Source organism: Nocardia sp. NPDC055002, assembly GCF_053608825.1.
Genome location: NZ_JBSGWE010000002.1, coordinates 1,032,507 through 1,145,461, shown reverse-complemented (window position 1 = coordinate 1,145,461; position 112,955 = coordinate 1,032,507). Strand labels below are relative to the sequence as shown.

Sequence of the window (112,955 nt, the reverse complement as noted above, 5' to 3'; positions counted from 1 at the left end):
GTGGCAGGCCGACCACACCGTGGTCGGCCTGCCACCGCCTCAACTCGGAATGCCATGTTGACCGCTTCTTCAACTTGGGTTGCCAGCGGGATGATGAGTTGGCCAGTGCCGCAGCGCCCGTTTGCGGGTCGATGCCGACCATCACACTAAGTTGGTGTACGTCAACATCCGGGATAGCCTCACTACATGAGCTCATCAACGGCTCGCGTCGGGCGGCCACCTGCGGACCTATCCCCTGCCACGCTGGACGAGATCTTGGACGCAGCGCTGCGCATGTTCTCGGACAAGGGCTATGACGGGGCGTCGGTAGCCGCGCTCAACCGAGAACTCGGCGTCAGTCACAACCTCATCCACCAGCGATTCGGCTCGAAGGAAAAGCTCTGGACCGCCGCAGTGGACCGAGCCTTCGATAAGGTGGCCCAGGTGCTGCAACCGGAACTCGCCGATACCACCGGTGGACCGATCGAGCAGCTTCGCCGCGTCATCGTCCGGTTCATTGTCTACAACGCCAGCCATCCCGAGATCTTGCGACTGACCACTGTCGAGGGTGTCGCCAGTACGCCTCGCCTGGACTACATCTACGACCGCCACATCGAGCCACTGCTGACCGCGGTCGTCGAGCCCTTGGATCAACTGATCGAGGCCGGTGTCATCGGACCGGTCTCGGTCCCGACGCTGTACTTCCTGATCGCTCACGGCGGCAGCGCGCCACACGCGTTGATCGGTTTATCTCGTCGACTGGGCCAGGATGACCCCCTCGACCCGCAGAATGTCGTCGACCACGCCAATATCATCGCTGACGTCATCATCGGCGGGACGCTGAACCGCAAGCGGACATGAGCGCAATGAGTACCGCATCCCGAACCCATGACCCATTGGGACTGCCCCGAGTTCGGTTGACTGGCTGAGCAAAGCCGGGGTCCTCAGGTGGCACATCTGCGTGCGAGCGGCCACCTCACCACCCTCAACGGCGGCGCCACAACTTGCCACCGCATCCCAGAACCTCACCACACCCGTCGCCGAATACAGCACCGCGACCTCCGAAACCCGCGACAAATTTCGGGACGCAGTCACCAACGCGTTGATGGCAGCCGGAACCACTGTCATCGGCGTCGCCGCCTCCTGGATCACCGCCGCCCTCAGCGACGTCGACGTCGTAGTGATCGCCGACAATTCGATTGAGGGTTGAGGTGAGATTCGGGCGACGCGGATTGCCCACCAGCAAGCCCACGCCGGCTACCTGATTCATCGGTGTCATCGAGACCGGTCGCAGTCACCCCATCCGCCGCGCTGACGATCGTTCGCTGACGCACCGAGATCGCGCCCGCACGTTCGTTTACGGCACCGCTGCCTTGCCCAAGCGGGTGCCGGGCCACCAGTTGCGTGCCCCGAACAGCTTCATCATGGCCGGCACCAGCATCATCCGAACCACGATCGCGTCGAAGAACGGCTACGGCCAAAGCGAAGCCGAATTGTTTGAGTTCGAGGACATCGGCGGTGATGAAACTGGCGAATACCGCGATCATGATCGCGGCGGCAGCGCTGATGGGGCGGGCGGTGTGCTCGATACCGTCGACGATCGCGGTGCCGTTGTTGCTTGTGCGCCGGAACTCTTCGCGCATTCTGCCGATGAGAAATACTTCGTAGTCCATCGACAGCCCGAACACGACCGCGATGACGATGACGGGCAGGTACATCTGAATGAAGCCGATGCTGTGGAAGCCAAACAGGTGCGAGGCCCATCCCCACTGGAACACCGCGACCGTCTGTCCGAGCGCCGCGCCGTGACAAGCAGGTTCATCAGTACTGCCTTGGCGGGGATGACGATGCTACGCAGCACGACCGCGAGGTAGACGAACGAGAAGCCGAGGATCAAGGCGATGACCCAGGGCATTTTCGCCGATATTTCCGCTGATGCATCGACAACCAGTGCCGACGTTCCGCCCACCGCCGCCTCAGGTCCTTGATTCGCGGCCAGCTGGGTGGCGGAATCTCTGAGCGAGCCGATCAGCTCATTGGCCGCATTCGAGTCGATCGGAACCGAGGCGATGACGACGAGCAGTCGGCGGCCGTCCTTTTGTTGGGTTTGGGTGTAGGCGACCAGGGGGTCGCTTCGCACCTGATCCGCGAAATGCGCGGCTTGAAGCAATTGCGTCGTAGCTGCTGGTCCGGTGGTCGACTCCGAGGGCTGGAATCACCCACAGTCCGAGTATCGCCAGTGCCGCGGGCAGCAGCGTCCATGCTACGAGCAGCACACACACCACCGTCACAGCCACGATAACGGCCGGTGTCAACAGCGGGGCACACCCTGAGATTCAGGAACGTCTTTGAACTCCCGATCACGGTTTCCAGCCTCACCCACAGCCCCCTCTGCTGAAGGTGGTGATTCGTATGCCCACGCACCCGGCTGCCAAGGTTTTCGCGGAGCGAAGACGACCACCGCCCGAGATCCTTGTCAGTGCGGTCAGGAACGCTCGCGCTGGGCCTCGGCCGCGATCCAGGCCGCAATTTGCGCGCGGGAGGTGAATCCGAGTTTGGTCAGGATATGTTCGACATGCCCGCCCGCGGTGCGTTGCGAGATCACCAATTTCGCGGCGATCTGCTTATTGGTGAGTCCCTGGGCAATAAGGTCTGCGACCTGCCGTTCGCGCTTCGTCAATGTCAGTTGCGAAGCGAGCGCGGGCGCGTCGCGGGGCGGCGCCTCACCCAGCGCGTAGCTCACCGCGGCGTTGTGCCCCATGGCCTGGCCGCGCCGGAACGCCGTATCGAATCGTCGTTCGCCGAGCGCGCGACGCACCGTCAGCTCGCATTCGTCGTGAACGTGGGTCAGCCCCGGGAAGACAGAAAACCCGGAAGCGGAGGCTCGCAACAGATTCTCCGCCGCCCCCATCAACACGGCCGCGCGTTCAGCATCGCCATTTGTGCGGGTCCATGCCAATCCCTCGAGATCGAGCGCCGCCACGACCGGGCTGTGCATGCGCTGGTTGACTCGCAGCGATTCCTGCAGCAACTGTTGTGCGCGGGACCGCTCGCCTTGCTGCCATGCGGCAATGCCCAAGCTCCACAGCGCAGTTGACCGATAAAGCGATTCGCCACATGCTTCGGTGATGGAAAGCATTTGCTCGTGATATGCGATCGCCCGCGGTATATCGCCCTGGGCTGCGTGGGCCCAACCGAGCAGCATCAACGCGGAAATATGTAGGTACCCTCGCCTATTCGAGGTGAACACCTCGACGGCACGCTCGAAGAGGGAGACCGCGCGAGCGGGTTCGTCTCGATAGAGCGCCAGCGTGCCGCTGGCGTAGGCGATCAGCGCCTGGTTCATGGGAGTGCGATCCTGGTCGGCGAGTGCACGCGCCTGCTCCAGTAACGATGCTGCCGATCGAAGGTCCCGCTGTGCCGCGGCCATGAAAATGCAGGCTTCGAGCGCCTTGACACGGTCGGGTATCGAGCCGGCATCCGGGTGGGCCAAGGCGCGGTCGAGCCACCGTCGACCTTCGCCGTACCGACCTCGAAAGCTCCAGAACCCGAATAGCGCGTTGGCGGTGCGCAGCCCGGCATCGGCCGAGTCCGCGCTGTCCTCGGAGAGGGAGAACTCGAGGGCATCGCGGAGATTCGGTTGCTCGCGATCGAGGCGAGCCAGCCAGTCAGGCTGGCGGTCGCTGATCCAGTCGGCCACGGAATCCAGCACCAATCGCTGGCCCCAGTCGCGGTGTCGTCGACGCAGATCCCGGTCTTCGCCGGACTCTTGCAACTGCTCGCGCCCATAGTCGCGCATGGTCTCGAGCATCCGGAAGCGCACGACGCCATCCACTTCGTCGCGGTTCACAATCGATTTGTCGACCAGGGAGGACAAGGCATCCAGCAGATTCTCCGGCGCAAGGTCGGCGCCGCACACCTGTTCGGCGGCATCGAGTTCGAAACCGCCGGCGAACACCGACGACCGGGCCCACAACCGCTGCTCGACCGGTGTGCACAACTGGTAGCTCCAGTCGATGCACCACCGCAGCGTCTGCTGCCGCCTCGGCGCGGTACGGCTACCGCGGGTGAGCAGCGCGTACCGGTCGGTCAGCCGCTGCAGGATCTGCTCGGGCGACATCGCGCGCATCCGAGCCGCGGCGAGTTCGATCGCCAGCGGCAACCCGTCCAACCGCGAGCAGATCCCGACCACCGCGGCCTTGTTGTCGTCGGTAACCGCGAAACCGGGCACCACCGCCGCAGCGCGATCGGCGAACAAACTCACCGCATCGTATTTGGGCAGTCCGCGCAGCGTCGGCTCGACATCGGGGCTAGGAACGGCCAGCGGCCGCACCCGCAGCACCGATTCGCCGGCAACGTCCAACGGCTCGCGGCTGGTGATCAGAATCCGCACGCTCGGACACGCTGGCAACAATTCCGCGACCAGCTCCGCCAACGCCTGGACAACCTGCTCGCCATTGTCCAAAACAAGGAGCGTCTGCCGTGAACGCAGGAACTCGACCAGCGCCTGCCGCATCGGCTGAGCCGAATCGTCTCTCATCCCCATACCGGCCGCCACGACATCGACCAGCAACACCGGGTCCCTCACGTCGGCGAGATCGATCATCCACACTCCGTCGGCGACATCGCGTCGAGCATTCGACGCCGCCCGCAACGCCAGCCGGGTCTTGCCCACACCACCGATCCCCGCCAACGTCACCAACCGCGACACCGACAGCAGAGCCTTGATCTCCGCCACCTCGGCGCGGCGGTCGACGAAACTGGTCAACTCCAGCGGCAGCTCACGAGTGCTGCCGCGACCGTCTTTGATCTGCCACGGGGCCGATTCCGGCATCGACGGCGTATGGTCCCACATCCCTTGGGCTGCAACCGGTTTCCCGTGCAGAGCCATCGCGCCCACCGGGTATCCGTGGTGGCGCTGTACCTGCCGGATCGCCTCGCCGATCTCCGCCGCCGACGGCCGCTGCTGCAAATCCCGGTTCATCGCCGATTCCACCACCGCCGCCACGTCATCGGGGACACCGCCCTCGCGCAGGTCTGGCACCGGCTGGCTGGTGATCCGCAAGAACTGCGCCACCACCTGCTCACCACTACGCCGTTCATACGCGGCATGCCCGGTCAGCGCGCAGAACATGGTCGCACCCAGCCCGTAGACATCCGCCGCCGCAGTCGGCGTCTCGCCGCCGAGCATCTCCGGTGCGGTGAACGCCGGAGAAGCGGTCAGGATACCCGTGGCCGTCTCGAACCCGCCGACAATGCGGGCGATACCGAAATCGGTCAACGTCGGCTCACCGTAATCGGTCAGCAGAATATTGCCCGGCTTCACATCCCGGTGCACGATCCCGAGCCGATGCGCGCTCTCGAGCGCACCCGCGACCTTCACCCCGATCCACAACACGGTCTGCACCGGCATCGGACCCCGCCGACGAACCCATGCATCCAGCGAATCCAACGGGTGATACGGCATCACCAGATAAGGCCGCCCGCTCGCGGTGACACCCACTTGGAGCACCGTGACGATGTTCGGATGCCCGGTCAACCGACCCATCGCCTTCTGCTCGCGTAAAAACCGCGTCTGGTTGTCTTCGTCCAGCTCGGCGGTCAGCACCTTCACCGCAACCGTGCGGTCCAAGGCCACCTGCCTGCAGCGATAGACCACACCGAAACCACCACGGCCGATCTCTTCGGCGTCCTCGAATCCGGACGCGCTCAACTCCACCGAGACGGGCATAATCACGTCACGTTCGGTCCGCGGTGAATCATCGCCGACCATCAGCGGCGGGCAATCCACTCGATACGTGCACGAACATCGGGCACCATGCGCTTACCTTTCGACAATGCCCAGCGTATCGCCGACCACAGTGCACGGGCCGCCTCTGTCGGCTTTCAGCCGAGAGCGCCCTCGCCCGGAAAAGCGGTGGACCTCGCTCGGCGCGGGCCCACCGGTGGCATCGGGATCGGCGACGCCGAACGCACCGAGTGCCCGCGGCAGCGTTGTCCAGGATCCGGGCAAGGTCCTCGACCGCCTCGGCGACAACCAAGGCGAGCAATCAGCGCGGCGCGTGTGCGCAGCGCGCCTCGCGGGCCGGGCGTTCACGCGTCGGCCTCTTGCGACTCCGCCCCTCGGGGCTGCTGTGGACACACCTCGCGGCAGTAGGTTACTGATCCGGCGTATCGTCCGGGCGCGAAAGCAACACGGTTGTCGACGGCGGCCCGAACCGCGTCAGAGCGGGTAAGAATTCGATGCTCATCCGCGGGTCGGCGGCCCGGCCGAGTGCCGTTAATGCCGACTGGCTGTAGGCACGCAACATGCTGATGAATCCGTCGTGCAGGTGCGCGGCGCAGGTATATGCGAGGCCACCCGCAGCGCCGCACGCGCACTCTTCGTGTGCATCTCGTCTAGTGTTCCCACGCGGTCCAGGCTCGTGATGACCTACTGTTTGAGCTCGTCCGGAATGTCGTAGCGGTCGGTGTACTCCAACACATCGGTCTGCATGCGCCGATCCAGCCATGACGCGTTCGGCCCACCACGCGATACCGACAACCCGGCGGTGATCGCGCACCGCCGCGCAAGCGCAACAGAAGCCGCCGCACAGGTCATTCGACCCCGAACCGGGTAGCGCATTTCGACAGCGGCGGGGTTATGCAATCTCTCGCAGGGAGGCGACCGGGCAGGAGTTCACTGCCGTACGGGCGACGGTGACGAGATCGCCGGGTCCGTCGGCGCCGTCGAAACGGTAGATGAGCTCGGCGTTGTCATCGAGCGCTGAACACCTCGGGCGACTGCGCACATGTTGCACCCCTCGCAGCGGGGGTAGTCGACGGAATGTGTTCAATGCCCGGTCGATGTCCGATCAGGTTTCGAGATCGGCAGCTGGACTGAGACGCACGTCACAGTACTTATAGTACGATTGCGTTTCTCCAGAACCCTTGCCATTCTTTGTATAGAACGTATCCGTACTATACAAACCCAGGAGGGGTGTCCATGTGGGATCCCACGAACATGTTTCTCAACGGCCCGTATACGCCGTGGCACGAGGAGGGCGAGGCATTCGACCTGGAGATCGAGGGGCGACTGCCGCCCGAGCTGAATGGGGCCCTCTATCGACTCAGCAGCAGTCCGGCCTACCGCCCCATCGACCCCAGCCGCTATCACTGGTTCGACGGGGACGGGATGGTTCACGCGGTCTTCCTGCGGGACGGCCGAGCCACCTACCGCAACCGGTACGTGGCGACCGCAGGGCTGCAGGTCGAGCGCGAGCAAGGCAAGGCGGTCTTCGGTAGCTTCATGCACGGCAGCGATACCCCGCCACCGCCGGGCGTGGCTCCCAAGAATCCCGCCAATACCCATGTCGCTCTTTATGACAACCGCTTGCTGGTCCTGTGCGAGGCCGCGGTTCCGCACGAGTTGCGAGCGGACACTCTGTCCACGACAAGCCGAAGTTACGACTTCGGCGGTGAGGTCATCGGGCCCATGACCGCGCACTACAAGGTCGATCCAGCCAATGGCGACCTGCTGTTCTTCGTCAGCATGGGTGGCGCGCTCACCTGGTACCGGGCCGACAATCGCGGCAAAGTCCTCGACCGCCACCAGATCGATCTCGGCGTACCGACCTTCGTCCACGACTACGCCGTCACCCCCGATTACGCGGTCTTCCTGGTCAACCCCGCGATGGTGCGGGTGGAGAACATCTTTCGCGGGCTGCCGTCCACGACGTGGGAACCCGAGACCTTGCCGACCTGCCGCTGGGCGGTCCTGGATCGCAAGACCGGCGCGGTGCGGTGGTTCGAAGCCCCGGACGCTTACGCGCCGACACATTTCCTCAACGCCTACCAGGAGGGGGCCACGATCGTCGTCGACGGACATCGCACCGATCGATTCGGACCTACGAGACAGGAGATCGAGTCGCCGCCGCCGGGCGGGGACTGGAACTGGTGGTTCAAGCGATTGGTTGCCACGCCCTGGCGTTGGACACTCGACCTCGCGACCGGGACGATGAAAGACAGCCAAGCGACCGATATTCTCGGCGAGTTCCCGCAAATCAACGACCGACGGACCGGGCTGTCGCACCGATACGGCTACTACACCACAACACGCGGAGTGGGCGACTGGTTCACCGACGGTCTGGCCAAGCACGACTATCTCACTGACCAGACCGCGATCCAAGCCCTCGACGGGTCCCTGACCTCGCCCAGTGAACCGCAATTCGTGGCGCGTCCCGGTGCGACCGCCGAAGACGACGGCTGGTTGCTGTCGATCTGGTGGGACCCGGCACTCGACCGGAGCGAAGTCGTCGTGCAGGACGCACAGGATTTCACGGCCTCCCCTCTCGCCCGAATCAAGCTCAACCACCGGGTTCCGATGGGATTCCATGGCACCTGGGCAGACGCGGCCGAGCTCGATGCCGCCCTGGACGCCCTCTGAGCTGAGCGCCTGCGACCTCGTACCGTTGACACAGCAGCACATAACGGCAACACTGTAACCATTATGTTCGATGCCGTCGCGCCCAGCTGAGCGCGCTGGACTGTGCTCAATCGGAGGCAAGCATGAATTCCACCGGCCGCCTGCTACTGCGTGGCGGGATCGTGCTCACGATGGACGACGACCTGGGCGATCTCGATCGGGGGGACGTCCTCATCGAGGACGGCAAGATCGTCCAGGTCGGGCGCGAGGTGCACGCCGACGCGGAGATCCTCGACTGTGCGGGCAAGATCGTTCTTCCCGGCTTCGTGAACTCCCATCACCACATGTTTCAGACCGCCTTGCGCTCCTACTGGTCCGATGCCCTCGATCTGGACTACTTCATCCAGTCGCGGGCTGGGGCGGATGCCCTGTTTCATCAGTACACACCCGACGACGTCTACTGGGGACAGCTCGGCGGGGCACTCGAGAACCTGGCGGCAGGCACCACGACGGTGGTCGACACGTCACAGTGCTCCTACACCCCGGCACATACCGACGCGGCACTCGACGGCATCAAACGGTCCGGAATCCGTTGCGTCTTCAGCTTTTCGCCATCGCTGGGCGATCACGAGCCAGACCCCTCGTATGCCCACCCGCACGACATTCGTCGGCTGCTCGAAGATGCCGGACCCGTGGACGACAAGTCTCTGGTCCGGCTGGCCCTGGGCTACCACGTCGACGAGGACCTGTTCGAGCTTGCCCGCGACCTGGAATTGCCGATGTTCGCGCACGTCAACGACACCAGCTGGGGGCGCGTGCTCGAACAGTTCGAGACGGAGGGGCTGCTCGGACCCTGGATCACCTACATCCACTGCCTCGGAATCGAAGATGCCGCGTGGCGAGTGATCGGGCGGACCGGCGGCAAGGTGTCGGTGTCGGCCAGTGCGGAGCAGACGCTCGGCATGGGGCAGCCCGCCTTGCAGTCCGCGCTCGACCATGGGATTCCCACGAGTTTCGGCACCGACACGGTCGGCATCGCACCCGTCGACTTCTTCTCCCAGATGCGCGCGGCCTACACCTGGCAGCGCAGTCGCATCGAAGCCGCGCGGCAGGCCAATTCAGCTGAAGTGCAACCGACTACAGTTCGGGACATCCTCCGGATGGCAACCCTGGGCGGCGCACAGGGCGCGCACCTCGACCACCTCGTCGGCTCTCTGACACCGGGCAAACGTGCGGATGTCATCGCGCTCAACGCCCGCACGCTCAATGCGGGGCCGGTGAATCATGCGGCGGGCGCGGTCGTTCAGCACATGGACACCAGCAACGTCGACACCGTCATCGTGGACGGGCGCATTGTCAAGCGCGACGGCCGACTGCTGGGCGTGGATGTCGAATCCGTACTGCAGCACCTCGAAGGGTCGGCAGTAGCTCTCATCGGTCGTTCCCGAGCCGGCGACATTCTTCTCACAGGTTGCCGGGCCCTCCCGTCGTCACTGTGACCAACCCTCGAAATCGCCAGCGCGACACAACCTTCTATACCAAGGAGTCACAGTGAAGATCGGTAACCTCGATGGACGTCTGGTCATTGTGACCGGAGCCGGAGCCGGAGCCGTCGACGTCGAACGTGCCAGTGGCGGCCGCTTCCTGGCCGAGCCACAGGCGATCTACCACTATTGGCCCGCGTTCCGAGAGTGGGCCCGCAGCGCCGACCTGTCCGCCGCCGAGCCGCTGGACCCCGCACTTCTGCTGCCTCCGGCTCCGCGCCCGCCGCAGATCTTCGCCATCGGACTGAACTACCGGCAGCATGCCGCCGAGTCCGGTCTCGACCTGCCCAGCGACCCGCTGGTGTTCACCAAGTTCGCCAGCTGCTTGGCCGGTGCCCACAGCAGCATTCCCGTACCACCCGCCGGAACAGCCGACTGGGAGATCGAGCTGGCGGTGGTGATCGGGGTCGGCGGAAGCGATATCCCGGCCGATCGCGCCTGGGACCATGTCGCCGGTGTCGCCGTTGCCCAGGACATCTCCGAGCGATCCATCCAATTTCGGGGGCCCGCACCGCAATTCAGCCTCGGCAAGTCTCTTCCCGGCTACGGGCCGATCGGGCCCTGGCTGGTCACCCCCGACGAGCTGCCCGACCCCGACGACCTGCAGATGACCTGCACCCTCGACGGCGAAGAAGTGCAGAAGACGAGCACTAAGGACATGATCTTCCCGGTGCCGCAGCTGATCTCACGACTGTCGGCTCTGCTGCCGCTGCTGCCGGGCGACCTACTGTTCACCGGAACACCCGCCGGCATCGGCAGCGCGATGCACCCGCCGCGCTTCCTGGCGCCCGGCCAGATCCTGATCAGCCGGGTCGACGGTGTCGGCGAACTGCTGAATCCCATCGTCGCCGCGAGTCCCGCTTGAATGGCCGAACCGACCACACCGGAACTTGGGAACTGGATCCAGCGACCGCGGACATCGGGTTCTCCGCGCGCGGGTTCTGGGGGCTGATTCCGGTCTCCGGTCGCTTTTCCCAAGCGCGCGGCGGCATAACCTGGGGTCAGGACGACACTGCGACGGTGCTACTGGAAATACAGGCCGCAAGCGTCACGACCGGGCTCGGCCTGCGTGATCGGCACTTGCGCGAGCCCAAGTTCTTCGATGTGGAAACCCATCCGCTGATTTCGTTCCACGGTCGCGCCGTCGCCGATGGCCCGATGCGCCTCGAAGTGGAAGGCGCGCTGGACGTTCGCGGCGCCTCCACCGTATTGCGACTCGAAGTCGAACTCGAATCGCACGGCCCTGACCTCGTCGCCACGACCAGCACCCGCATAGATCTGCCCGCCTTGGGCATCACGCCGCCGCTCGGCATCGTCCGCCCGCACATCACCCTCGGAATCCGCGGCAACCTGGTCCGCTCGCCGATGCCCGGGCAATAAGCCAGCGGACCAGCGGTCCCGACCCCACGTGCCGGCGCTGCCCATGCCGGCACGTGGCGGCTCGATTCAGGCACGGCGGACATCAGGTTCACCGCGCGAGCTCTGGCGATAGTACCGGTTCTCCGGCTGCTTTCCCCGCGCCTGCGGATCGATCACGGGGTGATGACAAATCCGGCGTCGTGCTGCTGGAACTTCAATGCCGTGATTCCGGCCAGGAACGCGAGGGTGTGCGGGTGGCCGTCGAGGACGGTGATCAGCGGTGTGTCGCGGTCAGCGGGGAAGAGCTGATCGAGGATCCAGGTTTCGTCGGAGCCGAGGCCCCGACGCGCGTGTAATGCCCGGAACAGCAGGCCGGGACCGGTGACACACAGGACATCGGCGGGAACGCCTGTCTGCGTGAGTGGTTCGGCGGCGACGAGCGCCTCGATCACCATTGCGCCCATCGCCGCGATGGCCACCTTCCAGTTGTCGTCGCGGATCAACGGGTATCCGCCGGTGACGACCTGTCGGCGGCGGCGCTCGCGGTCCGCGGGTCCGCGGGCACCGCGGCCAGCTGCTGGGCGACGGGCCGGGTCGACAGACACAGATAGGCCGAGAAGCCGGATGGCCGGCCGAGACGGGACAGGCAAGCCAGCAGAGTCCACTCGACATCGATGGAAACGCGGGTTCGTAGCTGACGCCCTCGGTTGTTCCAGACCGATCGAGGGCGTCTTGATGGATTGGTGCGCTCCACCTTCGCCCGCCAGGGTTACGCCGGACGGGGTACCGACCAGAATCGATTGCCCGTCGGCGTAGATGCCGTAGGACCACGGTTCGAGGGCGCGTTCAACGAAGGGTCGTCGAGGACGCCGATCGGCAGGATCGTCTCGGTGTCATCGGCGAACCAGTTGTGGGGGGGTTCCGCCGGATACCACACTCCGACCTTGTTCACCCATCCGCCGAGGTCGGTGGTCGAACTCATGTCCGGACTCACGGTGACAACACGTTTGGCCGCGTCGGGCGCCCCGCCGGTCAGGTCCAGCAGTACCCGCCCGAGCGCTGACTGTGTGGTCGCGGTGCCCTTGGGGGTGCGCACGAAATCGGACGGAATCGTCGCGGGGCGCGTGGAGACGATCGGGTCGCGGCTCAGCCGTTCGGCGGCCAGCGCGCAGAGCTGTCCGGGTTCGGTGCGGTCGTCGAATCGCTGCCACGTCCGGAGCTGATCCATGCCCAATTAATCTGCCAGCTAGGCATATTCGTCGATGCTCAGCGGTGTGTAGGCGAAGATGATGGTGGGCCGCACGTCGTCGGTCTGTCGGTAGGCCACCGACAAGGCCGCGAGGTCGTGGCCGCCGAGGTTGCGGATGGCCGCGGTCAACGTCGCGTCGTCGATCCCGGCGATCAGTTGTGCGATGGCCGAGCTCCATTTCCCGGTGCCGGGCAGTCGATCACGCACCTCGTCGGCGTCGCAGCGCAGCAGCCGCTGGTATTCCGGGTTCGGCATCGCCAAGGTCCGGTCGCGCAGCTCCACTCCCCCGGGCCGGGTGAACAACGCCTCGAGCAGCTGCCCGAATTCGACGGTGATCACCTGCCAGCCGGCTGCATCGAACATTGTCTCCAGCCTGCGGGCGGCGATGTTGGGCACGACGCGGTCCAGGAATTGCCGGTTGAGGTCCACGATCCAGCCCACACCGTCAAGTCGACGACACCGGGGGCGAGAATGGCTTCCCGTACCGCACCTTCGTCGAGTTCGGCGTCGCCGACCAGCGAGTACTGGCGTCCGGTGCCCGCGTCGCCGCCGATGGTGTTGACGTACCGCCGCGCCCTCGCGCCCCAAATCGGCGCTGTCGCACCGATGCCCACCGAATTCACGCAAGGTGGTATTGCAGATGCTCGAACCACAGTGACATCACCATCGACACCATCGACGCGCACGACGCCTGATGACCCCGACCTCGAGACCGCTCGAATAGGACGTATCCGGTTGGCGTGGTGGATCATCGAGGTGGACAGTCACAGCACTCGTTGCTGGATTGCCTCTAGCGCATCGTTTGGCAGCGCGGCGAAGGTCTCGACAGCGGCGGCTTCCACCTGGTATCTCCTCGCATAAATCTGTTGCCGCCCGATCGGCGATCAGCTGGGACGTACCGGTTCGCCGGTCACCTGTGCGAGGTGGCTTCTGGCGGCTTGTTCGATATGCATCAGATCGTTGGCGATGCTGACGTAGTTGAAGCCCTCGGCCAGGCGGCGCGCGGCGGTGGCTCCGTTCGGGCAATGGATGCCGACGGCCTTTCCCGCCGCGGCGGCGGCCTTCAACACGACGCGCAGTGCCTCCTCGAACTCTGCATCGACCGCGGGGTCGGTGGGGCTGGCACCGCCGAGAGCGAGGCGCAGGTCCGAGGGGCCGACGTAGAGTGCGTCGACCCCGGGCACGGCGACGATTTCGGCGACATTGCGCAGACCGGCGGCAGTCTCGATCATCACCACACAGGCGACCTCGGCGTTGGCTTCGGCCAGAGACGGACCGATCCGCAACCCCGCGCGCAGCGCGCCGTTACTGCGGAGGCCGATCGGCGGAAACCGACACGCCGCCACCGCCGCTTCGGCCTCTGCCGCAGTATCGACCATCGGCACGATGACACCACGAGCGCCCGCGTCGAGTGCCTGGGCAATCCAGAACTGGTCGTTGAGTTGCACCCGGACCAGGGCGGCAACGCCTGCGGCGTCGATCGCGGTGATTCCGGCCAGCAGGCCACGGTATTCGAGCAGACCGTGCTGTGCGTCGATACAGACATAGTCGTAGCCGGTCATCGCGATTCGTTCGGTGGCCACCGGGTTGTCGCACACCACCCAGTAGCCCACGGCCGGCGCACCGGACCGGAGGCGGTCGGCGAATCCGGCCGGGCGGGCTTTCCAGTTGTTCGTCATAGTGCCTCTTTCGCGGTCCGGTCTCTCAGTGGGAGTGATGCTTTCGGTGTTCGGCAAGTGCGTCGAAGCCGAAGTCAGCGGACAGATCCCGCCATACGGCATGCGCATGGTTGGCCTGGCGCTGGGTGTTGTCGTATTCGATAAGCAGGTCCGGGCCTTGGATCCGGTAGTAGTGCGGATCATCGAGTGCCATACTTCCCGCCCACCCGAACCAGGTGACGTCGAGGACCGCGTCAGTGGCGTAGCGCGCGGCGTGGACAGCTGCCATCGCAGCCGGTGCGCGGCCGGTATACAGCGCAATCAACCGACGAAGACCGTCCCGTTGCGTGGCATCGAGATTCCGTGCGCAGATCCCTTTGGGCGGCACCGAAATTGCCAGTGCCGCGTGATCTGCTTCGGTGTATCCGGTCGCCGCTTCCGCTCGCTTGTCGATGTCGTCGACACGTTTGTTCAGCGCGGGGTCGGCGAACTGTCCGCGCCACAGGTCCTGCATGTGCATCATGGTGTCGCCGCTGGTCACCCGGGCCCGATTACCGGACACGATGTCGGAGATCGCGGACTCGTGTAGCAAGGCGTGTTCGCTCTGTTCCGCGGTGAACGAGCGGACCAGATTTCGTGCGACATCCTCGATCCCGCCGAGCGGCCGTAGCGGCGAACCACCCAGAAGGGCAGTGCTCGCCGGGTCGGCGCCGATGAAGCAGGGTGTCGTAGAAACGAGGCAACCGTCGACGATGAGGTAGTTGAGCGAGATGTGATGACCGCCGAAGCGCCAACCCCACACCGGACTGCCCGGCGTGCCGAACAGCCTGAGCCAGTACAACTCTGGGTCACGTCCGCGTTCCCGGGCCCAATCGGCCTTCCAGCCTTCGACCTGGTCCAGGATGTTCTCCAGACCGACCACGGTGGCGACGGTGGCGTACCCGGCCTCGGACAACCCGGAGGCGACCAGCTGCATCGCCAGCCTCTGCTGGGCGGCGGACTGTTCACGCAGTGCCAGCCCGCCGTGGTCGGTCGGGGTGTAATACCACCGCACGCGTTCGGCGTCGGCTGCGGCGACCAGCGGCGAATCGAACAGCGCCGCCGAACGCTGGTCCTCGGTCAAGGTGTCCAGCCACGCCGTGACCGCTGCCGTCATCGCTGCGGCAACTGACCTTCGCGGGTCCGTCTCGGTAGCCGTCGTATGCGCTGCACCGATCATGACGCTTGCAGGTCGTCGGACACATCCAGCATCACCTTGATGGCATCACCACGGCGTTCGGCATAGGTGTCGAACGCTTCACCGATGTCTTCGAGCGGGAAATGATGTGTCACAAGCGCATTGGTGTCCAATCTGCCCTGGCCTGCCAGGGAGACCGCCCGAGCCACGGAACCGGCCCCTTCGCCACGGACCGTTTGCAGCGAAATGCCGTTCATGACGGCATGATTGAGGTCCGCTGTCACCGGCTGTTCGAAAAAGCCCACCAGCACGACTTTTCCGGACCGTTTGGCCATCCGGATCGCTTGATCGACCGCCGGCGCGGCGCCGGAGCACTCGAGGACGATGTCGGCACCGTGCCCGCCGGTGAGATCGCGCACGGCGGCAACGGAATCCTCGGTGCGCGAATTGAGGACCAGGTCGGCGCCGAACTGTTTCCCAAGATCCAACCGGCTGGACCGAGTGCCTATCAGCGCAACGGGCTCGGCTCCGAGTTGACGTGCGACCTGAACGGCCAGCAGTCCGATGGGACCGGGCCCGATCACGGCGACACTCGCGCCGACCACGAGGGAACCGAGCGCGTCGAAGGCGTGCATGACCGAGCCGACGGTGGTGAGAATGACCGCAGCGTCGAAATCGACGGCGTCGGGCAGCAGATGTAGCGTGGACACGTGGTTGACGACGTATTCGGCGAATCCGCCGTTGACCGTCATGCCTTGCGTACGGTGCCCTTTGTGCAGCTTGCCGTTGTTCAGGCAGTCGGTATAGGACCCGGACAGACAGTTGACGCAGCGCATACACCCACGATGCGCTTCGGTCACGACTCGATCGCCGACCGCGAATTCGTCGACGCTGCTGCCCACCGCGACCACGACACCAGCGTATTCATGTCCGGGGACAAAGGCTTTCGAAGGCGGACCGTCGCCGCCGAAGAACTTCTGACTGCGAATCTTGAGATCCGAACCGCACAGCGACGCACGGCGGACCTGAACCAGGACATCGTCCGGTCCGACCTCGGGGACGGGCAGCCGCGTCGTGGTGATCGTTCCCGGTTCGCCGAGTATTGCGGCCAACATCGTCTCAGGGGGCATCTGCGACCTTTCTGATGAAATTCGGAATGTGTACGGAATCCGGCAGGCGCGGCGCGCCGAACAGGCCTCGGCACGGCATGGCCGGATAGCTCTGGTCCACGCGATCGTCGACCGCGACGGCCCGAACCCAGGGACCCTCGACGGCTTCCCGCGCGAAGGTGATGGCAGCGTCGTAGGAGGCAAGGAAATGCAATGGGGAACCGATGCCTAAATCGACGGTCAGATGCCACAACATTGCATGTACGACCTCAGAAGTTGGGCACGGCAGGAATGTCGGCCGCGGGCGACATCACGGCGGCCTGCGCACTGACAGTCCGGCCGATGTCGGTGGTGACGATGGCGGCGAGATATCCATCGGGTCGGATCAACAGCAGGGTGGAGTCGGTGACGCCGTATGTCCGGGCGAACGAGTCGGCGATATCGGCAAGCACCACATCGGCATTCGGGTGTTCCCCAGCATCGATGGCGATCTTCTTCAGTCCTGCCCCTGCCGACGGCCACGGCATTAGTGCCAGTTCTTCGGCCGCCGCGCGTCCGTAGGCGATCGCGGTGAAGTGCGCTCCGGCGAAGAGCTCGAAAAGCCGCCGCGGTCCCCCGTTCGCGTCGAGAAGTTTCGCGTCGGGGGCGCGGTCGCCGACGTGCAGCGTCGCGGTTTGTCCAGCCGCGGCTGCCGCCAGTGGCCCGCCACGGTAATGCAGTCCCAGCTGGCGTTCGTCGTCTCCGCGCTTGATCGCCGACGGGTCGAGCTTGGCCAAGCCCTCGAACTTCTTGGTCGCCAAACCCAAGACCCTGGCGGCGATCGGTTGCCGCTCGGCCTCATAGGTGTCCAGCAGCGCCTCCGGCGCGCCCGCGAGCACCTGGCCGAGCTTCCAGCCCAGGTTATAGGCGTCCTGCAGACCGGTATTGAGGCCCTGCGCGCCGGCGGGCGGATGCACGTGCGCGGCATCGCCTGCGAGGAAAACCCGGCCCACGCGGTAGCGATCCGCGAGGCGAATGTTGGGGCGGAACACCGACTTCCAGCCGACGTCCGACAAGCGCAGCTTCTTGTCACCGGTCTGCTTACGGAAGCGCGCGTTCAGGCTCTCCTCATCGAGAGCGGGCTCCTCACCACGATTCAAGCGGATCATCACCTGAAACCGATCGGAATGCGGCAGTGGGCACGCACCGACGAATCGGCCACCCGGCCGCGGCCACACATGCCAACGGTCGCGGGAAAGCCCGTCGACCACGGCGTCGACGATGACCATTCGATCGGCTTCGTCGGTCGAGCCCTCGAAGCCGATGTCCGCGGCTTTGCGGACCAAGCTGCCGCCGCCGTCGGCGCCGACAAGATAGCGAGCGCTGATCTCAGCAACCCCGCCGGGGCCCGCGACACTCGCCAGCACCGTATCCGGACGCTGCTCGAATCCGAGGAATTCACACTCTGTTTCGACGGCTACCTGCGTGCGCTGCAATCCGGCACGCAATGCCGCGTCGGTGCGGAACTGCGGGATCAACCACGTATTCGGGTACGGCACATCCGATGTCGTTTCGTTGCGGGATATCATGTGCCACGGGATGGTCAGCGGGCCCGCGTGAATGCCGAGGGGCGGGTAGTTTGCGCCCCCGGCCAGAATGTCGTCCAGGACGCCGAGGTCTTCGAGGACCTCGAGGCTGCGCGGCTGGATCCCCTTGGCGCGCGAGCCGTCGAATGCGCTGGCGGCCTTATCGATGATCCGCACCGTAGCGCCGCGGCGGGTCAGGTCGAGCGCCAACGCCGTGCCGGTCGGCCCGGCGCCGACGATCAGGACGTCAACTGGTTCGGTGTTCGGCTTGGTCTTCATCGTGAGGTCTCTTTCCGTGCAGCATCGACGAACGCGTGGAACCGCCGAGCCATCTCGGCGGGTTCCTCGAAGGGGACCATGTGCCCGCACGGCGAGAGGATGTACGACTCGGTCGGGACCAGCAGCGCGCTCACCTCGTCGAAGGCGGTGATCGGGGTGACCGTGTCTTCATCGCCCCACAGCAACAACTTCGGGATCGAAAGGCGGCCGGTCTGCCGGTAGAGCTCTTGCCGTCCGCCCAGGGGGAAGTCGGCGATCGTGGCGGACAGGGCGTAGATCGATCCTTCGAACTGGAAGGACTCGCGCACCATCGACGTAAGCGCCGCGGATCGTTCGGGATCACGGACGTTATGCGACAGATGCCGGTCGAGTAGCTTGCTACCCAGCCTTTTCGCCAGGAACGTGCCTGCCGCCTCGTTGCGCAGCACGGCCGCGAATGCGGGCGCGGGTTGCAGCCCGGCCGGTCCGGGCAACGTCAAGGAGGCGATCCGGGCGGTGTGCTGTTGAGCGAAAGCCATTGCTACCAAAGCGCCCATCGACGCTCCGACGAGGTGGAAAGGTTCGACCAGGCCCACGAGCTCGGTCAGGTCCGCGAGTTGCCCCACCAGCAAAGCTTCGTCGTAGGTGGCCTGCACACGGTCGGAATAACCGCGGCCGTAGGGACTGTAGGTGAGGGTCCGAAAACCACGCGAATGCAGTTGGCTCACCAGCTGATCCCAGTAGAACAGCGGGGTTGTCAGACTCCCCGCACAGACGACGACCTCGCCGCCTTCGGGTCCGGTCATCTCGTAATGGGTGATCCCCGCGCTGCATTGGACGAAATCACCGCGCAGTTCCGCGCGGGTGCGCTGATCTAGGTGGCGGGTTTCGCCGCGCACCACGAAGTACTTCATCGTTGGCTCCTTTTCGGGGCGGCCGCGTCGACACTCAGAAAGTCCGATACCGCTTCAGCCACCCATGCCGGATCCTCGTCGGGCAATAGATGACCGCCGCTGGGGTGCACGTGTTCGAGGCTGCCGGTGATATCGCGGCCGAAATACTGTCCGTCGATCGAAGCGCTACGCAGCACCAGCGTGGGTGCTCCGATGTCCGGGATCTTTGCGGTGCGATCGATCTGTTCGGTGTTGGCGAAGTCGATGAACGCCTGCTGGTTACCCGGCCGGGTCAGCATCGCGTACGCCCGATCGACCATCGCGTCGTCCACCACCGACTTCCGTGCGCCCACAGCCGAGCGCAGATTGCGTTCGGTCGCTGATCGCGAGGACAGGTGACGGATCAGCACGCGCCCGATCGGGTTGCGAGCCAGGCGCAGCGCCAGCGGCAACGACTTGCCCGGATAGCCGGTGGCATTGATCAACACCAGCTTGTCCAGCCGCTGCGCATAGTCCAGCCCAAAGTTCCAGGCGATATTGCCGCCCAGGGAATTGCCCACCACCGAAACCGTGGTGACCCCGATGGCGTCCAGGAAAGCCGCAATCGTCTCGGTGAATGCCGCGATGCGGTAGTCCCGATCGCCGCGCGGCCCGGTGAGGCCGAAACCGGGCAGGTCGGGGCGGATTACATCGAACGCCGGCAACCCCGCGACCACCTGGTCGAAGCAGTGCAGCGAGGATCCGCTGCCGTGCAGAAGCAGCACCGGGGATCCAGTCCCAGCGCGCTTGTAATGGATGTTGCGGCCCTCGACGACGGCGAAGCGCGAATCGGAATCGATGTAGTCCTCAGCTGCTCGTCTAGTCATAATGGTTACAGTGTTGCCGATATATGTCGCCAGGTCAAGTCATACCGGCAACGGTGTGCCCTATATGCTGATCATGTGTCCAGCCCAGTCGACGACCAAAGGACGCACGTGTGACCCCTGCAGATTCAGACGCCGTCGAGACACCGGCGCGACGCTCCCCCGGACGACCACGAGTTCCCTTCGACCGGATCGTGACGACCGCGCTCCACATCGTCGACGAGCAGGGGGCCGACGCACTATCAATGCGGACACTCGCCCAGCGATTAGATACCGGCACAGCGGTGCTCTACCGCGCAGTCGCCAATCGTGCCGAGCTCATCGCCCATGTAGTCGACTGGGTGCTCGGCGAGATCGACATCGCCGACGACGAGATCGGCGAGGACTGGCAGCGCGCCTGCACCGCAGCCGCGGAGGCGATCTTCTCGGTCCTGCACCGCCATCCCGGGATCGCACCCCTACTCATCGCACAGGTGCCGATCGGGCCCCATTCGCTGGTCCTGCGTGAGCGAGTCCTGGCCATGCTGCTCGTCCATGGGTTTTCGCCGAAGTCCGCGGCCCTCGCCTACGCGACGATCGCGCGGTACGCCATCGGCTTCGCTGCACAGCTGCAGGGCCACAGCACCGCCGCCACCATCGACCCCGCAACCCTTTCGGCGCTCTTTCACCGACTCGATCCCGCGCAGTTCCCTGCCACGATCGCCGTCGCCGATCATCTACCGGTCCAGACCCTGGAAAGTGAATTTCACTTCGGCCTGCGACTCCTGGTCGCCGGGCTCGTGCCGCTCCGTTATGGCGTCAGGCACCCTAATTCGGATACACTGTAGCCGAATTATAAAAACCGAAGCCAGGAGAATCGCATGCGTACCGTGCAAACCAGCGCCAGCTACCAGGCCAGCCCCGATGCGGTCTGGAAGCTCATCGGCGATCCCTCGCGCTGGTCCGATTGGCTGGTGATCCACAAGTCGTGGAAGAGCGCTGTGCCGGCCGAGATCGCCAGTGGAGTTACCGCCACCGCGAACGCGAGCGTGATGAACATGCCGGTCACCATCGACTGGACTTTCGAGAACGTCGACGCGCCACGAGCGCTCACCATGGGCGGAACCACCAGGGCCGGCGTCAAATTGGCTCTCGCCATCAACCTGCGCGAAGAAGCGACCACTACGACCGTCGACATTTCGGCCAGCATCGATGGCGGCATGATCGACGGCCCGATGGGCGGGGTCTTCAAGAACTCGCTCGTCGGCGCCCTCGACAAATCGCTGAAGAAGGTCCAGGGCCTGGTCGCGTGACGCAGTTGACCGACTCGCGGAAAACCATTGCCGCAATCGGGTGTTCGGGCCAGGTGGCCGAGGTCTTCGTCCGCGGCATGCTGGCCGAGGGCGTCTCGGTTCGTCTGCTCGCCCGCGACGCCGAGACTCTGGCCCGCCGCTACCCCGCTGCGACCGTCATCTCAGGCAGCATGATGAATGCCGACGATGTCGCCCGGGCGGTCGAGGGCGCAGACGCCGCGTTCTTCCTGACGCCGATCGCTAAACAAAACGATCCGTCGACGGAGTTCGAGGCAGCTAATGCTGTCATCGCCGGTGCGCGATCGGGACAGCTGAAGCACCTGATCTACACCTCGGCGCTCGGAGCGGGCCGCAATACGGGGGTCGGGGTACTGGACGCGAAGTACGAGGTAGAACGCCTGCTGGAGGACGGCGGCACCCCCTACAGCGTGCTGCGATGCGGTTCGTACATGGAAGACGTTTTCGACCCAAGGCTGAACTCGCTCAACAAGGGCCGGTTCTTGTTTCCTATCAACAAGTCCCGCCGCATCAGCTATGTCAGCCAGAAGGATGTGGCCCCGTTCGTCGTGCAGGAGCTGGTCGACAAGGCCCGAGTGGTGAGTGGGGCGATCGATTTCGTCGAGCCACGTAGTTACGCCGTAGCCGAGGTCGAGCAATTGCTGACCACGGCCGCGGGCCGGACGGTCACAGCGTCACCGCGGTTCCCGACCTACTACCTGTTCTTGGCAGCGCTGCCGTTCTTCCGCTGGCGTGGACATCGGCTTTCGTCGATCATTCCGCTGGTGCGCTACTGGGACAGCCATGGCTCGGTGGCCTCGGAGAACACGGTCGGAGCCTATGCACCGTCCTTCCGGATGACGACGCTGGAGGAGCACCTCACCAAGCTCTTCCAGCAACGGCAGTAGGTCCCATTCCATGGGAGAGCGCCGTCCATTCCGCCGACATCGGCGATCTTCCATCCCGCGCCCGAATCGACGGTGGCGCTGAACGTCACCGTCGATTCGTCGCCGTCGGGAGTCTGAACAATGGTGGTGTCGACGTTCAGGCAGACGTTCACCATGGAGACGGCGCCGACACCTTCAGGAAACGGATGGGGCTGGCGCCCACGACCCGCAACGCGTCCACCTCTTCGCAGAGGCCGCAGGCGCGCGGCCCGCACCAGTCTCGTCACGATCGGACGCGCTGCTTGATGACCCCGAGCCCGCTCCCCAATCCGGTCACCCAACCTCTGCCCCCCGACTCGAGGGCAATATGGACGGTCCGTCCCCAATGCGTACGCCGACGACGATGAAGTTGAAGAAGTTCGCGCGATCTGCACAACGGACGGCTCATGCTGTGTGCCAGAGGCATTGGGCGGCGGAGTCACAACATTCGATCTTTCGTTCAAGACGGGACGCTCGGATGTCCCAGCGGACAGCAACTGCTAGGCCGGGTCTCGATCCGCTCGGTCGTCACCGCGGCGGGTTTGCGGCCTTAAAAGTGCGCGGGAGCACCAAGACGACTTCGTCCAAGAGATCCAGGGCAGCTTCGACATCGTGGACGTGGACGCATCCCGCCGCGATTCCCGCCTAAATGCCGAATGACAGGGTGCGAGCGGATGTCGGCGTGCTTGAGCACGCGACATTGCGCGACGTCGACAATCGCGGCGGTGGCGGGATCGGTGAGACCAATCGTCACGAGCGCGCGGAGCTGCGTCCGGACGTGCTCAGTGGGCTCGTCCTTGCTTCGTCAGGAAGTCGAGTATTCATCGAGCAACGGCCCGAGCGTGGCGTCGATGTCGAGCGTGGGGTCGAGCACGGCAGCCGAACGCAGTGCCTGGGCCGCCAATTGCATCAGACCTTCGACGACGACACCAACATCGAACGGCTCGTCGTTCTGTAGCCAGTAGGCAGCAGCCTCATCGATCGCGCCGACGACCGACCGCATCATCATGCGCAACGCCTTGTTCTGCGGGTCCAGCCCCAGCAGCGAGATCCAGCCCTCGATGGTCTGCCATCGGCCGGCCTCGAGTACCGCCCATGCCTCGGGATCGGCACCCCGGCCACCCAGCACCAAACGCAACGCGAGACCGCGATGCGCTGCCAAATAGCGGAATTGGGCGGTGAACGCTTCGCGAATCTGCTCGACTGGCGATGTCTCGGGACGGACGACGTGGGTCTGCAAGATCCGGTGGGACGTGTCCCGTATCGCCTCCATGTAGAGGCCGCGCTTATTGCCGAAGTAATGGAACAGCAGCCCGTGTGCGACCCCGGTGGCTTGGCAGATATCCGCCACGGCGACGTCGTCATAGCTGCGCTCCGCGAACAGCTCGACGGCGGCATCCACCAAGCGCTGCCGGGTCTCGGCGGCCTGCGCGGCGCGCGAGCCCGGTCGGCCCGTCTTGGTCGTATCAGTCACCACCTGATAGTGCCCGCACGACCAGGCAGAAACAAGTTGATTTGCAGTCATTGACATGAAGTCAATCAAATGGTTACGCTGCTCTACACAGCCAGGACGTGACCTGGCTCACCTGCCAGCCCGCTGCGGCAACGCACGCGCCTGCGTCGCACGACTGCCGCCGATCACCCGGGGTGGATCGCGCAAGGACGCCCACGCGCGGCCATCGCGCGACAAATGATCAGGAGTTGTTCTATGAGCGATAGCGTCGAGATCGACGTCTCTTCAGCCTCTTTGAAAACGCCCCGCAACCCCGACCAGCTGCGGCTCACCTTCGGCTGCTTCCCCAGTGGCGTGCTCGCGGTCTGCGCCGAGCGGCAGGAGCGGCCCGCGGGCATGCTGGTCAGCTCGTTCACCTCGGTGTCGCTGGACCCCGCGCTCGTGTCGATCTGCATCATGAACAGCTCGCGGACCTGGGCGGTTCTACGCGACGCGCCCAGACTGGGGCTCAGCATCCTCGGCGACGAGCAGGAGCCGACGTGCCGACAATTGGCGTCGCGCTCCAACGACCGGTTCTCCGGCATCGAGTACGAGTGCACCACCGAAGGCGCCGTGCTGATCGCCGGCGCGACGGCCTGGCTGGATTGCGCACCGTACGAGGAGTTTCCCGCAGGTGATCACACGATCGTCGTGCTCGCCATCCGCGGATTCCTCGCGCGGCCCAGTGCACGCCCGCTGGTCTTCCACGGCTCGCGGTATCGACGACTCGCCGCCTGAGCAGCCACCGAATTTCAACCATCACAACATTTTTGGAGAATCAATGACCATCGCAGCGAACAATCGGATCGAGACCATCGAGGATGTGCTGGCGCGTATCAAGGAGTTGACGCCGCTGATCCGGAAGAATGCGGCCGAGGGCGAATCGGCCCGCCGCGTGTCCGAGGAGACGATCGACGCACTGAAGGAAGCCGGCGTGTTTCGAATCCTGGTACCGCGTCGCCTGGGAGGCCTCGAGACCAGCTCACGCGCGTTGCTGGACGTATCCTCGGCGATCGCCGAAGCCGACGGCGGCACGGCCTGGGTTACCATGCTGTCGAACACCAATGCCTGGCTGGCCGCCCTCAAAGGGGGCAGCGACTTCGAGGAAATGTACGCCGCGAGTCCCGATCTGATCGTCGCCGGCGTGCTGGCGCCTTCCGGCACAGTCCGCAAGGTCCCCGGGGGCTACCGGGTGGACGGCCGCTGGCCCTACGCTTCGGCCAGCTTGCACGCCGACTGGGCTACCAACGGGGCCCTGCTGGTCGACGACGACGGCCAGGTCCTCGACCAGGTCGCGATCGCGATGCCCCGTGGAGACTTCCAGGTCGAGGACACCTGGTACGTCGCGGGGATGCGCGCGTCGGGCAGCAACACGATCGTCGCCGAAGACGTATTCGTTCCCGACACTCGCGTATTTCCCCTTCTTCCGATCTTGATGGGCGAGTACATCTCCGAACATCCCGATGCGCCCCTCTACCGAGCGGCCATGACCTCGTTCCTGAACGTGGCGGTCCTGGGACCGCAACTGGGTCTCGGACGTGCGGCCCTGGAGTTGGTGCGCACCAAAGCGGCGGAGAAGGCGCTGGCGTACACCACGATCACCCGGCAAGCGGACTCCGTGGCGTTCCAATTGCTGGTCGCCGAGGCCGCGATGAAGATCGAAACCGCGCACCTGCACGCCTATCGTGCGGCTGACGACGTCCAGGCGTTCGCCGAGGCGGGCGTCTATCCGGAGCTGCTCGAGCGCGCACGGATCAGAGGCGATGTCGCGATCGCGCTGCGCAGCATCAACGAGGCATTGACCATCTTGCTCGACGCCCACGGCGCCGGAGCGTTCGCCGAAGTCAATGCCATGCAGCGGATTTGGCGCGACTCCAATATCGCCGCCAGGCACGCGGTGACCCTGCCGCACGTGTCGATGGAAACCTACGGCAAGGCGTTGCTCGGAATCTCCGAGCAGATCACACCGCTCGTCTGAGCGTCATCGCGCCACGGTCGTGTTCGGCACGCCCTCCGGACGCGAGAACACGACCGTGGTCGACGGAGGACCGAATCGCGTGCGGGCGGGCAGGAATTCGATGCCCATCTGCGGATGAGCCGCACGACCGAGAGCCGAGAACGCCGAGTGACTGTAGGCGCGCATACCGCTGATCACGGCATCGTGCACAAACGGCCGGAGCGGCGGGGCGAGCAGCGCTGCGGCCAGGAAGGGGAAGCCCAGAATCGAACCCAGCGCGTGCCCCGCCACGGACTGGCGTTCGAGATCGATGACCAGAAAGCGCTTCCCGACCCGGGTCGCTTCCGCGATCGCCTTGTAGGCGATCGAAGGCGGCAGGTGATGAAACGACATCGCGAACACCACGAGGTCGTAGCTGTCGTCCGGGGCATCGATGGCAGTCGCGTCGACGAGCTGGGTGCGCACCCGAGGGTGCACACCCAGTTCTCCGGCGGCGATCTTGGCGACCGAGGTGGGATCCAGGTCGCTCACCGTGACCGTGGCCGCGGAGTGATACTCGACGATTTTGGCCGACAGCTTCCCGTGGCCTGCACCGATTTCGAGAATGCGCGGCTCCGGTATGTCGGCCACCACCCGCAACGCCGTCCGAGCGTTATTCTCGTGTATGCGGCCCAGGGTTCCGAACCGATCGAGGCAGGTGATGACGTTCTGCTTCACCTCATCCGGGACGTCGTCGCGATCGATGTATTCCAGTGCGTTCGTCTGCATCCGCCGGTCCAGCCAGGAGGCGTCCGGGCCGCCTCGTGGCATTGTCGCGATAGCCGATTCGACGTCACTGTTTTTCATGCCTACTCCTCGTAGCCGAGAACGAGCCATTATCGGCTACAGCGTAGCCGTTAGAATTGAGGTTTGGCCACTACGGTACGCCGTAACCGCGTGCTGTTCCCGCGACGGCGTCGCCGTCAGCGACAATGTAGGCATGGGAAGCAGCACCGAACCCGAAACCGGCACCCGCCCGCCTCGTCGCTCGCCAGGTCGACCGCGCGTGCCGTTCGACAAGATCGTCGCCACTGCCGTGCAACTCGTCGACGAGGAGGGCTCGGCGGCCTTGTCGATGCGCACGCTCGCCCAGCGGCTCGACACCGGAACGGCGGTGCTCTATCGAGCCGTCACCGGCCGTACCGAGCTCGTCGGTTTCGTGGTCGACTGGGTCTTCGGCGAGGTCGATTTGAATGTCGACGCGACCGACAGCGACTGGCAACAAGCCTGCCGGACGGCGGCCCAAGCCATCTTCGACACCCTCAGCCGACATCGCGGCATCGCACCGCTGCTCATCGAGCGCGTTCCCACCGGACCCAATGTGCTCGCCTTGCGTGAACGCTTCCTCACCATGCTGCTCGACGCCGGTTTCGCCCCCGAAGCGGCCGCCCGCACCTACGCCATGCTGGCCCGATACGTTCTCGGGTTCGCGGCGCAGCTGCACGACCCCACCGCGCCCGACCCGGAGCCTGCCCGCCTCGCCGCGCTCTTCCACCAGCTCGACCCTGCCGACTTCCCGGCCACCATCGCCGTCGCCGATTGCCTGCCCGCACAACGGCTGGAGGACGAGTTCCGCTTCGGCCTGGACATGATCATCGACGGGCTCGCCCAGCACCGCGACACCGCGGCGGAGTGATCAGGCCCCGCCGAACGGACCGGGATGAGCTGCGGCGGGGTTTTCGGCGGAACGGGCGGACGGGGAAAATTCACGCGCGGCATCTGCGCACACAGTGCCGGGAGGTCGCCTCCGGATCGCTCGACCGTGCCGTCGGTGCGGATCAGTGCCGCCGTACAGCCGGCTCAGCGTAGCCAGCGGTACAGGTCGGTGCCGGGCGCCACGGTTTCCAGGACGCCGCCGCGGTCATTCACCGCGGCACGGTCTGCCGGGCTCGGCGTCGCGGTGGTGACGATCGCGTAGCGACCACCGAAAAGTTCGTCGACGCGGCGACCGCCCGCGAGCCAGGCATTCGGCACCAGCCTGCCGCCCAGGCCCAGCCCGAACCGGCCGCGGCGAATCAGGGCCGACCGGCGCAACGGCGGGGATTCCCCGCTGGTCGTCAGGGTGCTGAAGCCGGGTATCCGATGCAGATGCGGTGCGCTGAGGCGACGGAGCAGATTGCCGAGTTCGCCGCCCTCGGTCATCGTAGTCCCGGTCAGCTTCGCCAACCGGATCAGTCTGCGCGTATGTGGTTTTCGCTCGCGCTCGTAGGTGTCGAGGGCGATATCAGGGAGCTGGGCTCGCAGCACTCCGGCGAGTTTCCAGGTGAGGTTGGCGGCATCGCGCAGTCCTGCTCCCAGGCCCTGACCGATGAACGGCAGAGCGAGGTGCGCGGCGTCGCCGAGAAGGAATATCCTGCCGCGTCGCCAGCGCATATGCAGCGGGTTCGCGTAGCGATGCACTTCGGCGAGCAGGTCCCGGTAACCGCGCCGGACCGGTTCGCGCCACCGTCCGCATCGGGCAACACCGTGACACCGGTTCTGTCCGGCCACAATTCGGCGGCCCGGGTGAGCAACGCGTAGGTCGATTCTGGTAGTCCGCGGTCGGCCAGTGCCACCGATTCGATCGCGGCCAGATCCGTCGGCAGTTCGTAGCGCGGCCAAAGCTGCGCCGTGGACTGGTTCATCATCGGCAGTACCGCACCACCGTGCGTTGCCGGCCCAGGTCGATGGCGCCGTCGTCGGTGCCGATCGCGGCTTCCACCACGTCACCATCGCGCAGGTAGTTCGGGTTCTTGGCCTGCCGTTCGAAGAACAGCTTCCATTTCACCGCGTCGGGCAGCAGCGAACCGACGAACTGAGTCAGCTTGGACGGGGCGCTGATCGCGGTACCGATCGGCGTACCCGTCAACAGCAGATCCCCGGCATCCATCTGCTGAAATCGGGCCAGCGCTCGGAGGGCTTCGATAGGGGTGTAGATCATGTCGGCTGCGGTCATGTCTTGGCGCACTTGACCATTGACCCACAGGCGCAGGCGCAAGTCGGTGAATCGCTTCAACTCACCGGCATTCAGCAGAACCAGCTCGGGGCCGACCGGAGTGAAGGTCGGATAAGACTTGCCCTCGTAGAACTGGGTTTGCGGTAGCTGCACGTCACGGGCGGAAACATCGTTGGTGATCACCAGCCCGGCGATGTAGTCGCCGATATTGTGCGGGGTGATCTCGGAGCCGACCGCCATCTCCCGGCCGAAAACCAGTCCGATCTCCACCTCGTAATCCAGCAGCCGCACATGCGCCGGGCGGATCACCTCGTCGTAGGGTCCGCTGATCGACCCGGAGGTCTTGCGGAAGAACGTCAACGGAACCGTGTCCGGGCTACCGCCCGAATCCCGCACGTGGGAAACAAAATTCGTCATCTGCGCCACCACCCGGCACGGTGCGGTCACCGGTGCCACCAGGGTGAGTTCCTGGATCGGCACCGCGTCGGCGCCGCCCGCCGCCGCCTCGACGGATGCCCTGTCGGCCAGCAGTTCACCGGTGGTTTCAGCGGCGGTGTGGACTCGGACCGCGCCCTCAGGTGTCCGCACCCACCAGCCCTCAGCCGTACGAAGAACGGAAATGCTCATGAATTGGCTACTTTCAGCAGGCCGCGCAGGCGGCCGAGATCGAATTCGTTGTCTTGGCGGAGGGTCGCGACGAGCGCACCCACTTCGCGCAGCGACTCCCGGCCGGGCGCGATGCCGAGGAAGTCGTTGGTGATCGGCGGGCCCCACTGCGCCAGCCCGGATGCCGTCATCGGCGTCCAGCCCGGCTCCAGGGTGTTGTCGAACATGTCCCCGTCACTGAAATGCTCGACGAGGAATCCGTCCGGATCCCGCCAGTAGTCGAAGAGTTGGCTGCCCTGAATATGTCGGCCGATCCCCCACGAGCGGTGATAACCCCGCTCCCGCAGGAACTCCCCGCCCGCGGCCATGGCATCGAGATCGACGACCTGGTAGGCCGAGTGCAGGTACTTGTCCGACGGCCCGAGGGTCAGCGCGAGGGTGTGATGATCGGTTGCCGTCGTCCCGCGGTCGCAGCGGATGAAACTCATGGCCGGACCGCGATCGCGCTGTCCCGCGTAGTACTGGAAGTCGCTGACGATCAGTCCCAGATGGTCGAGATACCAGTCCAGGGTGCGGCGGTAGGTGGTGGTCTGGAGCACGACGTGTCCCAGCCGTTGCACCCGCGCGGGCTCGCGCGGCGGACGCTGCGTTCGGTTGACCCGCGCCAGTTCGTGTCCGGTATTGCAGGTCTGCGGCTGCTGGGCCGGCAGCGCGGGCAATTCGTGCAGACCGGCGACGATCCGCACCCGCAATCGACTCGGATCGGTCAATTCCACCCCGACCCCGCCCAAGCTCTCCGGTAGCGGGCTCACCGTGCGCCCGGCTGCCTCGGCCAACCGCAGAACGTCACCGGAGGTCTCGGCCCGGAACGCCGGGCCGAGAAAGCGGGACCGCGGCCCGCGCCGGATGAGCACACACGGTGCGCCGGCATCGGTGCCGCGCAACCGCAACTCCTCCGCCGTGCGCGAGGTCGTGGTGAAACCGAAAGCGCGAGCAAATATTTCAGCCCGTTCCAGATCGGGTTTGGTGAACTCCAGCCAGGCCAGGTCGACCACTTTGACCACGGGATTGCGTGCGCGGCCCGGGTGTTCGCCGCGCAGTGCGCCGTTTTCGCTGTGCAGACCCGAATGCGATTCACGGAGGTCGTTCATCGACTCTCCTTTCACGTCCTGACGCTATCATCACTCACGAACGTATCATCAGTCAAGAGTTGAGCCGATTCACTCGTGCTCGGCACGCATTCGGCGCTCCAACTCGGAGCCTTCGATATCGAGGTCGGGGACGACGCGGGCAAACCAGCGCGGGTGGTACCACATCCGGTTGCCGATCAACGCCATCACGGCGGGTACGAGCGTCAGGCGCACAACGAACGCGTCGAGCAGCACACCGACCGCGAGGGTGAACGCGAGCGGTTTGGTGACCGGATTGTCGACGGTGACGAACGCGACGAACACCCCGAACATGATCAGCGCGGCGGCGGTCACGACCCGTGCGGAGTGCGCGATGCCGTTCTGCACCGACTCGATGGCCTGTGACGTACGGCTGTACTCCTCCTTGATCCGCGAGACCACGAAGATCTGATAGTCACTGGACAGCCCGAAGATGATGGCCAGGATGATGATCGGCAAGAAGCTCAGCGTCTGCCCCGGGGTCACCCCGAGAACGCCCGCGCACCAACCCCATTGGAAGACCGCGACTTGAACGCCGAGCGCGGCGAAGACCGACAGGATGAAACCCACGATCGAGGACAGCGGCACCAGCACGGTACGAAACGCGATCGTCAGCAGCACCAGCGCCAGGCCGACCACAACCGCGAGGAAGATCGGCAACGCATCCGCCAGTCGGCCGGAGGTATCGATATTGGCGGCCGTGGTCCCGCCGACGAGATAGCTCGCTCCGGTACCCGCTTCGATGGCCTCCCGGTCGCCTCGGAGACGGGTCACCAAGTCCGCGGTGGCTTCGTCGTCGGGACCGGTCTTCGGCACTACCTGGATCAGCAGCAGGCCGTTGCTGTCCGCCGCTGGCTGCACGACGGCCACGTTCGGTTCCTGGCGCAACCGCGCGATCAGAGTCTGCGCCGCGTCGGGACCGGTCGCCGCGGACAGATCGGCCACGACCAGCAGCGGCCCGTTGAAGCCGGGCCCGAAGGAGTCACCGATGAGGTCGAAAGCCTTGTGCGCCGTACTGGATTCGGGCTGGGACGCACCGCTGGGCAGCCCGAGCTGGATCCGCGCAACCGGTACCGCCAAAGCGACGAGCAGCGCGACACCCGCGACCACCAGCGGCACCCGGAACCGGGTGACGAACCTCCCCCACACATGTCCCATGGTGCGCTCGGGCTCGTGCGCGGTCCGGCGCGCGACTTCCGCCGGCCGGTCCGGATGCATCGGCGGCGCAATGAATTTGGCGACCGAGCGGCCGACCAGACTCAACAGTGCGGGCAACAGGGTGAGCGCTACGAGCATTGCGACCAAGACGGCGGCCGCGGCCGTCAGGCCCATGACGGTAAGGAACGGTATCCCGGCCACCGACAACCCGCACAGCGCGATGATCACCGTCACGGCGGCGAACACCACCGAACTGCCCGCAGTGCCGACCGCCAACGGAATCGACTCCGCCACAGCCATGCCCAGAACAACGTTGTTTCGATGCCGGGACAGAATGAACAGCGCGTAGTCGATCCCGCAGGACAGGCCCAGCATCAGCGCCAGTGACATCGCGGCCGTAGGCACATCGACGAAGGCCGCGATGCCGAGGATGCCGGTGACACCGATACCCACGCCGATCAACGCCGTCACCACCGGCATGCCCGCCGCCACCACCGCCCCAAAGGTCACCATCAGGATCAGGAAGGCGATGATGACGCCGATGATCTCAGGGGTCTCGGGCATTTCGGTCGAGAACCCCGGATAGACCGCGCCCGAGAATTCGACCTGCAAGCCGGTCTCGCGAGCTGCGGCCGCGATCTTGTCCACCTCGTCCAGCGTGTCGGCACCGACCTCGCCCGCCGAGTCCGTGAACTGCACGCTACCCAGTGCGACCCGCTGATCCGGAGAGATCGTTTTGGTCTCCAGCGGATCGACCACGGCGGCAACCCCGGGCAACCCCTTGATCTCGGCTATCGTCCGGGTGACCTCGCTGCCGGGCTGCGCATCGGTCAGTTTCGTTCCGGCGGGCGCAGCGAAGGTAATCTGCATTTGCGCCCCACCGAAGGCTGGCATCCGCTCGCGGAGCAATTCCACAGCGTCCTGGGACTCGGTGCCGGGAACGGTGAAGTTATCGGTGGTCTTGCCGCCGACGCCAAGTGCGAATCCGATGCCGCATGCCAGCAGCAGTAGCCACACAGCCAGCACCCACCAGCGGAAACGGGCCATTGCCCGGCCGAGCGCGAACAGATAGCGAGACATCAGACCCTCGATTCGGTTAGGTCGAGCCCTGGCAGGCATCAGCCCGAGACAACTTTCAGCAGCCCTAGGATTAATAACGGTAACACCGTAGCCTATTTTTGGAAATGGCAACTCGTACATCTCTTGATACATTCGTCAGTAGTGAACGACGCGGCGGGTGCGACTCGGCTGACCAGCAGAAAGGGGACGTGCCACATGGCCGATCCAGCGGCTACACCGAATCGCACGGAGCGACGAAGGGCGAAGACCCGGAAGGCGCTGATACGGGCCGCCCAGTCGTTCCTCGCCGAGGGCAAGCTGCACGTGCCGATCCTCGAAATCACCCAGGCCGCCGATGTCGGCATGGGCTCGTTCTACAACCATTTCCAGAATCGTGACGAACTCTTCGCCGCCGTCGTCACCGAAGCCCTGAACCTCCACGGCGCCGCCCTGGATCGACTGACCGACGAACTCGACGACCCAGCGGTCGTCTTCGCCAACAGCTTCCGCCTGACCGGCCGACGGCACCGGCTCCACCCCGAGATGAGCAAGGTGCTGCTATACAACGGGCTCGCCTTGACCACATCCGATCACGGACTCGCGCCGAGGGCGCTGCGTGATATCGAAAACGGCAGGCGCGCATTGCGTTTCCCCGCAGTCCGCGACCCCGCACTGACTCTCACCATCGTCGCGGGCGCCGCGCTGTCGCTGGGCCGCCTACTGCACGATCAGCCGGAGCGCGACGATGCAGAGGCCAGCGACCGAGTCGCCGAGGACCTGCTCCGCATGTTCGGGGTGCCGACGGAGGAAGTCGAAGATATCTGTCGGCGGCCCCTGCCCCACTTCGATGGTGCCAGCGTTTCATAATATCGGTCACACTGTTGCCGATATAAGTTGACGGAGCATTCGTCGTCCAACACTGTTACCAGCATGAGGACCCTGCACACGACCCAGACGCGCATCGAAGACACAGCCCCCACCGTCGAAGGCGCCCCGGCGATCAAGGCGATGATGCCGGTATGTCTCGCCTTCGCGGTCGTCATGCTCGGGACAACTCTGCCGGCTCCCATGTACACCCTGTACGCGGCCGAATTCGGATTCGGCATCGACACTTCCGCCATGATCTTCGCGACTTACGCCGCGGGTGTCATCGCGGCGCTGATTCTGTTCGGCAGCTGGTCGGACTTGCTCGGACGCCGACCGCTGCTGCTCGCAGGTGTGGCCTGCTCCGCAGCCAGCTCATCAGTGTTCCTCACCACCGAATCGGTGGCGCAATTGCTGGTCGGGCGCGGGCTGTCCGGGTTGTCGGCCGGATTGTTCACCGGGACCGCGACCGCCATGATCGCCGAGACCGCACCGCGGGCCTGGAAGACCCGGGCCGTGGTCGTGGCAGGCGTGACCAATATCGGCGGGCTGGGCATCGGACCGATCCTGTCCGGTGCACTGGTCCAATACGGTCCGTGGCCTCTACGCGTTATTTTCGCCGTCCATCTGGCGTTGCTCGGTGCAGCTGGCCTGGCGATCGGACGAACAGCGGAAACCGTTGTACCACACCCACATAGAAACCTCACCGTACAGCGGCTATCGGTCCCGCCCGGCACGGGTCCCGCCTTCCTGCGGGCCGCACTGGCGGCTTTCGCCGGCTTCTGCGTGATCGGCCTGTTCACCTCGGTCGTGCCGACATTTCTCAACCAGTCGTTGCACATACACAACAAGCTCATCGCCGGAGTAGTGGTTGCCACAGTCTTCGCCGCATCGGCCGCCGCCCAGATCGCGGCCCGGGGCTGGTCTGTGACGGCGGCGCTGGTCCTGGGTTGTGCGGGCTTGACCCTGAGCGCGTTGCTTATCGGAGTAGCCCTGACCCTCGGGTCAGTGCCCGTATTGATCGCGGCAGCGGCGGTCGGCGGCGCCGGACAGGGCGTGAGCTTCACCAAGGGCCTCGGCGCGCTGGTGCGGGCGGCCCCGGCCGAACGACGCGGTGAGATCGCGTCCAGTTATTTCGTGGTCGCCTACCTCGCGATCTCGATCCCCGTGGTCGGCGTGGGGTTGGCCGCCCGATCTTGGAGCCTGTCTCGCATCGGCCTGGTCTTCGGCACGCTCGTCGCGGTCGTGGCGATGCTGTCGCTGTTAGGTACGCTCCTGGCCGATCGCTATCGTAAGTACTGAACCGTACTTTCCCGCGAGGAGGCCGCATTGCCCGAGACCACACGTGTTCGCCGACCTCGCCTAACACCCGAACGCCAGGTCGAGTTGCTGACCACGGCGCTGGACCTGCTGATCGAGGTCGGCTACGAAGCGCTGTCGATGGATAGCCTTGCGGCGCGGGCACATTGCAGCAAAGCGACGCTGTACCGGATCTGGCCCACCAAACCGCAACTCATCGCCGCAGCCCTGCGCGCGATCGGACCGACCGACGCGAGCGACATCGATACTGGGAGCCTGCGCGGCGACCTGGTGGCCATGGCCGAAAGATTCGTGCCCCGAGCGGAACAGGACACGACACTGGTCGCCGCGCTCAATCACGCTGCGCTGACCGATCCCGAGTTGGCGACCACGCTCCGATCCGCCCTGCTCGAGCCAGACACGGCCGCCCTTGCCCGCTTCGTCGACCTGGCGGTGCGGCGCGGCGAACTGCCCGCGCGACCGCCTGCCGCGGACCTGTTGTCGCACTTGCTCTTCGGCGTTTTCGTCACGCGTCCCATCTTCGACGGATCCCTCGCCGACACCGCCTATCTGACCCGGTTCATCGACGACGTCGTACTGCCCGCCCTGCATTTCCCGGCGCGGTAGGAGACACACCCCACACCTCAGATAGTACGGTTGCGTTTCTCCGAAACTCGTGCCACTCTTCGTATGGAACGCCTTCGTACTATATGAGAGGGGTGGTCGATGTCCGAGCACACAACACCCACGCTGTCCAAGACCTCCGCCGCGGATTCCGCGCCCAGCCAGAGCGGCTCGAAGTGGTTGCTGCTCATTGTCATCGCCCTTGCCCAACTCATGGTGGTGCTCGACGCGACCATCGTGAACATCGCCCTGCCCTCGGCGCAGCGGGATCTCGGCTTCACCGACGCGCAGCGCCAATGGGTGGTCACCGCCTACGCGCTCGCCTTCGGCAGCCTGCTCTTGCTCGGCGGCCGTATCGCCGACCTGTTCGGGCGCAAAGCGACATTCCTCGTCGGACTCCTGGGCTTCGCCGTCGCCTCCGCGATCGGCGGCGCCGCAACGAGCTTCGACATGCTGGTCGCGGCCAGAGCCGCGCAGGGCGTTTTCGCCGCACTTCTCGCGCCTGCGGCGCTGTCCCTGCTCACCACGATCTTCAGCGAAGGCAAGGAACGCGCGACCGCATTCAGCGTGTACGGCGCGGTATCAGGTGCCGGCAGCGCGATCGGGTTGCTGCTCGGCGGTGTCCTGACCGAAGGGCTGACCTGGCGTTGGACGATGTTCGTCAATCTGTTCTTCGCGCTCGCCGCCGCCATCGGCGGTGCGGTGCTGCTGCCTCGCGGACGCCGCGACCGCAACGCACGACTCGACGTGCCCGGTGTCGTCTTGGTAACCGCGGGGTTGCTCAGCCTGGTCTACGGCTGCACCAACGCCGAGACCAATGGTTGGGACGATGTGGCCGCCTGGGGCCTACTGCTGGCGAGCGCAGGGCTCCTATCGGCTTTCGTGTGGTGGCAGACCCGTACCGACCATCCCGTGCTGCCGCTGCGCATTCTGACCGATCGCACGCGCGCCGCCGCGCTCGTCTCGATATTCGTCAGCGGGGCAGCGATGTTCGGCATCTTCCTGTACTTCACCTACTACCTGCAGCTGAATCTCGGCTACACACCGATCCGCACCGGACTGGCCTTCATGCCGATGGTCGTGGGCCTGATGATCGCTGCGATCACGGCCAACAAGGTGCTGATTCCGCGGATCACGCCCAAGCTGGTGGTGCCGCCCGGTATGGCCCTCGTCGCCATCGCGCTGGTCTGGATGACAACCTTCGACGGAAGTAGCACCTTCGTCCTCCACGTCATGCCCGCCCTGTTCCTCGCCGGTTCGGGCATGGGATTGATCGTGGCGCCGTCCATGAACGCGGCCACCCTCGGCATCGCGGCCGAGGATTCCGGCGCCGCTTCCGCAACGGTCAACGCCGCCCAACAGATCGGCGGCTCGATCGGCACCGCGTTCCTCACCACGATGTCGGCCGGCGCGGCCACCGACTACCTCGCCACCCACGGCCCTGCCGACCCAGCTGTGTTCGCACAGTCCCAGCTCACCAGCTATTCGACGGCCTACTGGTGGTCGGCCGCGATCCTGCTGGCGGGCATGCTCGTCACCGCGCTGATGTACCGCCGCGACGTACTCGAACGCACCGATAGCCAGACACCGGCCGTCCATATGTGATCGCGCCGATGACCGAGGTGTCGGGGGCCCACTCCAGCTGGTGCGAGGCCGATTGTCATTGTCCGGCTCCGAAGGTGGGACGACTCGCCGCGACATCACAATCGGTATCGCGGCAGAGCTCGCTGCGGCCGGTTTCGCCGCGGCCGAGGAAATCGGCTGCGGCGGATTCGGGATCGTCTATCACTGCCTCGAACATTCGCTTGACCGAGTCGTCGCGATCAAACAAGGCGAGTCGATAGCCGCCCAGTTCCTGCGCATCACCTCCGCCAACGCGCCGCAACTCCGACTCGACCGGGCAGCTCGTCCATTTGCCGAGCCTGGGCTGGCGGCGACGCCGGTGGTAGGTCCGTTCGATTCAGGTCACTATCACGATCCGCAACTCGTCGCGGGTCGCCCAAGACCGCCGGTCGACGACGTTCTTCTGTAGCAACGCGAAAAATGATTCCATCGCCGCATTGTCACCGTAGGCACCGACTGGCCCATGGATCCGACCATAGTGTGGAACCCCCGGCAAGAACGAACTTTCGAGCTCGAAACTGCGACCGTCGGTCACTGTGAACTGAGCAGCTGGTGACCTGATCACCGGCCGCAGTGCGCCTGGCCGCAGCGGAAGCGAGGGCATACGCTGCAACGGAATTGACCAGGTGTCGCCGGCCGCCCACCCCATCTCGGGCGTTCGCAGCCGAGCACCTCCACGATTCGATCGAAGCGGTCACCACCACCGGTGACGACACCGAACTGGACACGATGCTGCTGCGCCTGCACCTGGAAACCGCGTGCAGGACCTGCAGCCGCACTGGGTATTCGGCCTGCCGATCTCGATGCCAGACAGAGTGTCTGGTCAAACCCCGCAGCAAAGGTGGAACCATCCGTTGGCCGCCGATCTCAATGACTCTGCTGGAGATGCTCACCGCCCACGCCACGCGAGCGATGCCCCTGACGAACAGCTACTGCGATACCTGTGCGGGCACCCGATCACGCGCCGACGCTACGACCACCATCGATGCGCGCGCCGGCCTAGTACTGCCATGGGTCGCGACCCAGCAGATCAGCACGCACTGGCTCCGCCACACCGTGCTCACCTGCGGCGCGACACTGACCTACGTTCGAGCAAGCATCCACGAAGTCACCGAAGCCCTATCCGCGCTCACTGGCGAACTCCACCCACTCGCCGTGGGGCAATCGACAACCAGCAGAGTCCCACTCACCCTTACCGCTGCCAATCTGGACAGCCAACTCACCGCGCCGTGGCACCCGCAGACAGGCTCGGCGCGACGATCGAACGCCAGCGTGGCCGTCCCACAGCCAAGGCCCTCAAAGGTGATGTTGCCGTTTCGGTGACAGGCCAATTAGTAACGGCTACGATGTAGCCGTTACTAATCCCGCCTGGACTTGTGTCCACTCTCAAACCTCACGACCCCACACCGCGACCCGAACCGGTCGACCAGCCTGAGCGGTTGAACGCATCGGGTTCGAGCATTTCGTCGAACCGGCTGATCTCGCTCGCCACGGCCGCCCTCGCTCCGCCTTGCCCCACTGCGGCTCGACACCGCGGTTAGGTCAGCGCGGCATCCAGAGGCCACGGGCCGCAATCGGTACGGTGCGCGTTTGTAGCCACGCGCGTCCAACCATCGAAAGGACCACACAGTGGAGACGCACATGCAGAGCGCTCGAAAAAGGCTATTTCGGACGCTGATCGCAGGCGCGGCGATCAGCGCAATTGCCAGCTGTTCTCTGCTACCCACCGAGGACGCGCTCGGTAGCTCGACCAAGATCACCGCCGACTTCGAGAACATCGCCGGCATGTTCGAGGGCAACGAGGTCATGGTCCTCGGCCTAGCCGTGGGTACGGTCGACAAGATCATCCCGAAGGGCACCTACGTCGAAGTCCACATGAGCATCGACGGCGATGTGAAGATTCCGAAAGACGCAATCGCCGCGATCATCTCGCCCTCGATCGTCACCGACCGCCACATCGAAATCACCCCGCCCTACACCGGCGGTGAGACGCTAAAGTCCGGCGATCACCTGCCCAAGGCCCGGACCAGGACCCCGGTCGAGCTGGACACGATGATCAAGACCATCGACCAGTTCGCCGCCGCCCTCAAGCCCGAACCCGGCCAGGAAGGACTCGGCCCGCTGTCGGGCCGGGTGCTCTACCCGGTGCTCAACGGCAACGGCCAGAAGATCCGCGAAACCCTCGAGGCGCTCTCGGGTGCGTTGAAGGTCGGTGTCGACAACAAGGACGCGATCGCCAACATCATCATCAAGCTCAACGAGCTCACGACGATGCTGGCCGACAACGACCAGTCGGTTCGCGACTTCAGCGACCGGATGACCGCCATGTCGGGGCTGCTCGCCGAACAAGCTCCTGGCCTGCAGGCCACGCTCGACCAGCTCAACGCGTTCCTGGCCAACACCTCGACGACCTTCGCCGGACACCAGGACGAACTGGCCGCCTCGCTGACCGGCCTGACCAACGTCACCAACCAGTTGCGCGCCAACTCGGGCGCGATGGTCGAGATCGTCGACATCGTGCCGCTGCTCATGCAGAACATCGACGGCGCCATCAACAAGGAACTGGGCTATTTTCGCTCGGTCGGTCTCGTTGGGACCGCGCTTTCAGGCGAGGTCATCAGTGTGTTCTGTGAGCGGATCCAGATGCGGGCCGATGGCTGCCGCACAGGCAACGTACAGAATTTCGGTCCCGACTATGGCCTCACCGCAGCACTCCTCGGACTAACCAAGTGAACCTCCGCAGCCTTCGATCACACCGCGCGACGGCAACCCATATATTCACGACTGCCTCGTTTGACGAGGACTCCACTCCAGATTTCCGAACAGCCAGTCGACCCCGTCCCGCGCCGCACCGATCGACCAAAGTATTTGTGGCATAACGTTTTTTCTTACATGCAAGATCCAGCCAGAACCCTCGAAGTCGCCTTGCACCGGATAAGCCGGCCAGCTGAGCAACCACGGCGATCAGCGGCACCGAGAAGGATCAACAGCGCGTATACAGCTGAGCACCGGTTCAGGTTCACGATCAACGACTGCAAGCGAGTACCGCATCTCACCAGCCGATGCGCAAAACCATCGATGAGGATCAAGCACCACGGTGATTATCAAACCGATTTATCCAGCTGAGTTTTTCAAAGTCCACGTCGTGGGCCGCGCCGGAGTCCGCGCGCGAATACTTGCAGTCGCGCTGATTCCGAGTGTTGTGCTACTCAGCGCCGGTGTGAGCGCGTCGGTGTATCTGGTCAACGACGGCAAGCGAGCAGAACGTTGGGCGGAGCTAGGCGGCGGCACCACCGTTCCACTCATCACGATGACGCAAGCAGCACAAGAAGAAAGGCGCGTCTCGCTCCTCCACCTCGCCGGCGACGACTCCGCCGGCCAGAAGCTACGACAAGCCCGCGCGAACGTCGACGCGACGGCGGTCACGATGCGTGCGGCGGCCCACACCGCAGCGACAATACGTACGGACCTGACCGACGAGATCAACTCCTTTCTCGAGGTACGTGATGCACTGGTCCCGCTCCGGCGCAGTATCGATGCCCGCTCCATCCCCCTGGACAAGGCATACGGTGCTTACGCCATCTACTTCGACAACATTGTGCGCATTGCATCGTTGTCGCCACGGGTAGCTCCTGACGCTGCCATCGCAGTCAGACTTAGTCAGGCGAACCATCTGCTGCGCGCAGCCGAGGCAATCACCCGATCGCAACTCGTCGCTGCCATCGCTCTAGAAAAGGACCCACAAGTCAGGGACCTGACCGAGTTCGGGCACCTCATCGGCGAAGCCCAAGGCGAAATCGCTTACCTGAGTTCGACGATGCAGGACTCGCATCGACAGCGTTTGACCGAGCTGACGTCGAGCTCACAGTGGAAGGTGATGTCAGAGGTGGAGGCCCACATCGGCGACGTCCGCACTGTGGCGAAGCCGTCCGCACTGATCGGCTACGAGATTGGCACAGCAGATCTATCCAGCGACCTGCTGCAGCTCTGGGCGGACGAGTCCACGGCTGCTCAAAACGATGCTGCACGCCAAGGCCATGAACTGGCACGCCGATCTCTCTGGGGTGCGGCCGGCGTTCTGAGCGCCACAACGGCGGCACTACTCGCCGCATTGTATTTAGCCAACCGGTTCATCGGACGCATGCGCCGATTGCGGCACGAAACGCTGGAGACAGCCGACCAGCGGCTGCCGGAGACAATCAAACGACTCTCCGACGGCGGCGAGATCGACGCTGCCGACCTCGCCCCGCTGCACTTCGGGGCCGACGAGATCGGCCAGGTTGCCGACGCCTTCAACCGCGCCCACGCGGCGGCGGTCACTGCCGCCGCGGCCGAATCCAAAACCCAAGCCGGTGTCAGAGCCGTGTTCCTCAACATCGCGCACCGAAGTCAGGTGATCGTGCACAAGCAACTCGAACTGCTCGACGGCGCCGAACACACGGAGCAGAACCCGCAACGGCTCGATCTGCTGTTTCAACTGGACCATCTCGCCACCAGAGCCCGCCGTAACGCAGAAAACCTGATCATCATGGGTGGCGAGATGCCTGGGCGCCGCTGGCGTACTCCCGTGCGGCTGTTGGACATCGTGCGGGGTGCTGTCGCTGAGAGCCTGGAATACAAGCGGATTCAGATCAGTCGGCTGCCAGAAGTCTCGATCATCGGCAGCAGTGCGGCTGATCTCATTCATCTGCTGGCCGAGCTGACCGACAATGCGACAGAATTCTCCCCGCCGGATACACGGGTGGACATCACGGCACAAGTCGTCGGCAAAGGGATTGCTATCGAGGTCGCCGACCAAGGCCTCGGCATGCCCGCCGCCGAAATGGCCGATCGCAACAAGACTCTCGCCACTCCGCCGGACTTCAGCATCGCCGCACTGTCCAGCGACGCCCGACTCGGTTTGTTCGTCGTCGCCAGACTGGCTGCGCGCCAGCAAGTCTCTGTGCGTCTGAGCGAATCCGACTATGGAGGGATACGCGCGATCGTTCTGATCCCAAGCGCACTCGTTGCCGATATCGGCCTGGACTGGGTGACGCGACAGGCACCGGGCAAACTCGCACTCACCAGCCACGACGCATTTGAGGAAGTACCGCCCGGATAGTGGCTCGCACGGCCACTGCGTGCGCGCTAGTGTGGCCAGCGCGCTGACCGAGCTCGCGCGTTCTCACACGTCCATACCCCGTCGGGCAGCCGCACGATGGCTACGAACAGTCTGGTCGAGGTGCACCAAATCATCTGCCACGCTGACAAAATCCAAAGCCACTGACAAGACACTGATTGGCAGTTTGCAACCCGGCAGTGGATGCCCACCTGGTATGCCAGCTTCTTTCGCTGCGGCCGGTACCGGAGCGAAGGCCTCGTCGAATACGGTGTAAACGCCGGAGCGGGGTACCGGCAGCCGACTGATTACACTATTGCCCGGCTCGCCGAGAACCGCAGCCAGCACTCTTTCCATGGCGATTCGGGCGTTCATTCGCAACAGACAAGATAATTCACCCGAATACGCGGCGTGAGCCGAATAGAAATAGCCTGTGTAGACCGTGTTGGCGCGCGCTGGGTGCTCCCAGCCCGTTCGTAGCCGCCCCGCGGGGCGAGCCGACACCATCCTCGGAGCCTCTACACCAGCGACCCCCGGACCGATCCAGCACCGCGCGAGCATCAGCCGGACCATGACGTCAGTCGCAGTTGTCCCGCGTTCCGCCACCCCTACACATATCGGAAACACCGTTGCCGATAAAGTCGGGGTATCGACCCGCCCGCCGCTTGAGCGGCGGACTCGAGTAGATGTGCGCGCCTGGCCTTTGCGGCGAGTCGAGCGCGGCCGACTCGGCTTGTCCCGCCGCGCAAGAGACGGCAACGCAGCAACTACGATCTAGGAGAAGCATTGTCTCGCAAAGGATCCCGCACCGACGAGAACAGTGGTTCAACACTGGAACCAACTCTTTCCAAGGTTCCGCATGGCGAGGTTCGCGGTGGTCACCGGTCGATCAACGTCACGGAGGTTCGAAGGACTGACCGAGCTGAACGTACGCGCCGTGCCCTGGTCGAGTCAGGGCGACGAGCCCTCGCGGCAGGAAATTTCGACCTCGCCCATGTCAGTGAACTGGTTCAAGGCGCCGGCGTCAGCGTCGGATCGTTCTACATCCACTTCGCCGACAAGACCGAACTGTTTTCCGTTGTCACCAGCGATGTCATCGATGAGCTGGCTTCGATTCTCGACTCTGCGGTGGCCGGCATCGACGACCCGATCGAAGCCGTCGTCATTCATGCACGAACGCTGGGCAGTCTCGGCTTTTCGCGCCCGGACCTCGCGGCGATCGTCGCCGCCGAGGGATATCGACTCCTCGATCACCCCGACCTTCGTGGCCGTGTCAGCCGGTTGGTCGACAGCGGCATGCGGCAACAGCGACTGCAGGCTCCCAGCCTCGACGCTGCTCTGGATCTGATCACCGGGATCGTCATCGCGCTCCTGCGAACATGGCGCCGTGACAGCGACAGGTCCGCGCCCACGCGGGACTGGACCAGTGACGTCGCAGAGCATCTCCTGGTCGTATTGGGAAGTCGCGACTCATCCACAACCAAACGGTTCACACCCCTCCGCCGAACGATCTGACTCACTTCCCTCTGCGGTCCGGTCGGATGGACCGCAGCCGCCCCCGCCCACTCGACGATCCCCGTGCCATCACGCTGGCACAGCTGCTCGGTGCACCTCACAGGGATCGAACAGCTGGGCTTTCGAAGGTCGAGATCGTCGTTGCGCTGCTGTCCGGACTGTGAGCGATACGGGCCACAACGCTGCCTCCACACCGGGAGCTGAACCCCGGCGACATGAGCCATTGACACGGGCGGCCTCCCTTGACACAGGCAACCATTTCGGCAACACTGTAACCGTAACTTCTAGGAAGTGGCGGCGGAAAGTTGCACTCCTGCCACACAACCACGCGCCCAGTACTCAACTGGCACCGTTACGCCAGAACAAAATAGTATTCGAAAGTTATTCTTTCACAACCTAATTCGAACAGTACACAGCACGATGCGAGCAATCCCGAATATTCGATCATCACACCAACAGGAAGTGTGGACCCATTGAACCCGATGAACCGCCTGCCGGCACCCTTCCAGTTCCTGCGGCTTCCCATGATGGAAATCGTGCGATAAGTATCCGATGACCTCTCCCCGTCCCGATGAACCCGACGTGCACCTGTCGATGTCGTTGCGCGGGATTCGATTCGACTTCAGAGCATGCCTCACCGCAGCGCTCCTGTTTGCCCAGGACAGTCAGCAACGCCGCTACATCGAGGACTTGCGGATTATCGATGACGAGGGCAGCCCGACGCGGCGATTGGCAAACGAACGATTGTTTCTCGAACCGTGACACGTCGCCACGCCCTACACGGCTCGCATTGTCGAGACCGCGCCGGACGTGAACCACAACCACTCCGGAGCATCCCGATGCCGACAATCGACCAGCACCTCACTGCCGCATGTGATTCCGCAATGGACAACTACCTGGCACTGTCACTCCTGACCGATGCCAAGATCAACCTCCCCATCGCCAGGTCGTTCCACCTACCCGAAGTAGACGCATTCACCGTCATCGCCATGTCGCTATCGCGCGGCGGCGACAGTTCGACTACGGCGCCGGAAGATCGCTGCCACCGAATACGTCACAGACTGTCACGGCGATTCGGATATCGGATTCCATCGCTTTTGACACCGGAGTGGGCAACCGTCCTCGTTCCCGCCACCTCGGGATCCGCATTCGAGGCCGACGAACTTGTTTCGGAACTTGCTACGGCGGCAGGCGTCCCGGTCACCAGCGTCGCACTAGAATCGACGACGCAGAACCTACCCGATGTCGCTACAACCGCACATGAACTACTGGACGTCGCAGTCCGATTGCGCAAACCGCCGTGCTTGTACCGCTTTGAAGATCTCGCCGTTGAATACCAGGTCACCCGCCCTGGACCCGGCCGCGATCAGCTTGTTTCGCTGCTCGCACCACTCGACGCATCTCCCGAACTCCTCCACACCCTCATCGAACTGGTCAGCAACCAATTTGACCGCAAGAAGGCCGCCCGCCGACTGTACGTCCATCCCAACACGGTCGACTATCGACTTAAGCATATTGCCCGGCTGACCGGACTACCGTTGAACGCCGAATCCCAATGGCGTCTGTACGCAGCCCTTGTCGCAAGCAGCTTTGCTTCGTCAGTCCCGATACTGCGCGAGACTTTTGGATCAGATTGTGTCTCGACAGGCTGACAAGTTGCAGCGGGTCCAGTTGCAGAAGAACCTCGCCATGATCGGCGGCATGATCTTCGCTGTTCTCGACGCGAGGCCGACCACGACATCGGTTCCGGCCGAACGGGTGGTCGCGAACAACACCGCGGACGCAGTCGCCTGATCCCTTCACGGAGTGAAATGCCCACGGATTCACTGTTCCTTGATCAGAGCGACGGCTCCTGATCAGGCGTTCGACCTGCCGACTTCCCGCACCATCGGTAGCAGCGTCGAGTGTCCGCAGCGCTGTTTGCTCATAATGTCGGGGTCACGCGTCCGGAATGCCGCGACCAGATCCGAACGACACCCATGTCGGCTGGTTGGCATCCACCGTAGCGCTGAATGGAACCATTCCCGGGCCCGTGGACCCGGCAGCCAATTCGCTGGCCGGGCACCACTGGTTGCCCGAAAGCTGGTTATCTATCGGTCGGGAGGCTGGGTGGCGAGTCGCTCTATCAACGGTGTCAACCGATATTCGACGAGCTCGCGCATTACCAGGGCCGTATTGGTGCGCTTGACGCCCTTGACGCCTAAGATCTGCCCAGCGATCCGATAGAGATCGTCCGCGTCGCGTGCGACCACCTGAATCAGCAGGTCCGATACACCGCTGAGTCCGTGCACCTCCACCACTTCGGGAATCGTCTCGAGGGCCGCCGCGACCTCACCGAGCAGGCGCTGTTTGACATTGGTGAATACGAAGGCACGCAGCGGATAGCCCAGAAACGCGGGCTCGACGCGCCGTTCGAAGGATCCCAGAACCGCCGACTGGTCCCAGCGCGCCAGCCGGGCTTGGACAGTATTGCGGGAAACGCCGATGCGTTCAGCCAGGGTGACCGTGGCAGCTCGCGCATCCTGTCGCAACGCCCGCAACAGTCGCCCGTCGATCTCGTCGCCCGTGGCCTTGCTTGTCATATCGCTGACCTTTCATCGATTCCGTCCAACGGTTGGCGTGCATATTGCTCAAATATACAAGAGGCAATTGCGCAAATATGGCATGAGTGTTCAGATGTATCGACAGTTCTGCACAAGCTGACTGTCTTTCCGTGCCGGAGATCCCCGGTCGCTGTCCGGCCCGCGAGTCGACACATCAGTTCGCCTGGCGGGCCGGACACCCCCACTCAGCGCCGCACCACGTTTCCGCCCATCGCGTCCGGAACGGCCTCGCGTCTCCCAGGAAGTCACCATGACCGCATCCACTTCGGCTCCACCGCCCGGCACCACTCCCGCCCACGAGGGCCACCTCGACGCGCTCGACGAGATCCAACGTCGGGTGCTGTGGCTGTCGACCGGAATCGTCCACCATGCCAACCGGATACGCCCGAATCCGAACGGGCTCAAGGTAGGCGGGCATCAGGCCTCGTCCGCGTCGATGGTGTCGATCATGACCTCGCTGTGGTTCGAACAGCTGCAACCCGGTGATCGAGTATCGGTCAAGCCTCACGCCTCTCCGGTGCTTCACGCGATCAACTACCTGCTCGGCGAACTCGATGAGCAGTACCTGACGACGCTGCGCGAGTTCGGTGGCCTCCAGTCCTATCCCAGTCGCGCCAAAGACCCTGACCCCGTGGACTATTCGACCGGATCAGTGGGCATCGGCGCAACCGCGCCGATCTGGGGCTCGATCGCCCGGCGCTATGTGAACGCAGCAATCGGCAGCACCGGGACCGGGCGGCAATACTCTCTGGTCGGCGACGCCGAACTCGATGAAGGAGCAGTGTGGGAGGCCGTCCTCGACTCCGCCGTCGCCGATCTCGGCGAGATCGTGTGGATCGTCGACCTCAACCGCCAATCGCTGGATCGCGTTGTCCCGAACATCGCCGCGTCACGGTTGCAGAAGATGTTCGACGCGGCGGGCTGGCAGGTGCTGACGGTCCGGTTCGGCAAGCTGCTGGAGTCGCTGTTCACCCGACCCGGCGGCACCGAGTTGCGCACTCGAATTCTGGACATGTCGAATCCGGAGTATCAGCGCCTGCTGCGCTGTGCTGCTGACGAGCTACGCCAGCGGCTGCCCGGGACTGGGTCGACCGCTGCGCCGATCGCGGAATTGATCGCCACCCTCAACGATGACACGCTCCGCACGGCAATCAGCAACCTTGGTGGCCACGATCTGGACGCGCTCCGCGCTGCCTACGCGCAGATCGACGACACCCGGCCGACGGTGATCATCGCCTACACGGTCAAGGGCTACGGTCTTCCCACCCAGGGACATCCGCAAAACCATTCATCGCTACTGACGATCGAACAGTTCGCCGAATTGGCCACCGAGCTCGGGATGGATGCCGACCACCCGTGGGCCAGGTTCGACGGAGATACCGCGGCGGGCGCGCTGTGCCGGGCGACCGCCCAGCGATTGCGCCGACCCGAAATCGCCGCTGTCGAACCGCCGGCCGTGCCCACCGACATCGGACGAACCCCCTCTGGCACCGCCACCACCCAGGCCGCGCTGGGCCGCACGCTGCTCGACCTGTCGCGCCAGGCGCCCGAGGCCGCCCAGCGAATCATCACCGTCAGCCCCGATGTGAGTTCCAGTACCAATCTCGCAGGCTGGCTCAACAAGGTCGGGGTCTGGTCACCGCACGAACGCCACAACTGGTTCGCCGACGACGCCGAAACGATCATGCACTGGCGCGAGCGGCCCACCGGCCAGCACATGGAATTGGGAATCGCGGAAACCAACCTCGTCGGTTTGATGGGTGAACTCGGCGCCACCTGGAGCAGATGGGGTCAACCACTGTTCCCGATCGGCGTGCTCTACGACCCGTTCGTCGAACGCGCCCTCGAACCCTGGTCCTACGGCATCTACGCCGGCGGCCAATCGATTCTGGTCGGCACCCCATCCGGGGTGACCCTCGCCGCAGAAGGAGGCGCGCACCAATCGATCAAAACCCCCTCGATCGGCCTCGAACAGCCCGGCTGCGTCAGCTACGAGCCAGCATTCGCCATCGAAGTCGAATGGACTCTGCTCGACGCCCTGTCACGACTCGGCAGGCCCGACGGCAGCTCCTCCTATCTGCGGCTGTCGACCCGGCCCGTCGACCAAACGCTGGCCGCGGTTCCCATCGATCCGGCCGCGCGCCAGCGGCGTCGCCGCCACGTGCTCGCGGGGGCTTACCTGCTGCGCAAGGTGGACCGGCCCGCGGTGACCCTGGTCGCGATGGGGGCGATGGTGACGGAAACGCTCACTGCCGCAGACCGCCTCACCGACCTCGGCGTCGCCGTCGATGTTGTGTGCGTGACCAGCCCGGGCTTGCTGTTCGAAGCATTGCAGGCCCGGCGCGGCCGAGCGGCCGGCCCGGCATGGATCCTCGATCAGGTCTTCCCCGCGGAACGATCCGCGCCGATGGTGACGGTCTTGGACGGCCATCCACACACCCTGACCTTCTTGTCAACCATCAACCACGTGCGCACCGTGTCATTGGGGGTCAGCGCTTTCGGCCAGTCCGGATCACTCGAGGATGTCTACCGCTACCACGGTATCGACGCCGACGCGATCGTCGGCAGCGCTCTCGACCTGACCGACTGATCAAGGAAGACAACACTTATGAGTAAGTTTCAGACCGACGGCCGCATCGTCACACTGCAATCGCTCGGCGATAACATCACCGAAGCCACCGTCACGCGCTGGCTGAAGGCCGTCGGCGATCAGATCGAGGTCGACGAGGCGCTGGTCGAAGTCGCCACCGACAAGGTCGACACCGAAATCCTGTCGCCCACGTCCGGCACTGTGGTCGAGCTCCTCGCCGCGGAGGACGAAGTCATTTCGGTGGGCGGCGCATTGGCAATCATCGGCTCCCCCGACAAGGGAGCCACTGCAGCACCGGATGCGCCCCAGCCTGTTTCGATCGAGACCGACGATTCCACCGAGACCGATGAGCCCCCGGCACCGACTCCGACTCCGACTCCGGAGCCGGTGCCGGAGCCGGAGCCGGATTCCGCACCCCCACTGTCTGCGCCGAGCTCAGGCGATCGGGTCGAGCGTCTGCCGCGAATTCGGCAGACAATCGCCAAGCGGATGCTCGAATCACTGCACACCACCGCGCAATTGACCACCGTCGTCGAAGCCGACGTCACCGGTATCGCGCAATTGCGCTCAGCACACAAGGCGGATTTCCAACTACGGACCGGACTCAGACTGTCATTTCTGCCGTTCTTCGTCAAAGCCACCGTGGAAGCCCTCACCGAGCACCCCGCGCTCAACTGCTCGGTGAACACCGACTGCACGGAAGTGACTTACCACTCCGCAGTACACCTCGGCATGGCAGTCGACAGCGAACGCGGGCTGATGGTCCCGGTCATTCGGAACGCCCACACACTCACCATTACCGCTTTGGCACAAGCGATCTCGTCCAGTGCTGATCAAGTGCGGGCGGCAACCATCAGCCCCAACGCACTCACCGGCGGCACCTTCACCATCACCAATACCGGCAGCCGCGGCGCACTGTTCGACACCCCGATCCTGAACCTGCCGCAGTCGGGGATCCTCGGCACCGGCGCTGTCGTCGAACGCGTCGTACCTCGGCGCGACCCCAGTGGCGCAGTAGATTTCGGGGTGCGGTCGATGGTCTACTTGTCGATCTCCTACGACCACCGCATAGTCGACGGCGCCGACGCGGCCAGATTCCTCGGGACGATCAAGCGACGTCTCGAGAACGGCTTCAGCAGCGACGAACTCGTATGAACCAACGACTATTCCGTCGCAGGCGGCGAATTGCCCGAAGCGGCACAAGTGAATTCGACTCGGGCGCGTGCCGCGGATGACGGATAGATGCTCCCGTCCGCGGGTCCCTTATCCCTTCCTAGACCGCCATCGTGGCGCCACTGAGCGTGAGCCTGCCGTCGTCGCCGGGTCCGCCCTAGATATCGCGATTCCTCCATCGAACTCGGCGCCGAGGTGGTCGGCCAGCAGCTGCAGTCGTAGCTGTCGGGGCTGCCAGACTATCGTGGCTGCTGCAACCGAAAATGCCCGGAGTGGAGGGGACCAGCGCTAACACGGCAGGGGATTTCGTCATGCGGGCACGCTACCAATCGGCGGACACGGTCAGGTCGGCAAGCGTTTTGTGCCACCGCGACGGCCGCGTCGTCCTGCACCCGGGCATAGGACGCGATGCGCACCTCATCCAGGGTCTCGAACTCCTCGTAGGACTGCCGCTTCGACAGGCCCGCGGACTCGCAGATGTCGATGAGCGAGCAGGAGAGGTGACCCCGCTCGGCGCGCACCTGGGTCGCTGCGTCCAGGAACTGATGGCGCCGTTGCGCTTTTCGCATCACGACACCCTGGCCGGCATGCAGCCTGGCATCAGCGATCATGGCCCACTCGACTTCTCGTTCGTCGGGACGGGGTTCCCGGCCTCCTGTGACAAAGGCCGGGACCTTGTCGTCTTCCGGCCAGCGCAGGCCGGAAGTCTCAGTGATCGCCGACCAGGTCGAGCGCGATGTCGGCGATCATGTCTTCCTGCCCACCGACCAGCCCTCGCCGACCTGCGATGGTGAGCAGCGTGCGCACGTCGACACCGTAGGTGGCCGAGGCGTTCTCGGCGTGGCGCAGGAAGCTCGAGTAGACGCCGGCGTAGCCGAGCGTCAACGTCTCGCGGTCGACCTGGACGGGCTGATCCATCAGCGGCCGGACCAGGTCGTCGGCCGCGTCGGTCAGCTGATCGAGGTTCGCGCCGTGTTCCCAGCCGGTCAGGTCGGCCACCGCGACGAACGCTTCGAGCGGAGTGTTGCCTGCACCGGCGCCGAGTCCGGCCAGGGACGCGTCGACGCGGGTCACCCCTTCCTCCACCGCGACGACACTGTTCGCCACGGACAGCGAGAGGTTCTGGTGGGCGTGGATTCCGATCTCGGTACCCGGTTCGAGCACCTTCCGGTAGGCGCGGACGCGCTCGCGGACACCGTCCATGGTGAGTCGCCCGCCGGAGTCGGTGACGTAGACGCAGTGCGCGCCATAGGTTTCCATGAGTTTGGCCTGCTCGGCCAAACCTTGCGGGCTGTTCATGTGGCTCATCATCAAGAAGCCGGACACGTCCATGCCGAGTTCGCGCGCGAAGGAGATGTGCTGGGCGGCGATGTCCGCCTCGGTGCAGTGGGTGGCCACCCGGACCGAGCGCACGCCGAGATCGAACGCACGGCGCAGGTCCTCGATGGTGCCGATTCCGGGCAGAAGCAGCGTCGTCAGCCGGGCGTACTGCAGCGCACCTGCCGCTGCTTCGATCCATTCCCAGTCGGTGTGGCTGCCCGCCCCGTAGTTGAGGCTGCTGCCATGTAGTCCGTCGCCGTGGGCGACCTCGATCGCGTCCACGCCGGCGGCGTCGAGCGCGGCGGCGATCCGGGCGACCGTGGCGGGATCAATGCGGTGCCGCAGGGCATGCATGCCATCGCGCAGGGTGACGTCCTGCAAGAAGACTTCGGTGCTCATCGGACACTCTCCTTGGTGGATGCGGCGATCCGTTCGGCGACCTGCACCGCGGCCGAGGTCATGATGTCGAGGTTGCCTGCGTAGGCGGGCAGGTAGTGCGCGGCGCCCTCCACTTCGAGGAAGACGCTGACCTGATGGGTGACCGGGGCGTCGCCGACGAGCGTGCGCAGCGGAGCTCCGGCCTCGACCGGCGTGATCTGCACGTCCTGCTTGAGCCGGTAGCCCGGCACGTAGGCGGCGACGTCGGCCACCATGGCCAGGATCGATTCCTTGATCCGCGCGTGGACCTCGGCGTCGGCGGTGTCGATGAGCGCCAGCACGGTGTCGCGCATGATCAGGGGCGGCTCCGCGGGGTTGAGCACGATGATCGCGCGTCCGCGCTGGGCGCCGCCGACCGCGGCAATCGCGTTGGAGGTGGTCTCGGTGAACTCGTCGATATTGGCACGGGTGCCGGGGCCCGCAGATTTCGACGCGATCGACGCGACGATCTCGGCGTAGGGCACCGCGGTGACCCGAGCGATGGCCGCCACCACGGGAATAGTCGCCTGTCCACCGCAGGTGACCATGTTGACGTTGTCGGCCGCCAGGTGCTGATCCAGGTTCACCGCCGGAACGACGAACGGGCCGACCGCGGCGGGCGTCAGATCGATCATGCGTTTGCCGTAGGGCGCGAGGGCGGCGGCGTTGGCCCTGTGCGCGCTGGCCGAGGTGGCGTCGAAAACGATGTCGATGTCGTCGAAATCCGGCGTGGCGATCAGCCCCGCGACACCGCGGGCGGTGGTTTGCACGCCCAGTCGGCCGGCCCGGGCGAGCCCGTCGGACTCCGGGTCGATACCGACCATGGCGGCCATTTCCAGGGTGTCGGACAGGCGCAACACTTTGATCATCAGGTCGGTACCGATATTGCCCGATCCGATGACGGCGACTTTGGTGCGGCTCATTGCTCCTCCTCCAGTGTGAAGTCGACGGTGCCGAGCGGCCCCGAGCGCTGTGAAAGTTCGGCGTGTACCCGCGCGCCGGGAACCAGCGGTGCCATCGGCCCCAGCGCGCCGGAGAGCACGATCTCTCCCGCGCGCAGCGGGTCGCCCAGGGCCTGGGCGGTGCGGGCGAGCCAGGCCAGTGCCAGTAGCGGGTCGCCGAGGCAGTCCACGCCCTTTCCGCGCGAGACGATCTCGCCGTCGACGCGCATGGCCATCGTGATCTCCCGCGGTTCGAAATCATCGAGCGAGAGGCGCTGTTCGCCCAGTACGAACCAGCCGCTCGAGGCGTTGTCGGCGACGGTGTCGCCGAAGGTGATGTCCCAGGCCGCGATTCGGCTGTCCACGATCTCGAGTGCGGGGGCGGCGTAGTCGACCGCGCCGCGCACGGTGATCGGGTCGAGGTCGTCGCCGGTCAGGTCGGCGCCGAGGACGAAGGCGAGTTCGGCCTCGATCTTGGGTTGCAGCAGCCTGGGCCGTTCGGACCGCGGCGTCGAACCGGCGTCCATATCGTGGAACAGCACACCGAAATCGGGCTGGTCGACACCGAGTTGCCGCTGCACCGCCGTGGAGGTCAACCCGATCTTGTGCCCGACGACGCGCGCGCCCGCATCGAGGCGTCGGCGCGTGCCCAGGCTCTGCACCGCATACGCCAGGTCCACGTCGTCGGCACCGATGAGGTCACGCACCGCTGCCACGGGCACGCCCAGGTCGGATGCAGTCGCGAGACGTTCGGCAGCGGCGCGGACGGCGGACAGTCCTTCGATGGTCGTGGTCATCGTGCTTCCTCCAGGGTGTTCGGCGCTGCGGACGCCACGGTGCGCGGGGGGTTGTGATCGGCGGTCAGCATCGCGGGGGTGACGGCGAGGCGGACCAGCAGCGCGGTGACCAGTTCGGTCGCGTCGGATTTCGCACTGGTGCCGAACACGTACTTGTCCGGGCGGAGCAACACCGTGCCACCTTGGGCGACACCGGCTTTGGCGAACCACCGGGCCAGTTCGCCGGTGTGGTCCTCGACGTCGGCGTAGTCGGTGGCGGCGACGCGCGCGTCGCCCGGCTCGCCCTGCGGGCGGCCACCGGTCGGATACACGGTGACGAACTGCGTGCCGAGGATCTGCAAGGCGTTGCGCTGGGCGACGCTGAGGCCCTGGCGCGGATCGACACCGTAACCGACGACAGCGAAGCCGAGGCCGAGCGCGTCGTCGAGGCGCTGGTGGCGTCCGTCGAAGGTGCGGATGTCCGGCTGCGGTGCCAGGGTGCCCTCGACGCCGCGCAGCACATTGCGGGGGAGCCCGAAGTACGCGCCACGCTTGAACCGCGGGGACGGCTTCATCTTGGCCTCCCGGATCCAGGTACTCAGCCCGGGAACCTTCAGCGCGGTGGCCAAAGCGACGTCGCGAGCGCCCGCAGCGAACCGGTTGTCGATCGAGACGAGGCTCTTGTTGAAGACCGACAGATCGATCATCGCTTTGGCGTGCGGCCGGCGCTCGGTTTCGTAGGTGTCGAGAAGGTCGAGATCGGCGCCGTGCTGGATGATCGCGCCGAGCTTCCAGGAGAGGTTGTCGGCGTCGCGGACACCGGAGTTCATGCCCTGGCCGATGAATTGCGGGGTCATGTGCGCGGCGTCACCGGCGATCAGGACACGTCCCTCGCGCCACTGGTCGGCGACCACGGCATTGAAGGTGTAGACCAGTTTGCGCAGCACCGTCACTTCGTCGGGATTGACGTAGCGACCGATGAGATCGCGGACCTGTTCGGGGTCCTCCATCTCCTCTTTGCTCTGCTCGTCGTTGAGCATGAACTCGAAACGGTGGTGACCACCGGGTTGCGGACACGACACCGTCGGCAGCTCGGGATCACAGACGAAGTTGAAGTACGGCAGATGCCGGAAGGCATCCACGCCGTCGTTGGCCAGCAGGTCGACTACGAGCCAGCGTTCGGGGAAGCTCATGCCGGTCATGTCGATGCCCAGTTGCGTGCGCACCACACTGCGGCCGCCGTCGCAGCCGACGAGGAACTTGGCCCGCACCTCCTCGGCGGTGGCCGGATCGGTGTCGGCGTCGTGTTTGCCGTACCCGGTGCCGCGGCATTCGGCATGCCGGACGAGGACACCGTCGGCGTCCTGGTCGAAGCTGAGGACCTCCCGCCCGCGGCGCACCGTCACGTGCGCATAGCGCTCGAGGGCGTTTTCGAGCGTGTTCTCCAGGTAGGGCTGGTACAGGAAGTTGGCCACCGGCCAACCCAGCGGGCGCGAGGCCTGGTTGAACTGGGCGAGCACCGAGCCGTCACTGCGCACCCACTGCACGGTGCAGTCGAGGTTCATCTGGGCCGAGGCTTCGTCGGCAACGCCGGCGGTCTGGAAGATCCGCATGCCTTCGTCGTCGGTGTAGACGGCCCGGGCCAGGCCGTAGAACTCCGGCTCACGTTCGAGCACCAGCACCCGCACGCCGCGACGGCCGAGCAGGTTCGCCAAGGTCAGGCCGGTGGGCCCGACCCCGACGACTACCACGTCGTAGTCGAACGATGTCATCGCGCCATGCCTCCGGTGAGTTGGGGAACAGTGATCTCGGGTGTGCGCAGGGTCCGAACGACCTGCCGGAACTGAGCGAACTTGTCCAGCACGGTCTCCCCGACCGGGGTGTGGCCCCAGATGCTGATGCCCTGGTAGGTGGTCGGTTCCCAGGTGGATTCGCGTTCGGGACCGAACACGATCGGGTTCCAGCCGACCTCGAGTTCGAATCCGGAGGGGGTGACGCAGTAGAAGGACAGCTCACGATCGTTGGTGTGCTGGCCGACCGACCAGGCCATCCGGAATCCGAGATCGGTGACACGTCCGTACGCGGCCAGCACGTCGTCGAGCGAGCCCGACTGGATGTTGATGTGCTGCACCCGGGTTCGGATGGGGTCGATCTTCACGCCCCGGATGTTGGCGATGGCGATCGAGTGGTGGCGCTCGTTCACCCGCAGGAACCTGATCTTGAGGGTGAGGCCGGAGACGTTCTCGTCGATGTAGTCGCTGAGCCGGGAGTCGAAGACCGTCTGGTAGTAACCCCGCAGCGCTTCGGGCTCCTTCGACACGATCGCGACGTGCCCCATCCCGGCTTCGCCGGTCACCCACCCGGAGCTGAGCATGCGCAGCGGCTCGGGGGTGGTCACGGGGACGGTGAAGATCTCCTGCGCGATTCCCTTGGGTCCGGGGAAGCGCCACAGGCGTTCCACGCCGCGGCGTGCCGCGTCCTCGGCGCTGCCCTCGGTGATCGGCACACCGCGATCGGACACCCGCGCGATGATGCGGTCGAAGGACTGGTGATCGTCGACCTGCCAGCCGATGGCGGTGACGTCCTCCTGCGGGCCGTGCTCCACGAGGAACCGGCACGCGTGATCGTCGAGGCGGAAGCGCAGTGTGGCATGGTCGACCTGGTCGGCGTGCATGCCGATCGCGTCGACGCCGAAGCGCCGCCAGTCCGGCAGCCGCGCGGACTCCACGACGACGTATCCCAGGTGGACGGCTCCGAAGACCGATCCATCGCCGAATACGTCTTCGCCGTTCATCGCTCGGCCTTCAGGTAGGCGATCGCGAGGGTGTTGAACAGCTCGGCTCGTTCCCACTGCGCCCAGTGGCCGGTCCGCGCCACCAGGTACAGATCGCAGTCGGGCATGGTCTCGGCGAGCATCTTGCCCCCGGACGGCCGGTTGACCTTGTCGTCCTCGCCCCACACCACCAGCGTGGGGTGCGGCACCTTGCTCAAGCGCGAGTCCCGGGTGAGGTCCATCCGGAAGAGCGTGCGCAGGGCGAACAAGCCGGAGGGCCTGCGCAGCGGCGGGTGCGCGATGACCTCGGGTTCGATGCTGGCCCGGTAGCGCTCCTCGATCAGTTCGTCCGGCACCGTCGCACCGTCGTACACCAGGTACTCACGGATGAACCGGATGATCTTCTCGCGGCTGGGACCATCGCCCCGGTAGTAGTTGAGAAGCTCCTGCAGGCCCTGGGTGGGCAGCGCGCGGGTGGAACCGACGCCGCCGGGACCCATCAGGACCAGACGATCGACTTTCCCCGGCCGATCCATCGCCAGCCGCAGCGCCGCAGCACCGCCGTAGGAGTTGCCGATCAGGTGCGCCGAGTCGATCTTCAGGACGTCGAGGAACTCGCCGAGCATGCGCGCAAGGTAACCGAAGGGGTCGGACTGGTCGATGTACTTCGACGACCGGCCGTAGCCCGGCATGTCCAGCACGAACACCCGGAAGTGCTCCGCCAGCGCCTCGATGTTGCGCGAGTAGTTCGACAGCCCGGTCGCACCGGGGCCGCCACCGTGCAGCAGCACGACCGCAGGCCCGGAACCGAACTCGTCAAAGTAGATCTCACAGTTGCCGACCTGCACCGTCCGGCCGGTGTCGACTCCCTTGTCGATGCTTGTCACGATGTACCTCCCAGTGAAGTTGATAATATCATCACATTCGATTGATCCCTCGTCAAGATATTCTGATGAAAAACTCAGAACTGGACAGTGGTCAGCGTCACCCGAGCAGCGGTATGCGGTGCGCGGTCTGGCGATCGAGCTCGACCTGCATCACCTGGCGGACCCGGACGGCGAACTCGGCGGCCGACTCCCCCGGCCCCGGCCGCATCGCGGGGAGCACCGCGGTCCGGATCCTGGTCGGCAGAGGGATGTAGGGCAGCAACCCCGCGACCCCGACAGTCAGGCCCCAGGGCAGCGACAGGGTCACCGGGAGGCGCTCGAGCCGCAGCGTCTTGTCGAGGCGCAGCCGCCGCGCGAGCGAGCGCCCATCGGACAGGCAGATCAGCGATTCACCCGCACCCGACGTGACCACCGGAACGATCGGCACGGCGGCCTCGATCGCCAGCCGGGCGAAACCGGTCCGGAAGTCGAAGACGATTCGGTTGCGTTCACCCCACGACTTGAAGGCATCGACATCACCGCCAAAGACGAGCACATGCTCGCCACGTCCGAGCGCCCGGCACACGTTCTCACCGGTCGTGGGCTCGGCACCCATTCTGCCCAGAATCGAGCCGAGCCCGATCGCCCAGGCCAGGTGATGCGTCAGCGTGATCAGGCCCGCGAATCCCCGACATGGGCACAGGCCGAACGCGCGGCCAGCACATTGAGGTCGAATACGCCACCGAAGCCGTGGTTGGCCACGAACAAGACCGGCCCCGGTGGCAATTCCAGCACGCCACCTACCTCGTGGCGGTGGTACCACCGGAACACCCGGAGCAGGACTCGCACGATGACCGGGTCGGATCCCACTCGCCCTCCGTTTCGCGGCGAGTCGTCGAACGGCCCATCGTGGAGCGGCTGAACACCACTTCCCTTACATCGTGTCGCCGCGCGGCGGCCCACACATTTCGACGAATGACGAGAACTCGGATCCGGTGCCCCTGCCGAACCACCCATCCCACCCCCTACGGGCGGGACATTCGCGGCCGACGCCGTACCGGCGGCAGGGCACCGGTACGCCACACTGGGAGGCGATGAGCACCAGCACCCCGGCCGGCCCGCCGATCCGCCGACGCCCTCGCGACCGCCGCGCGACCATCCTGGCCGCGGCCGCCGACGCCTTCTCGCAGGCGGGCTACCACGGCACGTCCATGACCGACATCGCCACCGCCGTCGGGATTTCGTCGACGGCTCTGTATCGCCATTTCCGCAACAAACAGGAGTTGCTGGGCCACTGCTTGATGTCGGGTCTGGACGCGACGGTCTCCCGGCTGGACGCCGCGGCGGCCGGCGATTCGAGCGGGCATCGGGTATTCGAAGAACTCGTCGCGATCGCGCTCGAACTGCGCGGGCTGCCGAGGCTGTGGCAACTCGAGTTCCGCAACCTCACCGCCGCACACCGCTATTCGGTGCTGATCCGGGCGGTCCGGTTGTCCGGTTATCTGCGCCGAGCGGTCCGTGCACAGCGCCCGGAGCTGCCCGGCAAGGATGCCGAGCTGCTGAGCTGGTGCATCCTCTCGATCGCGGTCAGCCCGTCGTATCACCGCCAGCAGTTACCGACGTCAACGTTCACCTCCGTGCTCGATGCCGCGATCCTGCGGCTCCTCACCACCGATTTGCCCCCGGGCGGAGCCGTGTACCGGGAACCACGGCCGCAGGCGGCGCCGCCCCAGGCCGCGGAGTTCGAGCGCGCCGTCCGACCCGAACGCCTCATCGGCGCCGCAGCACGGTTGTTCAACTCCCGCGGCTATGCCGCGGTAGGCATCGAGGACATCGGTGCCGCCGTCGGAGTGAGCGGACCCGCGCTCTATCACCATTTCTCGAGCAAAGCCGACCTGTTGAACGAGATCATCGTGCGCAACGAACAATGGATCGGTCTGTACACCGCCCACGCGCTGGCCGAGGGCCGCGACGCGCGGGAGGCGGTACACCTACTGATGGAATCGTTCGTCGGATTCGCGCTCGAGCAACCGGACTTGCTCGGCACCACCGTCAGCGAGGTCGGGCACCTGCCGGACCCGCAGGCCACGCGCTACCGCCGGATCCATCGCGACGGCGTCCTGAGCTGGGCCCGGCTGCTGCAGACGGCCCGTGCCGAATTGACACCGTCGGAGGCCCGGATCCTGATTCAGGCCATCAGCACTGTCGTGATCGACGCGGTGCGCAACCCTCGTGCTCTCGACCGCCAGAACCTGGCTGGTGCCCTGATAGCCATCGGCGACCGGATCGCACTGCACGACTGACAAACCGACAGGAACTGCTCTTAGCGGGCATCAACTTAATTCCGGATTCCCCGTTCCCGGCAGCCACTAAGGAGAACGCCTCCGGCCAGTCCCTTAGTGGTCATCAACTTACGGTTGCGTAGCGCCCCGGCGCGCAATCACAATGACCCACGGCGCGTATCGGATCTGCGCTCTCTCCACCTCACCTCCGGCGCATCGACCGGACCACCGAAGGGACTGGGCCCGTGGGCCATTACAAGAGCAACGTCCGAGACCTCGAATTCAACCTGCTGGAGGTCTTCGGCCTGGCGGACGTGCTGCGTTCCGGCGCGTTCGGCGACCTCGACGACGACACCGTGCGCACGATGCTCGTCGAAGCCGCACGGATCGCCGAGGGTCCTGCCGCGGCATCGTTCGCCGAAACCGACCGCAATCCACCGGAATTCGATCCATCGACTCACACCGTGCGACTACCGGAGGCATTCAAGCGCTCGGTCCGGGCATGGCAGGACGCCGAGTGGTGGCGCGTCGGGAAGTCCGAGGCCATCGGCGGCATTCCGGCACCGCGCATGCTCGCGTGGGCGATCAGCGAACTCGTTCTCGGCGCCCAGCCTGCGGCGTACATGTATCTGACCGGGCCCAGCATGGCCGATATCGTCGACCGCATCGGCACCGAGGACCAACGGCGCTGGGGCCGGATCGCGGTCGAGAAGAAATGGGGCGCCACGATGGTACTGACGGAGCCGGACGCCGGTTCCGATGTCGGTGCCGGACGCACCAAGGCCGTTGAGCAGGAGGACGGATCCTGGCACATCGAAGGCGTCAAGCGGTTCATCACCTCCGCCGATGCCGACGATCTGTCCGACAACATCATCCACCAGGTGCTGGCGCGTCCCGAGGGCGCGGGCCCGGGGACCAAGGGCTTGAGCCTGTTTCTGGTGCCGAAGTTCCATTTCGACTCCGAGACAGGTGAACTCGGTGACCGCAACGGTGTGTTCGTCACCAATGTCGAGCACAAGATGGGACTCAAGGCCTCGGCCACCTGTGAACTCACCTTCGGCGGCCACGGCGTTCCCGCCAAGGGCTGGCTCGTCGGTGACGAGCACAACGGCATCGCGCAGATGTTCCAGGTGATCGAGGAAGCGCGAATGATGGTCGGCACCAAGGCCATCGCGACCCTGTCGACCGGTTACCTGAACGCGCTGGAGTACGCCAAGACCCGCGTCCAGGGCGCCGACCTGACCCAGATCGCCGACAAGACCGCTCCGAAAGTGACCATCAGTCACCACCCGGATGTCCGGCGGTCGCTGATGATGCAGAAGGCCTACGCCGAGGGCCTGCGCGCGATCTACCTCTACACCGCCGCCCACCAGGATCCGGTGACCGCACTGCACGTGTCGGGCGCTGACGCCGAGCTCGCCGCACGGGTCAACGATCTGCTCCTCCCGATCGTCAAGGGCGTCGGCTCCGAACGCGCCTACCAGTACCTCACCGAATCCCTGCAGACCTTCGGCGGCTCCGGCTTCCTGCAGGACTACCCGATCGAGCAGTACATCCGCGACGCCAAGATCGACTCGCTCTACGAGGGCACCACCGCCATCCAGGCACAGGACTTCTTCTTCCGCAAGATCGCCCGTGACCGCGGCGTCGCCCTGGCGCACATCGCCGATCAGGTCCGGGCAACCGCGAAGCCCGAATCCGGGACGCCGGAGTTCAAGGTCGAACGCACACTGCTACAGACCGCGCTCGAGGACGTGCAGGCGATGACCGCCACGCTGACCCAGCACCTCCTCGCGGCCACGGACAACAGTCGGGAGCTGTACAAGGTCGGGCTCGAGTCGGTGCGATTCCTGCTCGCGGTCGGTGACCTGCTGATCGGGTGGCGACTGTTGGTCGCCGCGGAAGTGGCCTCGGCCGCCCACCCCTCGGCGGACAAGGATCGAGAATTCTACGCAGGCAAGATCGCGGTCGCGTCCTTCTTCATCAGAACCGTTCTGCCGCGACTCAGTGCTGACCGTGTGGTGATCGAGGAGATCGACATCGCGATCATGGAGCTCGCCGAGGCCGCTTTCTGACCTCCGAATCGGCGCCGACCGAGCCACGGTCGGCGCCGATCGGCGCCCACTGGTTGCCGACTGTCGAGGCGGAACGGCGTTCCGGGCCCTTCCGGTCGTAGATTCTGGTCGCGGCCAGGCCGAGCAGCAGACCGAGCAGGGCCATCCGCACCCCTTGCGCCAGGCCCTACCGGTAGTCGCCATGGAACCGCTCCTTACAGCTCGGCAACTTTCTCGCTACCACCCTGTCGATCATTGACCAGCGACTGTTCGCAGGTCAAGCATTTCTGATGAAACAATCAGCATGTGTCGCCGCGCACTGGAAGCTCAGCACTCCCACCACGGAGTTCGACCCCGATTCCCGAATCGGTCACGGTCACGGATTCCGGGCGAAGCCCAACGGATAGCCGCCGAGACTTTGCAAGAGCAGGTCGGCGATCTCCCCCGCCAGCTGCGGCGGCACACCGCGAGAGGAGACGATCTCGATGCGAGACGATCCCACCTTCGACGTAGGGTCGCAGCCGCACCGACACCACACCGACGACTCCCGTGACATCGACGGTGCCGTCGACGGCTGACGTCCTGACATCACCAGCCAGGCCGTGCAACGTCCGCCCGATCGCGTCGATACTCCAATCGACGCGCGCCTCGGAGCCGCCCACGGAGGCCGAACCGCCGCCTCCCCCCATCGAGACCTGACGCAGCGTGACATGAACCGCCATACCGACAGCCGGACCGAACTGCGCGTCGTCGCTCTCGACAGTCAGCTCCGGGATCCGCCGGTCGATCAGACTCAGCACGACGAGTCGAGGAGGCAACCCTCGATCCGGTTCTGCAGATGCAGCTCAGCCGATGCGATCCCGATCGTCGCCAGCACGAGCAAAACAACGAGCCCGAGCGTGGCGTCACGCGCGACTCGGCGCCGCACGTTCCGGACGGGGACGTCGTCGCGGACAAGGGAGTCCAACTCGTGAAGCTTCATTCACTCTTCTCCAGACTTCCCCAGCCGATCCGAAAGTGGCAGTCCGGGGTACGAGGCGACAGTGCCGACTAGTTGATTAACTCATCATATATGACGGATATAGGTATCTGCTGTGGCGTCGCAAACGCAGGCCGTTGGTGTGGCGAACAACGGGATCGGATCTGATACTTTCATCAGCGACTGGCGCATCGCTTCGCTCGATCGACTCCACCGAGCACTCCCCACGACGCGGCGCCGTCCGCTCGAGCGGACTCCGACCATGCCGCCACGGCCGAGCGCGGGTCCGCGATGCGACTGAACCAACCGAAAGGAAAGACCTCCCGTGAACGAATCCGACACCCCGTCGCGAGCCGGCGTGAGCCGGCGCCGCATGCTCGGCGGCGCCGTCGCAGGCACCCTCGGGGTAGCCGCGGCAACGGCTCTCCCCCTCGGCTCATCGACGCAGCTCGGCGCGGCGGGAACGGCCCGCGCCCAGCAGGCCGCGCCGAGCGGCACCTATCGCATCGATCTGCACTCCCACGTGCTGCCACCGGACTACCGGGCGGCACTGCTGTCGCACGGGCACTTCACCATCGGCGGCTACCCGACACCCGAATGGTCGCCCGAGTCCGCACTGGCGTTCATGGACTACTACGGCATCCAGGCCCAGGCCCTGTCGGTCTCCGACCCGGGCGTCGGATTCCTGCCCGCGGGCAGGGAAGCCAACGACATGGCCCGCTATTGCAACGACTACGTCGCCGGGCTCACCAAGCAGCACCCCACGCGCTTCGGCTCGTTCGCGGTCCTCCCCATGCCAGACATCGCCGCGTCGGTCGCCGAGGCGATCTACGCCCTCGACGTCCTCCATGCCGACGGCATCGTCCTGCTGTCCGCCTACAACGGCGTCTACCTGGGCGACCCCTCCTACGAACCGTTGATGATCGCACTGAACGAGCGCACGGCCTACGTTTTCGTGCATCCCGCCGCCATCCCGGACGACGCCAAGCCGACCCTGCCGTTGCCCGACTTCCTCGAAGAGTTCACCTTCGACACCACCCGGGCCGCGACGTTGATGATGCTGACCGGCGTCACCCAGCGGTACCCGAACATCCGCTTCCAGCTCTCCCACGCAGGTGGCACACTGCCGTTCCTGTCGTGGCGGGTCGGCGTCGCATCGGAGACCGCGATCGGCGAGAACTGGCCTCAGGGGCTGGGCAAGCCGTCGCTGCTCGACGCGAAAACGCAGATCTCGCGCTTCTTCTACGACACCGCGCTCAGTGCGTCCAACGCCGCCATGTCGGCGGTGTCAGCCGTGACGAGTCGAGACCACATCGTCTTCGGCTCCGACTGGCCCTTCAGCGCGACCACCCTGCCGCAGACCGGAACCCACGACCCCGCGCCGGGCCTCAGCGACATCTTCGACGCCGACCAGCGGATGGAGGTCGAGCATCACGCCCCGCTGCGCCAGCTTCCCCGACTGGCAGCGGCGATCGACGCGGGCTGACCTCGACGATCGACCGTCGCCGGGCGCGCGGCTGCTCTCCGCGTGCCCGGCAGTTCTCATTCATCACTGGCCGGGCGTCCGACCGTTGATCAAGCAATACAGTGCCGAGATTCATTGCCGCACCCGATGTCGTGCCCGACAACTTCGCGAGCGTTTACGGCCACTACGGCACACACCGCGGCAGCCCGCTGCCCACCTCCGCACTCTGCGCCGTCGCCTGGAGCAGCACCTTCCGACCCTGGATCGGGCGCTTCGCGATCCTGCACAACCGGCGACCCGATGACGATCCTGCCCATCGGAAAATGAGTGGGACACCTCGTCGAAGTCGCCGAACATTTTCTTCGACATCAAATCTCAGGCAGAGTCCTTCGGCTGATGTCATGCGCCTCATCCGCGCTCACTCCCAGCATCCGCAGCAGGTCTTCAGCCACTTGATCGACCGCCGCCGAGTCATCACGAGCAGGCTGTTCATGCAGCAGCTGCCCGAGGCACAGTGCGGCGCCCGAGACGATCACCAGCGCGAGTTCCACATCGCGTACCAGGAAACGACCTGCGCGCACCCCTGATTCGATGTCGCGGCGTGCCCGCGCGGCGACGCCTCTGCCCGAACCCGCGTAGACGAGCCCCTCCGCGAGCAGAACCGTGCTGGCGGTGGGTTCACGCCGATGGAATGTGATTTTGAGGTCAACGAGGAAAGCAGATCACTGATGACACACACCGTTCTGCGGACGCTCGACGGCTGGTGGCTACGCACCAACGCGGGTGCGGCTCGCATCGACACCAACGCCGCCACAACCGCCGAACTGCTCGCCGACCGCGCCAGGATCACCGATGCCGCCCGCGACACCCACCTCGTCCCGGTGCCCGAACTCGCGCTGCTGCCCCCGGTGACGGCTCCCTGCCGGGTAGTCGCCCAGATGACGAACTTCGCCTCTCACGTGAAGGACTCCGGCGGTGATCCCGACTCGGTGCCACTCACCTTCTTCAGGAAGGCATCGGGATCGATCAGCGGGCCCCACGACGACGTTGTTCGTCCGAGTCATGTGCGACTCCTGGACTACGAATTCGCGATCGGGCTGGTGTTCGGCTGAGACTTGCCCGTCGGCACCGAGGTCGATGCCGGCAACCTCGCCGACTACATCGCGGGACTCGTCGTCACCAACGACATCTCCGCGCGCGACGTGCAATCGCCGCAGACCCAGTACTACGAGGGCCAAGTCGACCGAGATCATCGGCGCGATGCTCCCACCCAAGATCAAGTGGAAGCTGTTCCTCGACCGCCAGGCCAAGAATCCGAAGTACCTCCAGCACAGTGACATCATCCGAGCGGCGATCGCCACCGACGACGGGGCCATCGATCTCGGCACGCAACGCACCGCCGTGCGATACGCGCCGTGCTCGCGTCGCATGCTGCGGCGGACTCGCAGACCTTGGGAGCCAAGGTCACCCATTAGCGCCAGAATCGGAACTGAATGTGTGATCAGTTATGATTCTTGCCGAAACTTGAGGTGGAGGGCAGATGACAGCCGAACAGACCGCACCCACGCGAACCGATCGCCGCAAGGAACGCACGCGCAAAGCACTGCTCGGCGCGGCACGGAAGTTCCTGTCCGAAGGCCAGTCGGCGGTGAGCATCAAGGAGATCACCGACGCCGCGGACGTCGGTTTCGGCTCCTTCTACAACCATTTCGATTCCAAGGAACAGCTCTTCGACGAGGCCGTGCAGTCCGCATTGAAGGTCTACAACGAGATGCGGGACCACATCGTGGCCCGCTACGACGACCCCGCGGAGATCTTCGCGGTCAGCTTCCGGCTCACCGGTCGGCTGCAACGCCAGCTTCCGGAGATGGTGCGTGTCGTCCTCCACTCCGGCATGGGAGTCATGCTGCGCGACCAGGGACTCGCACCCAGCGCGCGCCAAGACATCATCGCCGCCCAGGAAGCCGGGCGCTTCGAACCGATGGATCCCGACCTGGCCATCATGGCGGCGGGCGGAACGCTGCTCGGACTGCTCCAACTGCTCGACGCCGATCCCGACGCGGATGCGGCCGCGCTGGCCGACGAGATGACCTATCGAGCTCTCCGCATGTTCGGCATGAACAAACGGTCCGCGCAACGCCTCAGCTCCGCCCCGCTGCCCGAGCTACCCACCAATCCCGACCTGCTCCTGCAGGCCGACGCGTAGGCCTCGCTCGGGTCAGACCCGCCGAGAGGCCGCCCGCGCGATCGCCCCGACGGCGCGACTACGCAGCTCGCGGCGCGCCCGCGTCAACAGCGGCGGCACGGCAACCGGCGCTCCGCCGAAGCGGGGCAGCAGCGCGGCGGCATTGCCGTGATGGATCGCGTCTCGAACGTCCGGGCCGACGCCGTCGAACTCCCGCAGTCCCGCATCGAACCAGGCCACCGCGGCCTGAGGCGCGAATCCGGCGGCACTGAGATCGTCGGGTAGCGCGGCCACCACACCGCACGCGCGCCCCTGGACTCTCGATCGGCCATCCGCAGCCTCGATCCTCAGCCCTTCCCGATGGCAACTGGAGTCGACACAGACCTAGAGCTGATATCGATGTCAGCGTACGCCGATTGGATACGAGACCAGAAGTAGGTATGCCTACGGGTTGTTATCCCCTCGTGTCGACACCCTGATGGGGCGGAGGCTGATGTGACGCCGACCGGGACTGTCAGAGCCGAGGTATCCCATGCATCAGCACACGTCAGAACATCCGCGACACGGTGGCATGCACGGTGCACAAGTCGTTGAGGGCACGTTGATGATCCGATCTTGCTCGACCTGTGGGGTGCTGCTGTCACCGCAGTCCAGCTCCTGCTCGTTGTGTGGGACCTTCGATCTGGATCGGGTGCCGTCGTCGGGTGTGGGATGGGTCGTGTCCTGGAAGATCGTGCACCGTGCGATCGAACGCCTGCATGGGGAGTTGACGCCAGCGATCGTTGCGGTCATCGAGCTCGATGATGGTCCGTGGGTCTTCTCCGAAATCGACGGCGCCATCCTGCCGCCCTCGGATCGACGCGTTCGTGCGCACTTCAGTGGGCGCCACGTCGACGGCCGGTACCCGGTATTCGTTCTCGATCCGGCTCACCGCTCCAAGTCGAGAAGAGAGAAATTGAGGGACGAGGTGGATGACAGCGAGGCATGGAGACTGTCCTGGGTTCGGTCATCCCTGCAACAGTGTGACCTTCTTGCGGGATCGAGATCGGTTGATGTACAGGCGAATTCGCTGATCAAGTTCGCCATCCGGTGGGCCCCCTTCGGTGGCGCCGATCCAAACGAGCTGCTGGTGACCTTCGGTGTCAGTCGCGAGCGATTCGTTCGATTGATGAAAGAGGCACTCTGTGCGCGGGGAAGAGACAACCGGAGTACTCGATCGATGAAGAGTAAATTGTTGGAGGCCCTGCTTTCTATGTGGAACGCAGATCCCTGTGAGGTGCCGACGTCTCGAAGCGCTCTTCTGCCGTCGATATAGCCCTTCATCGGCGGGACGAATCCTCGCCACGCATCAGGTATTCCCACCTTGCTTGCACGCGAAGATCCCGGAAACTGACTCCGCGCTCGACCGCAGGCGAGACGGCGTTCCCACCCAGTCAGCGGCTCTGGCGCAGCCGACGTCGGCGCTGATTGTGGCGAACCGTCTCGTAGCTGATCATTGTGAGCAGGCAACTAGCGAGAGCGCCGAGCGTCGCGAGCGATGGGATGTGCTCGACGAGAGGAACGGATGCGATCAGCACGAGTGCTGTCACGACACGACTCTTCTCGATCGATCCCGCAGCGTAGGCCTTGAACGCCACCAGAGCCAGCAGGTAGAGCGCGGTGCCGCCGAGGAGTGCGATCAGCGGCCATCCAACGAGTGGGTCGGTGAGGCGGTGGTAGTCGATATGGCCCACCGTGGAGAGGATTTTTTTCAGCCCCAGTGACAGCATGACGATGCCGATCACCATCGGTAGATGGAGAAAGCTGTAGCAGTTGCGAGCGATCCGGATGCGCTGCTCACCGGTCGACTCTTCGAGGATCTGCTCGACCGCCAGGGATGTCATATCGAAGTAGGACCACCACAGCGCTCCGGAGACGGTGATGCCGAGTAGCGAGGCGGCGACGATCTCCCAGGAGATGGGCAGGCCGGTGACTGCGATCCCGATCGAGACGATTGATTCGCCCAACGCGATGATGATGATGAGCCCGTGTCGTTCGGCGAACTGGCCGACCGAGCGCAGTCGCCACCTTGTGCCGCTGACGAGGGTTCCCACGTAGTCACCGGCCAAGGCGAGGATCCACATGACGGTTTGCGCGGTTGCGGTGAGCTGCGATGCGATCAGCAGAAACGTGGTTCCGATCAGCATGCTGGGCACGAATCGGTGGATCTGTCCCCGTAACTGCGGGTCTTCTCGGCTGATGACCCAGAATGTCAGCAAGTGCAGCAGGCGGACGGTGAAGTAGGCGAGGGCGAACACGACCGGGCCGGGCAGTCCACCCGGCAGGTCGTCGAACGCTTCGGTGATTGTCAGGGCCGTCATGAGCATTGCCATCAGCGCGCCGAACATCACCACCCGCAGGATTCCTTCGTCTGCGCGCACCAGGTTGCACAGCCATGCGTAGGCGACCCAGCTCCACCACAGCACGGCGATGACCAGGACGCCGCGGAGCAGATTCTCACCTGTGGTGTGTTCGGCCATCAGGTCGGTGACCCGGATGAACGCGAAGACGAAGACGAGGTCGAAGAACAACTCGAGTGGTGTGACCGAGGTCGTTTCATCGACCTGCCGGGGACGCAGACCATTAGGGAATGTCACGGATGATTGCTCCCGATTTAGATTGTGCGTGCCCACGCCCCCGGCTTCGCCGATTTCACCACCATGGACGGGACTTGATACCACGCGAATTGGTGTGGGCAGGAGCCGGCACGAGGGTCCGGGCGAATGTCATGGAGCCGCGCGGAAGATCACAGACGGTTCTTCGTAGCGGGCCTCGGGGACTCTGTACAACGATTCGATCGCCGCGGCGCGGCCAGGAGACGCCGCGATCATGATCGCGAGTTCGTCAGGGGTGACGGTGATTCCAGCGGCCTGCAGCAGTGCGGGGACCAGCACGGTGTAATCGGTTTTCATGGGTGCAGAACTCCTTGGAGTGGCTGGCGATGTCATCGGCGGTAGCTGTTCGACACGAGCTCTGGCACGCGCAGATGCCAGTCGGTGCGTTCTTGGTATGTGTGGCCCGCGCCGAGCACGGCGGCTTCGTCGAAGGGCTTACCGATGATCTGCATGCCCAGGGGCAGCCCGTCGGTGGTGAAACCCATCGGCACCGACATGACCGGGTTGCCGACGGCGTTCCAGTACGGGGTGTAGAGGGAGTTGAAGATGTCGGCGAAGGACAGGGTTTCCCATTCCATCGCGCCGCAGGCACTGGTCGGGGTGATGATCAGGTCGACGTCGGTGAACAGTTCGGCCACCTTGCGCTGACCGACCCGGCGGACGCGCTGAGCTTGGACATAGTCCCCTGCCGCGACGAGCGCGCCCGCCGATACCGCCAGCCGTGTGCCGACGCAGTAGTCCTGCCACCGGGTCTGCAGATCGGGGCGGTGGTAGGCGTAGGGTTCGGCGGCCATGCCGATGATGGTCGCGGCGGTCAGCTCCTCGTAGAGCGGCAGCCGGACCGGGACCACCGTCGCGCCCGCGGCGCGCAGGACATCGAGGGCCGACGTCAGCACATCGGAGAGTTCGGGTACGACGAAGGACGAGCGGTCCAGGAGTGGATCCACGCCGATGCGCACACCGTCGAGCGAGCCGGTCAGGGCTGCCACATAGTCCTCGACAGGGCGGTCCACCGACGTCGGGTCCGATGCGTCGTGTCCGGCCAAAACCGCGGTCATGACCGCACAATCGGCCGCCGAGCGCGCCATCGGACCGATGTGGTCGTAGCTGTAAGCCAGCGGCACAGACCCGGATTTGGGCACTCGGCCGTAGGTCGGCTTCAGGGCGGTGATTCCGCAGTTGGTCGCGGGCGAACGCATGCTGCCACCGGTATCGGTGCCCAAGCCGCCGAGGAACATTCCCGCCGCGATGCCTGCTCCGGTGCCGGAACTGGAGCCGCCGGGATAGCACTCGAGATCCCAGGGGTTACGTGGGATCGGAAAGGGCTTGTCCGGGTCGGGAAAGCCGAGCGCGAACTCGTTGGTGCTGGTTTTGCCGGTGATCACCGCGCCCGCGGCGCGCAACCGGGCGATCACGGGGGCGTCTCCCCGATCACCCCACGCGCGATCCAGGACCAGACTCTGGGCGGTGGTCACCCCTTCGTCGGTAGCGATGACATCCTTTACTCCGACCGGTATTCCGTGCAGCGGACCCCGGTCGACCCCAGCGGTCAACTCGGCATCCGCGGCCGCGGCCGCCGCCAGAGCCGTCTCGTCGAAGCGGGTGATATAGGCACCGACTTGTTCGTCGTGCGCGTCGGTCGAGTCGAATGCGGCGCGGACCAGCTCGACAGAGGTGGTTTCGCCTGCGCGGAGTGCCGCCGCGGCATCGGTGATGGTCAGGAACACGTGGACTTCCTCCAATAGTGAAAGTGACGTCATTTTTCTACGCCTTCGCAACGAGCAGGTCAAGCAGTTGCACATCTCAGAAATCTCCTTGACGACTACAGTTCTCAGGGCATAGAAATGTGACGTCACTTTTACATCCCCTGCTGATCGCCCACCGGACACTGCCGGGAAGCGACGCATCGGCCATCAGGCCGTTTCTCACAGAGGACAACGCTTATGACGACACAGACACAAGACCCGGCCGCTCAGGCAAGGCTCGGCGAGCGCTACCAGCCGCTGATCGGCGGCCGGTTCACGTCGCCGACCACGGAGACCTTTGCCGCGATCAACCCCGCCACAGGCGCGCACCTCGCCGACATCACCCGCGGTTCGCGAACAGACATCGCGAATGCTGTCGCTGCCGCGAAATCGGCGTTTCCAGGATGGGCAGCGACACCGGCCGAGCAGCGATCAGCGATGCTGGTCGAACTCGCGCGGGTCATCGACGCGAACATCGACCGCCTCGCACTCATCGATGCCCTCGACATCGGGCGCCACGTGAGCGAGACCACCATCGATCACGCCAGGGCCGCCGATCAGTACCGCTTCTTCGCCGCCGCCGCGGTGACGCACGCGGGCTGGAACCGGTCGATCCCCGGCGGTATCGCCATCGCCAAGCGTGAACCGCTCGGCGTAGTGGGACAGATCATTCCGTGGAACGTCCCGGCGATCATGGCGGCGTTCAAGATGGCGCCCGCTCTGGCAGCGGGCAACACCGTGGTCCTCAAGCCCGACGAGAACGCCTCGCTGTCGACCCTCGAACTGGGCAAGTTCATCAGCGAGATCTTCCCTCCTGGCGTGGTGAATATCGTCCCAGGTCTCGGCGAGGAAGCCGGCGCCGCGCTGACCGCTCATCCCGACGTGAAGAAGCTCGCGTTCACCGGAAGTACCGAGGTGGGACGCCTGATCGCGCAGGCAGGTGCCGAACGGCTGGTTCCGGTGTCGCTGGAGCTGGGCGGTAAGAGTCCCAACATCGTGTTCCCCGATGTGACGGACTTCGCCGCGATCGTCGACAACGCCGCATTCGCTGTCGCCCACTGCAACGGCCAGTCCTGCCTTGCCGGTACCCGACTGTTCGTCCATGACGACATCTACGACACCTTCATGCCGCAGCTGGTGGCAGGGTTCGAACGTATCGTCGTGGGATCGCCCCTCGACCCCGCGACCGTTGTCAGCTGCCTGGTTTCGGCCGAGCAGGGCGAGCGCGTATTGGACTACATCGACATCGGTAAGAAGGAAGGTGCCGAACTACTGACCGGCGGCGATCGGATCGAGGTGCCTGGCAACGAGTTCGGCCACTTCGTGCGACCCGCAGTGTTCGCGACAGAGAACTCCGCGCGCATCGCGCAGGAGGAGATCTTCGGTCCGGTTCTGTCGGTTATCCGTTGGAACGACTACGACACGATGATCGCCGAAGCCAATGGCGTCCGATACGGGCTCGCAGCAGGTCTGTACACCAACGACATCGCCAACGCGATGAAGACCGCAGACCTTCTCGAGGCCGGATCGGTATGGATCAACGGCTATTTCAACATGACCGACGGTTCACCGTTCGGCGGATACAAGGACAGCGGATACGGGAGCGAGTACTGCGCTGAAACGCTGAACATGTACACCCACCTGAAGTCGGTCACCCTCCTGAACGAACCGGTGGCACCGTTCTTCCTGCCCTGACATCGTACTGACGGTGGTGTGCCCGGAGTTCCCGGGTACACCACCGGTCGCATCAGACGGGGCCGCCCCTCAGTGGGGATCGCCGCCTGGGTCGGCGTAGATGCTGCGATACCAGATGAGACTCACCGTCTCGGACGCTTCTTCGATGGTCGGGGCTTCTCCCCCGTACTTCTCGGCCTCCACGTACCAGTGGAACGCCAGTTGGTCGACCATGGTGGCCAGTGCAACCGAGGCATATTCCGGGTTCAAGTCTCCGGCAGGCAGATGGCGACGTAGGTATAGCTCTTTGCGTCGGAAAGTCTGTCGCTTGAGATTCCACCAGCGTTCGGCACACTCTGGAACGGCTGCGGACATCTCGATCAGTCCCGCGATGAGGCGCCGATTGTCGTAATAGGTCGTGAGGTATCGCCGGGAAGATTCTCGCAGCGACTCCAATTCACTGCCTTTGACCCAACTGCCGCTCACCGCGGTGAACAGCTCCTCGGTTACTTCCTCGAGGATTTCCAAGAAAACCAGGTCTTTGTTGGCGAAATAGCGGTAGATAGCGCCGAGTGAGAGCGAACTCTTCTCCGCGATCTCGGCGACGGTGGCACCGAAGTATCCTCGTTCGCTGAGTACCTCACGGCCCGCGGCGAGAATTCGCGCTCTCGTTTCCTGACCCTTTTTGGTCGGCGCGGAACGCGTCCTCGGCTTCGATACGGCCACGAACGCCGCCATTTCTCACCCTCCCGCTGTCGAAAGACATTTGAACCGTGTTCAGTCTATCAGCGGCCACCGAAACCCGGTGGTGCGCAACCCGCCACGACCACGGTGCCCGATCTCGCGAGGGGATCCCTCCGCCCCGGCAACCGGTGCGCCGCTCGGACAGCCCTTGCGGGACGTCCGAGCGGCTGGAGTGTGCGGTCTGATCGTGGCGTGGATGCGCGGACGGTCTACTTCGCCGGGACGAAGGGGGCGTTCACCGTTGCGGAGTACTGGATGAACGCGGCGATCGCCACCGGGGCACCGACGAACATCGCGCCGACGAGGACACCGATCGGGGCCAGGGCGGCTGCCCCGATCAGGCAACCCACCAGCGGGCCCGCTCCGAACAGGGTCGCCAGCGGGCCGGTCAGCACGGCACCTGCGGCACCGCCGAGCAGGCATCCCAGGGTGCCGGACGCCACCGCCCCGACGATGGCGCCGATTCCGGCGCCCATGCTGATCGTCGAGGTCATCCGATTCCACGCGGCGACTTCACGGTCGTAGGCGGATTTCCACGGCGCCTGGTCCTCGAACGGCAAAGCGGCGGGCTTGTAGTGGGCACGGGTGGTGTCCAGCGACGGCGTCAATGTGGCGGTGTTGCCGTCGAGTTCGGTGTCGATCGGAAACGCGATGTCGTCGATGGTGAATTCCAGTGGAACTCCGGCCAGCACGCGACCGGCACGATCGCGGATCTGGAACTGCCCGTTGTCGACGATCAACGTCCCGTCGGTCACCGTGATCACCGCGGCGCTTCCGTCTTTGTAGGCGCTGTAATTGACGCCAGGTGCGAGATCGACGTTCACCGGAGGCGGGGGCGCGGGTTCGGCGGACACGGTTGCTGCTGCGCCGGCGAGTGACAGTGCGATCCCGGCGGCAGCGGCGAGATTCTTGGAGATCATGAGGTTCCTGTTCGGTTGAGTTCTATGGGCTTCGTCCGGTGTGGATCGCGTGCTCAGGGGGTTATCGGCGCCGCTGCAGTCGCGGTCACTGTCGGCGGTTCCGATCCAGGGGCCGGACCGCTGGATCGAAGTGTCAGTGCTGCTCCTGCGGCGACCAGCACAAGTGCTGCGGCCGCGACATAGAGGTGCGCCGGGGTCCAGCCCGCGTCGATCAGAGCCCCGACGATCAACGGTGAAGCAATCGCTCCAGCACGACCGATTCCGATAGCGCTACCGACGCCGGTCGCGCGAATGTGTGTCGGGTAAGCCAGCGCCGCGGTGGCGAGCAGGCCCGCGATACAGCCACTGATGCACATGCCCATGAGCAGTCCACTCAGCAACGCGATCCCCAGACTCGACAAGGTCGCGGGAAACGCCGCCAACAGCGCGACGGTCACGAACATCGCAGCGGCCAGGACCCGACCGACAGGAGCCCGAGCGGACAGGAATCCGAACAACAGAGTGCCGATCACGCCACCGATATTGAGCAGCACACCGCCGGTGAGACCGCGGCTGGGTGACATCCCAGCGGTGATCAGCAGTTGCGGGCTCCAACTGGTGACGAAGTAATAGGTGAACAACATGATCAGGAACAGCAGCCACAAGGTCAGGGTTTCGCGGCGCAATGCAGGAGAGAGCAATGCGGGGAATCGGGCCTGGGCCGTCGCGAGTTTCGGTGCCCGAATCGGCAGCGAGGACAACGGCGCCATGCCCGCGCGGTGAGCGATCTGGTTGATGCGCTCGAGTGCGTCGGCGGCACCGCTGTCGAGGAGGAAGTCGACGGATTCGGGCAGGCGCCACATCACCAGGATCAGCGATGAGAGTGAAAGCCCCGCGCCGACGAAGAACACCGACCGCCATCCCCAGCTATCGATCAGGAACACCGCTGCCAAGCCGCCGACGGTGGCACCAACGGTGAATCCAGTGGTCTGCAGGCTCACAGCGAGCCCGCGCCAGCGCGGCGAGGAGTATTCGCTGGCGAGCACGTTGGTGCACGACAGCAGCCCGCCCACCCCGAGCCCGGTCAGGGCTCGCATCAGGCCCAACTGGACTTCGTCCTGGGCCAGCGCGGCGCCGATCATTCCGATGGTGGCGATGCCGACGCAGGATATGACGAGTTTTCGTCGCCCGATCCGGTCACCCCATGGTGCGATGAACAGCGCACCGATCGCCATGCCGAGCAGGCCGGCGCTCAGTAGGACACCGAGTTGGCCGGCGGACAGGCCCCATTCGGCCTTGACCGAGTTCGCGGTGAAGGCCATCACGAGTATGTCGAAACCGTCGAGCATGTTCAGGACGACACATACCCCGATCGCTGTCCATTGGTACGACGACATCTTTTCGTCGCTGACCTCGAATTTTGGATATTCCGTCATTGCAATCTCCAAGAAAGAAAGGGTGGTGCGAGGGTTACGGAGGTGGAGGTCAGCGAAATGCTTGCTGACCAGAAAGGGCTCGGCCGATGGTCAACTGATGTATTTCCGCGGTCCCTTCGTAGGTCATCACCGACTCAAGGTTGTTCGCATGACGCAGGGCGGGATAGTCGAGTGTGATGCCATTGGCGCCGAAAATCGGACGGCATTCGCGCACGATATCGATGGCCTCGCGAACGCTGTTCAGCTTGCCGAGGCTGATCTGTTCGGGGCGCAATTCCCCCCTGTCTTTGAGCCGACCCAATTGGAGTGCCAAGAGCATGGCGGTGCCCAGTTTCAGGGTCATGTTGCTCAGTTTCAATTGCGTCGCTTGATAGGCGGCAAGCGGCTTTCCGAAGATTTGCCGCTCTATTGTGTAGGCGATGGCCGTGTCCAGACTGTCGCGTGCGGCGCCGAGCGCGCCGAAGACGATCCCGAACCGTGCTTCGTTGAGGCACGCGAGCGGACCGCCGAGTCCGGTCGCCGACGGCAGTACCGCGGAGTCGGGCAGTCGGACGTCGTCGAGGATGAGCTCGCTGGTCACCGACGCCCGCAGCGAGAGCTTGCCGCCGATCGGGTTGGCCGAGAATCCTGGTGTGTCGGTGGGAACCACGAAGCCGCGGATGGCGTCGTCGGTGTGCGCCCACACGATCGCGACATCGGCGACCGACCCGTTGGTGATCCACTTCTTGGTGCCGTTGAGCACCCAGTCACCGTTGTCGCGGCGCGCGAAGGTGCGCATACCGGCCGGGTCGGAACCGAATTCGGGTTCGGTCAGTCCGAAACATCCAATGGCCGTGCCCCGCGCCATCGGTGGCAGCCAAGTGGTCTTCTGTTCCGGCGAGCCCCATTTCCAGATCGCGTACATGGCCAGCGAGCCCTGCACCGATACCAGTGTGCGCAAGCCGGAGTCGACGGCCTCGAGCTCGAGGCAGGCCAGGCCGTAGGCGGTGGCGCTGGTCCCCTGGCAGCCGTATCCGTCCAGGTGCATACCGAGCACACCGAGTTCACCGAGTTGGGCGGCGAGCTCGCGGACCGGGACATCACCGGATTCGTACCATTCGGCGACACGGGGACGCAGCTCGGCTTCGGCGAATTTGCGGACTGTGTCTTGTACTGCGGCGTCGGTCTCGGAAATGAGTCCGGCGATACCGAAAAGCTCGAAAGGTGTTTGTGGGGAAGGCATTTCGTATCCTTTTTCGGGTACAACAAAGGAACCCTGGTTTGTCGGGTGGAATGCGGCCCCTGTGATCGGGCCGCGAAATCTATCGGCGGCGCGTAGCGCCGGGTCGATCGGTCAGCGACCGACCCACTGCGGCAGTCGCTTCTCGAGGAACGCGCGAGCGCCCTCGCTGAAATCTTCGGTCTTTCGGATAATCTCCATGGTCTGCTCCCCCAGCGCCATCGCTTCGGCTGCGTCAAGGTTCATCCCTTGTCGCAAGACAGTTCTGGCGTGCCGGACCGCCAGCGGAGCGTTGGCCGTGATCCGGTCGGCCAGACCGAACGCCGCCTCCATCAGCCCCTCCGGTTCGACGAGATCGTTAACCAGTCCGAGCTGATAGGCACGGTGCGCGGTGATTGGGTCGCCGGTCAGCGCAAGTTCCATGGCGACGTTGCGCGGCAGCACCTGAGGCAGGTGATAGAGCCCGCCACCAGCGGCGACCATCGAACGCTTGACCTCGGAAAGACCGAACGACGCGGTTGTCGAGGAGACCACCAGGTCACACGCCAGCACGATTTCGCAGCCGCCGGCGATGGCAGGTCCGTTCACCGCGGCGATCAGCGGTTTGGATCGTGCCCGCGCGACGAGTCCGGCGAAACCGCCGCGAACTGTTTTCGCGGGGCTTCCGCCGTCGGCGATGGCTTTCAGGTTGGCGCCGGAGCAGAACACCGGGCCGGTGCCGGTGATGACAGATACCCAGATGGTGTCATCGAGTTCGATGGCATCGATTATCTCTTCGATCGCTTCGGCGTCGGCGTGATCGATGGCATTGCGTACCGTCGGACGATCGAGTGTTATCACCGCTATGCGTCCATGTTTATCGAAGTCGACCATGGTTTGGCTCCTTGAAGAATTGAATATGAATGCAGCGGCATTCGGGGCCGGTGCTTATCGACGCATCTCTGATGCGTACAGCGCGCGTAGCGCTTTCTTGTCGATCTTTCCGACACTGGTCATCGGGAGTTCGGCCAGCAGATGGACCTCGTCGGGCAGGCAGAACTTCGCTATCTGCGGACGTAGCCACGCCAAGAGCTCGTCCGCTTCGACACTGCTGCCGGCGACCGGAACCACACAGGCGATCGGTCTTTCGTCCCAGCGCTCGGAGGGAACTCCGATCACCGCGACCGATTCGACCGCCGGATACCGTTGGATCGCGACTTCGAGTTCGAGCGAGGAGATCCATTCGCCGCCGGATTTGATCAGGTCCTTGAGTCGGTCGCGTAACCGGATGTATCCGTCGGGGTCGATCACCGCGGTGTCGCCGGTACGGAACCAGCCGTCCGGTGTGGAGGCGTGCTGCACAGTGTCACCGTGATACCCGGCTGTCACCCACGGCCCGCGGCACTGCAATTCACCGACGGCGACTCCGTCCCACTCGAGCTCTCGGTCATCATCCTCACCGACGATGCGGAATTCGACACCGGGGCTAGCGATTCCCTGCGATTGCGAGACCGTGTGTGCTGTCGCGAGATCGGCCGGATCGAGATGTGAACGCACCCGGGTCATCGCCGCGAACGCATTCGTCTCGGTCATTCCCCACACCTGGACGATCGGGTTGCCGGTCAGTTCCCGACACAGCTCCGAAAGCCGTACCGGCACTGCGGATCCGCCGGAACACAGCATCCGAACAGCGGAGGTGTCACGATCTCGAAGTTCGGGCAGAACCCGCGACCACACCGTCGGTACGGCAGTGGAGAACGTGACCCGGCGCTGCTCCATCAGTCGCGCGACCGACGACCCACTCAGGTCGGATCCCGGTAGCACGAGATCGGCACCGGCGGTCAGCGCCGCATAACACAAGCCCCACGCGCTCGCGTGAAAGATCGGCACCAACGGAAGGACGGTGTCACGCTCACAGATCCCCGCGGTATCGGTCTGCAGTAGCGACATCGTGTGCAACCAGAGAGTCCGGTGCGAGTTGACGACCGCTTTGGGGTTACCCGTGGTGCCGCTGGTGTAGCAGATGGTCGCCGGCAACGACTCGTCGCTCACCTGCAGTTCGATCGCGTGCGCTGCGGCGATGAGTTCTTCGTAGTCGTCGATCGGCACCGGCGACGCCGAGATCAGATCGACGTCCACCATGGGACCCTCGTCGTCCATCACCACGACCCGGCGCACGCTCGGTGTGTTCACCAGGACCGGCATCAGTCGGCCCAGGAGCGACTGGTCGACGAAAACGACGGCGTCCTGCGCATGGTTGAGGATGTAGGTCAGTTGATCCGCGGGCAGCCGAACATTGATCGGATGCAGTACCAGCCCCGAGCCAGGCACCGCGTAGCTCAACTCCACGTGGCGGATAGTGTTCGCGGCGAACGTCGCGACCGGAGTACCGACAGGCAACGCCATGCCCGCGAGCGCACCGGCGAGGCGGCGCGTGCGCTGGGCCCAGTGCCTGATCGAGGTCTCCACGAACGTGCCGTTGTGAGCCTCGGTGATCGTCTTGTGTGCGGAGTACCGCTCGACGCGCCGGAATAGTTGATCGACCGTGAGCGGCACATCCTGCATCGTGTGCTTCATCGCATACCTCGTTAATGATTGTGTCACTACGCTGCCTCGATCAGCACCGCGTCGGTCTGTCCGAATCCGCCGCAGATCGCGGCGACCGCCCAGCGACCGCCGGACCGTTGCAGTTGACGGGCGGCGGTGAGCACCAGCCGCGCGCCGCTCGCACCGGTGGGGTGGCCCAGCGCTACCGCTCCGCCGTTGACATTGGTGCGTGAGGCCAGCTCCCGCTCCAGCGCGAAGTCGCCGCCAGCCAAAGCCTTCGTGCTCACAACCGCGGTGGCGGCGAAGGCCTCGTTGATCTCGATGACGGAGATATCAGCCGCGCTGAGACCCGCCTCCGCGATCAGGCGCCCGATCGCGACTCCGGGAAGGTACACCGACGATGTCGGTGTCGACGCGGTCTGCAGATACGAGTGCACCTTCGCCAGCGGAGTCGCGCCATTGTCCGACAGCGCCTGCTCCCCGGCCAGCATGATCGCGACGGCACCGTCGTTGAGACCTGGGGCGTTACCCGCGGTGACCGTCGGGCCGCCGTAGACCGGCGTGAGACGCGACAGCTTCTCGATGCTGGTATCGGCTCGGGGTTGCTCGTCGACCTCGACGATTCCGTTCGGAGTCGACACCGCGCTCACCTCGCCGTGAAAGTATCCTTCGGCCAAGGCCTTGAAGTAGCGCTCGTGACTCTGCAACGCCCAGTTGTCCTGCTCTTCACGCCCTACCCCGCGGGCCTGCGCCTCGAGACCGACCGATCGCGCGATAGACACCCCACCCTCGAGTGGGTTGCGCAACATCAGCAGATCCTCCACGGTCAGGTCGCCGCGTTTAGATCCCCACCGGGTCTCGTGCAACAGCCGAGGCGTCTGGCTCATCGATTCCACGCCCATCGTGAGCGCGGATCGCGCGCCCGCGCCGATCGCGCGCACACCCAGCCCGACCGCCGCCATTCCCGAGCAACATGCCCGGTCGATGGTGAGGGTGGGTAGCGTCTCGGGCAGTCCCGCGGCGTAGGCGAGCTGGCGGGCGGGCACCATCAGTCCGCCCTCGATCATCGCCATCCCGACGATCAGTTCGTCGATGTCGTCGACCGACCACTGCGTCCGAGTCAACAGCGACTCGAGCGTCTGCTTTGCCATGTCGATCACGGACAGTTCCCGCAGACTGCCACCGAACTTGCCGAACGGGGTCCTGGTCCCGTCGACGATCCATACGGGCTGCATCGGCTGCATGGCTTCCTCCATTAGTGAAAGTGACTTCACTTTTATTCTATGGAGTGGTCTGCGCCATAGTCAAGCCCCCCTAGATCTGACCGACGCCGGATTCCGACTCTGGCGCCACAAGCCGGGCATGCCCATCACCTGCGATTACGCAGGGCGCAACGAGAACCCAAAGATCCCACCGTCGAGCCGCCGCGCGGCGGGTGCCGACTGGGATCAGCGGATCCTTCATCCACTCGGTAGACAGACTGATATCTGAACTGTACAGTCAGTTCAGATATGGCCATGTTCTTACATACGCTGGCGCACTGCTGCACTGCCAACAAAGAGAGACGCGTCAAGGGTGTGCGTGAGGTAGGGCTCCGCTCGGATACGCCTCATCGGAGGGGCAGAGAGAGGAGTCCGATTTGATCGGCGACGACGAAGAACTCAAGCCCCCCACGGGTCCGCGAAGCACCCTGCTTCATCAGAAGGCGATCCGCGCCACGCAAGAGCTGTTGCAGGAAGCAGGGTATTCGGCGGCCACGATCGACGCGATCGCCGCACGTGCAGGGATCAGCAAGGTGACGCTCTACAACCATTGGCCGTCACGGACCGCGATCATCGCGAAGTCGTACGGACTGATGATGCAGGACGCTTTGACGATTCCCGATACCGGTGACGTCGTGCAGGATCTGTCGATCTACCTGAAAGGAATCGTTCGCTTCTATGCGAGCGATCTGGGTGGAGTGTTCGCTCAGCTGCTCGCTTCGTGCATTCAGGAACCGTCTGCTCGCGTCTACTTCCACAAATACTTTCTCGACAAACGGCGCGCCGGGTTCGCCACGATTCTGGATCGTGCCGCGGCACGGGGCGAGATTGTGAAATCGATGGACCGCGACGACATGATCGACATGTTCTTCGGACCTCTGGTCTATCGCTTGATATCGGGACACGCCCCGCTCACCGAGAACAGCGTGGACAGGCTTGTACCCATGGCGCTCAACGGATTTCGAAATAGACCCGGAGATGCCCGCTGAGCTCGGTTCTTAACCATCGTTCCTTGATCTTGGGAGGTTCAACAGTGATGTCGTTACAGGGAAAGACCGCGCTGGTGACCGGCGCGTCGAAGGGAATCGGCGCAGCGATCGCCGCGGACATCGCGGCCGCCGGTGCCACGGTCGCAGTCAACTACTCGTCAGACAAGTCGTCGGCCGACGACGTCGTCGCACGGATCACCGATGCGGGCGGCTCGGCATTCGTCATCGCCGGTGACGTGTCCAGCGCCGCGGGCGCCCAGCAGTTATTCACCGAACTTCGCAATCACCTCGAACGGCTCGACATTCTGGTCAACAACGCCGGCGTCTACCAGATGGGCACGATCGACGAGGTCACCGAAGAGGAATTCATCAGACAATTCTCGCTGAACGTCTTCGGGCTGACATTCGTGACCCGCGAAGCGGTGCGGTCGCTGATGACCGACGGCGGCAGCATCATCAACATCGGTTCGAGCGTGTCGTCGTTTCACCCCGCCCAGTCCACGATCTACACCGCGACCAAGGCAGCCGTGGACTCGATCACCCGCACGCTGGCCAACGAACTGGGTTTGCGCGGGATCCGTGTGAACTCGGTCAACCCGGGATTAACCCAGACCCACGGAATGCAGCGTAGCGCCTTCTCCGCCAAGACATTCCGAGACGAGATCACCCGCATCACCCCGCTCGGACGCATCGGCGTCCCCGAAGACATCGCGCCCGCGGTCACCTTCCTCGCCTCGGAGTCAGCATCTTGGATCACCGGCGAGGTCCTGGTCGTCGGCGGGGGGCTGCGCTAGTGGCGTACCGCTCGACACCAGGCGCAGTCAGTGCCGGGTCCACTGCTGCTCACCTTTGACTACATCGGAGGCAATCCATGGCGCGTCAGGTCATCGAGGAACTGGTCGACGACTACGACGGCACGTCTGCCGCCGAGGAAACCGTGTCGTTCGCTCTGGACGGGGTCACCTACGAAATCGACGTGTCGATGGCCAACGGTGACCGGCTGCGCAACACCTTGGGCCAGTGGACACCATTCGCCCGCACGATCGACCCATCGCCACGGCGCACCAACCCCTCAGCGATCGCCCCGGAACAGATCCGGATCATTCGGAAGTGGGCCCGCGCCCACGGTGTTCGAGTATCGAAACGAGGCCCGATCTCAGCGGCAGTCGTCGAGGCCTATCACAACGCGGCGATCTAGATCTCGGCGTGGCATACCCAGATTCAGATTCGCCTGCCCTGACCGTCCAATCGACGCCAGATCACATTCGGTGACGGCACCGTCAAACACGCTGAGCGCGGAGCCAGCCGACACGAGCCGGCCGTCGTATCGCCTGCGATTCAAACACTTTGGAGCGCACACATGAGCCTTCCACTAGTCGAGAACTTGAAATCGTTGCCAGCGACTTCTCACCGGGAACTTCTCGCCGAGCCGGTCGCCGATGCAATCGCTGGCTGGGCACACGCAGAGCATGTCGCGGTAGTCGAAATCGATGCAGCGTTCTCGGACACCGCAGCAATGATGAAGGCCTACAACCTGCCGCTGACGACCGGCGCGAACTGCGTGATCGTCGCCGGCAAACGCGGCGGCGAGGAACGCGTGGCCGCCTGCGTGGTCCGCTCCGACACCCACGTCGACATCAACACAGTCGCCAAACGAACCCTCGATGTGCGGCGACCGTCGTTTCTGCCCATGGACAGAGCAACCATCGAAAGCGGCATGGAATACGGTGCCATCACCCCGATCGGGCTACCCGCCGCTTGGCGCCTGCTGGTCGATCCGAGGGTGCTGTCGATGACAGCAGCGATCATCGGCTCGGGACGACGTGGCTCGAAGCTGCTTCTGCAGGGCAACCTTTTGGCGGAATTGCCCGGCGCGGAGGTCATCAACGACCTCGGGCGCGATCCCCGCGCCTGACCACTCTGCAGCGACCTCCACACCACCTACAACACTTCGACATTGGTGTCTTCGCAAGTTCGACCATCGCCGGGTGGTGAACCGTCACGGGTTGAGGACCGGCTTCAGGAGTTGACCAGCGCCGGTCGGCGTGGAGGGTTTTGAGCGTAGTAGGCAGTCTCGTGCTCGGCCGGGGTGAGGTAGCCGAGACGAGAGTGCAAGCGGGCATTGTTATACCAATCGACCCACTCCATCAACGCGAATTCGACATCGGCGACGGTCTTGAACGGGCCTTGGCGGCGGACGACTTCGGTCTTGAAAAGCCCGATGATCGACTCGGCAAGAGCATTGTCGTAGGCATCGCCGATGCTTCCGATCGAGGCTGACATGCCTTGCAAGGCAAGCGATTCGGTGAACATAACCGAGGTGTATTGACTGCATCAGAGGGCAAGGCCCTGAACTCTGTATACGATCGCCGTGAGCTCGACATCGCGAATCAGGTCATGGAGGCTGAGCTGCCCACAAGCCACCTACTGGTCCCGTGGGGCGGTGCAAAGGGCCTGGACTACACCTATTGCGCGATGCCGCTGGCCGAAACCAACCTCAAGGACTACCTGCAGTCAACGCAGATCGACCTGACCGAGATCCGCGAAATCTTGCAGGAGGTCGCGACTGGTCTTGTACAGCTTGCAGCCCTCGGCATACTGCACCAGGACATGCCTCGAACTCTTTCGGCCTCCGTACTGACCGCGCCTGGCCGAAACAGGTAGCGCACTACTCATGACGGCGGCGTACTGACGGCGGACCATATCAATCACCAACCCGCGTCTGTGCTGACAGCTGCGGGAGCGGCACTCGCAGTCCGGAGGATGACGGATGACGCGAATAGATATTGCGCTGCAGCATGCGTATTTGGTCTGGCGCACGAAGCTGGGATACGCGGAGCGTGGTGAGGGCCGGGATTCCGCCGAGGTGCGGCACCGCATGGTGTCCGTTCTCGTCGAGTACACCGGTGACCCGGCCGGGATCCGCGAGGCCGGGTTGCGGATGGGGTTCGACACCGGAAGGAGGGTTTCGGGGCGTATAGAACTGGCTGCTCTGCAGAGCCTCGACGCCGTGCCCGGAGTCGCATCCATTCGGCTCGTCACTAAAGTCAAGCCCCAACTCGACGACTCCATCGAGGCGATGCGAGTTCCGTGGAGAGTCTCGCCCGGCACATTCGACGGCCAGGGTTCGGAGGTGATCATCGCCGTCATCGACTCCGGCATCGACATCTTCCACGAATCCTTCCGAAACCCCGACAACACCACCCGCATCCTCGAACTCTGGGACCAGACTGCGGATGACCACGAGGAAGAGCAGCCGCAGCCCGTCCCGTACGGCCGGCTATACACCGAAAAGGACATCAATGACGCCCTACCTGCTGGTGGCGATTTCCCTAGCATCGATAGCATGGGGCATGGCACCCATGTCGCGGGCATCGCGGCAGGTAACGGCCGACAGGACGACGCATGCACCTCGCCGGGTACTTACGTCGGGGTTGCCCCACGCGCCGATCTGGTGATCGTCAAGGCCGCAGGCCTGGAGGACGGTGACGAGACCCACGGCCCTTTCGACGCGTTGCTGTGGTGCGCCGCAGCGCCAGAGCGGCTGAAGGAGCCCTTCAAACCACCCAAACGCGTGGTGATCAACTGCAGCTTTGGGACCGACACAGGCCCACACGACGGCACCGACGTGTGGGACATCGCTGTCGATGACGTCCTAGAGCCGCCCCCGCCGGGTGTCGCGATAGTCGCTGCGGCCGGAAATGGGGGCGGTGCCGAGATCCACGAGGCTGGAACCGTGCCTGCGGACCGTACACGCCAGGTGTGGTTCTTCCTGCCGGAATCGTCGGGAGGCGTTGAGCTGCTGGATGTCTGGTACAACGGCGACGCATTACTGACTGTCGAGATCGTCACGCCGCCGCCGGACTCCCGCAGCACCGGGCCTATTGCGCCCGGACCACAGGCGGAGAAGTCGATAGACAATATGAACATCACCGTGACGTCGTCGGGGCCGCAGTCGGATCACAACAACAAGCGTCAGATCAGCATCACCATCGAACCCGAGCCGGACCACGAAGTGCGTGGCGGAGTCTGGCAGCTGCAGTTCACCGAGACTACCAAACGGGCCGCCGCGACCTGGGACGCATGGCTCCAGACCTCACTCCCAGACCCGTCTCCCACGTTCCGGCTGCCGGACGAGTCCGATATGGTCCCGCGGCGGCGCGAAAACACGATCAGTTCGCCTGGCACTTCACGCAATTCGATCACCGTCGCGGACTACGACAACGGCAACGACCGGCTCGCAGACTCCTCATCCCGGGGCCACGCCAACCAGGCCGGAGTCTCGGCAGAGGAGCGCAAGCCCACGATCGCGGCGCCGGGTACCGCGGTCAGCGCGCCGCGCAGCCAGCACGACCCGCATGCGAACTCGTCCTGCTGCGACCAGAAGGTGATCAGCAAATCTGGCACGAGCTTCGCCACACCTCACGTCGCAGGGCTGGTTGCGCTGATGTTCGAGAAAGATCGCAACCTCACATTCAAACAGGTCCGCGAACACCTGCAACAGACCGCGAACGTCGATGGCATTCCCCCCGACGAGGCGCCAACCAACGTGGATACCGGCCCCGGGGTCCACAGCCACCTATGGGGCGCGGGCAAGGTAGACGGCACCGCCGCCCTCCACACCGTGTCCATGCGAGCAGGTGGAGGCGGCGGCAGTCCGGAGCCGCCCTTCGCCGAGGACATCATGCTCGGATACACCCCACCCGATCTGCCATCGCGCTTCGGATACTGGCGGCAACGATTCGGAGAGAGGCCGGGGCTGATGCTGTTGACCGCGCTGATCAGCGCGCATGTCGATGAGATGCTGCGGCTGATCAATGGCAATCGCCGCGTCGCGATCGTGTGGCGGCGTAACGGCGGGCACCTGCTGGTGCGGCACATGCTCTACCGGCCGACAACGGATGATGTACTGGTCCCGCGCTCGATCGATGGGTACGACACGACTGTGCTAATCGAGCGATTCACCACGATCCTTGAGCGATTCGGGAGTGCGCGGCTGCGCACCGACCTTGAGCGGTTCCGCGAATTCCTAATCGCCGGGCCTGGTTCGGATCTCGCTCGGCTCGACCAGACCGCACTCACCTACGGAGGTGGACAATGAGCAACGCCGGGCCGATCGAGACATTCGTCCGCGCTCTCGGGGAAGCGCTGAGCCCGCTAGCACAGCGGCTCGCGGGCAGCAGTGCCGAGCAGGTGCTGGAGGAGATCGGGCTGCGGCTGCCGACAGGGGTGCTCGCGGACGGTGCTGTCACCGGGGCACTGCAGAGCGCCGCCGGGGCGTGTGGCCAACTACCGCAAGCGGTTACGGCGCTGACCGATACGATCGAAGGCGACGACGACACCGCCATGATCTCCGCCGCGGCCGGATTGGCCCGGCTCCTCGCACATGTCGGCATGGCCTTCGGCCGACTCGGCTCCGCACTCGACAGCGCCGTGCAATCCACGGGCAGTCTCACACCTGCGCAGCGGGCACGGCTCACCGCCATCGCACGAACGGCTCCCGAACGGCTCCTCCATCGCGCCCTGGTGTCGTATATCGCCGATCGCATGCCCGGGGTCAAGAGCGTCCTCGAGATCTCCGGGTTGATCGACGATGCCGCAGTATCCGGCGACCCCGCCGACCCGACCATCCCGCCCCACCATCTCGCCCGCATTCGCGCCGATCGTCTCGGCGCACTCTTGCAGAACCCCACCGAACACCTGAAAGGCCTCTACGGATTCGGCCGCCCGGACTTCGACGGCCTCGACCTGTTCCGCCGCCTGCAGGCAGTACTGGACCGTCCGGACGCGACGCCGATCCTGATCACTGCACCCGGCATGCCTGCCGCCCTGGAGGCATTCCTGTTCCGCCTGGCCGTTGAGCCGGATTCATCGCCCGGCTTGCAAATTCGCCTGCGAACGACGGCGGCAAAGGATATCGATGTCGAGGAGCCCGTCGCCGGACCGTGGTCGTCGACAGTGCGCTCGACTTCGCGATTCGAATCCGGCACCGAGCTCGTCCTGCACCCGGAAAACGGACTGAGCATCGAATCGCCGACCGCCGCAGCGTCGCTCACCTTGACGGCAGGGATCGAAGCCGAAAGCGCCGACGGCAATCCGATGATCCTGCTCGGCCAAGCGAAGGGCAGCCGACTCGAGGTAGGGCGATTCGCAGCACGGTTCCCACTCCAGCTCAGCACGGCAGCGGGCGCATCGTCGCCCACAGTCCAGTCCGGTGCGGAACTGGAGGCGCACCAGGGCAAGCTGGTCATCGACGCCTCCAAGGCAGACGGGTTCATCGCGACCGTGCTCGGCGGCGTCCGGGTCGAATCGGACTTCGACCTGACCGCCCTGTACGACGCCCGAAAGGGCCTGCGGTTCATAGGCAGCGCGACGATCGAGGTCGCCATCCCGGTCCATGCCGAACTCGGACCCGTCGACATCCCGACGATCTATTTGATCGGCGGGTTCCGCGACGGCGCGATCCCGATCGAATTCTCCGCCGATATCGGCGCGCATCTCGGACCGCTCGACGCGACGGTCAGCAGGCTCGGCGCGCTCGCCACCATCAGCTTCCCCGACAAGGGCGGCAACGCCGGACCCGCTCAAATCGACATAGCGTTCAAAGCACCGAATGGCGTCGGCCTCGCCATCGACGCCGGAATCGTTTCGGGCGGCGGCTTCCTCTATCTGGACAGTGCGCGCGGCGAATACGCTGGTGCACTGGAACTCACCTTCGCGAAGTTCCTGAGCCTCAAGGCAATCGGCATCATCACAACCCGGATGCCCGACGGCGCAGCAGGTTTCTCGCTGCTAGTCGTCATCACCGCAGAGTTCGGGACGGGGCTACAGCTGGGACTCGGATTCACCCTGCTCGGTGTCGGTGGGCTGCTCGGGCTCAACCGCGCGATGCGTTTGGACGCCATTTCCGAGGGAATCCGCACGGGTGCCATCGAGAGCGTGATGTTCCCGAACAATATCGTCGCGAACGCACCCCGCATCATCAGCGATCTGCGCGCGTTCTTCCCGCCACGGCCGGGCACCTTCCTAATCGGGCCGATGGCAAAACTCGGCTGGGGCACACCGGCGCTGGTGACTCTGTCGCTCGGCGTGATCGTCGAGATCCCGGGCAATGTGGCCATCGTCGGCGTACTGAAGATGGCACTTCCAGCCGAGAATGTCGAGGTCGTCCTGCTGCAGGTCAATTTCGTGGGAGCGCTCGAATTCGACCGTAAGCGCGCCTGGTTCTTCGCGAGCCTGTACGACAGCCGGGTCCTGTTCATCACCATCGACGGCGAGATGGGCCTGCTGATCGCCGTCGGTGACGATGCGAACTTCGTGCTGGCCGTCGGCGGTTTCCATCCGCGGTACACACCGCCGCCACTGCCGTTCCCGAACCCGCGGCGCATCGCCATCGAGATCGTCAACACATCGGTGGCACGAATCCGCGCCGAAGGATACTTCGCCACCACCAGCAACTCACTCCAGTTCGGCAGCAGGGCCGAGGCGTTCTTCGGCTTCAGCGCTTTGAATGTGTCCGGCCACATCGCCTTCGATGCGCTGGTCCAGATCTCACCGTTCTACTTCATCGTCGACTTCTCCTCCCATTTCGAAGTGCGGGTCTTCGGGATCGGCGTATGGGGATTGCGCATCCGGCTCGAGGTGGAAGGCCCTACACCCTGGCATGCGCGCGGGTCAGCGGGAATCTCTCTGCTGTTCTTCGATATCGACGTCGACATCGATGTCGGGTGGGGCGAGCGCCGCGACACCAGCCTGCCACCCATCCGCGTACTGCCCGCGCTCACGACCGAACTGTCCAAACCCGAGAGCTGGCGCGCGCTGCCGCCGCCCGGCGCGAATCTACTCGTCACCCTGCGCAAGCTGCCCGAGTCGGAGAGTCGCACGGCACTGCATCCAGTCGGGTCGTTGCGGATCAGTCAGCGCCTCGCGCCGCTGGATGCCAAGCTGGACCGGATAGGCGCACGCAAGCCCGAGGACGGCACCCGGTTCACGCTCACCGCGACGAGTCCGGCGTTCACCAAATGCGGTGACGTCGACGAACTGTTCGCACCCGGACAGTTCGAAAACCTTTCCGATGACGAATGCATGTCCCGCAAGGCTTTCGAGGCCCGTCACGGCGGCATGGTTCTGTGCCCGGCGGGTGCGCAGCTCACCTCGGCGGCGGCCATAACCCGAGTCGTACGCTATGAGGTGATCACCGTCGACACGAACACGCGAAGGCACCGATTCTGGCACCTGCGCCAGTCGCTGGCGCTGTTCACGCATCTGCTGAACGGCTCGGCGGTGGCGAAATCCCTACTCAGCACGAAAATACGCGTGGCGCGGGTTCCTGTCACCGACGGCGTCCTCGGCAAGCGCGAGGGTTTCGCGGTGGCACTTCAGGAGAACAACACCCGGTTCGCCACCGCGCCCGCCTCGTTCTCGAGTGAAGGCGCGGCGCTCGACTGGCTGGCCAGCGCGGTCGCCACCGATCGCAGACTGGCTGGAAAGCTGCACGTGCTCCCAGGATTCGAGCTCGCGTCATGACCACCCCACTCGGTTCCTACACCTTCCTGCCGTGGCTACGGCAAGGTATCGCGCAATCCGTCACCGCAGCCCACGGCGACCAGACCGTGCGTCGCAGGGCAACCACCCGCGTCGATGTGAAGCTCACCGGCCAGCCGATCACGGCAGGCACCCTTGAATCGTCGTTCGGCCGAGATATCGACATGTACGGGCCGGGTGAGGTGATCGGCATCGAACAACGCGCGATCGTCCGGGTCGAACCGCGCCCCTGGATCACCGACGTCGAACCGAATTACCTCGCACACATAGAGTTCTACGACGAAGACTTCCCCTGGCGCTACACCCCTGCCGCACCCGCCGGGCTGCGGCTGCGCCCCTGGATCGCGCTGGTGGTGCTGAAGGACTCCGGTGATCCAGTGACCTCCGAGTTCCGCGAGAGTGCCGCCATCGGCGACCGGCCATTGCCGTTCGTGACCGTCAAGGACTTCACTCCGTTCCCTTCGCTCGACGAGCTGTGGGCGTGGGCGCACGTGCATACCAATCGGCATCTGGGCTCGCCCGGCCAGCTGGTGGCGACCGATGTGCCCACCGCGGTTGGCCAACTGGAGAAGGCACTCGCGGCCGATGCCGATATCGGCTACTCGCGGCTGCTGTGCCCGCGCCGACTCGAGGTCGACTCCGCCTATCACGCCTTCCTCGTGCCCACCTACGAACGAGGACGCCTCGCCGGGCTCGGCTTGGATCCGGATGACGCGCCATTCGCGACCGCGTCGGCGTGGGCGGACTACCCGAACCGGCCCGAGCCGCTGAATATGCCCTGTTACCACCGCTGGTACTTTCATACGGGCGGAGCGGGCGATTTCGAATCGCTGGTGCGGCTGCTGAAGTGGCAGACCGTGGACCACCGCGTCGGCTACCGCGATATGGATGTACTCGCCCCGGGTTCGAACCTGCCGCCCATCGATGACAACAACCTGCACGGGGTGCTGCACTTGGGCGGTGCGTTGCGCGCGCCGCGCGAAACCCTGAAACCGGCCGATCGCGCGGAGCGCGATCGGTACGAAAAATGGTGGGGGGCAACCTATCCACACGACTTCCAGAGCCGGATCGCCGATCTCGCCAACCTCGCTGACACGTTCACCCGCAAACCCGCGGGCCAGGCGAAGGCCGAGGCGGGCATACCACCGCTCGACGCCGATGACGTCGATCCGATCATCACCGTGCCTATCTATGGGCAGTGGCCGGCATTGCAGCATCGACTGCTGACCGATCCGGCCGGAGCTCCGCTCGATCCGGACGACAACTGGATCCATGAACTCAATGTGGACCCGCAGTACCGCGTTCCGGCCGGCTTCGGCGGCGATGTGGTCCGCCGCTATCAGGAGGACTACATGGAAGCCGCATGGAAGCAGGTCGGCGAAGTCCTCGACCACAATCGCAAAGCGCACATCGCGCACATGCTGCTGCATTTCAGCGAGGCGATCCACGCCAAGTCGGTCGCCGCGGTCGCGGCGGCCCCGAGCCGCCTGCTCAGCCTCACCGCGCCGGTGCAGGGCCGAGTGCTCTTCGACGGCATTACCGTCCGGCACGCTCGCGGGCTCAGCCGTACCCCCCTGGTGCTGACCTCATCGACGCTGCGGCGCATTATGCGGCCACACGGACCGATCGCCCGACGGCTCGCCCTCACCGCAGGGCCGCACGCGGGCGCGATGCTCGAGGCGGTGAACGAGGGCGTTGTCACCGCGGCGCCCCCGAAGCGGACACCCGGCGGGCTCGCCACCGTCGAGGGCATCGCGGAAACACTGGCAGGACAGCGCCGTTGGCCGCCGGACTGGCTGGTGCGACTGGCCCGGCGCGCACCCTGGCTGCGCTGGGTGCTGCTCGCGCTCGGAGTGCTCGCCCTGATCCTGGCTGTGTCCGGCATCCTCGCGATGCCGCTGTTCCTGCTCGCCGCGCTCGCGCTGGCCGCCACGGGCGTGCTGACCTACGCTGGTCGCGTCCCCACGGTCAGCGAGATCCTCGGTCCCGACCTCGATCTGGAAACGTCGATCGACCGCCTTCCCGATACCGATGCGCAGGCGCGGCGTCTCAAAGCGGCGCTGCGGGACTGGGCGCAGTTCGCCGAGGCGGCGACTGCGGCGGGCCGCGAAGAGCCGCTGGCGAAGCTCGATCTCACAACGACGGCCGCCCGCGTCGCGGTGACGCTGCGCCCGCAACGCACCATCCCGCTCCGTTTCCTCGCCAGGGTCGATATCGCCGCACACGTGCGCGCCCAGATCCGCGACGTCTTCGACGACATCCTCTACTACCCGCGCATCGACGTGCCCATGTACCGGCCGTTGAAGGAGCTCAGCGATGACCATTTCGTGCCGAGGCTGAATCTGATCGGCCCCAATACCGTCGTCGCACTCGAGACGAACCAGAGTGTCATCGAGGCGTACATGGTCGGGGTGAACCACGAGTTCTCCCGCGAAATGCTCTGGCGCGAGTACCCGACCGATCTTCGTGGCACATGCTTCCGCCAATTCTGGGACGTCACACCCTATCTCGGAGCAGCAGTTACCGATCCCACGGCACGCGACAAGTACTACGACACTCCGCCAACCCACCTCTGGCTGCGCCGCAGCCACCTGGGCGAACACGATCATCGCCAGGCCGACCCCGCGCAGGACCGAGCCGAGATCGTCTTAGCGGTGCGCGGCGAACTTCTGAAGAAATACCCGAACACCGTCATTTACGCGCACAAGGCCGAATGGGCGAAGACCAACGGACACATCGATCCGAGCAAGGAGCGCACGCTAACCGAGCTCACAACGGAGCAGCTGCGGGAACCGCCGCCCGACCTACTGCAGACACCGATCTACGAAGCGAAGGTCGACCCCGATATCTACTTCTTCGGCTTCGCCCTCACTGCCGACGAGGTGAAGGGCGGCACCGGAGACAATGAAATCGACTCACCCGGATGGTATTTCGTCCTGAAGGAGCGCCCCGGCGAGCCACGATTCGGCCTGGACACAGCCCGTCCCACCGGCGAGAACATTGTCACCGTCAACGATCTCGCGTGGCCGGACATGGGCGTCGCGCCCGGCGCGCAACTCGATGCCGGCGCGCTCGCCATCTTGCCGCTGTCCGAACCCGGCGTGGACGAGGGCGAGAAGCAGGACCAGCATGACGACGACGTGCGCGTGGTGGGTGCTCCGATCAGCGCTGCCCGCTGGGCGTACCTGCTCTATCAGATGCCGGTCATGGTCGCGGTGCACGGCGCCGAGTTGCTGCGGGAAGGAGCGTACTGATGGCCGCGTTCGAGGACCTCCGCGCCCGGTTGCAGCGCGTCGACGGGCAGTACGCCGCCGACCGTCGCACCGCCCGCAGTGCCCTGCTGCGCGCCGCGGGGAGCACCGATGAAGAGCTGCACGCCGCTGCTGCCGCGGCGAAGGAACGGGCGGAAGCCACCGCGCGGCAGCGCGCGACGGCGTTCGACTCCTTCGAGGCATTCACCGATCCGCGGCACATTGCCGCCCTCACCGAGACCACACCCCTACTGCTGCTACCGGTGCGGCTCGAGACACGGTTCTTCACCGAGGGGAATACACCCGAACTGCGGGTCCGGATTTATCCGGACGAATGCAGCGTCGACTCCTTCGACCCGGAGCTCAGCACCACAGAAGTGGCTGCGGCCGCGCGGTTCTGGCGGGAGTACTGGGCCGCGGGCGGCGTCGAGGCGCAAGAGCGCGCCGCCTTCGCCACTCTGTGCGGCTCCTACGGCACCGGCCGGGCAAAATGGCTGGTGAAGGCATTCGTCCCGGTGAACCCCGGGGACAAACCGGACGAAAAGAATCCGGCCACGGATACCGTGTTCATCGTCAGCGACACCGAGCTGCCCGCCCGTGCAATCCGCCGGGCGCTATCCCGCTATTGGCAGGCGGTATGGAAAGCTGCCGACGATGTCGCGGCCATCGCGTCCGCGCGGGCGACACTCGACGATGACATCGCAAATCCTGCTACGGCAACACAACTCGTCGAGCGATACATCCCGTTCAACCTGGCAGACCCACCCCCGCCGGGCGTGGACCGCACAGGTACGACAGTCACGGTGGCGTGGCTCGAGCTCCCTGACGAACAGGGTGAAGAGCACTCCGGCTGGCGGCGCGCCCCGATAGCGGCGGCGCTGCCCGAACGGTTCGTCGTCCTGTGCAGCTCCGGCACCGCGACCCGTTCCGTCCTGGGCAAGCCCATCACCGAGCCGCTGTACGTCGGCCCCGACCCCGCCGCACCGGACGCGGACCGCATAGTCCCCCAGGACGGCAAGCTGTCCATTCCCGCACCGCTGCAATGGATGTTCGGCTTCGAGGCCGCCGAGGCCGCCGGTATGGGCATCCGCGTCCCTCTGACAGCCGCGGAGGCCAACGACGGATTCGACCGCATCGTCGTCGTCGGGTTGCGGATGCGCGCGGACCCGGAGGCCGGGCAGGCCGCACTCGAGGAGCTGTTCACCGGCCACGCGTTCAGCCGGTCTGGATTCGAACTGCTGCCGCAGGGTGTGCCGACCAACAACACCGACCATGCTCCCTCGGCCTGGTCGCGGCGCGACGATCCCGATCTCGCGTTCGACGAGGCATTCGGCCCGGCGAAGTTTCAAATCCAAACCGATCCGGCCGCGCGGCGCGATGGCCAGGTGCTCGCCGATTGCCTCGGCCTGAACCCGGCCCGAATGCGGCGGGTGCGCGGCGCCGACGGGTGCGACTCCATCGAGGCGCGGCTGATGAACACCGCACTCGCGCCCGGCACCCTGGGGTATCTCACCGGCGTCCTGATGAGCCCGGTGTTCGAGGGCTGGACGAGTGAACTGTCCTGGTTCTTCAGCAATTACGTGAGCGGCCGGGGTGCGGTCCCGGCGATTCGGATCGGCGCACAGCCCTACGGCATTGTCGCGTCCACCGCCTTCTCCCGTATCGCATGGCTCGGTTCCGACGACATCATCGGAACCTTCCTGCCCGATCGCCGCACCAGATTCCTGCGACGCTTACACGCCGTGCTCGGTGTCCTGCATGACACGTGGACACAAGGGGTCGGCGATGTCGCGCGTGTCGGTGACGGCAGCGACCCGCACAAAACGCTGCTGGATATCCTCGGGCTGCACCCGAACTCCGCAGAATTCCACTACCGCCCCGCCAAGAGCCTCGACGAGCTATCCCGGCGCAGCATTTTCACCGGCATCCTGCAGCAGCCCGCCGAGCGCTACCGGGCCGCGCAGCAACGCCAGAACGCGCTGATCATGCTGCGCTTCATGGGATACACCGGGGAAGAGCCCGACCTACTCGACCTGTTCTTCCGTACCGGCCACATCAAGTTGAAGGGACCTCTTGTCACAGAACAGATTTCGGAGACCGAACCACTCCCCGCTGTGACCGCCGACGACCGCAACGCACTGCGATGGCTGGCCGACACCGCGGGCATTTCACTCGACCGGCTGCGCCGCCAGGAAGGATTCCTCGGCGATGCGCCGCCCAGGACACTGCTCTACATCATGGCGCATTTCGCTCTGACCCGCGGCTACCTCGACGCGAGCGACCGGATGCGCTACGCCTCAGGCCTTTTCACGCAGGCACAGATGAGGACGATCGTCCGCGAACCGAAGTCGGTGCATCTGGACACGGTCGAGCACAGCGAGAGCACCTGGCAGCGCCTGTACGAGGCGGACAACAGGCTCACAGGCAGGCCGGGGATCTCGATCGCCGATCACCTCACCTCGGTGCTGCCGTCCCGCCCGGACTACGCCGCCGATCTCGACGACCAGATCAAGGCGATCCAGGGCCTGGTGCAGACGCCGACCGCGCACCTGGAACGCCTGCTGACCGAGCACGTCGACCTAGTGTCCTACCGGATCGACGCCTGGCGGCTGGGCATCGTGGCCCGGCAACTGGAGCACATGCGGAACATCGGCACGGAGCAACCGCGGCGCGGGGTGTACCTCGGCGCCTACGGGTGGCTCGAGAATGTGCGCCCGGACCCTAAGCGTTTGTCGGCGCCGGATCTGTCCGACGAGCTGGCCGCTGCTTTCGCGGAAGGCCCCCCGTTGCAGGTGGATCCGGCCAATGGCGGGCACCTGCACGCGCCGTCGCTGAACCAGGCGGTCACAGCCGCCATCCTACGCGCGGGCGAACTCGCCAACCGCACGGCGGGCACGCCGAACGCCTTCTCGATCAACCTCACCTCCACGCGGGTGCGGACCGCGCTCGCTCTGCTGGACGGGGTTCGATCCGGGCAGCATCTCGGGGCGCTGCTCGGCTACCGGTTCGAACGGGCGCTGCACGATGCCGGTGGCTTCGTCGAACTCGACGCACTGGTTTTCGCCTTCCGCCGCGCCTTCCCATTGACCGCCGAGAAGCTGACACCGACAGAATCCCCGCCACCGCCGGAGACCGAGGCCGTCGAGGCACGCAATGTCGTCGACGGCTTGGCTCTCGTCAAACAGGCGGGAACCGGTGTCTACCCGTACGGTAAGCCGCTGCCCCCGCTAGGCGCAACCGAACGCGGCGTCGTCGAGCGGGCAGTCGCCGACCTCGTGAACGCCTTCGACGCGATGGCCGATCTCATCCTCGCCGAGGGTGTGCACCAGGCTTCCCAGAACAATCAGGACCGCGCCGCAAGTCATCTCGATATCGCGGCGGATTTCACCGCACCGCCGGACCCGGCCGTCGTCACCACGCCCGATCGCGGTTTCGCGCTCACCTGCCGCGCCGGCCTGGAACTGGACCCGGGCGCTTCCGCCTCCGCATCCGCCCCGCCGCGCTCGAAAGCTCAGCCGGCGCTGGATACCTGGCTCACCGCGGCGCTGCCGCCGCTCGGGTCGATCGCGTGCACGGTCACGTGGCAGGTCGCCGGAGCATCCGAGCAGACGCGAATCGTGCGGCTCGGCGACCTCGGTGTGGCACCGATCGATGTGATCAATCTGATCGCCGACGAGGGCGGGGCGGGATTGGCGGAACTCGACGATCGCGTACGCAAACAGGTGGTGGACATCGTGAACCCACGCCCCGACGCGCGGTTGCGGATCCGCTACTCCGACGCTCCCGCAGGCGAACTCAGTGTCTTCATTGTCTCCGCCTTCGTGCGGCGACTGCGCGGAATCGCGCTGCGCTCGCGTCCGCTGCGGGCGGGCGATGTCGCGCTGCCGAGTGCGGCACAGCGTGCCGATGCCGTGCCGCACCTGGTTGACAGGTCCCGGGTCGCCGACGTCGTCGCCGACTTGTCGATGCTCCGAACCGATCTCGATTCGGCCATTGCCGCCGGTGCCGCGTTGCTGACCGATCCGGTCGCCAACCGGGCCGCGTTGCTCGACGAGGTCGACGATCGGATCGCGACCGTTGTGGACCTACTGGCTGAAGCAGCGCGATTCGGCGGCGCGCGTATCGGCTGGGGCAGTGTCTACGACTGGCGCGGGGAGCGATTCGAAGCCCTGCTCACCCAGGTCACCGGCCTCCTCGCCCGCTGGGCGGAGCGCGCGACGGCCGCGGCGCGAGCGCTGGACCGCGAGGCAGCCCTACCGAGCACCGCGACATCGGAAGAGCGCCTGCGGCTGCTGCGGGCCGCCGAGGGCCAGGTGTCGACGGCGGTTGCAGCCGAGCTCGATCCGGTCACACTCCGTCCGGTCGTCGAAGCAAAAGTGGCGGCGTTCCTGGCGAAGTCGGACAGTATCCGCACCTCTGCGGTGGACCCACTGGACCCCGGCCTGGCAGACCGGCTCGGTCGTTGCATCGCCGTCTTGCCCATCGACGCGTTCGATCCCGAACCGATCGGGTTCACTGAAATCGAGGATTCGATCCTCACGTACTGGAGCGATCTGCAGACGCTGCTATCCGCATTGCGAAAAGACCTAACCGCTCGGTTCAGGGCCGCGACCGCGGCATTGGACGACCACGATACGGCGCTCGATGCCGAAGCGCGTCTGGGCGCCTTACAGCGCGGCGCCGAAGCCGTTTTCGGAGAGGGCTTCCAGCTCATTCCCACCTTCACCCTTGCGCCCGAAGCCGCTGCGGAACAGACGCAGGCCCATGCGCACTTCCTGTCCGGCGGCCTGCTGCAGCACGCGACCACGACGCTGGAGGGTGCCGACCCCCTGGATACCTGGCTCTACGGATGCGCGCGGGTGCGCCCGATGCTACGCCTGCTCGAGGACACGCTCATGCTGGCCGAGGCGCACGGACGTGGTGTCGGTGAGCTTTCCGCGATGCAGCTGCCCCACAAGCCCGGCGCACCCTTGCTCGCGCTCGACTTCCCGAGAGCGCATGCACCCGACGGCGAACGACTTTCGTACGTCGCACTCGTCCGCGCCGGTTTCACGCCCGCGGCGGCGCGCTGCGGCCTGCTGCTCGACGACTGGAGCGAGACGATCCCGGCCATCGAACCCGACGAACCCGGGCCGCAGCACACGACCGGGGTCGCATTCCATTTCGATCGGCCGAGCCAGGAACCCCCGCAGGCGATGCTGTTGCTGACGCCCGCCACCTGGAACGGCGCCTGGTCCTGGGACGACATTGTCACCGGCATCACGGACACCTTCGCGCTGGCGCGAATCCGCGCCGTCGAACCCGCACAGCTGGACGACACAACCCTCGCGCAATTCCTCCCGGCGACCGTCGCCACGGTGGCGGTCAGCGGCCTGGTGATGGCCGCGAACTTCGCGCTGGTCAATACCGACGTCCGGATCGTAAGGAGTACGGGCGATGGCTGACATCCGAATTCCCACCGACCTGAAAATGACTCTCGATCGAGCTCTGCTGCCGACCCTCACCCAGTGGAACCGGCTCGAGGGCCGACCGCGGACCGCCGCGTTCGATCGCTCGCTGCGGGCGGAGGTACGTGACGGGCTGTGGATGCTGACTCGCCAGTGGCAGCTCGGCGAGTTCCGTGCCGACGACGCCGGTTCCCCGGTGCTGGCCCAGATGCGCATCGACCACACCCGCTTGACCAGGGCGAAGTTCGGTGCGGACCCCGTCGAACCGATGGTCGGTGAACTGCCCCTGGAGACACGGGTAGAACGGCTGCGAGCCCCGCTGGTGCGCGGCACACGCAAGATCGCACTCGATCTGCGCCTGCTGCTCGGGCGGCAGTGGCTCAAATCGATTGCGGGCATAAGTGACTACGCCGACGCATACCGGGCGCGGTACCCGATCACGCTCCCGGATCCCGGCGCGTCCGCCGATGTCGACATGTGCGCCCATCCCGGCACGTTGGCGATGGTGAGCGCGCTCGCCGGCCGTGCGATGGATGGCGGTGAGCTGTATCTGCATCTGGTCGAACCGGGCACCCACGCATGGGACGGCATCGCGGTCGCCGATGCCGACAAGGCCGGATTGGACGCAGCCGCAGCCAGGCTCGTGCGCTGGTTCGCGCGCCTGATCAGTCAGCCACCACCGGACCGCACCGGCGCTTGGACCCCAGACCACCTGGAATACCGATTCGACTGCTCGGCGCCGACGGGACCCGACGTGGCGAAGGTCTACGCCGCAAGCGATTACGCCACTGGGCGACTGGACTGGTGGGCTGTCGATGCCGATCCGTCGCGGACCAGGCTCAACACGACACCGGAGGATGCGACCGTCATCGGTTCGGTCATGCGCACCATGATCCCGTCGCAACTACAGTTCGACGGGATGCCCAACGCCCGCTGGTGGGCGTTCGAAGACGGAGAAGTGAACCTGGGCAAGGTATCCGCAGCCACCACCGACCTCGCGAAACTGCTGTTCATCGAATTCGGCCTGGTCTACAGCAACGACTGGTACCTCACCCCGTTCACCGCGCCCGCGGGCACGATTGCCAAACTGATCGGCTGCGCTGTCACCAATACGTTCGGCGAACGATTCTGGATCACCCCCGCGGCGGTGGGACGCGACGACGATCCCCGCAGATTCACGATCTTCACCTCCGGCATTCGAGGCGACCCAAGCCTGCCCGCCGACACCAGCCTCCTACTGCTGCCGACCGCCAATACCGTCACCGACGGCCCGGTGCACGAGGAAGTGCTGTTCCTCCGCGACGAAATGGCGAACATGGTGTGGGCCGTGGAGCGTTCGGTCACACTACCGGACGGTTCAACCCGTTCTGGCTTGGAAGTTGCCCACGAAACGCGCACACATCTGGAACGCCTCGCAGGCGGGCCAGATCCCGATGACGATCCACCTCCCGCCGCCGATATCCGCTACCGCGCCATGACCACGGTTCCTGAGAACTGGATCCCCTTCATCGCCGCCCAGGAGCCGACCGGCCACCGCCAGATCAGGCTGCAACGTGCGGCGCTGCCCCGGCTGCTGCCCGGTCGGCCACCCGAGCGCGTACTGCCCCTGACGGATCAGCTGCGCGCCGGCCTCGACCGGCGTCGACCGTACTTCGTGCACGAAGAAGAGATCCCCCGTGAAGGCCTGCGCCTGACAACCAGATTCCAGCGCACCCGCTGGCGCGACGGCCGCGTCGTGGTGTGGCTCGGTGCGCAGAAAGCGGTCAGGCGCGGAGAGGGGGCATCGGGTCTCGGCTTCGATCGAATCGTGCCCACGCCACGGAACAACGGTTCCGAATGACCGTGTCTCAATCCGAACGCGCGACCCGACATGACGATTCGCCCTTAGTACTGCAACTGCACTCACGTGGTTCGGTGCTGGTAAACCTGTCGGGTGGTGTTGGATCGCGCTGTGGCCGAGCTGGATTCGTTGATGACAAGGATCGGGGAACGGTTCACCCGGGCCGAGCCGCGAGGGCGGGCGCGGGAGTACGTGTCGGGCCTGATGGCAGGTTTGGAGCGGAAGAACGGGTGGACCCTGGCCGAACGTGCTGGTGACCGGTGTCCGGACGGGATGCAGCGGCTGCTGCGTGCCGCGGACTGGGATGTCGATGCGGTGCGTGATGACGTGCGTGGTTACGTGGTCGAACACCTCGGCGACCCCGACGCTGTGCTGGCCGGTGACGAGACCGGGTTCCTGAAGAAGGGTGTGAAATCTGCTGGGGTGCAACGTCAGTACTCCGGCACTGCCGGTCGCACGGAGAACTGTCAGATCGGGGTGTTCCTGGTGCATGCGTCGCGACACGGGCATGCGCTTATCGACCGTGAGCTCTACTTGCCGCAGTCGTGGACCGATGATCGGCAACGTTACCGCGACGCCGGCAACGGCGACGAGGTCGAGTTCGCGACCAAGCCGCAGCAGATGATCGCCATGCTCGAACGCGCGTTGGCCGCGAAGGTGCCGTTCGCGTGGTTCACCGCCGACGAAGCCTACGGGCAAGCCGGTTACTTGCGGGATCGGTGCGAAGACCACGACGTGTTCTACGTGATGGCCACCCGCTGCGACCAACGGGTGAGCACCCGCGCGGACCCGCACCGCCCGCGCCGACGACCTCGTTGCCGAGTTCGGTGAACGCACCTGGCAGCGGCTCTCGGTCGGTGCCGGTGCGCACGGGCCCCGCGAATACGACTGGGCCCGCCGTCAGATCGAGGGCACCTGGAACAGCGGGCGGGCACTGGCTGCTGGAGCGGCGGGCGTTGACGCCCAACAGCAAAGGCGAGTTCGAGATCGCCTACTACCTGTGCTTTGCCCCGGCCTCGGCACGGCTGGTTGATCTGGCGTGGGCTGCGGGGTCGCGCTGGCATGTGGAAGAAGCGTTTCAGCAGGCCAAGGGAGAGGCCGGGCTCGACCACTATCAGGTCCGCAAATGGCGTGCCGGGTATGCCCACATCACGTTGTCGATGCTGGCCCTGGCCTGGCTCGCCGCGACGAAAGCGGTTGTGGCAAAGGGGGACTCACTGGCAGTGAAGCGGGCATGATCGCCCTTACGCTACCGGAAGTTCGGCGTCTTCTTATCGCGTTCGTGTTGACCCGGCTCAATCCCGCCGACCACGTCTGGTCCTGGTCACGCTGGCGACGACGCCGCCAGTATCAAGCCCGGCTATCGCATTACCGGCGGCGGGGACACCCACTCGACTGACCACCGAGTGCAGTTGCAGTACTAGGTCATGTCTCCCAATCGGATTTTCGGTTCACCGCCGGTAGTCCGTCATGTCGGGCATCATGTTCGCCGTGGCGGAGACTGTCGGTGATCGGCATCAAGTTCTGACGGACAACCAGTGGGAACTGCTCGAGCTGCTGTTACCGAAATCCGATGGCCGCGTGGGCCGTAACTTCTCCAACAACCGCCAGGTCGTGGAGGGAATGTTGTTCCGGTTGCGGACCGGGATGCCGTGGCGGGACCTGCCCGAGGGATTCGGTCCGTGGCAAACGGTATGGAAACGACACCGCCGTTACGCCGCCGACGGGACCTGGGATCGGGTGTTGGTCGCGTTGACCGCGTTGGCGGACGCGACCGGCAACCTCGACTGGGCGGTGTCGATCGATTCGACGATCGTGCGGGTCCATCAACACGGCGCAAACACTCGTCGAGGTGGTTGTGCGGTTGCCGGCCCGGATGGTGAGTTATGAGCCGGCTGATCACGGGATCGGCCGGTCTCGGGGCGGGTTGACTACCAAAGCCCATCTGGCCACTGATGGCAACGGTCGCGGTTTGGCGGTGTTGATCACCGCGGGCCAGGCCGCAGATTGCCCGGTGATGCCCGCGGTGCTCGACGCGATCGCGGTCCCGAAACTGGTCAGTGGTCCGCCACGCCGCAATCCTGATCGGGTCTTGGCAGACAAAGCCTATTCTTCCGCGGCGAACCGAAAGTTGTTGCGCAGCAGGCGGATCGTCGCGGTGATCTCGCAACGGTCTGATCAGGTCGCCAACCGGAAACGCCGTGGCAGTGCCGGTGGACGCCCGCCCGGGTTCGACTCCGACGCTTACAAGAGGCGCAATGTGGTCGAGCGGGCGTTCAACAAGGCCAAGCATTGGCGTGGTGTCGCGACTCGTTACGACAAGCTGGCCTGCACTTACCGGGCCGGGATCGTCATGGCTCTCATGGTCGAATGGCTGAAGCTATTGGGAGACATGGCCTAGGTGCGAGCCTTGGTGTGTACACCGGGCGGCCCCCTGACCTGACCAAATCTGGAGCACTCACCCCTCAGGCCGGAACCGATGCCGCCGTCACTCGTCTGCCTGGCCCATGAAGTGGTCGACCTGCGGAGATGGTCGAATCTCGGTGTGGAAACCCATGCCCTGTGATTCGCGGGTTGCGTGCTTGATGACTTGTTTTGTGGCCGCGGCAATGGAGCGGTCGTCAGTGTCGACGAAGAGCGTGCGTCGCATCGGTTCGGACCTCACTAGCTGGTCCAGGATCGGTTCGGTGCGCTCGCCGAAGAATCCCGCGAAGCTTGCGTAGTACTCGTATCCGAAATGATCCGAGGGTTGTGTAGCGATGATCAGACACCACAGCATGTCGAACCGGCACAGCGAATCCAGGAGCTCGTCGGGCCGGCCTACCTCGATGGATACATCAGGGCAGTCCGATCGCAGTTCGGGGTGGTCGAGCATGTGGCTGCGACACAACGCCAGCATGTTGCCCCCTGTGCCGTCGCGGTCGTGTTCGTCGGCGCGCATCAGACCGTTGCGGCTGGCTTGGACCTGGCCGTGGCGCAACCACGACAGGTACTCGTAGGACGATTCCGTCAGTACCGGGCGCCGAACCAGCGGAGGTACCCACTTCCACTGGGATTCGCGTACCAGACGGCTGCCGACGATGAAGACGCGTACGAGCACCGCGAGCAGGTAGCGGTCCTTGATGTCGGGAGGCAGGTAGGCGTCGCTCCCGCCGAGTCCGGCAACGTTCATGTACAGGTCGGCGAGGATATCGATCGTCTGCTCGTAGACCTCGTCGTGCCGGGAGTCCACCGCGCTCAACGCGATCAGGCACAGCTGGTCCAGGGCCTCCTCACCCGAGGAGGTCGGTGTGGGCCTCGCCGATCTCTGCACGACGGTGAGGAAGCGGCGGATGCGGGTCACTCCGGCGTCACCGGCCTCGAAGTTCTGCCCCAACGCGGTGGCCAGTGTCGCGAGGTCCATCTCCGGCCGCAGCGGGACATTCACAGGGCCCCCTGAGCCCTGGTCCCGGATTGCGTCGAGGATCTGCTGCAGCAGGGCGTTGGTGTGCTCAGAGGCCTCGCGGGTGATGCGCTCGCGATAGCGGGCGAGCGCGTCCTCCCACTGCGAATACGACATCGGCGTGTTCACCGAGCCCTCGCGGGTCAGGATCTGCCCCATGTAGAACACCGGGTTCTTCTTCTGCCCATCCTGATTGGGGAGCGCGCCGTGCTTGCGCATCACCACCGGCAGGCCGGCCGTGTCGTCGGGGCGGATGTAGATCACCGCGACGAGCCAGCCGTTCACCTCGTGGGCCGCGCTGGTGATGTGGATCGGGCCATCGATATAGGCGCGCACCTTCTGCATCAACGTCGCCGAATCGAACTGTTTCGGCTCGATCGGGTCGGCATCGGTTGCCAGGTCGCCGTTGTCCTTGGCTCCAACGACGATGTAGCCGCCGCGTGGCAGATTCGCCATGGCTGCACAGTCTTTGGCTAGCTCCACCGAATGCTTGCTGCCTGCCGACAGGTCCAGGTGGGACTTGTAGTCGAGCTCACGGTCCTCGGTGCCGTTTTGGAGAAGCTCCAGAACCTTCTCGAAATCGGTGCGGCCATCCACCGTGATCAACGTTCCAGACTCCTCAGTCGTTGTCGTTGCTCGCCGCGATGCTGTGATCGCTACGGGCGATATTGCATCAGCGGCAACATCACAGCCTTACTACACCAGCCAAGGCAATCCCAGCGACGGTCCAGGGTCAGCGGTGTCCCGCTGGCGACCGCTAGGACGCCGGGGCGGTCTCAGTCCGGCTACGGACGGCGACAGCTTTCGGAATGGGTTGGGCATTTCGAAGGCGCGACCGCCGAGCTCGAGTTCGTCGCACCAGGTGGTGAAGCGGCGCCAGGCGCTGCCGTAGATGCGGGCGGTGTTGGCCGGGTTGCTGCGGCGGTGTTACTTTGACAGCCGGTAAGGAGTACTTATCGGGCGCCATGCCGACCGCCGACGACTCGTACGAATTCGACTACCGATGCTCTTCCTAGCTCGGTCTCTCCCAGCACAACGCCGGAAGCACCGTGCTCGTAACGAGTTCGGGGGACGGCCGAAAGGAAGACGAGCCCGTTGCGTCAACCTCTGACGCAACGGGCTCGATTCTCAGCGCTTCCGCAGGTCGACCACTGTGGATAGCGAATGTATCCCCCTCCGGACACGCAAAGAAGGCCCCGATCATCAGATCGGGGCCTTCTTCGTCTGCACGATGTACCAGCGAGAGGCCGCGCGGATCTCGGTTCTGCCAGACACCCAACCTGCTACCCGTCGACAACGACCGGACCGCCGCCGGCGAGTCCCCGCTTCTCGTCGCCGACGCACTGCCCGCAACCGCACAGATCTTCGTCGCCACCCCGCGCGAGGCATCCCGACCTCACACCAGCAGGTTCGCACTGATGGCAAACAGCAGCGTTGCAGTACAGCACCTTGGTCGACAACAGCACCGGCCCGGACAGAAGTGTTGGCCCATCAAACTCACAGGGTTTGAACCTGCGACAACCGGGCGCAGATTCCAGTTGTCCAGACCATACCCATCAGTGCCCAAGGCGGGGAACTGTGTGTCGGCGTCGCCGAATTCACGCCGCCGCGTGGTGATCGACCCACTCGTTGTAGCCACCGATCAGATCGCTGACCTGCTCGATGCCCGACGATCGGAGCAACGACGCGGCGACACTCGAGCGCCACCCGCCGGCACAGTGCACGACTATCGGCACACCGGTCCAGAGTTCCCCGATCCGAGAACGCAACTGCGCCAACGGAATCGACTTGGACTCGGGAATGAAGCCGAACTCCCGCTCGCCGGGATTACGGACATCGACAAGCGTGACCGCACCATCGGCGAGCAGCAGACTCAACTGCTCCACAGTCGTCCTGGGTGCAGACTGAAGCAAATGGGTCAATTCGGCGGGGAAGACGCCGTCGTGCTCGACGTTGAAATACCCGACCGCTTCGTCGGACCCGATTCGCGCCAGTCTCAACGCGGCGTCCTGTTCCTCGCCGGGATAGGTGATCAGCACAATCCGGTCGCCGATCTCGGCGACCATCCCGCCGGTCTCGGCGAACCGACCGTCGAAACCGACATTCACCGACCCGCGCACATGCGCCGCAGCGAAGTCGTCGGGGCTTCGGGCGTCGAGAACGCGCGTACCGCGATCCAACTCGCTGAGTAACTGCGCCACCGTGACAGCCGGGATGCTGCGATTGCGATCCAGCACTGCCCGATTCTGTTTGTTCAGGGCAGCGTTGACATGGAAGTACTGCGGGACCGCCGGTTGGCCGTCGGTGATCAGCGCGACGAACGAGTCCTCACTCATCGGCTGGACCGCCGGATTGGTTCGTCGCTGTTCACCGATCGTCGAGGTCAATTCCGTGGACAGGTTCTTCCCGCACGAGGAGCCCGCACCGTGCGCGGGCATGACGGTCACCGAGTCGGGCAGGTTCAGCAATGTCTGGTGGACGGTCCGGTACATGGCACGCGCGAGGTCCGAAGTCGAACCGTCGCCGAGGTTCACCAGGTCGGGTCGACCTACGTCACCGATGAAGAGAGAGTCGCCGGTCAGCACGGCCGTCGGTCGGGCCGACGCGGTTTCGCGCACCAGCAGGCTGATCGATTCCCAGGTATGCCCCGGAGTGGACAGCACCTCCAGATCGACCTCACCGAGCGCGACATGTTCACCGTGCGCGAGTCGCCGGATCGGATAGTCGGTTTCCGCCGCGGTACCGAAACCGATCCACGCCCCCGCGGCCTCGAGCAGCTCGAGGTGACCGGAGACGAAGTCCGCGTGGAAGTGGGTATTGATCACCCCTTCGATCCTGAGCCCGTGCCGCTGAGCATCCGCGAGATATTCGGTGATGTCTCGGCGCGGATCGACAACGATCGCACGCCCGGTGCTCTGGTCACCGATCAGGTACGAGGCATGGGACAGGCATTCGATGTAGTACTGCTCGAGAATCACGCTTCCTCCAATCCCGACAAGGCTCTTCGTCGCCCCTGTGGACAAGAGTGGCATATACCCCCTAGGGTATGCAAGTACCCCCCGGGGTATAGGATCGACCAAGCGTCAACCCCGACGCCTACGACACTGACATCCGAGTGGCTAATACCCCCTGGGGTATTAGCCCGACTCCCATATTTTCGAGGAGGACCCATGTGCTATCCCGTCACCTGCCCGACCTGCAAGAAGACAACGTGGGGCGGCTGCGGGTCCCACGTGAGCAGCGTTATGAAATCCATCCCCGAGTCCCGCCGCTGCGGCTGCAAGAACGAAACCGCGCCCACAGGCGAGCTCGGATTCTTCGCCCGCATCCTCGGCCGCTGAGCCGGAGCGCACCGAGCTCCAGCGAGCCCGAGGCTGTGCCGCCACGGCAATGATCGGTCGAACCGATGGCACCGACCTGACGCGGTGATCCCACCGCACTTCCCGTAGGCGCAGCGCGCCCCGAAATATACCCCCTCCCGTATAAGGAGTATTTGGCATGAGCAGCAATAACGCTGTCGTCGGCGGTCGAGCACCGTCGGCGAAGCAGGCGCCGGAGTCCGCCCCGCCGACCCAGCCAGGCGGCGCGTTGGCCCGCATGGGAGCAACGATGACCACGCACGCGAAGTGGGTCTTCGGCGTGTGGTTGATCGCCCTGGTCGCCCTCGGCGCCGCCGCCCCGAGCGTGTTCAGTTCACTGGCCGGTGCCGGCTGGCAGGCCAACGGGTCTGAGTCGGTTCAGGTCCGCGAGCTCGCGCAGCAGCATTTCGGCGGGAACTCCTCTGCCGCTGTGCAAGTGGTCGTGCACTCCGATACCGGCACGGTCTCGGATCCCGCGGTGCAGCAGGTCCTCGCCGAGGCGACCGCCATCTTCCAGCGCGACGACCGCTTCGGTGCGGTGATCGCGCCGCAGCCCGGGATGTCGATCAGCCCGGACAGCCACACCGGAGTGCTGATCGCCGGTGAGAACGCGAGCACCGACGAAATGGTCAAGGCTGTCGACGATCTCAAAGGCCAGTTGACGGCGCTGTCGAGGGACGGTATCGAGGTCTACCCCACCGGCGCGTCCGCGCTGTGGAGCGACTTCAACAAAGCCAACCACGACGCGATGATCAAGGCGGAAATGTTCTCCTGGCCGGTGACGCTGGCGATCATGGTGCTCGCGTTCGGTTCGCTCGTCGCCGCGGGTCTGCCGCTGCTGCTCACCCTGGCTGGGCTGATCGCATCGGCGGGCGGGCTGGTGTTGCTCAACTCGGCCACGCCGATCTCGGTGTGGGCGATGAACTTCGCCATGATGTTCGCCCTGGCTCTCGGTATCGACTACGCCCTGTTCATCGTCGCGCGATTCCGTGACGCGTTGAGCAAGACCGGGGACTCCCGCGCCGCGGTCGCCGAGACGATGGACACCGCGGGCAAGGCGGTGGCCCTGTCCGGACTGACGGTGCTGGTGAGCCTGTCCGCCGTGCTGCTCGTGCCCGCCCCCGCGGTGCGGACCATGGCCGTCGGCATCATGCTCGCGGTCGCGTTCGTCCTCGCCGCCACCTTGACGCTGCTCCCGGCGGTGCTGGGCAAGCTCGGGCCCAAGATCAACGCCGGCTCGCTGCCCTACGCCAAACGCCAGCAGCACCGGTCAGCGCGCTTCGAGTCCTGGGGCAGACTGCTGCACAAGCATCCGTGGCCTTTCGCCATCGGCTCGCTGCTGATCCTGGCAGCCTTGTCGATTCCGGTGCTGGACTTGAAGGTAGCCATGCCGTCGATCCAGGTCGTGCCGACCGACGCACCGGTTCGCCAGGGCTATGAGCTCATCCAGGCCCAGATGGGCGAAGGCGCTCCTGGCATGTTGCAGATCATCGCCCCCGCTGCCGAAGCCGAGGCGACCGCCGCTGCCGCCCGGGCGACCGACGGCATCGCCATGGTCACCCCGCCGATGCCCAGCGCGGACGGCTCCGGTTACACGATGTTGCAGGCGATCCCGAACGTCGACCCCTCCGACAACGCGATGGGCGCGATCCTGGGCCAACTGCGCGCGGACCTGCCATCGCAGGCACTCATCGGCGGCGCCCCGGCGGAGAACCTCGACCTCCAGCAGGCCCTCAACGACTATCTGCCGTTGATCGTCGGTGTCATCCTCGTGCTCGGCTTCGCGTTATTGCTGGTCGCATTGCAGGCGCCGCTGATCGCGATCCTGGGCACGGTGGTGAGCCTGCTCTCGACCGCGGCGGCGTTCGGCGTGGCCAAGCTGATCTTCCAGGACGGACACGGCGCGAGTCTGCTCGGCTTCACCCCGCAGGGCTTCCTGGACGGTTGGGGGCCGGTGTTCTTCTTCGCGATGATCTTCGCCATCGCGATGGATTACACGGTATTCCTGCTCGCGACGGCCAAGGAGCACTACGAGGAATCGGGCGACCCGGAGCACGCGCACGTCATGGGGCTGGCGCATTCGGGCCGCATCATCGCCGCCGCCGCGGCGGTGATGGTGGCGGTGTTCTTCACCTTCGCCTTCGCCGAGCCGTTGCCGCCCAAGGAGATGGGCATCATCCTCGGTGTCGCCGTGCTGCTCGATGCGGTGTTCATCCGGCTCATGCTCCTGCCGGTACTCCTGCGACTGACAGGGCATGCCGCCTGGTGGTCACCGGCCTGGCTGCGCCGCGTGCTGCCGAAGATCAGCTTCTCCCACGGCTGACGCGAATGGGGGTATGCATGGCGTGGATCACCCCGACATACATACCCCCTGGGGTATAGTAGAGGCAGACCCCAGGAAAGGAATCGTCATGGTCGGAAACGACGAGAGTATCGCGCTGGTACTGAACCGGCTGCGCCGCGCACACGGGCAGCTCGCCGGGGTGATCTCGATGATCGAGAACGGTCGCGACTGCAAAGACGTCGTAACCCAGCTCGCCGCGGTTTCGCGCGCGCTGGACAAAGCAGGCTTCAAGATCGTCGCCAGCGGACTGCGCGAATGCCTGACCGGCGAGTCCGCCGATGGCAAGCAACCCATGAGCGAAGCCGAGCTCGAGAAGCTCTTCCTCGCCCTGGCTTGACAGATACCCGAGAAGGGACACGCCCGTGCCGAGTCTCCCCCGCCATCAGGGCTGGACTGTAGAACGAGTTGTGCCGCTGATGGCCGGCGTGATCGTGCTGGCGAGCGTCGCCTCAGCTACGGTCTTCTCGCCGTGGTGGCTGCTGCTCACCGGTTTCGTCGGCGCCAACCTCGTCTTCTACTCGATGGTCGGATGGTGCCCCGCCAGCCTGATCATGGAAAGGGTCGGCCTCGAGCCCGCCAGCTGCCGAATCCAGCCCACCACCCGCTAGACCTCCCCCGGAATCCAGACCAACGAGAACGGAGACACACCGATGAACCTGGCACTGTCCACCACACTGGCAACGTCGTTCGAGGATGCCGTCGCCCGAACCCGAGCGGCATTGCAGGAACAAGGATTCGGCGTACTCACCGAAATCGACATGCAGGCCACCTTGAAGGCCAAGCTCGACAAGGACATGGAGCGCTACCTGATCCTCGGCGCCTGCAATCCTCCGCTGGCGCATCGGGCCGTGGAGGTCGACCGGCAGATCGGATTGCTTCTGCCCTGCAATGTGATCGTGCGCGACAACCCGGCCGAGGAAGGCACAGTCCTGGTCGAGGCGATGAACCCCCAACTGCTGGTGCAGGTCACCGGCGAACCCGCCCTCGCGGCGATCGCCGACGACGCCGGCCGGCGCCTGCAGACCGCGATCGACGCACTCACCGCTGACGACTGAATCCCACGAACGAAGCCGACACATTCGTCCACGCGATAGCACCTGAACAGGAGACGCCGATGACGATCCTCGTCTCCGTGGTCCTCGGTGTCGTCATCGGGATTCTGCTCGGCCTGCTGGGCGGCGGCGGTTCGATTCTCGCCGTCCCAGCGCTCGTCTACGGACTCGGGATCCCGCTCGGGCAGGCGGTGCCGATGTCACTGCTCGTGGTCGGCGTTTCCGCACTGTTCGGCGCCATCCCCAAAATCCGGTCCGGCCGAGTGCAGTGGCGAGTCGCAGGCATGTTCGCCCTGACCGGACTACCGGCCGCGTTCGCCGGCAGTGCGATGAACCGCGCTCTTCCCGAACCACTGACACTGGCGGGATTCGCCGTGGTGATGGTCGCCGCCGGAGCTCGAATGCTTTCCAGCACCGGGGGAATCGGCACTGCCTGCCGCGTGGAGGGATCCACCGTAGATTGGCGCCGCTGCACCTCCCGCGCCGTTCCAGTCGGCCTCGGCGTCGGATTCCTGACCGGACTCTTCGGGGTGGGCGGAGGGTTTCTCATCGTCCCTGCCCTCGTCCTACTGCTCGGCATCGAGATGTCCACGGCGATCGGCACATCGCTCGTGATCGTCACCGCCAACTCGAGCTCCGGGCTCCTCGCCTACCTCGGCGATCTCAGCCTCGACTGGCGCATCACCGCAGTGTTCACCGCGACGGCCATCGGCGGATCACTCATCGCCGGCCGCTACGGAAAGCATGTCGACACCACCCGGCTACAAAAGTGGTTCGCGTATCTGATCTTCGCGGTGGCGGCCTTCGTCCTCGTCGAAGTGATCTTCCTCCGGTAGCCGGGCGACCGTAGCTCACCGCGCTCAGACCGGATGGCTCGGCTGGTGCTGCATAGAGGAGAACCGCGCGGCCGCGACCTCCTCCTGTGCCCGCAATTCCGACCCGGTGAGCACATAAGCGTCAGGTCCAGGAAAGGTCAGCGCCCGATGACCGTCATCGGTCCAGTGCACCAGGTAGGGCGGAGACCCGTCTGCTGAGTGGACCTCCTCGATCAGCCCCCGCCGGACAGCGCAGCCGACGGTATGTCCCTCGATGACGAGCCAGTCACCTGGTTTCGCATGCATGACGTGCCTCCTTGCTGGTTCCTTGTCACCGCCATGTTCCGATCCGCTCTCTCGCCGTGACATTCGCCGTCGGTCCCGCTACGAACGGGTGATCGCCGTTCTCACCCGGAGCCCGAGACGACGCGTGTTCCTCGTCTGCCACTCGGGTGAACTGCTCTTATCCGCCCGATTCGACGGTGATATGACGTTCTTGCGCCTTCTCGGGCTCGGTCACCGGGACCGAGACGGTGAGGATGCCTTGGTCGTACTTGGCGGAGATGTCGTCTTCGGCCGCACCTGCGGGCAAGGCGATCGAGCGCGTGAACGAGCCGTACCCGAACTCGGTGCGTCCCTTCGTTTCCTTACGCTCGCTACGCTCGGCCGTGATGGTCAGCACGCCCTCCCGCACGGTGACGGCGATATCGTTCGCCGGATCGATACCAGGGAGTTCTGCTCGCAGCAGGTATTTGTTGTCGGCGAGCTCCTCCTCGACCTTGATGAGCCGGCCTTCGAAGAGCGGGCGGAGGTTCTCGACCGGCGGGAACCCGGTCAGCCAGTCGTTCACCGCGGGAAACAAGCGGTGACGGTGGGCAGGCAGACTACTCATGTTCGACTCCTCAGCTGTTGTTTCGGACTCCTCGATCCGATCAAAAGCCGGGCGGTCGGGGCTAGGGTCCGGCGCCCCTGCCCGGATGGTCGTTTGTCACTGCGGGAGCGGGCATCCTCAGATACCAGGGAATCCCTGTCGGCTCAGGCGACCGCGACCGCCTCGTCCGTCCGTCCACATTCGCAGGGCTCGAGGGCCGTGCGACTCATGGGTTGGCGACCTGTGGCACTTTGCGCCGCCACGTGCGCGGATCGAGACTGATTGTTGTCGGACTCAGGAGGAAGCGGTGGCTCTCGCTCACAACGTGGATCCTGTTCTCGCGTACGACCTCGAAGTGACGATCGACGCGGCAGGGATCGACTTGCTCGGACGGCTACGTGTGCCACCGCAGGCACTCGGAGTAGTCGTCATTGCCCACGGTAGCGGGAGTATACGAAGCGACCGACGCAACGTGGTCCTTGCCCAAGCCATGGCAAGCCACCGACTCGCCTCAGTAGCCGTCGACCTGCTGTTGCCGACCGAACAACGCGATGTCGACAGAATCTTCGACGTCCGCCTTCTCGGCAGCAGATTGACCGCCGCTCGGCGTTGGCTCTGGACGACGGTGTGCCGCGACCTCCCTGTCGGCTACTTCGGCCTCGGCTCAGACGCGCCCGTGGCCCTGTGGGCCGCCTCCGAACCACACA

The 112,955-nt window shown here is 65.0% G+C and carries 90 protein-coding genes and 8 pseudogenes (1 of these 98 only partly in view); 49 read left to right on the top strand and 49 right to left on the bottom strand.

Features of this window, described 5'->3' with window-relative positions; all coding sequences use genetic code 11:
- The first annotated feature begins 186 nt into the window (after nt 1-186).
- Nucleotides 187-840, top strand: a complete 654-nt coding sequence (locus tag ACWF99_RS12530) for a TetR/AcrR family transcriptional regulator (protein WP_452535950.1) — start codon at nt 187-189, stop codon at nt 838-840.
- 100 nt (nt 841-940) lie between these two features.
- On the top strand, nt 941-1,189 hold the full coding sequence (locus ACWF99_RS12525; RefSeq protein ID WP_452535949.1) for a hypothetical protein: 249 nt from the start codon (nt 941-943) through the stop codon (nt 1,187-1,189).
- Here the strand turns inward: ACWF99_RS12525 and ACWF99_RS12520 are convergent.
- From ACWF99_RS12520 to ACWF99_RS12505, 4 genes and pseudogenes are all read right to left on the bottom strand, one after another.
- Entirely contained in the window at nt 1,140-1,757 is a 618-nt protein-coding gene (locus ACWF99_RS12520) for an MMPL family transporter (protein WP_452535948.1), read from the bottom strand. The genes ACWF99_RS12525 and ACWF99_RS12520 overlap by 50 nt on opposite strands.
- A 107-nt stretch (nt 1,758-1,864) precedes the next feature.
- Nucleotides 1,865-2,119 (bottom strand): annotated as a pseudogene (locus ACWF99_RS12515) (MMPL family transporter); the annotation flags it as partial.
- Between the two features lie 345 nt (nt 2,120-2,464).
- Entirely contained in the window at nt 2,465-5,752 is a 3,288-nt protein-coding gene (locus ACWF99_RS12510) for a protein kinase domain-containing protein (protein WP_452535947.1), read from the bottom strand.
- Between the two features lie 561 nt (nt 5,753-6,313).
- Nucleotides 6,314-6,580: pseudogene (locus ACWF99_RS12505) on the bottom strand (SAM-dependent methyltransferase); the annotation flags it as partial.
- A 384-nt stretch (nt 6,581-6,964) separates the two neighbouring features.
- Here ACWF99_RS12505 and ACWF99_RS12500 point away from each other — a divergent pair.
- The 4 genes from ACWF99_RS12500 (at nt 6,965) to ACWF99_RS12485 (ending at nt 11,307) form a co-directional block, all read left to right on the top strand.
- A complete protein-coding gene (locus tag ACWF99_RS12500; protein WP_452535946.1) occupies nt 6,965-8,404 on the top strand; it encodes a carotenoid oxygenase family protein in 1,440 nt (479 codons plus the stop codon).
- Nucleotides 8,405-8,526: 122 nt separating this feature from the next.
- The gene (locus ACWF99_RS12495; RefSeq protein WP_452535945.1) at nt 8,527-9,882 is read left to right on the top strand and encodes an amidohydrolase family protein; all 1,356 of its coding nucleotides are present in this window, start codon (nt 8,527-8,529) and stop codon (nt 9,880-9,882) included.
- Nucleotides 9,883-9,934: 52 nt separating this feature from the next.
- The gene (locus ACWF99_RS12490; protein ID WP_452535944.1) at nt 9,935-10,792 is read left to right on the top strand and encodes a fumarylacetoacetate hydrolase family protein; all 858 of its coding nucleotides are present in this window, start codon (nt 9,935-9,937) and stop codon (nt 10,790-10,792) included.
- Nucleotides 10,789-11,307: a YceI family protein gene (locus ACWF99_RS12485; RefSeq protein WP_452535943.1), complete on the top strand. Its 519-nt coding sequence runs from the start codon at nt 10,789-10,791 to the stop codon at nt 11,305-11,307. Before ACWF99_RS12490 ends, ACWF99_RS12485 begins: the two co-directional genes overlap by 4 nt.
- A gap of 191 nt (nt 11,308-11,498) precedes the next feature.
- On the opposite strand, the pseudogene ACWF99_RS12480 reads toward ACWF99_RS12485, so the two are convergent.
- The 8 genes and pseudogenes from ACWF99_RS12480 to ACWF99_RS12445 all read right to left on the bottom strand — a co-directional run.
- Nucleotides 11,499-13,377, bottom strand: a pseudogene (locus ACWF99_RS12480) (pyruvate dehydrogenase); the annotation flags it as partial.
- Between the two features lie 42 nt (nt 13,378-13,419).
- A complete protein-coding gene (locus tag ACWF99_RS12475; protein WP_452535942.1) occupies nt 13,420-14,214 on the bottom strand; it encodes an HpcH/HpaI aldolase family protein in 795 nt (264 codons plus the stop codon).
- Between the two features lie 25 nt (nt 14,215-14,239).
- Nucleotides 14,240-15,349 carry a DUF3500 domain-containing protein gene (locus tag ACWF99_RS12470; protein WP_452535941.1) on the bottom strand — a complete coding sequence of 370 codons (1,110 nt, stop codon included), beginning with the start codon at nt 15,347-15,349 and terminating at the stop codon, nt 14,240-14,242.
- 59 nt (nt 15,350-15,408) lie between these two features.
- Entirely contained in the window at nt 15,409-16,500 is a 1,092-nt protein-coding gene (locus ACWF99_RS12465; protein WP_452535940.1) for a zinc-dependent alcohol dehydrogenase, read from the bottom strand.
- On the bottom strand, nt 16,490-16,735 hold the full coding sequence (locus ACWF99_RS12460) for a hypothetical protein (protein ID WP_452535939.1): 246 nt from the start codon (nt 16,733-16,735) through the stop codon (nt 16,490-16,492). Before ACWF99_RS12460 ends, ACWF99_RS12465 begins: the two co-directional genes overlap by 11 nt.
- Nucleotides 16,736-16,748: 13 nt before the next feature.
- Nucleotides 16,749-18,323 carry an FAD-dependent oxidoreductase gene (locus ACWF99_RS12455; protein ID WP_452535938.1) on the bottom strand — a complete coding sequence of 525 codons (1,575 nt, stop codon included), beginning with the start codon at nt 18,321-18,323 and terminating at the stop codon, nt 16,749-16,751.
- On the bottom strand, nt 18,320-19,216 hold the full coding sequence (locus ACWF99_RS12450) for an alpha/beta fold hydrolase (protein ID WP_452535937.1): 897 nt from the start codon (nt 19,214-19,216) through the stop codon (nt 18,320-18,322). Before ACWF99_RS12450 ends, ACWF99_RS12455 begins: the two co-directional genes overlap by 4 nt.
- A complete protein-coding gene (locus ACWF99_RS12445) occupies nt 19,213-20,061 on the bottom strand; it encodes an alpha/beta fold hydrolase (RefSeq protein WP_452535936.1) in 849 nt (282 codons plus the stop codon). Before ACWF99_RS12445 ends, ACWF99_RS12450 begins: the two co-directional genes overlap by 4 nt.
- Before the next feature lie 110 nt (nt 20,062-20,171).
- On the opposite strand from ACWF99_RS12445, the gene ACWF99_RS12440 reads away from it, so the two are divergent.
- The 3 genes from ACWF99_RS12440 to ACWF99_RS12430 are packed head-to-tail and all read left to right on the top strand — an operon-like array spanning nt 20,172 to nt 22,255.
- Nucleotides 20,172-20,885, top strand: a complete 714-nt coding sequence (locus ACWF99_RS12440; RefSeq protein ID WP_452535935.1) for a TetR/AcrR family transcriptional regulator — start codon at nt 20,172-20,174, stop codon at nt 20,883-20,885.
- A gap of 33 nt (nt 20,886-20,918) precedes the next feature.
- Entirely contained in the window at nt 20,919-21,350 is a 432-nt protein-coding gene (locus tag ACWF99_RS12435; RefSeq protein ID WP_452535934.1) for a type II toxin-antitoxin system Rv0910 family toxin, read from the top strand.
- A complete protein-coding gene (locus ACWF99_RS12430; RefSeq protein ID WP_452535933.1) occupies nt 21,347-22,255 on the top strand; it encodes an SDR family oxidoreductase in 909 nt (302 codons plus the stop codon). Before ACWF99_RS12435 ends, ACWF99_RS12430 begins: the two co-directional genes overlap by 4 nt.
- Nucleotides 22,256-23,078: 823 nt before the next feature.
- Here ACWF99_RS12430 and ACWF99_RS12425 read toward each other — a convergent pair.
- The gene (locus tag ACWF99_RS12425; RefSeq protein WP_452535932.1) at nt 23,079-23,798 is read right to left on the bottom strand and encodes a TetR/AcrR family transcriptional regulator; all 720 of its coding nucleotides are present in this window, start codon (nt 23,796-23,798) and stop codon (nt 23,079-23,081) included.
- Nucleotides 23,799-23,981: 183 nt separating this feature from the next.
- On the opposite strand from ACWF99_RS12425, the gene ACWF99_RS12420 reads away from it, so the two are divergent.
- Both ACWF99_RS12420 and ACWF99_RS12415 read left to right on the top strand, forming a co-directional pair.
- Nucleotides 23,982-24,503: a flavin reductase family protein gene (locus ACWF99_RS12420; protein ID WP_452535931.1), complete on the top strand. Its 522-nt coding sequence runs from the start codon at nt 23,982-23,984 to the stop codon at nt 24,501-24,503.
- Nucleotides 24,504-24,546: 43 nt separating this feature from the next.
- Nucleotides 24,547-25,743, top strand: coding sequence for an acyl-CoA dehydrogenase family protein (locus ACWF99_RS12415; RefSeq protein WP_452535930.1), 1,197 nt, complete (start codon nt 24,547-24,549; stop codon nt 25,741-25,743).
- A 3-nt stretch (nt 25,744-25,746) separates the two neighbouring features.
- Here the strand turns inward: ACWF99_RS12415 and ACWF99_RS12410 are convergent, their stop codons facing one another.
- A complete protein-coding gene (locus ACWF99_RS12410; RefSeq protein WP_452535929.1) occupies nt 25,747-26,568 on the bottom strand; it encodes a class I SAM-dependent methyltransferase in 822 nt (273 codons plus the stop codon).
- Nucleotides 26,569-26,701: 133 nt separating this feature from the next.
- Between ACWF99_RS12410 and ACWF99_RS12405 the strand changes: the two genes are divergently transcribed.
- On the top strand, nt 26,702-27,397 hold the full coding sequence (locus ACWF99_RS12405; RefSeq protein WP_452535928.1) for a TetR/AcrR family transcriptional regulator C-terminal domain-containing protein: 696 nt from the start codon (nt 26,702-26,704) through the stop codon (nt 27,395-27,397).
- A 164-nt stretch (nt 27,398-27,561) separates the two neighbouring features.
- On the opposite strand, the gene ACWF99_RS12400 is transcribed toward ACWF99_RS12405, so the two are convergent.
- The 4 genes from ACWF99_RS12400 to ACWF99_RS12385 all read right to left on the bottom strand — a co-directional run bounded on the left by ACWF99_RS12400 (nt 27,562) and on the right by ACWF99_RS12385 (nt 32,709).
- Entirely contained in the window at nt 27,562-28,134 is a 573-nt protein-coding gene (locus tag ACWF99_RS12400; protein ID WP_452535927.1) for an FAD-dependent monooxygenase, read from the bottom strand.
- A gap of 250 nt (nt 28,135-28,384) precedes the next feature.
- Nucleotides 28,385-29,323, bottom strand: a complete 939-nt coding sequence (locus ACWF99_RS12395; RefSeq protein ID WP_452535926.1) for a fumarylacetoacetate hydrolase family protein — start codon at nt 29,321-29,323, stop codon at nt 28,385-28,387.
- Complete coding sequence (locus ACWF99_RS12390; protein WP_452535925.1) at nt 29,320-30,453, bottom strand: VOC family protein; 1,134 nt, start codon at nt 30,451-30,453, stop codon at nt 29,320-29,322. Before ACWF99_RS12390 ends, ACWF99_RS12395 begins: the two co-directional genes overlap by 4 nt.
- A gap of 69 nt (nt 30,454-30,522) precedes the next feature.
- Entirely contained in the window at nt 30,523-32,709 is a 2,187-nt protein-coding gene (locus ACWF99_RS12385) for an MMPL family transporter (RefSeq protein ID WP_452535924.1), read from the bottom strand.
- Nucleotides 32,710-32,904: 195 nt separating this feature from the next.
- Between ACWF99_RS12385 and ACWF99_RS12380 the strand changes: the two genes are divergently transcribed.
- The 4 genes from ACWF99_RS12380 to ACWF99_RS12365 all read left to right on the top strand — a co-directional run bounded on the left by ACWF99_RS12380 (nt 32,905) and on the right by ACWF99_RS12365 (nt 37,080).
- Nucleotides 32,905-33,555, top strand: a complete 651-nt coding sequence (locus tag ACWF99_RS12380) for a TetR/AcrR family transcriptional regulator (protein ID WP_452535923.1) — start codon at nt 32,905-32,907, stop codon at nt 33,553-33,555.
- Nucleotides 33,556-33,618: 63 nt separating this feature from the next.
- Complete coding sequence (locus ACWF99_RS12375) at nt 33,619-34,854, top strand: MFS transporter (RefSeq protein WP_452535922.1); 1,236 nt, start codon at nt 33,619-33,621, stop codon at nt 34,852-34,854.
- Between the two features lie 27 nt (nt 34,855-34,881).
- Complete coding sequence (locus ACWF99_RS12370; protein WP_452535921.1) at nt 34,882-35,478, top strand: TetR/AcrR family transcriptional regulator; 597 nt, start codon at nt 34,882-34,884, stop codon at nt 35,476-35,478.
- A 99-nt stretch (nt 35,479-35,577) separates the two neighbouring features.
- Nucleotides 35,578-37,080, top strand: a complete 1,503-nt coding sequence (locus ACWF99_RS12365) for an MFS transporter (protein ID WP_452535920.1) — start codon at nt 35,578-35,580, stop codon at nt 37,078-37,080.
- Nucleotides 37,081-37,357: 277 nt separating this feature from the next.
- Here ACWF99_RS12365 and ACWF99_RS12360 read toward each other — a convergent pair.
- Nucleotides 37,358-37,721 (bottom strand): annotated as a pseudogene (locus ACWF99_RS12360) (IS3 family transposase); the annotation flags it as partial.
- A gap of 1,018 nt (nt 37,722-38,739) precedes the next feature.
- Between ACWF99_RS12360 and ACWF99_RS12355 the strand changes: the two are divergent.
- The 5 genes from ACWF99_RS12355 to ACWF99_RS12335 all read left to right on the top strand — a co-directional run bounded on the left by ACWF99_RS12355 (nt 38,740) and on the right by ACWF99_RS12335 (nt 45,505).
- A complete protein-coding gene (locus tag ACWF99_RS12355) occupies nt 38,740-39,831 on the top strand; it encodes an MCE family protein (RefSeq protein ID WP_452535919.1) in 1,092 nt (363 codons plus the stop codon).
- Nucleotides 39,832-40,195: 364 nt separating this feature from the next.
- Nucleotides 40,196-42,199 carry a sensor histidine kinase gene (locus ACWF99_RS12350; protein WP_452535918.1) on the top strand — a complete coding sequence of 668 codons (2,004 nt, stop codon included), beginning with the start codon at nt 40,196-40,198 and terminating at the stop codon, nt 42,197-42,199.
- A 783-nt stretch (nt 42,200-42,982) separates the two neighbouring features.
- Nucleotides 42,983-43,711, top strand: coding sequence for a TetR/AcrR family transcriptional regulator (locus tag ACWF99_RS12345; protein ID WP_452535917.1), 729 nt, complete (start codon nt 42,983-42,985; stop codon nt 43,709-43,711).
- An 884-nt stretch (nt 43,712-44,595) separates the two neighbouring features.
- Entirely contained in the window at nt 44,596-45,363 is a 768-nt protein-coding gene (locus tag ACWF99_RS12340) for a PucR family transcriptional regulator (protein ID WP_452535916.1), read from the top strand.
- Complete coding sequence (locus tag ACWF99_RS12335) at nt 45,347-45,505, top strand: hypothetical protein (RefSeq protein WP_452535915.1); 159 nt, start codon at nt 45,347-45,349, stop codon at nt 45,503-45,505. Before ACWF99_RS12340 ends, ACWF99_RS12335 begins: the two co-directional genes overlap by 17 nt.
- 296 nt (nt 45,506-45,801) lie before the next feature.
- Here ACWF99_RS12335 and ACWF99_RS12330 read toward each other — a convergent pair whose 3' ends face one another.
- Nucleotides 45,802-46,293, bottom strand: a complete 492-nt coding sequence (locus tag ACWF99_RS12330; protein WP_452535914.1) for an Lrp/AsnC family transcriptional regulator — start codon at nt 46,291-46,293, stop codon at nt 45,802-45,804.
- A 271-nt stretch (nt 46,294-46,564) separates the two neighbouring features.
- Between ACWF99_RS12330 and ACWF99_RS12325 the strand changes: the two genes are divergently transcribed.
- The gene (locus ACWF99_RS12325) at nt 46,565-48,904 is read left to right on the top strand and encodes a transketolase-like TK C-terminal-containing protein (RefSeq protein WP_452535913.1); all 2,340 of its coding nucleotides are present in this window, start codon (nt 46,565-46,567) and stop codon (nt 48,902-48,904) included.
- An 18-nt stretch (nt 48,905-48,922) separates the two neighbouring features.
- Complete coding sequence (locus ACWF99_RS12320) at nt 48,923-50,059, top strand: 2-oxo acid dehydrogenase subunit E2 (protein WP_452535912.1); 1,137 nt, start codon at nt 48,923-48,925, stop codon at nt 50,057-50,059.
- Nucleotides 50,060-50,316: 257 nt separating this feature from the next.
- On the opposite strand, the gene ACWF99_RS12315 is transcribed toward ACWF99_RS12320, so the two are convergent.
- The 9 genes from ACWF99_RS12315 to ACWF99_RS12275 all read right to left on the bottom strand — a co-directional run bounded on the left by ACWF99_RS12315 (nt 50,317) and on the right by ACWF99_RS12275 (nt 58,040).
- Nucleotides 50,317-50,688, bottom strand: a complete 372-nt coding sequence (locus tag ACWF99_RS12315) for a hypothetical protein (protein WP_452535911.1) — start codon at nt 50,686-50,688, stop codon at nt 50,317-50,319.
- A 97-nt stretch (nt 50,689-50,785) separates the two neighbouring features.
- A complete protein-coding gene (gene dmpG, locus ACWF99_RS12310; protein WP_452535910.1) occupies nt 50,786-51,796 on the bottom strand; it encodes a 4-hydroxy-2-oxovalerate aldolase in 1,011 nt (336 codons plus the stop codon).
- A complete protein-coding gene (locus ACWF99_RS12305; RefSeq protein ID WP_452535909.1) occupies nt 51,793-52,737 on the bottom strand; it encodes an acetaldehyde dehydrogenase (acetylating) in 945 nt (314 codons plus the stop codon). Before ACWF99_RS12305 ends, dmpG begins: the two co-directional genes overlap by 4 nt.
- Complete coding sequence (locus ACWF99_RS12300) at nt 52,734-53,552, bottom strand: 2-keto-4-pentenoate hydratase (RefSeq protein WP_452535908.1); 819 nt, start codon at nt 53,550-53,552, stop codon at nt 52,734-52,736. Before ACWF99_RS12300 ends, ACWF99_RS12305 begins: the two co-directional genes overlap by 4 nt.
- The gene (mhpA, locus tag ACWF99_RS12295; RefSeq protein ID WP_452535907.1) at nt 53,549-55,303 is read right to left on the bottom strand and encodes a bifunctional 3-(3-hydroxy-phenyl)propionate/3-hydroxycinnamic acid hydroxylase MhpA; all 1,755 of its coding nucleotides are present in this window, start codon (nt 55,301-55,303) and stop codon (nt 53,549-53,551) included. Before mhpA ends, ACWF99_RS12300 begins: the two co-directional genes overlap by 4 nt.
- Complete coding sequence (locus ACWF99_RS12290) at nt 55,300-56,325, bottom strand: VOC family protein (RefSeq protein ID WP_452535906.1); 1,026 nt, start codon at nt 56,323-56,325, stop codon at nt 55,300-55,302. Before ACWF99_RS12290 ends, mhpA begins: the two co-directional genes overlap by 4 nt.
- Nucleotides 56,322-57,182, bottom strand: coding sequence for an alpha/beta fold hydrolase (locus tag ACWF99_RS12285; protein ID WP_452535982.1), 861 nt, complete (start codon nt 57,180-57,182; stop codon nt 56,322-56,324). Before ACWF99_RS12285 ends, ACWF99_RS12290 begins: the two co-directional genes overlap by 4 nt.
- 106 nt (nt 57,183-57,288) lie before the next feature.
- Nucleotides 57,289-57,786, bottom strand: a complete 498-nt coding sequence (locus ACWF99_RS12280) for a hypothetical protein (protein ID WP_452535905.1) — start codon at nt 57,784-57,786, stop codon at nt 57,289-57,291.
- Nucleotides 57,787-57,842: 56 nt separating this feature from the next.
- Entirely contained in the window at nt 57,843-58,040 is a 198-nt protein-coding gene (locus ACWF99_RS12275; protein WP_452535904.1) for a hypothetical protein, read from the bottom strand.
- A 224-nt stretch (nt 58,041-58,264) separates the two neighbouring features.
- On the opposite strand from ACWF99_RS12275, the gene ACWF99_RS12270 reads away from it, so the two are divergent.
- Nucleotides 58,265-59,473, top strand: coding sequence for a TetR/AcrR family transcriptional regulator (locus ACWF99_RS12270; RefSeq protein ID WP_452535903.1), 1,209 nt, complete (start codon nt 58,265-58,267; stop codon nt 59,471-59,473).
- Between the two features lie 224 nt (nt 59,474-59,697).
- The gene (locus ACWF99_RS12265; RefSeq protein WP_452535902.1) at nt 59,698-61,527 is read left to right on the top strand and encodes an acyl-CoA dehydrogenase; all 1,830 of its coding nucleotides are present in this window, start codon (nt 59,698-59,700) and stop codon (nt 61,525-61,527) included.
- Here the strand turns inward: ACWF99_RS12265 and ACWF99_RS12260 are convergent.
- The 3 genes from ACWF99_RS12260 to ACWF99_RS12250 form a co-directional block, all read right to left on the bottom strand.
- Nucleotides 61,499-61,672, bottom strand: coding sequence for a hypothetical protein (locus ACWF99_RS12260; protein ID WP_452535901.1), 174 nt, complete (start codon nt 61,670-61,672; stop codon nt 61,499-61,501). The two genes, ACWF99_RS12265 and ACWF99_RS12260, sit on opposite strands and share 29 nt — an antisense overlap.
- A gap of 133 nt (nt 61,673-61,805) precedes the next feature.
- On the bottom strand, nt 61,806-62,306 hold the full coding sequence (locus tag ACWF99_RS12255) for an LmeA family phospholipid-binding protein (protein WP_452535900.1): 501 nt from the start codon (nt 62,304-62,306) through the stop codon (nt 61,806-61,808).
- Nucleotides 62,300-62,488 carry a hypothetical protein gene (locus ACWF99_RS12250; protein ID WP_452535899.1) on the bottom strand — a complete coding sequence of 63 codons (189 nt, stop codon included), beginning with the start codon at nt 62,486-62,488 and terminating at the stop codon, nt 62,300-62,302. The genes ACWF99_RS12255 and ACWF99_RS12250 overlap by 7 nt, the downstream gene beginning before the upstream one ends.
- Nucleotides 62,489-62,810: 322 nt before the next feature.
- Between ACWF99_RS12250 and ACWF99_RS12245 the strand changes: the two genes are divergently transcribed.
- On the top strand, nt 62,811-63,971 hold the full coding sequence (locus ACWF99_RS12245) for an amidohydrolase family protein (RefSeq protein WP_452535898.1): 1,161 nt from the start codon (nt 62,811-62,813) through the stop codon (nt 63,969-63,971).
- Between the two features lie 347 nt (nt 63,972-64,318).
- Here the strand turns inward: ACWF99_RS12245 and ACWF99_RS12240 are convergent.
- Nucleotides 64,319-64,639, bottom strand: a pseudogene (locus tag ACWF99_RS12240) (hypothetical protein); the annotation flags it as partial.
- A gap of 39 nt (nt 64,640-64,678) precedes the next feature.
- Here ACWF99_RS12240 and ACWF99_RS12235 point away from each other — a divergent pair.
- Both ACWF99_RS12235 and ACWF99_RS12230 read left to right on the top strand, forming a co-directional pair.
- A pseudogene (locus ACWF99_RS12235) lies at nt 64,679-65,363 on the top strand (fumarylacetoacetate hydrolase family protein); the annotation flags it as partial.
- Nucleotides 65,364-65,490: 127 nt separating this feature from the next.
- Entirely contained in the window at nt 65,491-66,156 is a 666-nt protein-coding gene (locus tag ACWF99_RS12230; RefSeq protein WP_452535897.1) for a TetR/AcrR family transcriptional regulator, read from the top strand.
- Between the two features lie 12 nt (nt 66,157-66,168).
- Here the strand turns inward: ACWF99_RS12230 and ACWF99_RS12225 are convergent, their stop codons facing one another.
- The gene (locus ACWF99_RS12225; protein ID WP_452535896.1) at nt 66,169-66,429 is read right to left on the bottom strand and encodes a hypothetical protein; all 261 of its coding nucleotides are present in this window, start codon (nt 66,427-66,429) and stop codon (nt 66,169-66,171) included.
- Nucleotides 66,430-66,667: 238 nt separating this feature from the next.
- On the opposite strand from ACWF99_RS12225, the gene ACWF99_RS12220 reads away from it, so the two are divergent.
- Nucleotides 66,668-67,450, top strand: a complete 783-nt coding sequence (locus ACWF99_RS12220; protein WP_452535895.1) for a Zn-ribbon domain-containing OB-fold protein — start codon at nt 66,668-66,670, stop codon at nt 67,448-67,450.
- Nucleotides 67,451-67,568: 118 nt separating this feature from the next.
- Here the strand turns inward: ACWF99_RS12220 and ACWF99_RS12215 are convergent, their stop codons facing one another.
- The 3 genes from ACWF99_RS12215 to ACWF99_RS12205 form a co-directional block, all read right to left on the bottom strand.
- Entirely contained in the window at nt 67,569-68,771 is a 1,203-nt protein-coding gene (locus tag ACWF99_RS12215; RefSeq protein ID WP_452535894.1) for a low temperature requirement protein A, read from the bottom strand.
- 129 nt (nt 68,772-68,900) lie between these two features.
- Nucleotides 68,901-69,086, bottom strand: coding sequence for a hypothetical protein (locus ACWF99_RS12210; protein WP_452535893.1), 186 nt, complete (start codon nt 69,084-69,086; stop codon nt 68,901-68,903).
- A 32-nt stretch (nt 69,087-69,118) separates the two neighbouring features.
- Complete coding sequence (locus ACWF99_RS12205) at nt 69,119-70,549, bottom strand: amidase (RefSeq protein WP_452535892.1); 1,431 nt, start codon at nt 70,547-70,549, stop codon at nt 69,119-69,121.
- 183 nt (nt 70,550-70,732) lie between these two features.
- Here ACWF99_RS12205 and ACWF99_RS12200 point away from each other — a divergent pair, with 183 nt between their 5' ends.
- Nucleotides 70,733-72,229: an aldehyde dehydrogenase family protein gene (locus ACWF99_RS12200; RefSeq protein WP_452535891.1), complete on the top strand. Its 1,497-nt coding sequence runs from the start codon at nt 70,733-70,735 to the stop codon at nt 72,227-72,229.
- 69 nt (nt 72,230-72,298) lie between these two features.
- On the opposite strand, the gene ACWF99_RS12195 is transcribed toward ACWF99_RS12200, so the two are convergent.
- The 7 genes from ACWF99_RS12195 to ACWF99_RS12165 form a co-directional block, all read right to left on the bottom strand.
- Complete coding sequence (locus ACWF99_RS12195; RefSeq protein ID WP_452535890.1) at nt 72,299-72,946, bottom strand: TetR/AcrR family transcriptional regulator; 648 nt, start codon at nt 72,944-72,946, stop codon at nt 72,299-72,301.
- 215 nt (nt 72,947-73,161) lie between these two features.
- The gene (locus tag ACWF99_RS12190) at nt 73,162-73,872 is read right to left on the bottom strand and encodes a hypothetical protein (protein ID WP_452535889.1); all 711 of its coding nucleotides are present in this window, start codon (nt 73,870-73,872) and stop codon (nt 73,162-73,164) included.
- Between the two features lie 53 nt (nt 73,873-73,925).
- Nucleotides 73,926-75,287 (bottom strand): MFS transporter, encoded by a 1,362-nt coding sequence (locus ACWF99_RS12185; protein ID WP_452535888.1) that lies wholly within the window; start codon nt 75,285-75,287, stop codon nt 73,926-73,928.
- 49 nt (nt 75,288-75,336) lie between these two features.
- Nucleotides 75,337-76,509, bottom strand: coding sequence for an acyl-CoA dehydrogenase family protein (locus ACWF99_RS12180; RefSeq protein WP_452535887.1), 1,173 nt, complete (start codon nt 76,507-76,509; stop codon nt 75,337-75,339).
- Between the two features lie 111 nt (nt 76,510-76,620).
- A complete protein-coding gene (locus ACWF99_RS12175; RefSeq protein WP_452535886.1) occupies nt 76,621-77,379 on the bottom strand; it encodes an enoyl-CoA hydratase-related protein in 759 nt (252 codons plus the stop codon).
- Nucleotides 77,380-77,433: 54 nt separating this feature from the next.
- Complete coding sequence (locus tag ACWF99_RS12170) at nt 77,434-79,062, bottom strand: long-chain-fatty-acid--CoA ligase (protein ID WP_452535885.1); 1,629 nt, start codon at nt 79,060-79,062, stop codon at nt 77,434-77,436.
- 26 nt (nt 79,063-79,088) lie between these two features.
- Nucleotides 79,089-80,276: a thiolase family protein gene (locus tag ACWF99_RS12165; RefSeq protein ID WP_452535884.1), complete on the bottom strand. Its 1,188-nt coding sequence runs from the start codon at nt 80,274-80,276 to the stop codon at nt 79,089-79,091.
- 395 nt (nt 80,277-80,671) lie between these two features.
- Between ACWF99_RS12165 and ACWF99_RS12160 the strand changes: the two genes are divergently transcribed.
- The 4 genes from ACWF99_RS12160 (at nt 80,672) to ACWF99_RS12145 (ending at nt 83,198) form a co-directional block, all read left to right on the top strand.
- Nucleotides 80,672-81,283, top strand: coding sequence for a TetR/AcrR family transcriptional regulator (locus ACWF99_RS12160; protein WP_452535883.1), 612 nt, complete (start codon nt 80,672-80,674; stop codon nt 81,281-81,283).
- 47 nt (nt 81,284-81,330) lie between these two features.
- Entirely contained in the window at nt 81,331-82,077 is a 747-nt protein-coding gene (locus ACWF99_RS12155) for an SDR family NAD(P)-dependent oxidoreductase (protein WP_452535882.1), read from the top strand.
- A gap of 77 nt (nt 82,078-82,154) precedes the next feature.
- Nucleotides 82,155-82,481 carry a histone-like nucleoid-structuring protein Lsr2 gene (locus ACWF99_RS12150; RefSeq protein WP_452535881.1) on the top strand — a complete coding sequence of 109 codons (327 nt, stop codon included), beginning with the start codon at nt 82,155-82,157 and terminating at the stop codon, nt 82,479-82,481.
- A gap of 162 nt (nt 82,482-82,643) precedes the next feature.
- The gene (locus ACWF99_RS12145) at nt 82,644-83,198 is read left to right on the top strand and encodes a YbaK/EbsC family protein (protein ID WP_452535880.1); all 555 of its coding nucleotides are present in this window, start codon (nt 82,644-82,646) and stop codon (nt 83,196-83,198) included.
- Between the two features lie 104 nt (nt 83,199-83,302).
- On the opposite strand, the pseudogene ACWF99_RS12140 reads toward ACWF99_RS12145, so the two are convergent.
- Nucleotides 83,303-83,614 (bottom strand): annotated as a pseudogene (locus ACWF99_RS12140) (integrase core domain-containing protein); the annotation flags it as partial.
- Between ACWF99_RS12140 and ACWF99_RS12135 the strand changes: the two are divergent.
- The 8 genes and pseudogenes from ACWF99_RS12135 (at nt 83,609) to ACWF99_RS12100 (ending at nt 102,766) form a co-directional block, all read left to right on the top strand.
- Complete coding sequence (locus ACWF99_RS12135; protein ID WP_452535879.1) at nt 83,609-83,947, top strand: hypothetical protein; 339 nt, start codon at nt 83,609-83,611, stop codon at nt 83,945-83,947. The pseudogene ACWF99_RS12140 and the gene ACWF99_RS12135 sit on opposite strands and share 6 nt — an antisense overlap.
- A 106-nt stretch (nt 83,948-84,053) precedes the next feature.
- Nucleotides 84,054-86,384 (top strand): S8 family serine peptidase, encoded by a 2,331-nt coding sequence (locus tag ACWF99_RS12130; protein WP_452535878.1) that lies wholly within the window; start codon nt 84,054-84,056, stop codon nt 86,382-86,384.
- Nucleotides 86,381-89,809, top strand: coding sequence for a DUF6603 domain-containing protein (locus tag ACWF99_RS12125; protein ID WP_452535877.1), 3,429 nt, complete (start codon nt 86,381-86,383; stop codon nt 89,807-89,809). Before ACWF99_RS12130 ends, ACWF99_RS12125 begins: the two co-directional genes overlap by 4 nt.
- The gene (locus ACWF99_RS12120) at nt 89,806-93,081 is read left to right on the top strand and encodes a hypothetical protein (RefSeq protein WP_452535876.1); all 3,276 of its coding nucleotides are present in this window, start codon (nt 89,806-89,808) and stop codon (nt 93,079-93,081) included. Before ACWF99_RS12125 ends, ACWF99_RS12120 begins: the two co-directional genes overlap by 4 nt.
- Nucleotides 93,081-98,522 carry a hypothetical protein gene (locus ACWF99_RS12115; RefSeq protein WP_452535875.1) on the top strand — a complete coding sequence of 1,814 codons (5,442 nt, stop codon included), beginning with the start codon at nt 93,081-93,083 and terminating at the stop codon, nt 98,520-98,522. Before ACWF99_RS12120 ends, ACWF99_RS12115 begins: the two co-directional genes overlap by 1 nt.
- Nucleotides 98,515-100,365 (top strand): hypothetical protein, encoded by a 1,851-nt coding sequence (locus ACWF99_RS12110; RefSeq protein WP_452535874.1) that lies wholly within the window; start codon nt 98,515-98,517, stop codon nt 100,363-100,365. The genes ACWF99_RS12115 and ACWF99_RS12110 overlap by 8 nt, the downstream gene beginning before the upstream one ends.
- Nucleotides 100,366-100,458: 93 nt before the next feature.
- Nucleotides 100,459-101,603, top strand: a pseudogene (locus ACWF99_RS12105) (IS701 family transposase).
- Between the two features lie 244 nt (nt 101,604-101,847).
- A protein-coding gene (locus tag ACWF99_RS12100) for an IS5 family transposase (RefSeq protein ID WP_452535981.1) occupies nt 101,848-102,766 on the top strand; the annotation gives its coding sequence in 2 pieces (ribosomal slippage) (nt 101,848-102,222 and nt 102,224-102,766; 918 coding nt in all).
- Between the two features lie 87 nt (nt 102,767-102,853).
- On the opposite strand, the gene ACWF99_RS12095 is transcribed toward ACWF99_RS12100, so the two are convergent.
- Both ACWF99_RS12095 and ACWF99_RS12090 read right to left on the bottom strand, forming a co-directional pair.
- Nucleotides 102,854-104,404 (bottom strand): AlbA family DNA-binding domain-containing protein, encoded by a 1,551-nt coding sequence (locus ACWF99_RS12095; RefSeq protein WP_452535980.1) that lies wholly within the window; start codon nt 104,402-104,404, stop codon nt 102,854-102,856.
- Nucleotides 104,405-105,405: 1,001 nt separating this feature from the next.
- Nucleotides 105,406-106,785, bottom strand: coding sequence for an MBL fold metallo-hydrolase (locus tag ACWF99_RS12090; RefSeq protein ID WP_452535873.1), 1,380 nt, complete (start codon nt 106,783-106,785; stop codon nt 105,406-105,408).
- Nucleotides 106,786-106,977: 192 nt separating this feature from the next.
- Between ACWF99_RS12090 and ACWF99_RS12085 the strand changes: the two genes are divergently transcribed.
- The 6 genes from ACWF99_RS12085 (at nt 106,978) to ACWF99_RS12060 (ending at nt 111,398) form a co-directional block, all read left to right on the top strand.
- On the top strand, nt 106,978-107,148 hold the full coding sequence (locus tag ACWF99_RS12085) for a hypothetical protein (RefSeq protein ID WP_452535872.1): 171 nt from the start codon (nt 106,978-106,980) through the stop codon (nt 107,146-107,148).
- Nucleotides 107,149-107,305: 157 nt separating this feature from the next.
- On the top strand, nt 107,306-109,489 hold the full coding sequence (locus ACWF99_RS12080) for an MMPL family transporter (RefSeq protein WP_452535871.1): 2,184 nt from the start codon (nt 107,306-107,308) through the stop codon (nt 109,487-109,489).
- 88 nt (nt 109,490-109,577) lie between these two features.
- Nucleotides 109,578-109,847, top strand: a complete 270-nt coding sequence (locus ACWF99_RS12075; RefSeq protein WP_056809283.1) for a metal-sensitive transcriptional regulator — start codon at nt 109,578-109,580, stop codon at nt 109,845-109,847.
- 25 nt (nt 109,848-109,872) lie between these two features.
- A complete protein-coding gene (locus tag ACWF99_RS12070) occupies nt 109,873-110,118 on the top strand; it encodes a YgaP family membrane protein (RefSeq protein ID WP_452535870.1) in 246 nt (81 codons plus the stop codon).
- A 42-nt stretch (nt 110,119-110,160) separates the two neighbouring features.
- On the top strand, nt 110,161-110,565 hold the full coding sequence (locus ACWF99_RS12065) for a DUF302 domain-containing protein (RefSeq protein WP_358190351.1): 405 nt from the start codon (nt 110,161-110,163) through the stop codon (nt 110,563-110,565).
- A gap of 59 nt (nt 110,566-110,624) precedes the next feature.
- On the top strand, nt 110,625-111,398 hold the full coding sequence (locus tag ACWF99_RS12060; protein ID WP_452535869.1) for a sulfite exporter TauE/SafE family protein: 774 nt from the start codon (nt 110,625-110,627) through the stop codon (nt 111,396-111,398).
- A 24-nt stretch (nt 111,399-111,422) separates the two neighbouring features.
- Here ACWF99_RS12060 and ACWF99_RS12055 read toward each other — a convergent pair whose 3' ends face one another.
- Both ACWF99_RS12055 and ACWF99_RS12050 read right to left on the bottom strand, forming a co-directional pair.
- Entirely contained in the window at nt 111,423-111,683 is a 261-nt protein-coding gene (locus ACWF99_RS12055; protein WP_056815107.1) for a DUF1918 domain-containing protein, read from the bottom strand.
- A 157-nt stretch (nt 111,684-111,840) separates the two neighbouring features.
- Complete coding sequence (locus ACWF99_RS12050; protein ID WP_452535868.1) at nt 111,841-112,269, bottom strand: Hsp20/alpha crystallin family protein; 429 nt, start codon at nt 112,267-112,269, stop codon at nt 111,841-111,843.
- 286 nt (nt 112,270-112,555) lie between these two features.
- On the opposite strand from ACWF99_RS12050, the gene ACWF99_RS12045 reads away from it, so the two are divergent.
- Nucleotides 112,556-112,955, top strand: partial view of a dienelactone hydrolase family protein gene (locus tag ACWF99_RS12045; RefSeq protein WP_452535867.1) — the 5' portion only. The gene runs 314 nt beyond the window's last position; 400 of the gene's 714 nt are visible here — the first part of the coding sequence; its start codon is at nt 112,556-112,558; its stop codon lies beyond the right edge, outside the window.

What these genes read in the sequence shown, in the direction of transcription:
- ACWF99_RS12530 (WP_452535950.1), top strand. Translation starts at nt 187, where the DNA reads ATGAGCTCATCAACGGCTCGCGTCGGGCGGCCACCTGCGGACCTATCC.
- ACWF99_RS12510 (WP_452535947.1), bottom strand. Translation starts at nt 5,752, where the DNA reads ATGGTCGGCGATGATTCACCGCGGACCGAACGTGACGTGATTATGCCC.
- ACWF99_RS12500 (WP_452535946.1), top strand. Translation starts at nt 6,965, where the DNA reads ATGTGGGATCCCACGAACATGTTTCTCAACGGCCCGTATACGCCGTGG.
- ACWF99_RS12495 (WP_452535945.1), top strand. Translation starts at nt 8,527, where the DNA reads ATGAATTCCACCGGCCGCCTGCTACTGCGTGGCGGGATCGTGCTCACG.
- ACWF99_RS12475 (WP_452535942.1), bottom strand. Translation starts at nt 14,214, where the DNA reads ATGACGAACAACTGGAAAGCCCGCCCGGCCGGATTCGCCGACCGCCTC.
- ACWF99_RS12470 (WP_452535941.1), bottom strand. Translation starts at nt 15,349, where the DNA reads ATGACGGCAGCGGTCACGGCGTGGCTGGACACCTTGACCGAGGACCAG.
- ACWF99_RS12465 (WP_452535940.1), bottom strand. Translation starts at nt 16,500, where the DNA reads ATGCCCCCTGAGACGATGTTGGCCGCAATACTCGGCGAACCGGGAACG.
- ACWF99_RS12460 (WP_452535939.1), bottom strand. Translation starts at nt 16,735, where the DNA reads ATGTTGTGGCATCTGACCGTCGATTTAGGCATCGGTTCCCCATTGCAT.
- ACWF99_RS12455 (WP_452535938.1), bottom strand. Translation starts at nt 18,323, where the DNA reads ATGAAGACCAAGCCGAACACCGAACCAGTTGACGTCCTGATCGTCGGC.
- ACWF99_RS12450 (WP_452535937.1), bottom strand. Translation starts at nt 19,216, where the DNA reads ATGAAGTACTTCGTGGTGCGCGGCGAAACCCGCCACCTAGATCAGCGC.
- ACWF99_RS12445 (WP_452535936.1), bottom strand. Translation starts at nt 20,061, where the DNA reads ATGACTAGACGAGCAGCTGAGGACTACATCGATTCCGATTCGCGCTTC.
- ACWF99_RS12435 (WP_452535934.1), top strand. Translation starts at nt 20,919, where the DNA reads ATGCGTACCGTGCAAACCAGCGCCAGCTACCAGGCCAGCCCCGATGCG.
- ACWF99_RS12425 (WP_452535932.1), bottom strand. Translation starts at nt 23,798, where the DNA reads ATGACTGCAAATCAACTTGTTTCTGCCTGGTCGTGCGGGCACTATCAG.
- ACWF99_RS12420 (WP_452535931.1), top strand. Translation starts at nt 23,982, where the DNA reads ATGAGCGATAGCGTCGAGATCGACGTCTCTTCAGCCTCTTTGAAAACG.
- ACWF99_RS12415 (WP_452535930.1), top strand. Translation starts at nt 24,547, where the DNA reads ATGACCATCGCAGCGAACAATCGGATCGAGACCATCGAGGATGTGCTG.
- ACWF99_RS12410 (WP_452535929.1), bottom strand. Translation starts at nt 26,568, where the DNA reads ATGAAAAACAGTGACGTCGAATCGGCTATCGCGACAATGCCACGAGGC.
- ACWF99_RS12405 (WP_452535928.1), top strand. Translation starts at nt 26,702, where the DNA reads ATGGGAAGCAGCACCGAACCCGAAACCGGCACCCGCCCGCCTCGTCGC.
- ACWF99_RS12400 (WP_452535927.1), bottom strand. Translation starts at nt 28,134, where the DNA reads ATGCGCTGGCGACGCGGCAGGATATTCCTTCTCGGCGACGCCGCGCAC.
- ACWF99_RS12395 (WP_452535926.1), bottom strand. Translation starts at nt 29,323, where the DNA reads ATGAGCATTTCCGTTCTTCGTACGGCTGAGGGCTGGTGGGTGCGGACA.
- ACWF99_RS12390 (WP_452535925.1), bottom strand. Translation starts at nt 30,453, where the DNA reads ATGAACGACCTCCGTGAATCGCATTCGGGTCTGCACAGCGAAAACGGC.
- ACWF99_RS12385 (WP_452535924.1), bottom strand. Translation starts at nt 32,709, where the DNA reads ATGTCTCGCTATCTGTTCGCGCTCGGCCGGGCAATGGCCCGTTTCCGC.
- ACWF99_RS12380 (WP_452535923.1), top strand. Translation starts at nt 32,905, where the DNA reads ATGGCCGATCCAGCGGCTACACCGAATCGCACGGAGCGACGAAGGGCG.
- ACWF99_RS12375 (WP_452535922.1), top strand. Translation starts at nt 33,619, where the DNA reads ATGAGGACCCTGCACACGACCCAGACGCGCATCGAAGACACAGCCCCC.
- ACWF99_RS12365 (WP_452535920.1), top strand. Translation starts at nt 35,578, where the DNA reads ATGTCCGAGCACACAACACCCACGCTGTCCAAGACCTCCGCCGCGGAT.
- ACWF99_RS12355 (WP_452535919.1), top strand. Translation starts at nt 38,740, where the DNA reads ATGCAGAGCGCTCGAAAAAGGCTATTTCGGACGCTGATCGCAGGCGCG.
- ACWF99_RS12340 (WP_452535916.1), top strand. Translation starts at nt 44,596, where the DNA reads ATGGACAACTACCTGGCACTGTCACTCCTGACCGATGCCAAGATCAAC.
- ACWF99_RS12330 (WP_452535914.1), bottom strand. Translation starts at nt 46,293, where the DNA reads ATGACAAGCAAGGCCACGGGCGACGAGATCGACGGGCGACTGTTGCGG.
- ACWF99_RS12325 (WP_452535913.1), top strand. Translation starts at nt 46,565, where the DNA reads ATGACCGCATCCACTTCGGCTCCACCGCCCGGCACCACTCCCGCCCAC.
- ACWF99_RS12320 (WP_452535912.1), top strand. Translation starts at nt 48,923, where the DNA reads ATGAGTAAGTTTCAGACCGACGGCCGCATCGTCACACTGCAATCGCTC.
- ACWF99_RS12315 (WP_452535911.1), bottom strand. Translation starts at nt 50,688, where the DNA reads ATGATCGCTGATGCCAGGCTGCATGCCGGCCAGGGTGTCGTGATGCGA.
- dmpG (WP_452535910.1), bottom strand. Translation starts at nt 51,796, where the DNA reads ATGAGCACCGAAGTCTTCTTGCAGGACGTCACCCTGCGCGATGGCATG.
- ACWF99_RS12305 (WP_452535909.1), bottom strand. Translation starts at nt 52,737, where the DNA reads ATGAGCCGCACCAAAGTCGCCGTCATCGGATCGGGCAATATCGGTACC.
- ACWF99_RS12300 (WP_452535908.1), bottom strand. Translation starts at nt 53,552, where the DNA reads ATGACCACGACCATCGAAGGACTGTCCGCCGTCCGCGCCGCTGCCGAA.
- mhpA (WP_452535907.1), bottom strand. Translation starts at nt 55,303, where the DNA reads ATGACATCGTTCGACTACGACGTGGTAGTCGTCGGGGTCGGGCCCACC.
- ACWF99_RS12290 (WP_452535906.1), bottom strand. Translation starts at nt 56,325, where the DNA reads ATGAACGGCGAAGACGTATTCGGCGATGGATCGGTCTTCGGAGCCGTC.
- ACWF99_RS12280 (WP_452535905.1), bottom strand. Translation starts at nt 57,786, where the DNA reads ATGGGTGCCGAGCCCACGACCGGTGAGAACGTGTGCCGGGCGCTCGGA.
- ACWF99_RS12270 (WP_452535903.1), top strand. Translation starts at nt 58,265, where the DNA reads ATGAGCACCAGCACCCCGGCCGGCCCGCCGATCCGCCGACGCCCTCGC.
- ACWF99_RS12260 (WP_452535901.1), bottom strand. Translation starts at nt 61,672, where the DNA reads ATGGCCCTGCTCGGTCTGCTGCTCGGCCTGGCCGCGACCAGAATCTAC.
- ACWF99_RS12250 (WP_452535899.1), bottom strand. Translation starts at nt 62,488, where the DNA reads ATGAAGCTTCACGAGTTGGACTCCCTTGTCCGCGACGACGTCCCCGTC.
- ACWF99_RS12230 (WP_452535897.1), top strand. Translation starts at nt 65,491, where the DNA reads ATGACAGCCGAACAGACCGCACCCACGCGAACCGATCGCCGCAAGGAA.
- ACWF99_RS12220 (WP_452535895.1), top strand. Translation starts at nt 66,668, where the DNA reads ATGCATCAGCACACGTCAGAACATCCGCGACACGGTGGCATGCACGGT.
- ACWF99_RS12210 (WP_452535893.1), bottom strand. Translation starts at nt 69,086, where the DNA reads ATGAAAACCGATTACACCGTGCTGGTCCCCGCACTGCTGCAGGCCGCT.
- ACWF99_RS12205 (WP_452535892.1), bottom strand. Translation starts at nt 70,549, where the DNA reads ATGACGTCACTTTCACTATTGGAGGAAGTCCACGTGTTCCTGACCATC.
- ACWF99_RS12200 (WP_452535891.1), top strand. Translation starts at nt 70,733, where the DNA reads ATGACGACACAGACACAAGACCCGGCCGCTCAGGCAAGGCTCGGCGAG.
- ACWF99_RS12195 (WP_452535890.1), bottom strand. Translation starts at nt 72,946, where the DNA reads ATGGCGGCGTTCGTGGCCGTATCGAAGCCGAGGACGCGTTCCGCGCCG.
- ACWF99_RS12190 (WP_452535889.1), bottom strand. Translation starts at nt 73,872, where the DNA reads ATGATCTCCAAGAATCTCGCCGCTGCCGCCGGGATCGCACTGTCACTC.
- ACWF99_RS12185 (WP_452535888.1), bottom strand. Translation starts at nt 75,287, where the DNA reads ATGACGGAATATCCAAAATTCGAGGTCAGCGACGAAAAGATGTCGTCG.
- ACWF99_RS12180 (WP_452535887.1), bottom strand. Translation starts at nt 76,509, where the DNA reads ATGCCTTCCCCACAAACACCTTTCGAGCTTTTCGGTATCGCCGGACTC.
- ACWF99_RS12175 (WP_452535886.1), bottom strand. Translation starts at nt 77,379, where the DNA reads ATGGTCGACTTCGATAAACATGGACGCATAGCGGTGATAACACTCGAT.
- ACWF99_RS12170 (WP_452535885.1), bottom strand. Translation starts at nt 79,062, where the DNA reads ATGAAGCACACGATGCAGGATGTGCCGCTCACGGTCGATCAACTATTC.
- ACWF99_RS12165 (WP_452535884.1), bottom strand. Translation starts at nt 80,276, where the DNA reads ATGCAGCCGATGCAGCCCGTATGGATCGTCGACGGGACCAGGACCCCG.
- ACWF99_RS12155 (WP_452535882.1), top strand. Translation starts at nt 81,331, where the DNA reads ATGTCGTTACAGGGAAAGACCGCGCTGGTGACCGGCGCGTCGAAGGGA.
- ACWF99_RS12150 (WP_452535881.1), top strand. Translation starts at nt 82,155, where the DNA reads ATGGCGCGTCAGGTCATCGAGGAACTGGTCGACGACTACGACGGCACG.
- ACWF99_RS12145 (WP_452535880.1), top strand. Translation starts at nt 82,644, where the DNA reads ATGAGCCTTCCACTAGTCGAGAACTTGAAATCGTTGCCAGCGACTTCT.
- ACWF99_RS12130 (WP_452535878.1), top strand. Translation starts at nt 84,054, where the DNA reads ATGACGCGAATAGATATTGCGCTGCAGCATGCGTATTTGGTCTGGCGC.
- ACWF99_RS12125 (WP_452535877.1), top strand. Translation starts at nt 86,381, where the DNA reads ATGAGCAACGCCGGGCCGATCGAGACATTCGTCCGCGCTCTCGGGGAA.
- ACWF99_RS12120 (WP_452535876.1), top strand. Translation starts at nt 89,806, where the DNA reads ATGACCACCCCACTCGGTTCCTACACCTTCCTGCCGTGGCTACGGCAA.
- ACWF99_RS12115 (WP_452535875.1), top strand. Translation starts at nt 93,081, where the DNA reads ATGGCCGCGTTCGAGGACCTCCGCGCCCGGTTGCAGCGCGTCGACGGG.
- ACWF99_RS12110 (WP_452535874.1), top strand. Translation starts at nt 98,515, where the DNA reads ATGGCTGACATCCGAATTCCCACCGACCTGAAAATGACTCTCGATCGA.
- ACWF99_RS12085 (WP_452535872.1), top strand. Translation starts at nt 106,978, where the DNA reads ATGTGCTATCCCGTCACCTGCCCGACCTGCAAGAAGACAACGTGGGGC.
- ACWF99_RS12080 (WP_452535871.1), top strand. Translation starts at nt 107,306, where the DNA reads ATGAGCAGCAATAACGCTGTCGTCGGCGGTCGAGCACCGTCGGCGAAG.
- ACWF99_RS12075 (WP_056809283.1), top strand. Translation starts at nt 109,578, where the DNA reads ATGGTCGGAAACGACGAGAGTATCGCGCTGGTACTGAACCGGCTGCGC.
- ACWF99_RS12065 (WP_358190351.1), top strand. Translation starts at nt 110,161, where the DNA reads ATGAACCTGGCACTGTCCACCACACTGGCAACGTCGTTCGAGGATGCC.
- ACWF99_RS12060 (WP_452535869.1), top strand. Translation starts at nt 110,625, where the DNA reads ATGACGATCCTCGTCTCCGTGGTCCTCGGTGTCGTCATCGGGATTCTG.
- ACWF99_RS12055 (WP_056815107.1), bottom strand. Translation starts at nt 111,683, where the DNA reads ATGCATGCGAAACCAGGTGACTGGCTCGTCATCGAGGGACATACCGTC.
- ACWF99_RS12050 (WP_452535868.1), bottom strand. Translation starts at nt 112,269, where the DNA reads ATGAGTAGTCTGCCTGCCCACCGTCACCGCTTGTTTCCCGCGGTGAAC.